The sequence below is a fragment of the Paenibacillus sp. FSL M7-0802 genome (assembly GCF_038004945.1).
Classification (GTDB): Bacteria; Bacillota; Bacilli; order Paenibacillales; family Paenibacillaceae; genus Paenibacillus; species Paenibacillus polymyxa_B.
The window spans coordinates 1,730,143-1,845,485 of sequence record NZ_JBBOSD010000001.1 but is presented as its reverse complement, the minus strand read 5'-3'; the positions used below and the strand labels follow the sequence as shown (position 1 = coordinate 1,845,485).

At 45.1% G+C, this 115,343-nt stretch carries 95 protein-coding genes, 2 pseudogenes and 2 riboswitches (1 of these 99 running past the window's edge); of the genes and pseudogenes, 74 read left to right on the top strand and 23 right to left on the bottom strand.

The features are described from left to right. A protein-coding gene (gene corA, locus MHB54_RS08730; protein ID WP_025721203.1) for a magnesium/cobalt transporter CorA crosses the window boundary here: on the top strand, positions 1–170 show its end. Its footprint begins 790 nt before the window's first position; only the last 170 of its 960 coding nucleotides appear in the window; its start codon lies beyond the left edge, outside the window; its stop codon occupies positions 168–170. A 6-nt stretch (positions 171–176) separates the two neighbouring features. Here the strand turns inward: corA and MHB54_RS08725 are convergent, their stop codons facing one another. Continuing rightward, positions 177–692, bottom strand: coding sequence for a tyrosine protein kinase (locus tag MHB54_RS08725; protein WP_075153753.1), 516 nt, complete (start codon positions 690–692; stop codon positions 177–179). 226 nt (positions 693–918) lie between these two features. On the opposite strand from MHB54_RS08725, the gene MHB54_RS08720 reads away from it, so the two are divergent. From MHB54_RS08720 to MHB54_RS08685, 8 genes and pseudogenes are all read left to right on the top strand, one after another. Further along, a complete protein-coding gene (locus MHB54_RS08720; protein WP_007428885.1) occupies positions 919–1,209 on the top strand; it encodes a YerC/YecD family TrpR-related protein in 291 nt (96 codons plus the stop codon). Continuing rightward, positions 1,209–1,997, top strand: coding sequence for a sirohydrochlorin chelatase (locus MHB54_RS08715; RefSeq protein WP_076159981.1), 789 nt, complete (start codon positions 1,209–1,211; stop codon positions 1,995–1,997). The genes MHB54_RS08720 and MHB54_RS08715 overlap by 1 nt, the downstream gene beginning before the upstream one ends. Before the next feature lie 173 nt (positions 1,998–2,170). Then, a complete protein-coding gene (locus MHB54_RS08710) occupies positions 2,171–3,052 on the top strand; it encodes a diacylglycerol kinase (RefSeq protein WP_013308843.1) in 882 nt (293 codons plus the stop codon). 205 nt (positions 3,053–3,257) lie between these two features. Next, positions 3,258–5,045, top strand: a complete 1,788-nt coding sequence (gene rlmD / locus MHB54_RS08705) for a 23S rRNA (uracil(1939)-C(5))-methyltransferase RlmD (protein ID WP_340981553.1) — start codon at positions 3,258–3,260, stop codon at positions 5,043–5,045. Between the two features lie 19 nt (positions 5,046–5,064). Continuing rightward, positions 5,065–5,355, top strand: a pseudogene (locus tag MHB54_RS08700) (N-6 DNA methylase); the annotation flags it as partial. Between the two features lie 360 nt (positions 5,356–5,715). Beyond that, positions 5,716–6,705, top strand: coding sequence for a tRNA dihydrouridine synthase (locus MHB54_RS08695; protein ID WP_340981551.1), 990 nt, complete (start codon positions 5,716–5,718; stop codon positions 6,703–6,705). A gap of 54 nt (positions 6,706–6,759) precedes the next feature. After that, positions 6,760–7,329, top strand: a complete 570-nt coding sequence (locus MHB54_RS08690; protein ID WP_340981550.1) for an SF0329 family protein — start codon at positions 6,760–6,762, stop codon at positions 7,327–7,329. Positions 7,330–7,780: 451 nt separating this feature from the next. Then, on the top strand, positions 7,781–8,359 hold the full coding sequence (locus MHB54_RS08685; protein WP_340981549.1) for a hypothetical protein: 579 nt from the start codon (positions 7,781–7,783) through the stop codon (positions 8,357–8,359). A gap of 3 nt (positions 8,360–8,362) precedes the next feature. Here MHB54_RS08685 and MHB54_RS08680 read toward each other — a convergent pair. Next, positions 8,363–8,565 (bottom strand): annotated as a pseudogene (locus MHB54_RS08680) (IS3 family transposase); the annotation flags it as partial. A 199-nt stretch (positions 8,566–8,764) separates the two neighbouring features. On the opposite strand from MHB54_RS08680, the gene MHB54_RS08675 reads away from it, so the two are divergent. From MHB54_RS08675 to MHB54_RS08665, 3 genes are all read left to right on the top strand, one after another. After that, positions 8,765–10,993, top strand: coding sequence for an MrcB family domain-containing protein (locus tag MHB54_RS08675; RefSeq protein WP_340981547.1), 2,229 nt, complete (start codon positions 8,765–8,767; stop codon positions 10,991–10,993). Next, a complete protein-coding gene (locus MHB54_RS08670) occupies positions 10,965–13,376 on the top strand; it encodes a restriction endonuclease-like protein (protein WP_340981545.1) in 2,412 nt (803 codons plus the stop codon). The genes MHB54_RS08675 and MHB54_RS08670 overlap by 29 nt, the downstream gene beginning before the upstream one ends. Before the next feature lie 112 nt (positions 13,377–13,488). Continuing rightward, positions 13,489–14,571: an endonuclease NucS domain-containing protein gene (locus tag MHB54_RS08665; protein ID WP_081376881.1), complete on the top strand. Its 1,083-nt coding sequence runs from the start codon at positions 13,489–13,491 to the stop codon at positions 14,569–14,571. 143 nt (positions 14,572–14,714) lie between these two features. Here the strand turns inward: MHB54_RS08665 and MHB54_RS08660 are convergent, their stop codons facing one another. After that, a complete protein-coding gene (locus tag MHB54_RS08660) occupies positions 14,715–15,656 on the bottom strand; it encodes an AraC family transcriptional regulator (protein ID WP_023987100.1) in 942 nt (313 codons plus the stop codon). Positions 15,657–15,972: 316 nt separating this feature from the next. On the opposite strand from MHB54_RS08660, the gene MHB54_RS08655 reads away from it, so the two are divergent. The 3 genes from MHB54_RS08655 (at position 15,973) to MHB54_RS08645 (ending at position 19,710) form a co-directional block, all read left to right on the top strand. Further along, the gene (locus MHB54_RS08655) at positions 15,973–16,992 is read left to right on the top strand and encodes a glycoside hydrolase family 88/105 protein (RefSeq protein ID WP_076265197.1); all 1,020 of its coding nucleotides are present in this window, start codon (positions 15,973–15,975) and stop codon (positions 16,990–16,992) included. Between the two features lie 12 nt (positions 16,993–17,004). After that, positions 17,005–19,179: a 1,3-beta-galactosyl-N-acetylhexosamine phosphorylase gene (gene gnpA / locus MHB54_RS08650; protein WP_076265198.1), complete on the top strand. Its 2,175-nt coding sequence runs from the start codon at positions 17,005–17,007 to the stop codon at positions 19,177–19,179. 159 nt (positions 19,180–19,338) lie between these two features. Then, the gene (locus tag MHB54_RS08645; RefSeq protein ID WP_226887842.1) at positions 19,339–19,710 is read left to right on the top strand and encodes a hypothetical protein; all 372 of its coding nucleotides are present in this window, start codon (positions 19,339–19,341) and stop codon (positions 19,708–19,710) included. Between the two features lie 132 nt (positions 19,711–19,842). Here MHB54_RS08645 and MHB54_RS08640 read toward each other — a convergent pair whose 3' ends face one another. Beyond that, entirely contained in the window at positions 19,843–20,781 is a 939-nt protein-coding gene (locus MHB54_RS08640; protein ID WP_076265199.1) for a helix-turn-helix transcriptional regulator, read from the bottom strand. A 112-nt stretch (positions 20,782–20,893) separates the two neighbouring features. Here MHB54_RS08640 and MHB54_RS08635 point away from each other — a divergent pair, with 112 nt between their 5' ends. Both MHB54_RS08635 and MHB54_RS08630 read left to right on the top strand, forming a co-directional pair. Beyond that, the gene (locus tag MHB54_RS08635) at positions 20,894–21,340 is read left to right on the top strand and encodes a VOC family protein (protein ID WP_071559269.1); all 447 of its coding nucleotides are present in this window, start codon (positions 20,894–20,896) and stop codon (positions 21,338–21,340) included. Positions 21,341–21,459: 119 nt separating this feature from the next. Next, entirely contained in the window at positions 21,460–22,938 is a 1,479-nt protein-coding gene (locus MHB54_RS08630; RefSeq protein ID WP_340981542.1) for a protein adenylyltransferase SelO, read from the top strand. 104 nt (positions 22,939–23,042) lie between these two features. Here MHB54_RS08630 and MHB54_RS08625 read toward each other — a convergent pair whose 3' ends face one another. The 6 genes from MHB54_RS08625 to MHB54_RS08600 form a co-directional block, all read right to left on the bottom strand. After that, positions 23,043–23,459 carry a DUF4280 domain-containing protein gene (locus tag MHB54_RS08625; RefSeq protein WP_013308879.1) on the bottom strand — a complete coding sequence of 139 codons (417 nt, stop codon included), beginning with the start codon at positions 23,457–23,459 and terminating at the stop codon, positions 23,043–23,045. A gap of 5 nt (positions 23,460–23,464) precedes the next feature. Continuing rightward, on the bottom strand, positions 23,465–23,995 hold the full coding sequence (locus MHB54_RS08620) for a hypothetical protein (RefSeq protein ID WP_028542019.1): 531 nt from the start codon (positions 23,993–23,995) through the stop codon (positions 23,465–23,467). After that, entirely contained in the window at positions 23,992–25,254 is a 1,263-nt protein-coding gene (locus MHB54_RS08615) for a pentapeptide repeat-containing protein (RefSeq protein ID WP_028542020.1), read from the bottom strand. The genes MHB54_RS08620 and MHB54_RS08615 overlap by 4 nt, the downstream gene beginning before the upstream one ends. 12 nt (positions 25,255–25,266) lie before the next feature. Further along, positions 25,267–26,682 (bottom strand): phage baseplate assembly protein V, encoded by a 1,416-nt coding sequence (locus tag MHB54_RS08610; protein WP_028542021.1) that lies wholly within the window; start codon positions 26,680–26,682, stop codon positions 25,267–25,269. Next, positions 26,679–27,359, bottom strand: a complete 681-nt coding sequence (locus MHB54_RS08605; protein WP_340981539.1) for a hypothetical protein — start codon at positions 27,357–27,359, stop codon at positions 26,679–26,681. Before MHB54_RS08605 ends, MHB54_RS08610 begins: the two co-directional genes overlap by 4 nt. Before the next feature lie 165 nt (positions 27,360–27,524). Then, positions 27,525–28,400: an SDR family NAD(P)-dependent oxidoreductase gene (locus MHB54_RS08600; protein WP_023987111.1), complete on the bottom strand. Its 876-nt coding sequence runs from the start codon at positions 28,398–28,400 to the stop codon at positions 27,525–27,527. Between the two features lie 197 nt (positions 28,401–28,597). On the opposite strand from MHB54_RS08600, the gene MHB54_RS08595 reads away from it, so the two are divergent. The 3 genes from MHB54_RS08595 (at position 28,598) to MHB54_RS08585 (ending at position 31,457) form a co-directional block, all read left to right on the top strand. Next, a complete protein-coding gene (locus MHB54_RS08595) occupies positions 28,598–29,065 on the top strand; it encodes a MarR family winged helix-turn-helix transcriptional regulator (protein WP_023987112.1) in 468 nt (155 codons plus the stop codon). Positions 29,066–29,114: 49 nt separating this feature from the next. Further along, positions 29,115–29,561, top strand: a complete 447-nt coding sequence (locus MHB54_RS08590; protein ID WP_023987113.1) for a GNAT family N-acetyltransferase — start codon at positions 29,115–29,117, stop codon at positions 29,559–29,561. A 516-nt stretch (positions 29,562–30,077) separates the two neighbouring features. Continuing rightward, positions 30,078–31,457, top strand: a complete 1,380-nt coding sequence (locus MHB54_RS08585) for an amino acid permease (protein WP_053324682.1) — start codon at positions 30,078–30,080, stop codon at positions 31,455–31,457. Positions 31,458–31,582: 125 nt separating this feature from the next. Here MHB54_RS08585 and MHB54_RS08580 read toward each other — a convergent pair whose 3' ends face one another. Then, complete coding sequence (locus MHB54_RS08580; protein ID WP_264454857.1) at positions 31,583–31,789, bottom strand: DUF3953 domain-containing protein; 207 nt, start codon at positions 31,787–31,789, stop codon at positions 31,583–31,585. A gap of 244 nt (positions 31,790–32,033) precedes the next feature. Then, complete coding sequence (locus MHB54_RS08575; protein ID WP_023987116.1) at positions 32,034–33,074, bottom strand: NAD(P)-dependent alcohol dehydrogenase; 1,041 nt, start codon at positions 33,072–33,074, stop codon at positions 32,034–32,036. 356 nt (positions 33,075–33,430) lie between these two features. On the opposite strand from MHB54_RS08575, the gene MHB54_RS08570 reads away from it, so the two are divergent. The 4 genes from MHB54_RS08570 to MHB54_RS08555 all read left to right on the top strand — a co-directional run bounded on the left by MHB54_RS08570 (position 33,431) and on the right by MHB54_RS08555 (position 39,482). Next, on the top strand, positions 33,431–33,847 hold the full coding sequence (locus MHB54_RS08570; RefSeq protein WP_023987117.1) for a MerR family transcriptional regulator: 417 nt from the start codon (positions 33,431–33,433) through the stop codon (positions 33,845–33,847). 389 nt (positions 33,848–34,236) lie between these two features. Then, on the top strand, positions 34,237–35,178 hold the full coding sequence (locus MHB54_RS08565) for a hypothetical protein (RefSeq protein WP_264454154.1): 942 nt from the start codon (positions 34,237–34,239) through the stop codon (positions 35,176–35,178). Between the two features lie 287 nt (positions 35,179–35,465). Then, positions 35,466–36,188: a hypothetical protein gene (locus MHB54_RS08560; protein ID WP_028542030.1), complete on the top strand. Its 723-nt coding sequence runs from the start codon at positions 35,466–35,468 to the stop codon at positions 36,186–36,188. 381 nt (positions 36,189–36,569) lie between these two features. Further along, positions 36,570–39,482, top strand: coding sequence for an S-layer homology domain-containing protein (locus tag MHB54_RS08555; RefSeq protein ID WP_264454153.1), 2,913 nt, complete (start codon positions 36,570–36,572; stop codon positions 39,480–39,482). Positions 39,483–39,589: 107 nt separating this feature from the next. Here the strand turns inward: MHB54_RS08555 and MHB54_RS08550 are convergent, their stop codons facing one another. Further along, a complete protein-coding gene (locus tag MHB54_RS08550; protein WP_264454152.1) occupies positions 39,590–40,264 on the bottom strand; it encodes an NAD(P)H-dependent oxidoreductase in 675 nt (224 codons plus the stop codon). A 143-nt stretch (positions 40,265–40,407) separates the two neighbouring features. On the opposite strand from MHB54_RS08550, the gene MHB54_RS08545 reads away from it, so the two are divergent. Both MHB54_RS08545 and MHB54_RS08540 read left to right on the top strand, forming a co-directional pair. Further along, positions 40,408–40,800, top strand: a complete 393-nt coding sequence (locus MHB54_RS08545) for a winged helix-turn-helix transcriptional regulator (protein WP_023987122.1) — start codon at positions 40,408–40,410, stop codon at positions 40,798–40,800. Between the two features lie 192 nt (positions 40,801–40,992). Continuing rightward, on the top strand, positions 40,993–41,985 hold the full coding sequence (locus MHB54_RS08540; RefSeq protein ID WP_264454151.1) for an ABC transporter substrate-binding protein: 993 nt from the start codon (positions 40,993–40,995) through the stop codon (positions 41,983–41,985). A 119-nt stretch (positions 41,986–42,104) separates the two neighbouring features. Here MHB54_RS08540 and MHB54_RS08535 read toward each other — a convergent pair whose 3' ends face one another. The 3 genes from MHB54_RS08535 to MHB54_RS08525 form a co-directional block, all read right to left on the bottom strand. Then, entirely contained in the window at positions 42,105–43,607 is a 1,503-nt protein-coding gene (locus MHB54_RS08535) for a stalk domain-containing protein (protein ID WP_264454150.1), read from the bottom strand. Positions 43,608–43,834: 227 nt separating this feature from the next. Further along, positions 43,835–44,470, bottom strand: a complete 636-nt coding sequence (locus MHB54_RS08530) for a cyclodeaminase/cyclohydrolase family protein (protein ID WP_069081304.1) — start codon at positions 44,468–44,470, stop codon at positions 43,835–43,837. After that, entirely contained in the window at positions 44,467–45,333 is an 867-nt protein-coding gene (locus MHB54_RS08525) for a bifunctional 5,10-methylenetetrahydrofolate dehydrogenase/5,10-methenyltetrahydrofolate cyclohydrolase (RefSeq protein WP_023987125.1), read from the bottom strand. The genes MHB54_RS08530 and MHB54_RS08525 overlap by 4 nt, the downstream gene beginning before the upstream one ends. A 111-nt stretch (positions 45,334–45,444) precedes the next feature. Beyond that, positions 45,445–45,529: riboswitch (ZMP/ZTP riboswitch) on the bottom strand. 213 nt (positions 45,530–45,742) lie between these two features. Here MHB54_RS08525 and MHB54_RS08520 point away from each other — a divergent pair. The 15 genes from MHB54_RS08520 (at position 45,743) to MHB54_RS08450 (ending at position 60,025) form a co-directional block, all read left to right on the top strand. Continuing rightward, complete coding sequence (locus MHB54_RS08520; RefSeq protein ID WP_023987126.1) at positions 45,743–46,804, top strand: fatty acid desaturase; 1,062 nt, start codon at positions 45,743–45,745, stop codon at positions 46,802–46,804. Positions 46,805–47,088: 284 nt separating this feature from the next. Next, complete coding sequence (locus tag MHB54_RS08515; RefSeq protein ID WP_264454149.1) at positions 47,089–47,634, top strand: PadR family transcriptional regulator; 546 nt, start codon at positions 47,089–47,091, stop codon at positions 47,632–47,634. Next, complete coding sequence (locus MHB54_RS08510) at positions 47,612–48,109, top strand: hypothetical protein (protein WP_160790187.1); 498 nt, start codon at positions 47,612–47,614, stop codon at positions 48,107–48,109. The genes MHB54_RS08515 and MHB54_RS08510 overlap by 23 nt, the downstream gene beginning before the upstream one ends. A gap of 3 nt (positions 48,110–48,112) precedes the next feature. Continuing rightward, positions 48,113–48,235 carry a hypothetical protein gene (locus MHB54_RS08505; protein ID WP_264454148.1) on the top strand — a complete coding sequence of 41 codons (123 nt, stop codon included), beginning with the start codon at positions 48,113–48,115 and terminating at the stop codon, positions 48,233–48,235. A 120-nt stretch (positions 48,236–48,355) separates the two neighbouring features. Continuing rightward, positions 48,356–49,489, top strand: coding sequence for a sensor histidine kinase (locus MHB54_RS08500; protein WP_264454147.1), 1,134 nt, complete (start codon positions 48,356–48,358; stop codon positions 49,487–49,489). After that, positions 49,486–50,085, top strand: a complete 600-nt coding sequence (locus MHB54_RS08495) for a response regulator transcription factor (RefSeq protein WP_013308918.1) — start codon at positions 49,486–49,488, stop codon at positions 50,083–50,085. Before MHB54_RS08500 ends, MHB54_RS08495 begins: the two co-directional genes overlap by 4 nt. Positions 50,086–50,231: 146 nt before the next feature. Next, complete coding sequence (locus tag MHB54_RS08490; protein ID WP_023987130.1) at positions 50,232–50,852, top strand: deoxynucleoside kinase; 621 nt, start codon at positions 50,232–50,234, stop codon at positions 50,850–50,852. Continuing rightward, positions 50,852–51,493 carry a deoxynucleoside kinase gene (locus MHB54_RS08485; protein ID WP_013308920.1) on the top strand — a complete coding sequence of 214 codons (642 nt, stop codon included), beginning with the start codon at positions 50,852–50,854 and terminating at the stop codon, positions 51,491–51,493. Before MHB54_RS08490 ends, MHB54_RS08485 begins: the two co-directional genes overlap by 1 nt. A gap of 197 nt (positions 51,494–51,690) precedes the next feature. Next, positions 51,691–52,692 carry a Gfo/Idh/MocA family protein gene (locus MHB54_RS08480; RefSeq protein WP_075153781.1) on the top strand — a complete coding sequence of 334 codons (1,002 nt, stop codon included), beginning with the start codon at positions 51,691–51,693 and terminating at the stop codon, positions 52,690–52,692. A gap of 324 nt (positions 52,693–53,016) precedes the next feature. Next, positions 53,017–54,042, top strand: coding sequence for a methionine ABC transporter ATP-binding protein (locus tag MHB54_RS08475; protein ID WP_053324692.1), 1,026 nt, complete (start codon positions 53,017–53,019; stop codon positions 54,040–54,042). Beyond that, positions 54,032–54,694 carry a methionine ABC transporter permease gene (locus MHB54_RS08470; RefSeq protein WP_264454146.1) on the top strand — a complete coding sequence of 221 codons (663 nt, stop codon included), beginning with the start codon at positions 54,032–54,034 and terminating at the stop codon, positions 54,692–54,694. Before MHB54_RS08475 ends, MHB54_RS08470 begins: the two co-directional genes overlap by 11 nt. 43 nt (positions 54,695–54,737) lie before the next feature. Then, positions 54,738–55,625, top strand: coding sequence for a MetQ/NlpA family ABC transporter substrate-binding protein (locus tag MHB54_RS08465; protein WP_264454145.1), 888 nt, complete (start codon positions 54,738–54,740; stop codon positions 55,623–55,625). Positions 55,626–55,689: 64 nt separating this feature from the next. Beyond that, on the top strand, positions 55,690–56,898 hold the full coding sequence (locus MHB54_RS08460; RefSeq protein WP_068938578.1) for a M20 family metallopeptidase: 1,209 nt from the start codon (positions 55,690–55,692) through the stop codon (positions 56,896–56,898). A 255-nt stretch (positions 56,899–57,153) separates the two neighbouring features. Continuing rightward, positions 57,154–58,587 carry a purple acid phosphatase family protein gene (locus MHB54_RS08455; RefSeq protein ID WP_264454144.1) on the top strand — a complete coding sequence of 478 codons (1,434 nt, stop codon included), beginning with the start codon at positions 57,154–57,156 and terminating at the stop codon, positions 58,585–58,587. A gap of 211 nt (positions 58,588–58,798) precedes the next feature. After that, positions 58,799–60,025 carry an RtcB family protein gene (locus tag MHB54_RS08450; RefSeq protein ID WP_264454143.1) on the top strand — a complete coding sequence of 409 codons (1,227 nt, stop codon included), beginning with the start codon at positions 58,799–58,801 and terminating at the stop codon, positions 60,023–60,025. 116 nt (positions 60,026–60,141) lie between these two features. Here MHB54_RS08450 and MHB54_RS08445 read toward each other — a convergent pair whose 3' ends face one another. Together MHB54_RS08445 and MHB54_RS08440 are read right to left on the bottom strand one after the other, a co-directional pair. Beyond that, positions 60,142–61,032 carry a shikimate dehydrogenase gene (locus tag MHB54_RS08445; protein WP_264454142.1) on the bottom strand — a complete coding sequence of 297 codons (891 nt, stop codon included), beginning with the start codon at positions 61,030–61,032 and terminating at the stop codon, positions 60,142–60,144. 29 nt (positions 61,033–61,061) lie between these two features. After that, entirely contained in the window at positions 61,062–62,252 is a 1,191-nt protein-coding gene (locus MHB54_RS08440; RefSeq protein ID WP_076160067.1) for an MFS transporter, read from the bottom strand. A gap of 216 nt (positions 62,253–62,468) precedes the next feature. Between MHB54_RS08440 and MHB54_RS08435 the strand changes: the two genes are divergently transcribed. From MHB54_RS08435 to aroD, 3 genes are all read left to right on the top strand, one after another. Next, positions 62,469–63,380 (top strand): LysR family transcriptional regulator, encoded by a 912-nt coding sequence (locus tag MHB54_RS08435; RefSeq protein ID WP_023987140.1) that lies wholly within the window; start codon positions 62,469–62,471, stop codon positions 63,378–63,380. Between the two features lie 130 nt (positions 63,381–63,510). Further along, on the top strand, positions 63,511–64,773 hold the full coding sequence (locus tag MHB54_RS08430) for an MFS transporter (protein WP_081047449.1): 1,263 nt from the start codon (positions 63,511–63,513) through the stop codon (positions 64,771–64,773). Between the two features lie 103 nt (positions 64,774–64,876). Next, positions 64,877–65,641, top strand: coding sequence for a type I 3-dehydroquinate dehydratase (aroD, locus tag MHB54_RS08425; protein WP_023987142.1), 765 nt, complete (start codon positions 64,877–64,879; stop codon positions 65,639–65,641). A gap of 103 nt (positions 65,642–65,744) precedes the next feature. Here aroD and MHB54_RS08420 read toward each other — a convergent pair whose 3' ends face one another. Then, positions 65,745–66,317, bottom strand: coding sequence for a shikimate kinase (locus tag MHB54_RS08420; protein ID WP_023987143.1), 573 nt, complete (start codon positions 66,315–66,317; stop codon positions 65,745–65,747). Between the two features lie 554 nt (positions 66,318–66,871). On the opposite strand from MHB54_RS08420, the gene MHB54_RS08415 reads away from it, so the two are divergent. From MHB54_RS08415 to MHB54_RS08405, 3 genes are all read left to right on the top strand, one after another. Beyond that, positions 66,872–67,564 (top strand): pectate lyase, encoded by a 693-nt coding sequence (locus MHB54_RS08415; protein WP_023987144.1) that lies wholly within the window; start codon positions 66,872–66,874, stop codon positions 67,562–67,564. Positions 67,565–67,699: 135 nt separating this feature from the next. Beyond that, positions 67,700–68,737 carry an aminoglycoside phosphotransferase family protein gene (locus MHB54_RS08410; protein WP_264454141.1) on the top strand — a complete coding sequence of 346 codons (1,038 nt, stop codon included), beginning with the start codon at positions 67,700–67,702 and terminating at the stop codon, positions 68,735–68,737. A 55-nt stretch (positions 68,738–68,792) separates the two neighbouring features. Next, positions 68,793–69,791 (top strand): glycosyltransferase, encoded by a 999-nt coding sequence (locus MHB54_RS08405; RefSeq protein WP_264454140.1) that lies wholly within the window; start codon positions 68,793–68,795, stop codon positions 69,789–69,791. A gap of 126 nt (positions 69,792–69,917) precedes the next feature. Here MHB54_RS08405 and MHB54_RS08400 read toward each other — a convergent pair whose 3' ends face one another. Together MHB54_RS08400 and MHB54_RS08395 are read right to left on the bottom strand one after the other, a co-directional pair. Then, positions 69,918–70,403 carry a DUF1036 domain-containing protein gene (locus MHB54_RS08400; RefSeq protein ID WP_158451748.1) on the bottom strand — a complete coding sequence of 162 codons (486 nt, stop codon included), beginning with the start codon at positions 70,401–70,403 and terminating at the stop codon, positions 69,918–69,920. A gap of 129 nt (positions 70,404–70,532) precedes the next feature. Then, positions 70,533–71,741, bottom strand: coding sequence for an MFS transporter (locus tag MHB54_RS08395; protein ID WP_264454139.1), 1,209 nt, complete (start codon positions 71,739–71,741; stop codon positions 70,533–70,535). A gap of 217 nt (positions 71,742–71,958) precedes the next feature. Here MHB54_RS08395 and cysK point away from each other — a divergent pair, with 217 nt between their 5' ends. Both cysK and MHB54_RS08385 read left to right on the top strand, forming a co-directional pair. Then, positions 71,959–72,882, top strand: a complete 924-nt coding sequence (cysK, locus tag MHB54_RS08390; protein ID WP_264454138.1) for a cysteine synthase A — start codon at positions 71,959–71,961, stop codon at positions 72,880–72,882. 132 nt (positions 72,883–73,014) lie between these two features. Next, complete coding sequence (locus tag MHB54_RS08385; RefSeq protein ID WP_340981535.1) at positions 73,015–73,992, top strand: aldo/keto reductase; 978 nt, start codon at positions 73,015–73,017, stop codon at positions 73,990–73,992. A gap of 156 nt (positions 73,993–74,148) precedes the next feature. Here the strand turns inward: MHB54_RS08385 and MHB54_RS08380 are convergent, their stop codons facing one another. Together MHB54_RS08380 and MHB54_RS08375 are read right to left on the bottom strand one after the other, a co-directional pair. After that, positions 74,149–74,949: a WYL domain-containing protein gene (locus MHB54_RS08380; RefSeq protein ID WP_340981534.1), complete on the bottom strand. Its 801-nt coding sequence runs from the start codon at positions 74,947–74,949 to the stop codon at positions 74,149–74,151. Further along, complete coding sequence (locus MHB54_RS08375; RefSeq protein WP_053324701.1) at positions 74,924–76,249, bottom strand: helix-turn-helix transcriptional regulator; 1,326 nt, start codon at positions 76,247–76,249, stop codon at positions 74,924–74,926. The genes MHB54_RS08380 and MHB54_RS08375 overlap by 26 nt, the downstream gene beginning before the upstream one ends. A gap of 200 nt (positions 76,250–76,449) precedes the next feature. Here MHB54_RS08375 and MHB54_RS08370 point away from each other — a divergent pair, with 200 nt between their 5' ends. The 25 genes from MHB54_RS08370 (at position 76,450) to MHB54_RS08250 (ending at position 115,194) form a co-directional block, all read left to right on the top strand. Continuing rightward, the gene (locus tag MHB54_RS08370; RefSeq protein ID WP_340981532.1) at positions 76,450–78,015 is read left to right on the top strand and encodes a limonene hydroxylase; all 1,566 of its coding nucleotides are present in this window, start codon (positions 76,450–76,452) and stop codon (positions 78,013–78,015) included. Positions 78,016–78,034: 19 nt separating this feature from the next. Further along, on the top strand, positions 78,035–78,853 hold the full coding sequence (locus tag MHB54_RS08365) for a nucleotidyltransferase domain-containing protein (protein WP_340981531.1): 819 nt from the start codon (positions 78,035–78,037) through the stop codon (positions 78,851–78,853). Positions 78,854–78,874: 21 nt separating this feature from the next. Beyond that, positions 78,875–80,338, top strand: a complete 1,464-nt coding sequence (locus tag MHB54_RS08360) for a 3' terminal RNA ribose 2'-O-methyltransferase Hen1 (RefSeq protein ID WP_340981530.1) — start codon at positions 78,875–78,877, stop codon at positions 80,336–80,338. Further along, complete coding sequence (locus MHB54_RS08355; RefSeq protein WP_340981529.1) at positions 80,335–82,944, top strand: polynucleotide kinase-phosphatase; 2,610 nt, start codon at positions 80,335–80,337, stop codon at positions 82,942–82,944. The genes MHB54_RS08360 and MHB54_RS08355 overlap by 4 nt, the downstream gene beginning before the upstream one ends. 20 nt (positions 82,945–82,964) lie before the next feature. Further along, a complete protein-coding gene (locus MHB54_RS08350) occupies positions 82,965–83,762 on the top strand; it encodes a TatD family hydrolase (RefSeq protein ID WP_053324706.1) in 798 nt (265 codons plus the stop codon). A gap of 44 nt (positions 83,763–83,806) precedes the next feature. Continuing rightward, positions 83,807–83,916: riboswitch (TPP riboswitch) on the top strand. 250 nt (positions 83,917–84,166) lie between these two features. Continuing rightward, complete coding sequence (locus tag MHB54_RS08345) at positions 84,167–84,763, top strand: ECF transporter S component (protein ID WP_023987157.1); 597 nt, start codon at positions 84,167–84,169, stop codon at positions 84,761–84,763. Then, positions 84,763–86,226 carry an ABC transporter ATP-binding protein gene (locus MHB54_RS08340; RefSeq protein ID WP_023987158.1) on the top strand — a complete coding sequence of 488 codons (1,464 nt, stop codon included), beginning with the start codon at positions 84,763–84,765 and terminating at the stop codon, positions 86,224–86,226. The genes MHB54_RS08345 and MHB54_RS08340 overlap by 1 nt, the downstream gene beginning before the upstream one ends. Beyond that, the gene (locus tag MHB54_RS08335; protein WP_028542050.1) at positions 86,201–86,992 is read left to right on the top strand and encodes an energy-coupling factor transporter transmembrane component T family protein; all 792 of its coding nucleotides are present in this window, start codon (positions 86,201–86,203) and stop codon (positions 86,990–86,992) included. Before MHB54_RS08340 ends, MHB54_RS08335 begins: the two co-directional genes overlap by 26 nt. A gap of 139 nt (positions 86,993–87,131) precedes the next feature. Further along, entirely contained in the window at positions 87,132–87,857 is a 726-nt protein-coding gene (locus MHB54_RS08330; protein WP_340981528.1) for a methionine ABC transporter ATP-binding protein, read from the top strand. Beyond that, positions 87,850–88,521 carry a methionine ABC transporter permease gene (locus MHB54_RS08325; RefSeq protein ID WP_340981527.1) on the top strand — a complete coding sequence of 224 codons (672 nt, stop codon included), beginning with the start codon at positions 87,850–87,852 and terminating at the stop codon, positions 88,519–88,521. Before MHB54_RS08330 ends, MHB54_RS08325 begins: the two co-directional genes overlap by 8 nt. Before the next feature lie 277 nt (positions 88,522–88,798). After that, positions 88,799–89,656 carry a MetQ/NlpA family ABC transporter substrate-binding protein gene (locus tag MHB54_RS08320; protein ID WP_023987162.1) on the top strand — a complete coding sequence of 286 codons (858 nt, stop codon included), beginning with the start codon at positions 88,799–88,801 and terminating at the stop codon, positions 89,654–89,656. A 466-nt stretch (positions 89,657–90,122) separates the two neighbouring features. Beyond that, the gene (locus MHB54_RS08315) at positions 90,123–90,542 is read left to right on the top strand and encodes a hypothetical protein (RefSeq protein ID WP_023987163.1); all 420 of its coding nucleotides are present in this window, start codon (positions 90,123–90,125) and stop codon (positions 90,540–90,542) included. Positions 90,543–90,557: 15 nt separating this feature from the next. Continuing rightward, complete coding sequence (locus MHB54_RS08310; RefSeq protein ID WP_340981526.1) at positions 90,558–95,525, top strand: DUF4132 domain-containing protein; 4,968 nt, start codon at positions 90,558–90,560, stop codon at positions 95,523–95,525. A gap of 230 nt (positions 95,526–95,755) precedes the next feature. Next, positions 95,756–96,250: a GNAT family N-acetyltransferase gene (locus MHB54_RS08305; protein WP_068938593.1), complete on the top strand. Its 495-nt coding sequence runs from the start codon at positions 95,756–95,758 to the stop codon at positions 96,248–96,250. Positions 96,251–96,391: 141 nt separating this feature from the next. Then, on the top strand, positions 96,392–97,375 hold the full coding sequence (locus MHB54_RS08300; RefSeq protein WP_053324709.1) for a Gfo/Idh/MocA family protein: 984 nt from the start codon (positions 96,392–96,394) through the stop codon (positions 97,373–97,375). Between the two features lie 512 nt (positions 97,376–97,887). Beyond that, entirely contained in the window at positions 97,888–100,617 is a 2,730-nt protein-coding gene (locus MHB54_RS08295; RefSeq protein ID WP_028542057.1) for a beta-glucosidase, read from the top strand. Positions 100,618–100,792: 175 nt separating this feature from the next. Then, positions 100,793–102,310 carry a glycoside hydrolase family 30 protein gene (locus MHB54_RS08290; RefSeq protein ID WP_264454130.1) on the top strand — a complete coding sequence of 506 codons (1,518 nt, stop codon included), beginning with the start codon at positions 100,793–100,795 and terminating at the stop codon, positions 102,308–102,310. A 195-nt stretch (positions 102,311–102,505) separates the two neighbouring features. Continuing rightward, positions 102,506–105,427 carry an S-layer homology domain-containing protein gene (locus MHB54_RS08285; protein ID WP_340981522.1) on the top strand — a complete coding sequence of 974 codons (2,922 nt, stop codon included), beginning with the start codon at positions 102,506–102,508 and terminating at the stop codon, positions 105,425–105,427. Positions 105,428–105,490: 63 nt separating this feature from the next. Further along, positions 105,491–109,543 (top strand): S-layer homology domain-containing protein, encoded by a 4,053-nt coding sequence (locus tag MHB54_RS08280; protein ID WP_264454128.1) that lies wholly within the window; start codon positions 105,491–105,493, stop codon positions 109,541–109,543. 147 nt (positions 109,544–109,690) lie between these two features. Continuing rightward, complete coding sequence (locus tag MHB54_RS08275; protein WP_053324714.1) at positions 109,691–110,179, top strand: hypothetical protein; 489 nt, start codon at positions 109,691–109,693, stop codon at positions 110,177–110,179. Positions 110,180–110,460: 281 nt separating this feature from the next. Continuing rightward, entirely contained in the window at positions 110,461–111,462 is a 1,002-nt protein-coding gene (locus MHB54_RS08270; RefSeq protein ID WP_028542061.1) for an ABC transporter substrate-binding protein, read from the top strand. Positions 111,463–111,554: 92 nt separating this feature from the next. After that, on the top strand, positions 111,555–112,568 hold the full coding sequence (locus MHB54_RS08265) for a FecCD family ABC transporter permease (RefSeq protein ID WP_023987173.1): 1,014 nt from the start codon (positions 111,555–111,557) through the stop codon (positions 112,566–112,568). Next, entirely contained in the window at positions 112,565–113,608 is a 1,044-nt protein-coding gene (locus tag MHB54_RS08260; protein WP_023987174.1) for a FecCD family ABC transporter permease, read from the top strand. The genes MHB54_RS08265 and MHB54_RS08260 overlap by 4 nt, the downstream gene beginning before the upstream one ends. Positions 113,609–113,621: 13 nt before the next feature. After that, entirely contained in the window at positions 113,622–114,443 is an 822-nt protein-coding gene (locus MHB54_RS08255; RefSeq protein WP_023987175.1) for an ABC transporter ATP-binding protein, read from the top strand. After that, a complete protein-coding gene (locus MHB54_RS08250; RefSeq protein ID WP_053324715.1) occupies positions 114,412–115,194 on the top strand; it encodes an IucA/IucC family C-terminal-domain containing protein in 783 nt (260 codons plus the stop codon). The genes MHB54_RS08255 and MHB54_RS08250 overlap by 32 nt, the downstream gene beginning before the upstream one ends. The last annotated feature ends 149 nt before the right edge of the window (positions 115,195–115,343 follow it).

The window sequence follows — 115,343 nt, the reverse complement described above, 5'->3', positions numbered from 1 at the left end:
TTACGACCGTTTTTATGCCCTTGACGCTGATTGCAGGAATCTATGGTATGAATTTTTCGAATATGCCCGAGTTGGGCTGGAAATATGGATATTTTGGCGTACTGTTCTTCATGTTTTTGTTGAGTGTTGCAATGGTGGTCTGGTTTATGCGCCGAGGCTGGTTCAAATAGTATAGTCTACTTTCTTTTGCGCTTGCGCGGACGTCTGCGCGTGGTGGTGGTGCTTTTGCGCTGTGTCTTTTTCCGACGTGGGCGTGGTGGTGTGTATTCATCCAATTCCTCGGCGATATCTGTTGCAGAATTTTTGCTCGCGGATTTGCCGAATGCTGGGAGAGAGCCCATAATCAGCTTCGCCATTGGAGCAAATTGCTGCACACTGGACATGACCTTTTGCACCTTGCCGACCGTAGCAACAATTCCATCAATACCACCCATACGGTCAATGAAGCCTTTGATTTCGTTGAGATTACTGAGGTTGCCAAGACCTCCAAGCAGTCCTCCTTTGGCTGGAACCGGGTCTGGTGTGACCACGGCAGAATCCGTAATACTCGCTGGCGCCTCGTAAGGAACCAGCCCGGAAGAACCGGCTTGCGGAACCTCGTTGTATGGATCGAGTCCGGGATAAGGAGATGAACTATACGGATCGGAAAGGGAGCGCTGTAGCGGCCTCCGATGATAGTAGTGTCCAGGCATGAGATCACATTCCTTTGCAGGTTGATACTCTACTGTATGTTACAAACGCACAGTGGGTTTAGGCGCGTGTCCCGAAATCAGGTATAAAAGCGGATTTGGGCATTCGTACGGTACGTTTCTATGGTCATAATGTTGTTCTGTAATGCGTGAAACCGTTAATGCTTGAAAAACCGACTATTCCTCGGGTACAATGAGGAGAGATCGTAACCTTGGGAGATGATAATCCATGCAGCTTAAGAAGCTTAATGATAAAAGTATTGATCAATTGTTCGAAGCTATTTTAACTCTTAAAAATTTGGAAGAGTGCTATGTATTTTTTGATGATCTGTGCACGATTAATGAAATTCAATCCCTCTCCCAACGTCTGGAGGTTGCCCGCATGCTAGGCAAAGGCAGCACATATAATCAGATTGAAGCAGAGACAGGGGCCAGTACAGCCACCATTTCACGTGTTAAACGTTGCCTGAACTATGGTAATGATGGGTATAAAATGACTTTGGAACGTCTGGGACGCTAATGCGGAGCCCTGGGATACTGGTAATCAGCCACGGCTCTAGGGAGCCTTATTGGGTGGAACAGGTGGATCAGGCAGTTGCAAAGCTCTATTTGCCGGAAGAAATACCGGTGGAGGTTTCATTTTTGGAAACGGTTAAAGAAAGATTGATTCAAAATGGTATTGACCATCTGGAAGCCTTGGGTGTAACAGATATATTGGTTATACCTTTGTTTGTGTCATCAGGCAGTACGCATGTAGATGAGATTAGCTATGCGCTGGGTGTCAAAGATGCGCCGGACAAAGAAACAGATTTGAAGCCGTTTCGAATGAAGGCGCGAGTACATTTTGGCAGCCCGCTGGATGACGGAGAAGATGTTGCCCGCATGGTGTGGGACAAGGTTCGCCCGCTGTCGGCCGACCCTGCGAGAGAGGTTATTTTACTCGTAGGTCACGGCAGTGTGCACAACGGCTTTTTTCAGCGCTGGGAGCAGGGGATTTCTTCGTTGGCCCGTACGGTGCAAAGCGTGAGTGGTATCATCACGGACCACGCTTTGTTAAATCCCGAGAGTGTGTACGACAAGGCAGCGTATTGGAATCAGGAGCGGGGTCATGATGTTATTGTGGCACCGCTATTTTTGAGTTCGGGATATTTTACAAGTCACATAATTCCTAAACGCTTGCAAGGGCTCGAATACCGTTATTCAGGAGATCCTTTATTGCCGCATCCTTTGCTCACAAGCTGGATGGATAGACAAGTTCGTGAATTATTGCAAAGTGTGCAGAAGCAAGCAAGGTCAAGTCATAGGTAGTCTAGTTCGGCTATAGCGTCATCTTAGCCTTAAATTTCCTTATTTGGGCAAAGTCTGGCTTCTTTTATTGTAAAAGAGGTCTTTTTCCAGTATGATGATATTTTGTACAGACTGAATGTGATGAACTGCTATGTGAATATAAATATCATTAAATATACGGGTGGCGTAACGGAATGAAAAGAGCTAGATTAATCTATAATCCGACCTCTGGGCGTGAGGAAATGAAGCGTCGTCTTGCGGATGTTTTGCAGCGCCTGGATGAAGGTGGTATTGAAGCCTCTTGCCATGCAACTACGGGAGAAGGGGACGCAACGCGTGCCGCAATAGAGGCCATTGAGCGTGGGTATGACATGATTATCGCCGCTGGTGGCGACGGTACATTGTATGAGGTCATTAACGGGATGGCTGAAAGAGAAAACCGCCCGCCCCTGGGTGTGTTTCCTTTGGGGACGACGAATGATTTCGCCAGGGCACTGGGCATCCCCAAGCACTGGGAGGATTATTGCGACCTAGTTATTCGTCAAAATCCGAAGCCACTGGATATAGGAAAAGCGAACGACCGCTACTTTATCAACATTGCAGGCGGGGGAACTTTAACCGAGCTTACGTATGAAGTTCCGAGCAAGCTAAAAACGATGATTGGCCAGTTGGCGTATTATTTTAAAGGCATGGAGAAGATGGTCAGCCTTGCTCCACAGGAGCTGATCATCAAGGCATCGGGTCAGGAAGTGATCCACGACGAGTTTATGCTCTTCCTGATTGCGAATACGAATTCGGTGGGCGGGTTTGAAAAGCTTGCTCCTGGGGCGACAATAGATGATGGACTGCTTGACGTCATCGCTGTGCGGAAATGCAATCTGGCGGAAATGATCCGATTGGTAACACTTGCGCTGCGTGGTGAGCATTTGCAGGATAAGAAGATAGTTTATTTTAAAACAGATTACATGGAAGTGACCTCACCCGGTTACGTCCAGCTTAATCTGGATGGCGAACTGGGCGGCACCTTGCCAGCGACCTTCCGGAATTTACCTCATCATTTGAATGTTTTCCGGTGAGAAATAATGAGGAAATACTTCTGTTTCCGAGCGGCAACGCAATATAGTATACGGAATTCAGAGTAGGTAGTTGTTTTTGTGAACATATTGGTTCTTGCCGTTCTCCGTGGGGAGTAACGGCATTTTCGAGTTGATGTTTGTATGTTTAGATGACGTTAGTATTGTATATACCGTATGAAAAGAAGATCAGAAAGAAGTGACAATCATGACGAATAACCGTAGCGGACGTGGAAAAAGCCGCCGGAATGCAGCGACAGCAACTCCTGTTCAAGGAAATCAGCACAAAAAGACTATGAAGGCGACAAGAGAGAGAGAACCGGAACAGTCTCGGGTTAGAGCTGGAAATGGGCTGCTTCAAGCCGAAATCAAACATAAAAATGGAAATATGAATGAAGTGGCTCAGAAGAAAAGGGAAAATGGACGAGATACTCGTCGTTCTTCCAACGGTGGACGAAGTCAGGATGCTTCCAAACGTATCCGATCCAGTGTAGAGCGTACCGATCTGCCTGTGCAAAAGAATGATGAGGCCGTGATAGACATCATCGGCATGAACCACGATGGCGAGGGTGTAGGGCGTGTCGAGGGTTTTACGTTGTTCGTTCCAGGTGCGTTACCGGGTGAAAAGGTACGGGTAAAGGTGCTGAAAACGAAAAAACAGTATGGCTATGCCAAGCTGCTGGATATTGTACAGGCTAGCCCTGACCGAATTGCAGCTCCGTGTGCCATCTACGATCAATGTGGTGGCTGTCAGCTCCAGCATATGAGCTACGAAGCGCAACTGGGCTGGAAGCGGCAGCATGTGGTGGATGTGCTGGAGCGTATTGGGAAGCTGAGTGTGGCTACTGAGCATACTGCACAGGTTTTGGCTACTTCTGCAGATACAGATGGTGAGGCCGATACAGTCACGACTTCTGATTCGGCCATGAATGCGGATGGAAATGCTGATAGCATGTCGCGTGTACATGGCGTAGTCGTGCATCCTACACTCGGTATGAGTGAGCCTTGGCGATACCGCAACAAAGCCCAGGTGCCGATTGGTGTCACCGAAGGCGGGCTTGTCGGCGGCTTCTACGCACGCGGCAGCCATCGAATTGTGGATATGAACACCTGTCTCATTCAGGACGAGCGTAATGACGAAGTTGTCGCACGTGTGAAAGAGATTGGCCGAATGCTGGGCATCAGTGCATATAATGAAGAAACCGGACGCGGGCTGCTGCGTCATGTCGTTGTAAAGACCGCTTTTCGCACGGGTGAAATGATGCTGGTGCTCGTGACGAATGGGCGAGATATTCCGCACGCAGATGCGTGGATCGGCAGTATTCGTGAGCATATCCCACACGTGGCAAGCATATGCCAGAACGTGAACACGAAGCGAACGAACGTTATTTTTGGCGACGAGACTCGTGTACTGTGGGGGCGTGACGTGATCTACGACTACATTGGAAACGTCCAGTTTGCGATTTCCGCGAGATCCTTTTATCAGGTGAATCCCGTACAAACAGAAGTGCTGTATAGCAAAACCGTCGAATATGCCGAGCTCACGGGCAAAGAAACGGTAATTGATGCGTATTGCGGCATTGGCACGATTTCTTTGTTCCTCGCTCAGCATGCGGATCAGGTGTATGGGGTGGAGATCGTCAAAGAAGCCATCGACGATGCACGGAGCAATGCGCTGTTGAACGAAATGCGCAATGTGAAATTTGAGGTAGGCGCGTCCGAGGACGTCATTCCTGCATGGAAAGAGCAAGGCATCACCGCCGACGTTATCGTCGTTGATCCGCCCCGTAAGGGCTGTGATCCACGCCTACTCGACACCATTCTGGAAATGAAGCCAGAGCGCGTGGTGTATGTATCCTGTAACCCAAGCACACTGGCGCGGGATTTAAGGATATTGGAGGATGGCGGGTATAGTACTGTGGAAGTACAGCCTGTGGATATGTTTCCGCATACGGTGCATGTGGAGTGCTGTTCACTATTGGTCAGGAAAGACTAATAGTTGAGGTGTATTGGCGTTTGAAAAAGGTAAGAATCAAAACAAACTTACTGATAAAAACATCAATAAGATTATCGAAACGTACAGAAATCGTGTAGATGTTGATAAATATGCTCACGTGGCATCACTTGAAGAAATCAAAGAAAACGAGTTTAACTAAAATATTCCTCGCTACGTGGATACGTTTGAAGAAGAGCAAGTCATTGACCTTACCGAAGTGAGTAAGCTTTTAGAGCAGGATAAACAAGAAATCGCTGAACTTGAAGCCAAAATCAATGAACAGTTGAAAATTTTGGGTATTCATGTGTAGAAATTGACGAAAAGGGTCAAGGATATTATTCCTCGGCTCTTTTTTTAAGCCATTCGCATGGGAACGACGTAGGCTGGGGGAAGTTATGCCGTGCAGTATTTCTATGAACTGCGGCGCAGTACGTTATAGAAGATGGCAAGGAGGGGCGGCGCTCTTCCTTTTTTTGCGAGTCTTTTGGGGAGTATGCTCCTCTATTGGGTATGATATACTCATTTAGATGTCTATGCTTAACATATACTGCCGTTTGAACTACGTTGCTTAAACGTGTTATATGTGAAGAAGAAGCAAGGACATGAACAGGTTAGCTTTACCAATTTGGGACCAAAGATTTGTCCTGGTGTTTATAGAGGAGTTTTTGATATGACGAATAATTTTTGGCGTGATTTGCCACGACCTTTTTTTATACTGGCACCGATGGAAGATGTGACGGATGTTGTGTTTCGCCATGTCGTAAGTGAAGCAGCCAGACCGGATGTGTTTTTTACGGAGTTTGCGAATACAGAGAGTTATTGTCACCCGGAGGGGAACAAAAGTGTACGCGGGCGTTTGACTTTTACAGTGGATGAACAGCCCATGGTGGCCCATATCTGGGGAGATAAGCCGGAATATTTCCGTGAAATGAGCATCGGTATGGCGAAAGAAGGCTTCAAAGGCATCGATATTAATATGGGTTGTCCTGTAGCGAATGTAGCCGAGAATGGGAAGGGAAGCGGCCTAATCTGCCGTCCCGAAATCGCAGCGGATATCATTCAGGCCACCAAAGCCGGGGGACTGCCCGTCAGTGTAAAAACAAGGCTCGGTTTCACTACCGTAGACGAATGGCGCGACTGGTTGACCCATATTTTGAAACAAGACATTGTGAATTTGTCCATTCATCTACGGACAAGAGAGGAAATGAGCAAAGTAGACGCTCACTGGGAACTGATTCCGGAGATTAAGAAACTTCGTGATGAGGTGGCACCAGATACACTGCTGACTATTAACGGAGATATTCCGGACCGTCAGACCGGCTTGAAGCTCGCTGAGCAATATGGAGTGGATGGCATTATGATTGGGCGTGGTATTTTCCAGAATCCATTTGCGTTTGAGAAGGAGCCGAAGGAACACAGCAGTGAGGAATTGCTTGAATTGCTGCGGCTTCATCTAGATCTCCATGATCATTATTCAGCGCAGGAGCCACGTTCGTTCAGCCCTCTCGCCCGCTTCTTCAAAATATATGTCCGTGGATTCCGAGGGGCAAGTGAACTCAGAAACAGCTTAATGAACGCCAAATCAACAAGTGAAGTGCGTACATTGCTTGATGAGTTTGGAAGCAAGGATCATGATGAGGTAGAGGAACGTGGAAATTAAATTGCCAAGTTGAGGGGCGGGCTGTTAGTAGGCATTGAAAACATAGGAGGATATATGTCCTGGAGTAAATTGAAGCAACAACTGGAGAGCTTCCGCTGTCCTGCGTTAGACGGAAGGGTCGAATACCGAGCTACCAGTTACCGTTATTTGCCTGATAAGTCTGGAATTTGTTATATAACTGTAGATAAGAAGAACATACTCAATATGAATGATATCACTAGTCCAATCAAATGGTATCAGACGGAGTTGGAAATCAAGAATGATCCAAATATCCAAGTTCCTATCAGCAATGAAGACATTGAAGCGATCAGAAAAGATACCAAAGGGACCGTTCCAGAGGACCGTCTACAAGTAATTGCAAGAGGTAGAAAAATATCAGAACATGCAAAGGAGCTTTTGTCAGTACAGGCCTCATTAAGCAAGTCTAATTTTAATGTTGTAGCTAATAAGTTTTTAACTACTTCTATAGAGGAAAGCTTAGAGAGTAATGATATCTTATTGAATATTCTAGCTTTAGTGGACAGACGAGTTGGAAAAAAGCGAATATTAAACATGACCGAGAAGATGAAGTTAAAGCATCCCATTGTGCAGTGTTTTTATGAACTACGGCGTAGTACGTTATGAAAAAATTAACTTTCATTGAAAAGTATTCTTTAGCCAAACCGGATTCTCCCTGAAAATAAAGGTAGTATGATAAGAGGTTACCGTAACATTGGACAATAATGGTTATTTCTAAACTAATAATTGAATTGAAAACGATTAAAAACTCTTCATTATCCTTTAGGCAGTATGTTAAGTTGTTTTTAGAAAATTATATACAAATTAAAAAGGAAGGGAAATATAAAGAACACAACGGAAACGATAACCAGATGAATGAATTATTAAGTTTATTCTTACCTTATTATTAAATACCAAGATAATCATTAATAATAATTGAGAAGATACCAAGGATTCCTTAGAAGGAGTCCTTTTTAAATTTCATCAAAGTTAATGATTTTCAATCGCTTAAAATGATATTATTTACGCATAGGCTAATAATCCTATCAATTTTAATGTAGTGTGAGGGAGAAAACAAATGAATGCAAATTTCGGAGAAGAATTGGTGTATTGGTATCTTAGATTAAATGGCTTCTTTCTTATTAATAATTTTGTTTTACATCAAAATAGTGAGGGAAGGACATCCGACGCAGATTTGTTAGCTGTTCGATTACCATATGTATATGAAGAAACAGGCGGTAGGTTAGAGGATTGGGATCCGTTGTTACTTTCTAACTTCGAGCCTGGGAAAACAATAGGGATTATTTGCGAAGTAAAAACAGGTCTCAACTTTAACACCAATAAAATTTTTCAAGATTATAATGTGAATAAGTCTGTCCAAAGAATTGGATTTACGAGTAACGAGTTAGATTACCAAGAAATTTTTTATAACTCTATGGTTAGTTTTGGAGATTATCAGATAGCCAAGCTGCTAGTAACAAGAAAACTTGATAATCCCAAAAGTGATTGCTTACATATCAAAATGGTTCACATTAGAAGTTTCCTACGGGAAAGGATGCATAAATATATGGACCGGAAGTTGGGAGACCGTATGTTTTTTTCTTCTTCATTACTTCAATATTTAATATGGGATGAAAGTTTAAAAATGAATCGGTGAGATTCAAAAAGTGGTTCCTCTGATATAGAGTGTACAAAAGACAACGTTTATTTGCGTCAAATAGCCCAAAGTTCCATGAATGCGATGCTTATTGAACCAGTTGACGTAATCGTATAATTCCAAATCTAAATGACGAAGGCTCTGAAAGCTCATCTGGTTCAAAACTCCGTTTTAATGATCTTATAGGTGGCATCAGCCACGGCGTTTGGGGTTGCAGTAACTTCCCAAGATGCTGAATACGAAAGATGTTTCAAAGGATATGCATAAAAGGAACGGTCTTGCTTTTTAGTTGCTTCTTTAATCTGGAATTTAAAGTTTTCCCTATCATGCCGATAAAGAAAGGATAAAGTTACTTTTTCACGAATTATGTCTAATATAGCCAATGCACATTCTTGGAGGAATACCATGTTACCTAACGAACTTTCAAACATTTTCCGAAGTAAACAAAAGTCCTATAAGATGGTTCTTGTTTTATCCCTCATCGACGAGTATGAAGTGAACCACCACAATCTAATATTTCCGCTCAACAAAGTTGCTGAGCGGTTTTTGGCTTATTACCGACATCGTAGCAGTATAGGAAATCCAGTGGATGCCCCACCGCAGAGAGAAACTTCAAGCTGGAATGATTATACGTTAGCCCAGACGAGGACACTGCTTAAAACACCTATAGATGCGCTATCTTCAATATTTGAATTTAACAACGATCAACAAACTATTACCTTTAAGTCATCCATTATGGATCAGCTGAATGACAAAGTAATTCAGGAATTAAAAGAATATGCGCTAAATGAGTTAGACAGCTACAATAATCAACTGACATCTAACGAGATAGGAGCCGCCTTTTCACTGCAAAATACTCTAACTGAAATTTTAAATAGTTACCTACACGCCAAAACACAAACTTTTGCTAATCATCCCTTAGGTGTGCTGTTTCGACAAACTATACCGGAACAACTAAGGAAGCTGCCCTTTATTGATGATAACTATAAAATCCAAGGCTCTATTGGTCAGGGCAACTGGGCTAACATACCCTGGATTGCTATCATGGATAAGCGAATTACAGGAACAACACAGCAAGGCCAGTATATCGTTTATTTATTTTCAGAGGAAATGAGGAATGTTTATCTAACTTTAGCCCAAGGGGTGACCCTTCCTATCAAGGAATGGGGCAGGAAAGAGGCCTACCAATATTTCGAGCAAAAGGTCACCGAAATGCGAGATCAGCTTCCGCTTGAAAGCATGCAAAAGGATGATAACATCCACCTGACAACAAGCGGTTTAGGACGGGATTATCAAGTATCCACGGTGGCTTATATGCGTTATGATCAGGGCTCTATTCCGAATGATGAGCAATTATTGGCTGATTTAGAAAATGTAATGAATAACTATAAGCTTTACGTGGACAGCCTGACACAAGAGCCAGTAGAAGAGAATGAGCCTACTTTCGAATATGAGGAGCTAGGGCCATTGGATCCATTAACGGTATCGCCGCGACTTGAGCAAATCAAAGCCTTTATCGAGCAAAGAGGATTTCATTACCCGACGGGGCTAATTGAGAACCTGTATTTATCTCTGAAGACTAAACCATTCGTCATTCTAGCTGGAGTATCGGGTACAGGCAAAACGAAGCTTGTTAAGCTATTCGCTGAGGCACTTGGTGCGATTGGAAGTAACCATCAATTCACGTTGATTCCAGTAAGGCCGGATTGGAGTGATCCATCCGATCTTTTGGGCTACAAAGATTTATCAGGAGCTTTTCGTCCGGGCCGTTTAGCGGAAGTGTTGGTGGATGCTTCACAGCCAGAAAACCAACATAAGCCTTATTTTATATGTCTGGATGAGATGAATTTGGCTAGGGTGGAGTATTATTTTAATGATTTGCTGAGTATCATCGAAACCCAAGAATGGAATAACAATCGAATTGTGACTTCACCGTTAATTAACCAAGATTCCTTAAGGTCAGAGGATCAGTCGATCTATGGGGATCTATATTTGCCAGATAACGTGTATTTGATTGGAACAGTCAATATGGATGAGACTACGCATCCTTTTAGCAAAAAGGTGTTAGATCGTGCCAATACGATTGAATTTAACTACATCAATTTACAGCAGTATCCAAACGATCATCGGGCAGAGCAACAAGAAGTGATAGTGGCCGAAAATCAATTTTTACGCAGCGAGTATTTACAGTTAGTGGACGTGTACAGGGATTATAGTGATTTGGTACATAAAACGACAGAGAAGCTCGTGAAGATCAACCATATCCTAGAAGAGATTCATGCCCAGGTCGGATTTCGGATTAGGGACTCCATTTGTTTTTATATGGTATATAATCAACGGTTTCAATTACTTACTGAGGATGAGGCGTTTGATTTGCAGCTTCTTCAGAAAATACTTCCGCGTGTCCAGGGTAGTAGCTTATCTGTGAAACGGGTGTTACTGCAATTGATGCAAGGAGCGCTAGGGAAGTCTTTAGTAGTAAATGATCTTATTGAAGATGCTTCAGGCCTCTACCAGAAATGGAGCTCCAGTCAAGGAGAAGAAGATGCGAGGCATCCTCAAACTGGTAGAAAAATTGCCTTCATGTTACGGAGGTTGGAGGAAGATGGATTTACCTCATATTGGCTCTCTTAGTCAGAGCGTTGAGCTTATTCGTGTCGAGACGAATCTGTTTAATTTATATATTCAAGGCAAGCCGTTTCATCCGACCGTGGAGTTTTTGCAGCTTCACCACACCGAGGAAGGGAAGTGGGTGGATACCTCACTGCAGGTGTCTACTCTGTCCACGGTTCTATCTATTGAAAAGGTATCTGTATTTACTCCTCAATTAGGCGAATTGTCACCATGGCAAACAGGTGACCCAAGCTACCCGATCTTTTTCGAGACGCAGTCTTATGAGCTAATTATTGAGAAAAAGCAGGATATAGCGTTAACCTTTCACCATGAGAATGTAAACTTACGTCAAGCGATTAAGCCCCTCGGTAAAACGATTTTATCCGGTATTCTGAACTTTCAAAATGAAGTCGGACTATCCGTTTTGGAGCTAAGATGGAATGGGCAGCCGATTTGTCAGCTTCAGCTCGAGATATTTCCAGCAAAGATGGATTACAAAAATGATTACCAAATGATCCTGAAAGATGTGAACCAGCAGATTTATAATCTATCCTTTGACTTTTTACGAAAAACCTACAATCTGACGGGTCTAAAAGAGACACGTAATCAAAGTCTAACTGAGTTTTTTACCATCCTTCAGCATGTGTTCGACCAGCTTGTTCAAGCTGTGGAGCGGATTAAGGCTTCTCCGCATACTAAGCTAGTGAAAGAGGAGCGAATTGTAGAAGCTGCCCGAGCGAAGAAGGTGGGCAAAGAGAACGTTCCTTTTATAACTAAACGTCCCCATCTGTTAGTGTCGGATGAGCGGCTTGGCTTTGTACCGTTAAACAACCAAGGCTATTACCCAAGTCATGTATTGGAGACGAAACGGCAAATTAGCTACAACACGATGGAGAATCGCTTTGTACGTTGGATGCTGCTCCGTATTTCGAGCAAGTTGAAGGATATAAAAGCACGATTGATGAAAAAGGGTCGCTTACAAGATCCCTTGCTAGCGAAGCGGTTGGAATTTATGCAAACACAAATAAAGCGTCTATTGAACCTGGATTTTCTAAAGGTTGGCGAAATGAAGCAATTGTCGATCTCTTTGGTGTTACAAATGGCACCGGGGTATCGGGAAGTGTACCGGAATTATTTGATGCTTATGAAGGGCTTGTCCATTCAAAATGACCTCTTCCGTATTTCCATGAAGGACTTAGCACAGCTATATGAATATTGGTGTTTTCTTAAAATCCATGATCTTCTTAGCCGGAAGTATGAGCTTCTCACCCAAGATATGATTAAGGTTGATCGCAGGGGCTTGTTTGTAACCCTGGATAGAACACAGAAGGCCAAGATGGTATATCGAAACCCGGCCAATGGGGAGGTATTCACCCTTTACTACAACACATTACCTAAAGGCGATCATAGCGAAACACTGGGGCAACAGCCGGACAATGTTCTTACACTGAAGAAAAATGAAGCTGCGGTGGAATATAAGTATATTTTTGATGCCAAATATCGCTTGAATCCAGGGTATGAGGGAACGTCGTATTTCAGAAATTACAGGATGCCTGGTCCCGAGGAAGATGACATCAACACGATGCATCGCTATCGGGATGCTATAGTGTACACCGATGTACATAGCCGGGATTTGGAACGAAGCATGTTCGGTGCTTATGTGTTGTTCCCATATCATGATGAGGAGCGGTTTCAAGAACATAAATTTTACAAAAGTATTGAGTTAATTAATGTTGGGGCATTTCCATTTTTACCGAACTCAACAAAGCTGATGGAAGCTTTCTTGGATGAGATTATCATGGATAGTCCTGAGAAAGCCTATGAGCGTTCTACCCGGCCGCGGGGGACGAAGAGTTATTATCAGAACAAAATGAGCGGCAAAAATATTATGGTTGGTTCGTTGCGGGAAAAGGCGCAGTTAGATTTAGCATTAAAGTACGAGTTTTACCATATACCATTGGAGAATATCTCTGATCACAAATTATTAACACAGATAAAATATGTTGCTCTTTATCAGTCACGAAGTCAGTTTTTATCCACAGGCGAAACCGGGATTCATTGGTATGGGAAAGTGGTTGACTGGAAGGTAATGCAGCGTAAAGAAATCACCGAACGTCCTTACAGGCGAGGTACGAAAGATAAGCTATATGTGAAATTTACGGTGGAGAAATGGATGAAGAGGGACAAGCCGATTGTATCTGGAGGGAGAGGGATTTATACGGTGTTGTACACGTCTAAATATATGTTTGACCGTGCAGTGGAGATTGCTGAACTCAAATTGGAAACAGAAGAGGACCTGGTGCAGTGGCGCGAGCAGAGACGTTTAGGTACAGTTAAAGTGGATTTGAATCATGAGCAGGTAGACTTGGCTAGTAAGGTGTTGGGGGTCCGGCTTAAGGAGTGAGGAAGCATTAATTCTTTCTATCCATATGCTGAGAAAAAGAAAAACATGGATTACTAGGATGTAGGATGTTTTAAGAATTATCTTTAGACTAGCAAACAAGGAGAGAACTGGAATGCCGATCGAACTAGGAATTTGGAAGATTAATGGAGATGTCGAGAAAATTCACTTTTCTAGTATGGAGACCGAACGTAAGCTCGAAGATGTTATCACACATGATATTAGCATCATTGATCCTTCGTTATTGTTAATTGGGAGACAGATCAATACAGCCTTTGGTAAATTCATTGATATCCTTGCAATGAACTCGGAAGGGAATCTAGTCATTATCGAATTAAAACGTAATAAAACGCCACGAGAAGTAGTTGCACAGACACTGGATTATGCCTCGTGGGTTCAACAGTTGAATTATACGGATATCATTGAGATCTATAGTGAGAGAAATCCGGGAAAGCAATTGGAACAAGATTTTGTAGACTATTTTCAAACCGACTTACCTGAAACTTTGAACGAACTCCATCAATTGATTATCGTGTCAGCAGAACTGGATCCAGCAACAGAACGAATCATTAACTACTTAACGAACTTCGGTGTCCCGATTAATGCACTCTTTTTTCATTATTTTAAAGACGGAGATAATGAATATCTGGCCAGAAACTGGCTCATTGATCCCAACAAAGTTGAGGTTAAAACATCTAATGTGACGACGAATAAAACAGGAAAGGCTCCATGGAACGGGAAAGATTTTTATATCTCTTTGGGAGACGGTGATTATCGGAACTGGGAGGATTGCAGACGATACGGTTTTATTTCGGCTGGCCAAGGAAAATGGTACAGCAGATCGCTGAATCTTCTGAAGCCAGGTGCTAGGATTTTTGCATGTATTCCTAAGGTGGGGTATGTTGGTGTCGGAATCGTGCAAGAGGAAGTAGTACCCATCAAGGAGTTTCAAGTGATGGTAAATGGAGTAAATATACCACTGCTTGATGCTGATATACATGTAAGAATGGATACAGATGTCGATGACCCCGATTTATGCGAATACGTTGTACGAGTGGAATGGGTCAAGACTGTTTCTAAACAGGAGGCGATCTGGGAGAAAGGGATGTTTGCGAATCAGAATTCTGCCTGTAAATTGAGAAACCAGTTTACGATTGAACGCCTTACGGAGCATTTTCGACTGGAGGAAGAGAACTGATAATAAATATGTCTCTTTCATTAAAAATGAAATTGATTGGTTATCATTATTCAAGGGTCTTTCCTGGTTGCCGCAATGTCCTACGTCACCCACTATGATATTTGGCGGGAAGTGGACGATCTGCTGGATTCAGTTTGGCAAAATTAAACCCATCCCGTAAACTCCAGTATAGACGCTTTCGCGGATTGCGCTTCGGATTGCGCCCCTTTACGCCATTCTTTGGGCGGCTTTCCCATAAGCCTGGAGAAGCAACGGTTGAAGCTGGAAATGGAGTGAAAACCGACTTGTTCAGAGATCGAAAGAATAGAATCCTCCGTGCTTTTTAACTGCTTGCAGGCCTCTTCGATTCGAGTGCTGTTTAGGAAATCGAGAGGCGACGTCCCCATAATTTCATGGAATTTTCTTCGAAAATGAGTTGTACTTAAATGGCACAGGTCGGCCAAAAAATCCATGGTAATGGGGTTCATATAGTTTTTCGTGATGTACTCCAGAACCGGAGAAATGACAAAATCGCTTTTCAGACTATGCTCTGTTTCTTGATCTGCCAACAGTTCATTCCTGGAATGAATTCTAAGGAGTTCTATGTAAAGGGATAGCAATAAGCCGTAGGCACTTTCCTGATAGTAAGGATTCTGCTGTTTTAATTCCTCTACGATTGAAGTCGCAAGTGTATAAACCTTGGGATGTTGCTCCTTATTCAATATACAGTTCATTCCCTTCACCACCCACAAATTCGGCTCGAAGTTGCTGTAAGCACTTTTAAATGAATGTTGAAAGAGGTCCTCTGGCGAAAAAAAGATATAAGACCAAAGACTGGCTGTATTTGGCGAACTATACGTGGTATGAGGAAGATACCTGGGGATGAAGGTCACATCGCCAGCTTTGAAGGGTACAGATTCTCCTTTGATCTCCATGATGCCGCTATCCGAATAGCATATACCAATCTCCAAATGGTTATGGAAATGGAGATGTTCACTTTTAATATCGGAAATCTTCCAACGCTCACCGCTTAATAGCAAGACAGGGAAATTTATGGGCAAGCTGTAGTGTCGGTATTCTATAACGGGCTTCTTTTTTCTGGGCATATTCTATACCCCCATGACTTTGATTTTAACCAGCAAATATACATCAGGATTTTGCAAAATTCGATTCCAATCGCTCCAAGGTGCAATATATAGACGAACTAGACCATTTCGATCTATATACTGTTTATTGGAAGTCGCTTATTGGATTTTTGCAAAATCATCACATAAATGATTGGAATTGCACAGTTTTGTTGCGAATATGCTTAGATGGAGACTATTTTACTGCGTACAATGGAATAAGTAAAGCGCTTTCAAAACGGTGACGAACAGCTCTCAAGCGCCTTTGGGGGCGTGTGCGAAAGAGAGGAGAACATAGATGCTTCAATTAACTTATGACAAGGAAGAGATGTTAATAGTTATCGACAAAGTCGTCAGAAAAACAATGGCGATGGATTTGACGTGGGACTGGCCTTGCGGTGTGGCTTATTATGGGGTATCCAGAGCCTATACAAAAACTGGAAATAAAGAGTATTTGAATATGCTTGTGCAATGGGCAGATGAATATATCGAGCTGGGGCTGCCGCATTGGACGGTAAACACATGTGCTATGGGTCATATGCTGATCACATTGTATGAAGAAACAGGGGACCAGAAATATTGGGATATTGTGATGAGCAAGGTGGATTATATTCGGAACCATGCTCTCAGGTTCAGAGACAATGTTCTGCAGCATACGGTATCCGTTGCTAATGATTTTCCAGAACAGGCATGGGCGGACACATTGTTTATGGCGGCATTTTTTCTGCTCCGTGTAGGAACCAAATTAAAGGATGAGGAAATGATCCAGGACGCCTTAAACCAATATTACTGGCATATCAAATACCTGCAAGACCCTAGTAGCGGTTTCTGGTACCATGGCTACAATAATGTCAAGCAGGATCACATGTCCGGATTTTTCTGGGGGAGAGCGAATGCTTGGGGAGCCTATACCATGTCGCAAGTTAAAATTCATTTGAAGGACTGGTATTTATATCCGCAGTGCATGGACGTGGAGTGTTCGCTTCGGGATCAACTGGCGGCACTAAAGGGTGTTCAAACGGAGAACGGCCTATGGCGGACGGTACTGGATGACGAGGAGTCCTACGAGGAGGTGTCTGCATCTTGCGGAATCGCGGCAGCCATGATCAATAACGGCAATCCGCTGCATACCAAATACGTGCAAAAGGCATTGGACGGCATCTTGAACCATATTAGCGAGGACGGACGGGTACTAGGTGTGTCGGGCGGCACAGCGGTTATGAAAGATCGGGATGGGTATCGCAATATTCCAAAAGACTGGATTCAGGGCTGGGGACAAGGCTTGGCGTTGGCTTTTCTATCCGATATGTTGAATTAGGAGGGATCGAAGTTGTCTAAACAAACAACGGGGGCCTTTACACTACCGGGAGAATCTGGTTATGAGGCGCTGACCCTAAAATTAGCTGAACGGTGGGGTGCCGATGTCATTCGTGATAGTGACGGCACGCAATTGTCCGACGAGATTATTAACGCTGGGTACGGCATATATTCGACAATCTGTATCATCAGAGATCATAACGAGTGGGCGTCCCACAATCTTGACAAGCTGCAGCAGTGTTTTTTAATTACAAATCCGAAGGTAGCTGTACAAGATTATATATCCATCTATCTGATGGAGGATTTTTTTGCTGAACAATTCAGAGTTAATGATTCCAAAGAGGCGTTTAACTATTGGCAGGTTTTTGACAGAACGACTGGGGAGGAAGTTCCAAGAGAACAGTGGAATTATGAAAGGGAATCTGGAAATGTGGTGATTACCGGAATTGTTCCTTGGCATAAATACACCGTAAGCTTCATGGCCTACCGGATCTGGGAAGAGATTTCCATGTACAATCACACAACGAATCATTGGGACAAAGAGCATTTGATGCAGATAGATCCTATCTATGTAGAAACGCAAAAGTATCTGCTGGATTGGATGGAGGATTGGTGTCTCCAGCATAAGGAAACCACGGTTGTTCGGTTTACCTCCTTATTTTATAATTTCGCCTGGATTTGGGGCAGCAATGAGCGCAATCGCCATCTGTTCTCTGACTGGGGATCATACGATTTTACGGTAAGCTCAAGAGCGCTTGATCTGTTTGCCAAGACATACGGGTATTCGATGACTGCCGAGGATTTTGTGAATGGCGGAAAATACCGCGTCAGTCATATCCCGGCTGAGAAGCGCAAGCTGGATTGGATGGCATTTATCAATGATTTTGTGATTGAATTTGGCAAGAAATTAATTGACATTGTGCATAGGCACGACAAGCTGGCCTATGTTTTCTATGATGACAGTTGGGTTGGCATGGAGCCTTACAATGACCGTTTTCAAGAGTTTGGATTTGACGGGTTGATTAAATGTGTGTTCTCAGGTTACGAGGCGAGACTTTGCTCAGGTGTAAAAGTGAATACGCATGAGATTCGGCTGCATCCATACTTATTTCCGGTTGGTTTAGGCGGACTTCCTACCTTTATGGAAGGGGGGAACCCCACGCTGGATGCCAAAAAGTATTGGATTAATATTCGGCGCGCCTTGCTGCGGGAGCCTATTGACCGGATTGGACTGGGCGGATATTTGCACCTTGTAGAGCCTTACCCGGATTTTTGCGATTACATCGAAAAGATTGCCAATGAATTCAGAGAAATTAAGGAACTGCACCATGAAGGCAAGCCCTATCACATGAAGACGAAGGTAGCTATTCTGCATAGCTGGGGAAAATTGAGATCGTGGACATTGTCCGGACATTTCCATGAAACGTATATGCATGATTTGGTTCATGTCAATGAGGCTTTATCCGGATTGCCGATTGAAGTGAAATTCATTGATTTTGAAGATATCCGTCAGGGAATTCTACAGGATTGTGATGTAGTGATCAATGCCGGCTCTGCTGGTTCAGCATGGAGTGGTGGGGAGTACTGGAATGACAACAAGTGTGTGGACTTACTGACCCAATGGGTTTATGAGGGTGGTACCTTTATTGGCATCAACCAGCCTTCTGCGATTGAAGGCCACGACAGCTTTTTCAGAATGGCACATGTTCTCGGTCTGGATGAGGATACAGGCTCCAGAGTAGGTCATGGAAGATGGGTATACAAGGTTAGGGATGAGCATGGTTTGGTGCCTGAAGGAGCCAGTATAACGCCAAAGAATAGCATTTATCTTACCGATGGGTCAGCGGCGGTAGTTGAGGAAACGAGTGGTATGATAACACTGTCTACACATGCCTTCGGTAAAGGAAAGGGGATCTACCTTCCTTCTTTCGAATTCAGCTGGGAAAACACAAGGTTGCTGCTGAATTTGATTCGCTTTGCAGGCAATGAGTTACATGAAACGAAGTACATTACAGATAACCTATATACAGAGTGTGCTTATTATCCAGAAAGTAAAATGTTGGTTGTTATTAACAATAGCGATCAACTTCAAAGAACGACGATTGATACGGAATATGGCAAACAAACCATGGAATTAGATCCGTATGACACCATGATCACCCATATCGGCTTAACAAAATCGGTATAGGAACGGAAAATATGAGAAGTAGCGGTATCAAGCCCTCCTTTATTTTAAGGAAGGGCTTTTTGTTTCAGCACCTCCAGAAAATCAAGCCAATTTACCGGGGATTTTGTCCATTCAAAAGTATCTACTCCATCATTAACTATAAGTAAAACAATTAAGGAGATGATTTCTTTGAGAAAGGCAACCTTAATGAAAATTAAAAAAACAGAAGCAAAGTTGGGAAAAAAACTGAAAAAAAATAGTCACGTGATTATGAATCTTAAAAAAGCCATTCGTGTAACTCAACTTGGAGATGGGTTCGCACGATTCACTTTCGCACCGATCACTATTTCTCCTAATAGCTTTAGAAGCACTACGATTAACGGTAACGCCTACAATCTGATTAGCGGTGCATGGACTTTCTCTGGAAATGAACAAGGGTTTCTTCTCAATAATTATTCCGCGGCCGAAGACAGATGGGTATTTACTGCATGGAATCCAACTGGATTCACAAGAACGGTATCCTATGCTGTTATCGCCAAACGGAAGCCATGATTCAAATGTCATAGCTAGTAAAGAAAAGGAGCTTGCAGGTTCCTTTTCTTTACTAGAATGTAAATGAAATAGACCAAAGATCTCCTAAAGGGTGTGAAGTTTTCTGGATTCTGCCTTAAAAGCCTTTTTACCTTATAATTTTTGATAGTGATGTAAGAGATTCTTTACTTTATCTTGGATCATTTGTCTTAAAGATTCAGGCTTCACTGATCGTACATAATGACCATATCTCATCAAATAATGAGCTATAAACTCCTCTTCTCCAGGATTATAAAATCCCTTAATGACTGTCTTATCACCATTTTCTATTTTCATAGAAGGATAATGTTCTTTATAAAAAATATCCTTGGCTTGTTCTACAATCTCTACTTCAAAGTCAATGCTCTTCTCAGCTTGATACATTTCTAATGAACGACTAAGAAGTTCATCTATAGAAAAGCGAGAATTGCTCTCCTCTTCTTCTATAAAGGTTATTCGATCACATCTGAAAACTCTATATTTATTCGTATGTAACTCTATTCCAGTAGCATACCATTGACCAAACTTAGCGGAAATTTTGAAAAATTGAATATAGTAACTTTTTTTCTGATTATTTTTTACATATTTAACTTTACAGGTACTCTCATTAAGAATACTTGTTAGAATTTTATCTAAATAACGACTAACATGATTATGCTGATATATTTCAAATTGTAGAACCATTTTCATTTTATGAATCTGGTTTATTTGTATTTTAGAAAGACAGTGTTCAAACTTTTCATTGAGTTGATTAACACTTAAGTGAAAGGGGGTGGATTGATAAGCTTCTAACGTCAACATTGCAAAGTACAGAGCATATACCTCATCCATTGTAAAAATAATGGGGGATAACAATCTATTTTTTAAGATACCATATCGTCCATGTCTGCCATGTTCCGAAAAAATAGGCATACCTAATTGTTCTAATGAATTAATATCACGTAGAGCTGTACTTTTTGAAATATGGTATTTATCCATTAGGTCATTTAAATTAAAAAACTCTCGACTGTTTAAGTATCTGATCATGTCATTTAATCTTTCCGATTTCTTCATCTAAATCTCCTTATAAAGGTGTCATGTTTTGATACCTTTTTATATGATAATAAGTTCAAGGAAATATATCAAATTCATAAGATATCTACACATATAAAAGGAGATTGATACCATGAGTACAACACTGGAAGTAGCTATTTTCTTATCCATGAACGGAAAGGCAAAAGAAGCTATACATTTTTACAAAAAACACTTCAACGCAAAGGAATTGTTTCTTGTTACCTATCAAGACATGGCCCAACGTGACAGCTCCATACAGCTTACTGATGAAAATAAAAATTATATTTCTCATTCTGTCTTAGCAATCGGAAAAACAAAAGTAATGATAGCAGAAGATACAATGAATCCCAGTGAAGAATATACAGTAGGGAATAATACTTCATTATGTATTCAAAGTGCTGACCTAGAAGAAATTAAACGTTTTTATGATAGCTTAATTACAGATGATCGAGTGAAAATTATTGTGCCTTTATCTAATAATGTGTTTAGCCAAGCCTACGGTATTATTGAAGACCCGTTCGGTATTCAAATACAATTAATGTTTGATAATCGATTATAATAAAAAAGCATGTTAAAAGCTGAAAGGCACAATAGCATGGTGAAAAGTGGATAATAAATGGGCAGAAGTAAAAACTAAAATGGGAAAACCTAAGATACCGCAGCAGAAAAGGAGCCATTATGACGGAGAAAAAAGAAATAGCAGATCAAATAGGGTGGAACTTCGACAACCGTTACTCGCGTTTGCCGGAATCATTGTTTACAAAGCTCAACCTAACTCCTGTCCGCTCACCAAAGCTGATCATTCTTAATCATCCGTTGGCAGGATCACTGGGGTTGAACGGCACGGCGCTGCAAGGGAATGATGGTGTAGCGGAGCTGGCCGGCAACCAGGTTCCTGAAGGGGCTACGCCTCTTGCTCAAGCTTACGCAGGGCATCAATTCGGGCATTTTAACATGTTAGGAGACGGACGTGCTCTGCTGCTTGGCGAACAGATCACTCCCTTGGGTGAACGGGTTGATATTCAGCTCAAGGGCTCAGGCAGAACGCCATACTCCCGTGGTGGTGACGGTCGTGCGGCACTTGGGCCGATGCTTCGCGAATACATCATCAGTGAGGCGATGCATGCGCTAGGTATTGCTACCACCCGCAGCTTGGCGGTGGTATCCACGGGTGAGTCGATCATCCGGGAAACCGAGCAGCCCGGAGCCATTCTGACCCGTGTGGCTGGCAGTCATCTTCGCGTCGGCACCTTTCAATACGTCTCAGCATGGGGCACGTCCCAAGATCTCCGTGCTCTGGCTGATTATACATTGGAAAGACACTACCCGGAAGTTGCCAATGACGAAAACCGTTACCTTTCACTTCTTCAGGAAGTGATTAAGCGTCAGGCCGAGCTGATTGCCAAATGGCAGCTGGTTGGTTTTATTCATGGGGTGATGAACACCGACAATATGACCCTTAGCGGAGAAACCATTGATTATGGACCTTGCGCCTTCATGGATACCTATGATCCTGAGACGGTGTTCAGTTCCATCGACAGGCAGGGACGCTATGCTTATGCCAATCAGCCGCATATTGCTGCGTGGAATCTCGCGAGATTTGCTGAGACGCTCTTGCCACTGCTGCATGACAACAGGGAGCAGGCTGTCACACTGGCTGAGGATGCAATTTCAGATTTTGTAAAAATGTTTCACCATCATTGGCTTGCAGGAATGCGGGCGAAGCTAGGGATCTTTAACGAAGAGCAGGAGGATGAATCTCTTATTGAGGAGCTTCTGAGTATCATGCAGAAGCATCGTGCCGACTACACCAATACCTTCCGTGCCCTAACTTTGAACAAGCTGGAGGATACGGTTCTGTTCAGCACTGCGGAATTCACCCAGTGGCACGAGCAGTGGCAGGCGAGGCTGGGCAGACAGCAGGAATCACAAGCCTCCTCGTATCAGCTGATGCGCAGCAGCAATCCTGCAATCATTCCACGCAACCACCGGGTAGAAGAAGCACTGGAAGCTGCGGTGGAACGAGAAGACTACCGTGTGATGGAGAAGCTTCTTGAAGTTCTTTCGAACCCTTATGCCTACTCTACCGAACAGGAAATTTACTCTACATTGCCTGAGGAATCCACCTGTCCTTACCGAACCTTTTGCGGTACCTGATGTGGAGCGAACTATTTGAAGATAACCTATATTATGCGTTGGTGGAGAAGATAGCCAATCTCTCACCAACGCATTTTGTTTTTATAGTGGTAGGTTGCGACTGATTAATCCAGTTCCTGACCGTCATTTTCGATCTGTATGTGTCCGCAATAAAGACATTGATGCGTACAGTTCTGCGTAAGAGCAGGCTGGCCTTCGATGCGCATGTCGCTTTTTCCGTTCAGCCAAGGCATCGTAAGGACAGGAATACACGGTGCCTTTTTCACCCCATAAATATCGACCATCTCACTGGCTTGCACAGCCGGATTCAGCGGACTGGAGCAATTCCCAAAAGATTTTATGTTCACTCCGGGCACATAATCTCCAATATTCATCTGAGCTTTATTTTTGACATACACCCCATGGCTAAAAGGGCGCTTCAAACGCGTGGGCTGTGTACCGTAACTACAGCTTAAAATCGCACCTGCCACGACATAGCTTTTTTTCGCACCTGTTCCAGGCTGCACACTTGCTTCTTCCATACGGATTATTCCTCCTTTGTGGCCATCTCTACTTTTTGCACACGAACACCTGTAAATGGACGACGCAGCAGACTTTCCGCTACCGCGAGATTGATATAGATACGTGCTTCCAACAAGCCGGCAATCCGAAATATAGAGGATTCGATTTTCCCGTGTTTAAGTACCAATTGCTTCAAGGTGTGGTCGGGATACCACTCGGTTTGTGAGGAAAGACAATCCACCACAGGTGGACGCAGTACCCAGTACACATCCTGCCTGGCTTTCTGAAAATCGGTAAGTATAGCGGCCTTCCATTCCAGCTCCGGCATATATTTTTCCAACAGGGCTTTCATGGAGTCTGAAACCAGTGGCAAAGGGAACTCCAGAAAATCCGGATATACGGTTCGTGGATCTGTATGTACTGCTAGAAACAGGGGAGTATCCTCCGCCTGAAGGGTATGACCCGAAAGGATATCCTCCACCTGCAAGGGAGACAGGGGCGCAGTCTCCACCCGATGCTTTACGCGCTCGTCCACCATGAGTCGGTAATACCTCATGACATCCACTCCCCTTTACTCACTGCATCTGTTATCTGTGTAGCCAGGGGCGCTTCTATAGCAGCAAGGCCAATGGCTTCGCTTAGTTGGTCATCTGTAAAGCTTACCCGGTGTAGTTTTGCTCCTGTAAAATTAGCGTTTACTAAACATGCACCTATAAACGAAGCGTCAGTAACATCGGCTCCTACAAAGCAGGCACCTGTTAGATCCGCGCTGTTAAATAAAGCTCTTTGCAGCGCGGCATCTTGGAAAGTAGCTCCTTGAAGCTGTGCATGTTGAAAACTAGCTCCCTGTAAATTAGCTCTTGTAAAATTCACTCCATCCAATCCTAACGGTTCCCAATCCAGCCAAGCATCCGATCCATATTCGCTATTGCTTATCACTTCGTCCAGTACAGCCTCTTGCAGGGAACAGCCACTGAAATCGGCTCCATGAAGCAGGCTGTGCGAAAGGTCGGTTCCATCTAGCTGAGCTTCTTGCCATACCGTGCCTACGAGGATACAGTGATGCAATTGACTTTGTTGCATCCCGATCTGGCGAAAGACTGTATAGCGAAAATCCAAGGAACTGTAATTTCCATCCGACAGTTGAACTTGAGACAGTGCTTGGTAGCTGTAGGCCGATTCTTCTTTTTCCTCCAGCCAAGACTTTATTATGTTTGCATCCACGGGTCTTCGATCTTCCCGATACACGGAGACACTATGATCCATATACTCTCCGACGCGAATCTCAAAAGCTTCTTCACGATCCAACGCCTCAAACTCTGGTAGGTGGACTGCTTGCTTCATAGCCTGACGAACTAGACTAACGATCATCGTATGAAGATATCCCGCTGCTTCCAACATGATCTGTTCCAATTCAAGTTCGGAAAGGGAGACTTGTTGCTTCAAAGTTTCAGCCCCAAGTTGTTCACGTAATTGAGTCCAATAGAGAAAAATCCAACTTGCATCGTACTCCAACTGAACGGGCTCAGCATCAAGCATCCATAAGGCATCCGTAGCTTCAACAAGATAAACGGGCTTCTGTTCAAGCCATGTGGTGCGCAGCATAGAGTAGGTGATGTAACCGATATGACCTTTACGACCTGTGAGTTGTTTTTGCCGAACCAGCTCACAAAAGGCGCGAAAATGTTCTACTATATGCTGTAATCTTTGTGTTTGTGTTGATTTACATGTCAACGCCCATTCTTTGCGAATGAAAGACCAAGCCTGATGAAGAGCCGTTTGTTGTTGATCTAACACATCTGTTTGCTTTTCCATGTCTAATCATCCTTAATTCGACTTCACTTCGCTGCCTTTCATATCCGCCGATCCGCTTAATTCAATATGACTACCATTACAATCCATACGGAGCTGACTACCTGCGGACAGACTCATCGTCTTTCCCGCAGACAGGCTGAGATTGCCTCCCGCCGTAATATTCACCTGTTTGCTGCTCGCAATATGAATGCCTTCTTTATCGTCCAGTTTGATATAAATAGCGCCGTCCTTACCTGTAACGACCAGTTCATCCGGTCCCAGTCGAATTTCCTTGCCATGCGGGGTACGCCATATTTTCATTTGCGGATTGGAAAAATGGTTATGCGTACTCTTGCGATCTGCCCTTCTCACGGCACTACCTGCAACGCCGTCTTCTTCCCGACTACCGGGGAAATAGAGGGAAACTGAATCGCCTTTTTCTGGCATGACGTACCAGCCGGTATGGCCACCGCCACTGTACACAGTAGAATAGTTGAACCAGTGTGCTTGGTTTGTGTCCTGTTGTTCATCACAATCCAGATGAATGCGCACCTGATCCTGACGTACGTCCAGCACAATACCGCTTAATGAGGCTCCTGCCAGCTTATCCTGGTAGTAGCCTTTTTGCCGAAATCCTTGGTAAGAACCCAACACATACTGATGCCGCAGCAGTCCTTGACTCATGGCGGTGTAGGCTTCCATCACATACAGGTTATGCCCCTGAAAATTCAACTGAGCGCCCAAGTCGAGTACCTCATCCGTTTCTACCTCATAAAAAATAAAATCGTGTTCACTCAGTTGGGTTTGCTCATTCTCCTGAAAATAACGAAAAGGAAGCAATTGCTTACGTACGGTATAACGGGTATGATCCAGTATCGCCTGTGCAGGGCTGTCCTCAATACCAAAATAAAATTTGGGACTGTCAAAACGGGCTACAGGCATCAGACTCGTATGATAACGGGAGGCTATGCGTCTTAAAAACGCCCAGTCTGTCTCCTGATACTGAATGGCAAGCCGTCCGATGGCTTCTCCGCCGGTAGCCCCGTCGATCACATCCAGTCCTTCATAGTCCTTACCTATGTGCTCCAGCATTTGAGGAATCGTCATTTTCGTATACTGAAAAGAACGAGTACGCTGCTTCATGTCCATCCGGTAAGTATGGGAAATAGCTTCCACCTCCAGATAGTACACACCTCGCACGACTTTTACCTCGACCGAGAGGGCAATCCCACTAAATAGCGGCTTGCTTGCGCCAGATTCATCTTGTTGACTGACTTCAATGATGGTATTTTTTTCTGTCGTTTCCACATAGCTGTCTTGCAAGTCTTCGGGGATAATACCTGTAAAATAAAGCCGAGTATGCTCGTTAATTTTTTTCGTTAAGGTAAGCTCCTCCAGATCAATTTGTTCATAAGGGTGAATTTGAATTTGATCGTATCCCAGACTCATGGTGTAGTCATTCCTTTCTCATTTGTAGAATAGATGGAGGGTGGAAGGACAGAAAGGGATTGAACCCAGTATTCTGCTACAGGTAACCAGACTTCGAGATCTGCCTCCAGACAGCTAAAGGAACCTATGACAACTCGTCCATTATGGATGAAGAGCAGCATTTTGTTGTATAGATTACCGTCGATCCCCGCCGCCACAAAACGAATCTGCCCAACTGAAAGTCCGGAACAGTTGGTGACCATTTCGGTACCTAACCAGTTGCGAATCGGTTGTACAGACCGTAAAATATCCGCCATTTGCTCTACAAAATCAGGCAGTTCTTCCGCTTCCAGAGCGGTATCTGTAGGATTAAAAGTGATATTGATGGTCTCCTCAGATGAGGTATAAATGACCTTTGGTCGATGCTCTGAAGGATATTTGATTATAGCTTGCTCCATTGGCATAGGAGTAAAGGACTTGGGGATGTAGAAACCAATCTCTCCGTGTAGTATTGTAATGGGCTCCAACGTGAGATAATCATTTTCAATATGAAGTAGCTTTGTTTCTTCAAACATGGAACCGTCCAGTTCCGATTTCTGGGTTTGAGCTGAGATGGATTTCACATTACCGTTATTAGCTGTCTTCTGATCCACCATTTTAGCTTTGAGGCTAAGTATATGCTCGTCTAGATAGTTCATAGAAAGCCCCCTTTTAGAAAAATACACGTTTGTACTTGAATATGTAAAGATGGGAGGAGATATTTAAGTACAGAACCAACATATGTATTTATCGGTTAAAAGAGAGATTTAGTTTACAAAATGAACCATTTGTTGGAGGAGCATTGTTCGATATTAGATCCTATTTCATTCCATAACCCCTTTTTGTCGCAACAATTCGGTAGTAGTACTCCAAAGTAGGCGTTGCATCTTGCTATCCCCACCAGGATATGCCGGCACAATCAGCTTACCAGTACCAACATTAAAATACCCGCCTGTCACTTCTTGATATTGGGATTCTGTTGCTAAACGAATAATAATTTCTGCTCCTCTCCGTGGGTCTCCGATATGCAAAGCGTTCAATATTTTTGCAAGTACCGAAGAAAATCCTAACTCACGGCCAAGGCCGGTAACGTTAAAGCCTGGATTAAGTGCGTTAACTACGATTCCGGTTCCATCCAATTGACGTCCAAGTTCTTCTGTAAACATGATATTAAGAAGTTTAGTCTTTCCGTATATCTTAGATGAACCTCTTGCGGTAAATGCAGATGTATCTATTAAATCCTCCGGTAATTTTAATTCACCATGGTTGCGTGACGCTTCAGAAGCTACATTGACGATCCTAGCATTTGTGGATTCCATTAGTGAATTGAGTAGTGTATGCGTTAACAGCCACGGGGCAAGATAGTTTACTGCTATCATTTCTGCCAAACCCTCTGAGGTTATTCGCTGTTCAAATCCATGTAATCCAGCATTGTTCACTAATACATCAATCTTTGGATAATTAGCTTTAATTTCATCCCCAATACGTTTGACATCTTTCATAAGAGACAGGTCCCCGAAAAAAAAGTCTACCTTTGTACTTGGCGCCAAGTCTCTCAGAATATTTCTAGTCGTTTCAGCACGCTTTTCATTTCTGGCTGTTAAGACTAGATGTGCTCCGCGTTGGGCTAATTCAATTGCTACCCATTGTCCAAGACCGTTAGTAGCACCAGTGATTACAATAATCGGGTATGTCGACATATACATCATCCTCCAAATTCTCGATCTAATTACATTCTTATTCATGTCTACGCTTTACGGTTGTGGATGCTTTATACTGTAGATCTTCTGCTTGACACTTACCAAAGTTGAAAATATGATTGACATATATCAAGTATATGTATTTTGATTGATATATGTCAAATATATTCATACTAATTTAAATAAGGTGGAGACATATGGATAATAAAACTCAACATCCAAATTCTACAAGAGAGAAATTAGAACTGAATCTTGGTGAACAACTTAATGCACTTATAAGCGCGTCACATGCACTCAATGTAAAAACTGCGGCACTTTTCGATCCATCATTACAACCTGCGGCTTTTCTGATCGTACGCTGTCTTCTTTCGTACGGTCCGGCAAGCGCTACATTTTTGGCAGAATCCACCGCTATGGATCGAAGCTCTGTCAGCCGTCTTGTTACTCAGCTTAAGCAATTGGAATATGTAAAAAGTGAAACTCATCCTGAGGATCGCCGGGGGGTGTTGATATCCCTGACAGCTAATGGTCGTGGAAAAGCCTTGGAAGCTTTAAAAGAAAAAGAAAATGAGTTTTATCAACGTATTTCAACATGGGAGGATTCCAAACTTGAAGCATTTATTGGGATGCTGAATTGTTTTAACGGTCAAGATTGCGAGGATTAATGAGTTTAGACATAAAGCATCGTATGATGAAAATAGGGGGTATTCAAAAGTGAAAGAAAAAAATGTTAGGGAAATTAGGGTATCTGATTATCATGACATTTATTTGTTGAACCAAGATTTTAACCCCAATCTATATCTATTTCCTGAAGAAAAAGTAAAAGAGAAGATTGAATTGATTACAAAGGAATCAAAAGATATGATCTTTGTTTATGAAGAAAATAACGAGGTGTTAGGATATATTCATGGAAGCCCATATGAATTACTTTTTTCTGAATCTTTGGTAAATGTACTAGGATTTGTTGTTAAAGAAAAGTATAGAAATCAAGGTGTAGGTAGCATGTTGATTGAGCGTCTTGAACAGTGGGGAAAGTCCCATGGATTTTCTGGGATCAAACTATTATCTCACCCAAGTCGGATACAGGCTCACAGGTTCTATGAACGACGTGGCTATATGTTTACCAAGGATCAGAAAAATTTTGTGAAAAATCTCAAATAAATACATATTCATTCATCATTGAATAAGTGGGTTCAAAAGCCTGATCTTTAGCTAGGCTTTGAACCCTTCAATTTTATAGATGAGATCCGCCACTTGCATCAATCCATTGACCAGTTATATCTTCATCTCGGATTTCAAATAGACTTAATATCGTGATATTTATCATTGAAGAAATATGTTTGTTTAGCACTCTAATGCATTACATTAAATTGACCATTGTTCAGAAAATATGAATAGCCTTCCTTTCCATTTCATGCATAAAAATGTCTGCTAATTAGCAGTTGTATTTAGGCGTTTTTTGTCATACAATGCATCTAATGCTACGGACTCGGTCTTAGAAACAGTAAGGTTTGGACGGTAAATAGGACGTGGTTTTCTGGTATATTTACGAATCGTGGAACTACTTTGTTGTCGTTCACTCACGACCACGTCAGTCTGAAAAGTTAATAATGTTTGGGGACAGTTTTCCGGATCATTAGCGTTTGATGATGAACATATACGAAGGGGAGCGTTCTTTTGGAATCGAAACAATTAACGAGAGGGCTAAAGCCACGGCACGTTGAGTTGATTGCGCTTGGAGGTACGATTGGCGTCGGTTTGTTTATGGGATCGGCAAGTACGATAAAATGGGCAGGTCCCTCAGTGCTGCTGGCTTATCTCTTAGCTGGGATTATTATGTTTTTTGTCATGCGGATCATGGGGGAAATGCTGATTCTTGAACCGGTGACAGGCTCATTCGCTACATTTGCTCATAAATATATCAGCCCTTTAGCCGGTTTCTTGACCGCCTGGAGCTATTGGTTTTTATGGGTTACCGTAGGGATGGCGGAAGTTACTGCGATTGGGGTATATGTGGGCTACTGGTTCCCAGATATCCCGCAATGGTTGCCGGCTTTGGCAGGTGTAATTATTATTGCATTGGCCAATTTGGCGGCTGTGAAATTTTATGGGGAATTTGAGTTTTGGTTTGCGATGATTAAAATTGTCGCCATTATCTTCATGTTAGTAGTTGGTACGGGGATGATCTTCTTTGGACTCGGTAACGGTGGACAACCGATAGGTCTATCCAATCTGTACAGCCATGGCGGCTTCTTTGCAGGTGGTTTGAAAGGGTTTCTGTTTGCACTCTGTATTGTAACAGCGGCTTACCAAGGGATAGAAATGGTGGGTATTACGGCAGGTGAAGCTGAAAATCCAAAAACGACACTGCGAAAAGCCATTAAAAACATCATCTGGCGTATTCTGATTTTCTACGTGGGTGCAATCTTTGTCATTGTTACGATTTATCCTTGGAACCAAATAGGCGAGATCGGTAGTCCATTTGTTCTGACTTTTGCCAAGGTAGGAATTGTGGCTGCTGCGGGTATCATTAACTTTGTTGTACTTACAGCTGCGATGTCTGGTTGTAACAGTGGTATTTACAGTGCGGGAAGAATGTTATACACGTTGGCTAAGAACGGACAAGCTCCCAAGTTTTTCGGGAAAGTTTCTCCAAGCGGCGTCCCTAGAAATAGTATAATAACGACCATTTCCTTGCTGCTGGTAGGGGTGTTATTTAACTATTTAATGCCTGATTCCAAACTGTTTCTGTATATTTACAGCGCCAGTGTTCTTCCAGGCATGGTACCGTGGTTTGCATTAGCCATCAGTCAATTTAAATTCAGGAAAAAGTGGAAAGACGAAATGAAGGATCACACCTTTAAATCTCGTTTTTTTCCGATCAGTAATTACATTACCATTATCTTTTTGTTGCTTGTGATCGTTGGAATGTGGTTTAATCCAGACACACGCTTGTCGTTGATTGTCGGGGCATCATTCATGGCGATCGTCATTGTTGGATATTTTGTCTTTGGCATAGGAAAGCGGCAGAGAATTGAAGAATTAGAGGAAAACTAAAAGATTGCTAAATACGTAACATTTGCCGAGCGCAATTCAGATGATCCTGAGTTCGCTCGGCTTTTCTTTTACATGACGAGGGAGGAGCTACGGAAGGGTTGTTACTGAGGTATAGAACCGTGTGGTTAGCCTGTTCGCACTACAAGTGTAAATATAGAGACAAAAAAAGTGAGAAGGGAAACTGAGAAGTTGATAATTGCAATACTCTTACGGTTAGCCTTAAACTCTGTAATTCCAGAAAATAAAAACATAAACCCTAGAAAAAATTGTGAGACTTTGTATAAGTCCTTGTAGGTATCTGGATATACGAGGGATAGTAAGGACGAGATCATAACAACTACAGCAAATATTAAAGTGGGGATTCGGTAAATATCCATTTTCTTAAACATAGATAAGTTCCCCCTTCCTATATATACCTATTGTATTCTAAGGGGGGAATCTTTGGATTACAAATAAATACAAAAAGAGGAAATGGACAATAAGATGGTAGACAGAATAAAGTGAAGGTGTCCCAAGTAATACTTTGGGGACACCTTCAAAATTAAAATTACTTGTACAACTTATGATTTACATAGCTTACATTGTGCTAATGTCAATCACGAATCTATACTTCACGTCAGAAGCCAACACTCGTTTGTAGGCTTCGTCAATCTGGTCGGCCGATATCACTTCAATTTTAGGAACAATATTGTGTTTTGCACAGAAATCCAACATTTCCTGTGTCTCACGGATGCCTCCTATCATTGAACCAGCAAATGAACGGCGATGTCCGATAAGGGACATCACATTTAGTGACAACGGCTCCCCAGGGGCACCGACATTCACCAAGGTTCCATCTAGATTGAGTAGTGCAAAATAAGCATCCATATCGATGGCAGCACTTACCGTGTTAATAATCAAATCAAAGTGCCCAGCAAGCTTTTCAAATGTTTCTGGTTCGCTTGTAGCATAATAGTGATCCGCACCAAATTGCAAGCCATCATCCTTTTTCTTTAATGTTTGTGATAGAACGGTTACCTCAGCACCCATAGCATGTGCAATCTTGATAGCCATATGGCCAAGGCCTCCCATTCCCACAACGGCCACTTTCTTATCTGGACCAGCACCCCAGCGGTTCAACGGCGAATAAGTCGTAATACCTGCACAAAGTAATGGAGCAGCTACGTCAAGCTCAATGTTATCTGGAATTTTTACTACAAAATCCTCAGTTACGACAATGTGGGTAGAATATCCACCTTGTGTAGGCTCGCCGTATTTGTCAACACCAGCATAGGTAGGGACATTTCCTTTAAGGCAGTATTGTTCCTCTCCTTTACGACAGTTCTCACATTCGCCACAGGAATCAACCATACAGCCAACCCCTACCCGGTCACCAACTCTGTACTTTGTAACCTTAGATCCTACCTCCGTGACAATCCCTGCAATTTCATGTCCAGGTACGAGAGGGTAGTTCACTGGTCCCCATTCACCGTGAGCAGTGTGGATGTCAGAATGGCATATTCCGGCATATTTAATTTCAATCAGAACATCGTATGAATCAAGATCCCGTCGTTTAATTTCAGCCGATCGAAACGGTTTGTCTGGGCCATCGACAGCTCGTGCTTTAGCAGTTATCATAAATAGCCTCCTATTATTTGTATTTTTCTAGAGAATGCAGTTATATCGGTATAAATTGAAAACTAGCTGAAGTCGGTTGAAGTTACCCTTCATTCATTTCCATTTATACTTTTTCTCTTGCAAATCAATGTTAATCCTTATAGTTAACTCTAAGTCAAGCGCAAGTTTATATTCCTTTTGGGAATTTCTGCTCGTACCGGTTCAGGTTCATTACAGCTAATTATATTTCGTTAGATAGCATCTGATTCTACTTTTCCTATAAGGGGACTTTGACATTCTACAAATAACTTGATAGAATCCCCCTTATATCATAGAGTTAACTCGAAGTCTATGTCATTAAGAATAGGAGATACATGATGAAGACATATTCTATCAGCGAAGTTGCAAAAGAATTGAATCTTACAGCATACGCTTTGCGTTACTACGACAAGGAGGGACTTATGCCTTTTGTAGAACGGACATCTAGCGGAACAAGATTATTTAAAGAATCCGATATCGACGCTTTAAAAATAATTGAATGTCTAAAATCCACCGGGATGCCGATCAAAGAAATTAAAAATTTCATTGATTGGTGTTCTGGTGGGGATTCCACACTACAACAAAGATATGACATGTTTATGGAACGAAAAGCTACTGTAGAAGCACAAATGGAAGAACTTAAAAAAACAATGGAAGTTATTGAACATAAATGCTCATATTACAAAACTGCATTGGAAGCCGGAACGGAAAATATTCATAAAAATAATAAAATAGGGAGTCTCATTACTAACTAATAGAAAAGCACCTGTAATTCATCTATTTCTATATGAATTACAGGTGCTTTCGTTTGTAATATTCGATTTACACAACCTACTGATTTAAAACAGCACGATCGGCTTTTGAAAACTAGGAACCAACTATAATGTAACTTGAACAGGCAGGAGTAGTACCGAGGATCAAGTATTCCGAAAGTCAACGGGCAATTTGCCCATTATATAGGTTGAGAGCCACGACTTTAGTTCAGAAAACAACGAATTACTATAGAATCATCGAAGATAATCAGGAGTATGGTCCAGTATTCCCTCATTTTTATTTTTGATAAGATTAATTCCATATTATTGAAGGCTACAATCAGACCGCAAAGGTATAAAGAATGATACATAAGGAAATGAGGAAGGTACTAATGAAGGCAAAAGCGTATATTATTTTGTTGACTGCTGTAATAAGTTTAGCTGCTTTGCTGACTGCATGCGGTGACTCCAAGAAGCAAATTGAAGGTGAATCTACGACTGGAGCAGCAACGGCAACGACTACGACTACACAGAATGCCAAGGTGGACAATGCGGAACAGGCTGGTGTGGATGGTGTTGTGAGCAATACTACAGACCAAGCTACAAAAGGTAATGGGAAGACGTATTCCGACGTGGCTAAAGAAGCAACGAAGCCCGATCGGCCAGCAGGACAAATAGGGTTAAATACGACGCAGGAGCAGCTTCTTACCTTTGCAGATCGTTATGGGCTGGTACGAGTACAGGATCATCCGATTCGGCGGGTTTCCGATCCAACCGGGAAACAGGTAAACATTGCAAATTACAGTGATTCTGTCGTGAATTTATATACAGAAGAACCCATCCACCTGAATACAGATGAATTTATTCATGAAGCTTATAATTTTTTTACAGAGGGAGTTGCTCCAGGTGAGTCCTACAAGAAGTGGGAGGAAACCTCTAATACAGAAAGAGGACTCGTCAAAATGCTCTATTTGTCACGCGAGGGACTTCATATTTTAGAAGAAGCGATGAGGACGCATGATTACTCTAGTCCATCTGTCCAAAACGCGCTGGGCTTCTTTAAGGTTGCCTCGAAATTTGAGTCTATGATGCCTGTTGCCCAGACACCTACAGACATCAGCTTGTACGATATGTACGATCAACGCGTTAAGCCCGAGTGGAAGAAACTAAGTGACATTAAAAACCCTGCCGCGAATGAAAAAGTCTTCACTGCTGCCTATCGAAAAGCAAGAGATGAGACAAATAATCTCATGGGTCTGTTAAACATTATGGTGTCTACGGAAAAGGAAAAACGTCTCAAAGCAGCAACCGATCAGCAAAATACAGGGAAATAGCTTATTCAATGCATGTTTTAACTTGATACCAATACGTATAAATTTCCGAAAATCCTAGCTTGGAATAAAGCCGTTATAGACCCCAGTTAATGCCTTTATTATGTTCTGCTACCCATCCATCATAAAGTAAAGTGGACAGGGGCTGCCAGTTGTTCAAGGAAATTTTGTAGCTCATAGGTGACAAAAATTATCCACACTTTTTTCTAATATTTAACTGTTAATAGAATTATTGAAAAGCTATAATGCTATTAATGATTTGAGTGTACTTTGAGAAAGAGGTTGAGGGTATGGTGTTGAAAAAATGGCCATTATTATTGATGATAGGTATTCTCATGGTGGCATCTGTGAGCTGGAACAGTGGAGTATCTTATGCAGCTACAGAATATACTTGGGATAAGTACAAGGGCACTGAGGTCAAGACATATAGATTGACTGCGGTACCTGGAAGAGTCGAATATATGGATCAGGAAAGGTTTTTTGCAGCTTTAAGTCAAACCCCAAATGTGTATGGAGATTTCAGTGGCTATAAAACAGGGAAAACAACTGGAGTTGTAACCGAGAGTATAACGGATGATGTGTACAAATTTACAGTTACTGATTTTCTTCGCGATCAAGAGCCTGAGGTTGTAGAGTATATCAATCCCAGAGGCGGAATTCCTCATAGATGGAATGGAACTAGTGATATTCAAATTTTTATGAGAGGGTCAGAAGCGGCTTCTTTGTCTGAGCTGTTTTATGAGGGGACACCCAGTGAAGGACGCTTTCAATTTAATGCTAACGATATATATTTAGTTACATTCTGGTCCAGTACCGTAAGACTTATCAGTGGGATGTCTGCTGAGGCGCTAATAGAGGAAGGTCCTCACACGTTTAAGAATCGGGAGCTTGTAGGTCAAGTAACCAGCGAAGATCCTGCAGCTTATCCGCAAGACGGGATTTCAGAAGGTTATTATTATGTTTTTAAGGGTGCTGGCAACAAAGAATCAACAGCTGATGGAGATAGCCAATAAAAACAAAAGAAGAGATAACATTGTGTATGGTGCTTTATACATGATGTTATCTTTTTTATTGTGATGCTCGCATTAGAAAATTTAGTAATGAAAAAATGCTAGAAATTTAATTCCCAATGAAAACCATTTTAAAAGATCGGGATATATGCCTTTAAAATAATGACAATTTTACGGATGGAACCGTAATCTATAACTACTTTTTTTGCTGTCTTTATTCAATCCTAGGGATATTATTCCGATAATTCAAGTATATACAGTTTGGTGTTAATTGAAATGAAATCCGTTTGAAAACAAAAGAGATAATTTTCAGAGTTGAAACAGAAGTGCAGGTGGAAGTGACCTGATGCTATATCGTAAAGGAGGTGCAAGGATCCAAATAATATGAAATGTGAAAAAAAGTTAAAACAAATTAGGCAGTACATCGCTGCTTTACTGGCTGTTTGGTTGTTCTGTATACATACTGTGCCTGTTTTTGCAGACAGGGTCTTTAACGATATCGAACATTCCTACGCAGCTGATGCAATTGAAGCCATGGCTGCTCAAGGGTATGTTACGGGTTATCAGGATGGTAGTTTTCGACCTGTGCATTTTATTTCGAGGCAGGAATGGGCGAGCATTTTCGTTAAAACCTTAAAACGAACTTCGGTTAACAAAAGCGTTGCTTCTTTTAGTGATGTGTCACCGTGGGCTCTACCCTATGTGCAGACCTTGCAAGCAGAGAACATTACCAAAGGAATTAGTGATCAGTTATTCGGTGCAAAGCATAATATGACCCGTCAGGATATGGCGGTGTGGTATGCCAGGTATTTCGGCGTTTCTGAAGATACCCGCGCTTCCGATAGATCTAGTTTTGTGGATCAGGCTGATATATCAGACTATGCACAAACGAGCGTATGGCTGATGGAACGGTTGGAGCTGATCGAGGGGGATACGAATCATTATTTCCATCCCAAAGAGTCTGTGAGACGGCAGGATGCTACACTGGTAGCATATCGGATATGGCTAGGCGGTGACGGTCTGAGAGAACGTGCTAAGCGTTTGCTGGAATCATTAGGAAATGGAACTGCAATGACGAATCAGCCAGCCAGTCCAACGGAATCGAGGAAGATCGTGGTCGACCTGGCGCCGGAAATCAGTCACCAGCGTGCGAATCCGGAGATCGAAGAGCCTAAAAGCCATAGTCCAAGACCCGATCCACCGGTATCTCCGGTAACACCAACAGAGCCGAAGCCGGAACCGCCAATTATACGACCAGAACCTAGTCCCAAACCACCGGTGATACCACCAGTGACACCGCCAGTGATACCACCAATCATACCGCCAGTGACTCCGTCAGAACCACCGGATCATTCGTCGGATTTCGTGGTGGATGAGGTAGTAATCAAGGCGCCCGAGTTGGTCAATCAACCGGAAACGTATCCTTCGTATCAGCTGTCCTTTGATCTCTACAATAAAGGGCACTTGGTAAGCATTCCCGCTGTTAGCGTCACAAGTGTCACCTACACATTTAGTGATACATTAGGTGTATTTGATGAACATGGGAAAATTGCGCATTCCGAAAATATACCTGCTGCTGATGGTTATATTCCTGTAGAGATGGAAGTCACCATTGCTAAACCTTATCGGGTACTTAAAGCACAGACCAAGCTGATCGTGAGAGGGAAGACTCCTCCGGTAGAGGACCCGACTGTAATCAGGTCCGTATACTTGGCGACGTACACCATTTCACAGGCCACTACTCTAGACCCTACAGCCTGGAGCATGCCCTATGTATTTCAAAATGCAAAGGGAGAGGTCATACCGTCCGGTCTATTGCCGTCAGACTTGAAGCTTCGTATAGAGGATTCCAGAGGGATATTTGACGAGGATGGACATATTGCCAACCTGCATCTGATTCCTGCATTGAACTCTGTCATTCCATTCAAGATTGAGGTTGAATCACCCTCTCAGGGAATTCACTTCATATCCGATGCCGAGTTAACTGTAGTACCAGGAGCACGCAAAAAGCAATATTTTGCTATCTCCATGATGCTACAGGGAAAAGATGCGGGCAGTACGACCACGGTAGAGCAAATTGAGCAGTCGCGTCAATTGCTGATGGATCACTTTGGTACCAACTTAAAAGTGACGTGGGCCATGGAAAATAGATTTATTTTTGTGGAATCAAATCGTCCGCAGCTTAAAAAGGTTTTGGAATACGTGGATCAGTATGGCGATGAAGTCGGGATTTTGGATGGGTATCCGAATAATCTGTTTGATCTTCCTGAATGGGAAGCACAGATGAACGAGTGGTTGTATATGTATCGTTATAATGCCCTCAATGAGCTGCACCAATCTGGTTCGTTGGGATCACCTTCGGTGTTTGAAAGTATGGATACAGACCAATATCGGAAGTATCTGCCTAAATCATTGACCGGCTTTACGGTGAATCCTGAGCAGGCCCAATGGCTTAAGGATCATTTTAAGATTACCTCAGCGATGGGGTGGTCGGCTACACAGTATAATGTGAACAACATGTATGGTGAGGGTTCACCTTTGATGCCTTACTGGTCCCATAAGGATAATCCGATTGTTCCGGCACAGGGGCTTACAAATAATAGCGGTATCGTATTTATGAATTCGATTTCGATTGATCCCATCGGGTCGCGCTATACCAAAGATTCTTCACGCTGGACTCTCCATCCAGGTGATCCATATGTGACGGAAACGGATGCGGCACCACAACTGTATATAGCACAGCAATATTTAGATAACCCGTATCAACGTTTGAATACAGTAAACTACATGTCCATTATTTTGGATGTCAACTGGCTTGCCAAAAACCATAACATGTCTCAAATATGGGAAAACTTTGTGAAGCACTTCCCTGTTGACCGTGAGGTTGAGATTGTGGGCGTGGACGGGCTGAAACAGATTTATGAATCGGTAGCTGGATTGAGTAATGATCATACGGAGTTTACGCTCATGTTTAGAGGCTCAGGTATTAAGACGGCTATGGATTCCAATAATTCACCAGCGAATCTGCGCTATTTGTGGACCGAAAATGCCTCACAGCGGATTATTTTATCCAAAGAGGATGGAGATGCGGCATGGTCCATTATTGACTTTACCGACTATACCCGCACACCGGTTCCAAAGACACCATACAACCTGGATAAGAACACAGATGTAAGCTATGTTACTGGAAGGAACTTTAAGCTGCATCCTACAGCTCCGTTAACAGCAGATGAAATTCAGCGCGTAAAGGATCGTTTGAAGGAAATCTATTTCGCGGAAGAAGTAAATTATCAGTAAGGGTTTGGAATGACAGAATTTTTAAGACTTGAGGTTTTATGAAAAGGGGGTGTCCCAACAGCCATGGAAATGGTTGTGACACGCCCCTTTGTTTTAGAAAAAAGGTTTTACACCCATTCAATAACCTGATCTACAGATCGCCGAGTTTTGCCACGCGGTTCGTTGAGACGGTATCCAAATGCCACCATACAAGAAATACCGAAATGCTCGGCATCCATAATGCCTTCCTCGGAGAGGATGCGTTCGATTTCCTGTTTATTAAAACCTTCGATAGGGCAGGAATCAATGCCGATTTGAGCTGCGGCAGTCATCATGTTGCCCAGTGCGATGTAGGTTTGTCGGCAGCCCCACTCGAACAAGGCTCTTTTATTTTCCTCCAGCCCAAAATCTGATTTTAGAAAGGCATCATACACTTTCTCTCTGCCTTGAATCACTTCAGCGGATAATTGCTGCACGTTCTCCATCATACTCTTGATATAATTTGATGAGGCTACCATATCTTCAGGAAGTCTAGAGAGGATGAGTACAAAATGGCTGGCTGTTGGCAGTTGTTTTTGGGCCCCCCAAGAGTAAGGCAGCAGCTTCTCACGCATAGCGTTACTCTGAACGACAACAAATTTCCAGGGTTCAAAGCCAAACGAACTCGGGGATAAACGGCCTGTTTCAAGAATAAAGTCGAAGTCAGAATCGCTAATTTTCTTATGGCTATCAAATTCCTTCGTTGCATGTCTGAACTCGTATGCAGATAAGATTTGATCTTTAGTAGTAGTTAAGGTTTCCATCGTTATTCCACTCCTTATGGATGTGATTAAAATTGACGCTTACCAAGTAACATGCTTAATATTAGAATATACATGATCGTTTTTGAAGTACGCACATTAATGTGCTGTAGTATATAAAATGATACCAAGGAGGAGAAAAGCCTATGCGCAATCGGAAAGGCGGCTTTGGGGAATGTACCGCTGGAAATGATCAGGCGTGTCCTGTTGAGTACACGCTGGACGTGATTGGGGGCAAATGGAAAGGGATTATTTTATATCATCTCATGTATGGGACTAAGCGATTTAGTGATTTTCGGCGGATCTGTCCGGGAATTACTCAGCGTATGCTGACACTCCAATTGCGCGAGCTGGAAGAGGACGGAGTCGTTCACCGTGAAGTCTACCAACAGGTTCCTCCTAAGGTCGAATACTCTCTAACTGAATTTGGAAAAACGCTGATCCCGATTATTAACCTGATGAAGGATTGGGGAGAAGAATATAAAACAAAACAGCGATCACCAGAAAGCAGCCTCCAGCAACCTAGCCCAAATGTGTAGGTTTTGAGACGGCTCCACAAAGAAGACCTGGCCATCATTTTGGCAGGTCTTTTCATTTTTAAAGTGAAATGATGCAAAGTTCGTTTTTCAGTTGACAGTAAGGACGACGCTTGATATATTTCTTACGATATTGATAATCATTATCATGTGTATCGGGAAGATCATCTTTACAATATATAGGGGGCTAATCAGTTGAAAAGAAAATCGTATTTTATGATGACAGCTATGTTACTTGTATTGTCTGTATTCATCAGCGCTTGCGGCGGAAATAATAATGGAAGTAATCTGGCTTCATCTTCAGGAGATAAGCAAGAGTCGGCAACTACTGGAGAGACTAGAAGCTTTAAAACGGTTAAAGGGGATATTCAAATTCCTGCGAAGCCACAGCGCATTGTAACGGATTTTTACGGTGGAGAATTGCTGTCCGTGGGTGCTAACGTGGTGGGTGTGGAGCCGACTGCGTTTCAAAATCCTTTTCTGACCGATTTGCTGAAGGAAAAAGGAACCAAAGAGGTGGGTGATCCGACCAATTTGGAAAAGACGCTGGAACTCAAACCCGATCTGATCGTGGTTATGAAGGATACGAATTATGAGGCTTTGTCTAAAATCGCACCTACCCTATACATTCCGTACGGTACGACGACTAATATCTATGATACGGTCAAGCTGTTCGGCGATATCACCGGGGAAAAGGAGAAGGCTGAGCAATTTATTGCTGCATTTGATAAAAAGGCCGCTGAAGGTCGTGCACGTCTTAAAGGTGTGATTGACGAAAAGGCAACTTTCGGTCTGTATGAGCTGACGGACAAGCACGCACTTTGGATCTTTGGCGACAATGCGGGGCGCGGCGGACAAGCTGTGTACAATGCGCTCAAACTGAATATGCCAAAGAAAACAGCTAACTCCAAGGAACAAACGGTGCAGCTTTCGATGGAGGTATTGCCACAGTATGACGCAGATTATATGTTCCTGACTACGTATGACCCGGAGAAAAAGGGTGACGCGCTCAAGCAACTGAAATCGTCCGCTGTGTGGGGGAATCTTCCTGCGGTGAAGAACAATAGAGTGTTCTTTAACGATTTTGATACGTATTATCGCTATGATCCAATCGCTATTACTGGACAAATTGATATGATCGTAGATATGCTGGTCGAAAGAGAAAAAGAGAATAAAGTTAAACAATAGGTGTGAGATTCTGCGTTGTGACGAATTGTCCAAAACAGATGGGAAGTCGCATAATACACGCAGTATATAGCATAAAAAACCAGTCCAACACGAATCATGTTTGGACTGGTTTTTATTTACTATTTCGTTGTAATTTCAATAGTATCTTCTTTTTGTATCCAATCTACCTTGGCCCCCAGCGTTTCGCTGAGTAGCCTTAGTGGAAGATAACCAATTCCATTCACCATGAAGGGCGGATTGGTGAGTTTTACGGCTTTACCGTTCACTTTTGTTTGGCTGGTTTTGAAATTTACTTCTAGAGAGACAGGATGGTCTTCTGTCTTAGACTGATTCATATTCGCTATTTTGCTGTTGAAATCATAAGCGATCTCGGCCCCCAGTTTGTCAAAAACAGAACGAAGGGGAATAAAAGCCTGCCCGTTGCGGGTAATGGCACCATTACTCAGAGGGACAGGCGAACCATTGAGACGGACAAGAATCGGTTTTTGTACAGGAACTGGTGAACTATAAAGAAACTCATAGTCCCCTATACCGAGCTGCGCGTGTTTGTTGACACCCCAGCCCCATAGGGCGCCATCTGCTTTTTGCATGATTACGTGCCGTGGACCTGCTTTGATGTTTTGAATATTTTTAGCAAGTAATGTAAAGGGGGCATTGGATGGTAACTTTTCACCATCTAGAGACCCAACATATACATTCCCAGCAGTGGTTAGGGCAAGTATGGAGCGTTCGGCGAAAAAGGCGTCTTTAACATCCTTTACTCCTGTTAATAGTACAGGGGTATTTTCGTTGTGATAGGTTGTATTATCTGAGTAACCTGTAACTGTAGCACCCCAGAACCATAGCCGACCTTGCTGATCAATCGCGAGATTGGAATACCTATTGGCCTTGATTGTCTTGATGCCCGATAAGGCTTGAATTTGCGATACGGATAGAGTTTCGGACGGAGTTACATTTTTATCAAATTCTTTGGGCCACGTCCACACGGTGCCATCTTTTTTTAAGGCTATGTTTTTAGCGATTGTCGTAATATCTTTTAATGATGAAATAGGTTCGAAGCCCTGCAAGGCTTTTGTATTTTTCCACACACTGCCGTCTTTCTTTAGAAATATCCAGCGTTCCTCATAATCCGGTCTTTCCTCATAGTAACTATCTATATTGGCAACCTCGTCGAGGCCAGATAGGGTTTGAAAAGGACTAGAGATGTTTCCATTGTCGAGTCGATCAGCGGAAGATATGCTGCCTTCGCTGCTCAGAGCGAGCATATGATCATTCAAACTACTTACAGCTGCGAGGTTCTGTAATCCTTCCAGAGGAACGAATTTCACGGATTCAGCAATATTATTTCTAGACACATACCAAGCAGAGTGGTCTTGTAAGGAAAATACCAGATCGCCCTCGTTGATGATATTAGAAAATGTTTTTACAACGTCCGACTTACTCTCTACACGAGTCGGTACGGATTGATTATAGCCCCACAGCCACAAGCTTCCATCGGATTGAATCAGACTCCCAGAATCATAGGAACGAATATGGGATGTAGACTCCTTTTCGTTCGCCCACGCGTTAGAACTGAATAACAATAACGTGATTATACTGAGTAATAGAGTCCGTCTTTTCATACGATTTTCCTCATTTCTTGATCAATGTGTATAAGATAAAAAATGATACCTTCGAGAATATCCCCTTATCCATAGACGTATATAATATAGAAAAGTTTTCCAAAAAGTATGAATTTCAATAAAATAACCTCCAAACCCACGATTAGAGATGAATTTGGAGGCTATTTCTTTTAACGAGTAAGCAGAAATATGTTGGTTAGAACAGGTTAAACACGGTTATGAGCAGACTAATTCGCTATTCGACTGCGCACCATCAACAAGGTTTGGTCTTTGATTTGTCCGATTTCACGGATGAGTGCGGCTGTCTTGGTCTCATAGGAGTATTTGACATCCAAGTCTTTCAGCGAAGCAAGGTTAATGTCGACGGTAAGCAGGGCAGATTGAGCTGCTGCTTCGAACAGGATCGCGCCGATGCCAAGATCTGAAATCACATTTTTATTGGACATTTCCACAATGTTATAGGCTTGCGACAATCCGTCCCGGCATACTTCCAGCAGGCGCATGGGTACCTCAATGGCAGCGATCACCGCTGTCTGTAGGGAATGGGTACGATAGCGCTTTTCTTCGTCTGTTTCCTTGGGCAAACGCAACGCGGTCATGTACTGTTCAAAGGATTGGATGTCTGCGACCATCAGTTCCTCACAATGCGTAGACAATCTTCCCATGCTGCTAATGACGTCCGTGATTTTTTCATGGATGTGCGCATATTTTTCTCCTTGTGAAAGGTTGGCGGTCATGGAGGTCATAGCCGCGCCTAGTGCCGCAGCCAGTGCGGATACACTTCCTCCGCCGGGGGTAGGCGCTGCACTTGCAGCCTCTTTCAGAAAATGTCCGATGGAATTGTTCCACGACAGTTCACTCATGAATAGACCACCTCTCTGGAGTAGTGTTGCAGATGTATCGCTTTGAGCAGATTTTTGTACAAAATCGCAGTCGTTAAGGTGCCAACACCGCCGGGAACCGGAGAAATGGCATGTACCTTTTCACCCACGTTTGAAGCAGCGTCACCCACGATTTTTCCTTCCAGCGTCTCGTTAATTCCTGCATCCACGAGAATCAGACCAGGATGGACCATATCCTGCGTAATCACATCAGGGCATCCGACTGCGACGAAGGCAATGTCTGCATGGCTCAGATGCTCTGCAATATCACGCGTACCTGCATGACAGGCGGTAACGGTGGCATTTTCTCTTTGCAACATGTGGAAAAGGGGAAGTCCCACTGTCTGCCCGATGCCCACGAGCGTGACATTTTTGCCTGCCAAGGTGTGACCGTAATGCTTGAGCAGCTCGATACAGGCTTGAGGTGTTGCGGGATATAGTCCGGCGTCACCTGTTACGGTAGCCAGCTTGTTATCAGGTGTTATTCCATCAATATCCTTGTAGGGGGCGATGGATTGTTTAATAACGGAGGCAGAAAGATGTTGGGGAAGCGGCAGTTCCAGCATAATGCCATGTACATGGGATGCATCGTTCAGACTGCCGATCAGGTGCAGTAGCTCGGCTTCGCTAACATGACGGTCAAAAGTATGGAGATGAAATGAGATGCCCAGCTTCTCCGCTATTTTTTGCTTGGTCCGGGCATAGTATGCAGATGCCGGATCGCCTTCTACCAATAGGGTCGCCAGATGGGGACGGTGTCCTTGCTGCTTCATTTTTTCTACCTGTGAACGGATCGTTGCATATACTTGCTCTGCTGCTTCTTTGGATTTCATGATTATAGCCATAGTCCGAGCCTCCTCTGAATTTATCGCATGATTTATCAACAGGGTGTCATGGTCTTAAAACGAAAAAAAAGTATTTGCACAAGGTCGTCAAGACAGACGAATCCTCTGCAAATACTTCTCCCAGGCGAACGGTACGCTTTTTTTGTATGCTCCCTCGTGGTTCATTCCACTGACTTCGCCAGTCACATACAGCGTTATTATACCTTATATTTTAACAAATAATCATCAGAAAAGAAACCCGCGAACATTTGGAAAACGGGTTGTGTTACTTGTCTATATGACAAATGTCATATACCCGAGCTGACGTTTATGACTACAGCGCCTAGAGGCTTTACCTTATACTGAGATTAGATCAACATGTACGCCTAACAGGATCAAGGTATAGGCGTCATTTTAAAGGAGGATCATAATGAGTATGACACAACTCCCATTAGCCCAATTGAAAAAAAATATGGCTCCCTACGAGAAAATAAACACAAAATCCAGCGTTCTGCAACTCATCAATACCTTGGGTCCACTGATCCTATTGTGGTATGCTGCTTATCTTAGTCTGTCGGTTTCGTACTGGCTGACACTTCCAATTGCCATTGTTGCATCGGGGTTTGTGGTACGGACATTTATTATTTTTCATGATTGTGGTCATCAATCCTTCTTCAAAAGCCGCAAGCTGAACGACATTGTGGGAACGATTACAGGTATTATTACGCTCTGCCCTTATCACCAATGGAAAAATAGTCACGCAATCCACCATGCAACCAGCAGTAATCTGGATAAAAGAGGCACAGGTGACATGTGGGTGCTTACGGTAGAAGAGTACACAGAGGCTTCCACATGGACACGGCTGGCCTATCGCATATATCGAAATCCTTGGGTTATGTTTGGACTAGGTCCGATCTATACTTTTTTGATTTCCTATCGGTTTAATATCAAGACAGCCAAACGCAAGGAAAAAATGAACACCTATGTGACGAATATATCCATCGTTGCCTTGTATGCACTGTTGTCATGGGCTATTGGATGGCAGGCCTTCCTTCTCGTACAGGCACCTATCTTTTTTGTATCTGGTATGTTGGGAATCTGGCTGTTCTATGTACAACACCAATTTGAGGATTCGTATTTTGAGCACGATGAAGAGTGGAGCTATATTAATGCGGCCGTAGAAGGCAGTTCTTACTACAAGCTTCCTAAAGTATTGCAATGGATTACGGGCAATATCGGATTTCATCACGTTCATCACTTGAGCCCAAAAGTGCCAAATTATAATTTGGAAAAAGCACATGAAGCGACACCGTTACTTCAAAAGGCGACCACGATCACAGTAAGTAGCAGTCTGCAATCTTTGAAGTTCCGACTTTGGGATGAAAATACGAAAACCTTTTTGACCTTTAAACAAGTGAGGCCGCTCCTCAGCAAACGTGTTGCAGTTACGAAACCCATCCCTACACCTGTTGTAAGCACAGAAAGAAAATAACTTTGTACAAAACTCTTCTGAAGAGATGTTGAAAAATTGCAGTTTACTTTGAGAAATCTAAAGGGATAACATCCTTTTAGATTTTTTTGTTTATATTGAAAATGCAGTACTTTCATTCTTTGTTTTAGCAAGCGCTATTGACAAATCGATTGTCAACCTTTACATTCTATATATCGAAACGATATATATCGATTATATATAAATTAGCTACGTGTAAACAGAGATAAGTTCCCTTTGATTTCAGAAGGATAATTCACTATGCCAGGAAAGAAGGAATAGATTTTATGTTGATTTATGTAATACTTGGGTTCCTCTGCGAAAAGGATATGACAGGATATGAAATCAAGCAGAAGATGACGATAAGCACTTCCAACTTTATTGATGCCAGCTTCGGAAGCATATATCCTATGCTGAAAAAAATGGAAAAGGGGGAGCTTATCAAGTATGAAGAAGTGGTAGAGGAAGGCAGATTCAAAAAATCATATGGTATTACGGAAAAAGGGAAGAGTGAATTTATAGAATGGTTAAAAACACCATGTACTTTTTCCCCTTTTAATTATGAGTATTTGAGTAAGCTTTTCTTCTATAAATATCTTGACGACATTGAGATTGTTCGTTTGATTGCCAGCTTTCAAACTACTGTCGCCTGTGAATATAACAAGCTTGCCTTGATAGAAGAGAAGCACGTTCATGAGATGGGTGTATATGAGCACGCGACGTTGATGTTTGGCAAAGAATATTTTCAAATGATTATGAATTGGCACGATGAACTCACAAGAAAAATTACAGGAAAGAAGGATAATGAAGATGAGAATGACAAAGAAATTTAAATTGCAGATTGCAGCTAAAAATGTGGATTTGTACAAATGGGTAACTGAGATGACTCCAGCTGAATATGAATCATTTTCAAAAGCTCACAAGGCAATGGGCAGTTATTTTGAAGATGGTGAATTCTATATGGTTAATGTGGAAAATATGGGGAATGAGATGATTGTTCAGCACTATCAATTAAAAGAGCACACAAAGGATCATTTGCGTTTCTACTCTGACAAGACAGAAGCATATATATGGCGATGGATACCCGCCATCGTTGGAGTTCCATGGGAAATGAAGGTCACGCCTGTTGATAACAACTCTTGCGAATTTAGTTGTACGATTGGAGCGGACTTTCCATCTCGGCTACTGGCTTTTGCAGCATGGGTAAATGGTTTTGGTGGATTCTTTATGAGAAAGCATTTAGCCGATGAGGGTGGAAAATTTGCTAAAGATATAGAAAAGAAATTTAATAACGTCAGGTATATATAATTCATGAACGAGCTGATCAGAAATATAGACCAGTCCCATTTCAAAGCACGACCTGGTGCAGTGGGTGGAGTGTACAGCGAATGGCTTAAGCTTGAGATCAGTTCCCGCAAAATGGACGGCTTCTAATCAAAGTGTTCATTTGCGGTTCACAGGAAAGGCTTCACCTTTGGTGCTTTCGAGCAGACGAGACCAGTGGTATGATAAGATAAGGGATATAAGTCATGTGAAGTAGAAGAGGGTGGCAGAATGCAAAAGTGGTATCAGATTTTCCAAAGAAATACAGGGCTTAGTCCTTATGTGTGGGTCGTCTTTTATATCCTGCCCTTTTACTACTTTAGCTCTTCATCTACAAGTCATATTATTCTGGGTACTGCTATTATTTTGGTATTCTTTGCATGTTATGTACTGGCTTTTGTCTCGAAAGGCTGGCTCATATACTTTTGGACTAGTGTACAGATTGCCATATCGATTACCATGACACTGCTGTTTAGCTATATGTATTTTTCCATATTTATCGCCTATCTGATCGGTAATATTAAAAGTAAGGCTGCATTTACGACGCTGTATATTATTTTAATGGTTATTACGATTGGATTGATCAATTACGGTTTTGTATCTCAGAATCCCGTTTTTATTAAACAGATTCCTTTTATCCTGCTCAATCTGATCGGTGTGATTCTCCTTCCGATTACGAATTTTAATCGCAACAAAAGCGATCGGCTCCAAGTCCAATTGGAGGATGCCAATAAGAAAATATCGGAATTGATTAAGCTGGAGGAACGGCAAAGAATTGCGCGTGACCTGCACGATACCTTAGGTCAGAAGCTGTCACTCATTGGACTGAAGAGCGATTTGGCGGGAAAACTGATGGATCAGTACCCGGAGCGGGCTCATGCTGAAATTAACGATGTTCGTCTCACGGCGAGAAGTGCGTTAAAAGAGGTGCGGGAAATGGTTACTCAAATGCGCGGTATGCGGCTAGAGGATGAACTGCTACGTATTCGGCAGATTTTAAAGGCTGCTCACATTGAATTGACTCTAGAGGGCGACCCGAAGCTGGAGCATACATCATTAATGAATGAAAATGTACTTAGTATGTGTATGAAGGAAGCAGTGACAAATGTGGTTAAGCACAGTGGAGCCACCGCTTGCTCCATCACCATTGAGCCGTCTCGTAAGGAATTAACCCTTCGGATTCAGGATAATGGAGTCGGTGCTACGGGGGAAAATGGGGCCTTTCGGGGAAATGGCCTGAAAGGAATGAAGGAAAGGCTCGAATTCGTGAACGGATGTATGGAGCTGCGTTCAGATCAGGGAACGACCTTGGTCATTAAAGTGCCCAATATCACTAAAAAGCCGAATGAGGAGGTGGGGCCATGATTCGAATTGTTATCGCGGAGGACCAGCGTATGCTGCTGGGTGCTCTAGCCTCCCTGCTAGACTTGGAAGAGGACATGAAAGTAGTCGGAAAAGCAAGCAACGGGGAAGAAGCTATAGAACTGGTGAAGCTGCACCAGCCGGATATATGCATTATGGACATCGAAATGCCGATTAAGAGCGGATTGGATGCGGCTGAGGAACTCAAAGCCTTGAACTGCAAGGTACTGATTTTAACTACGTTTGCTCGCCCCGGGTATTTTGAACGAGCGATCAAGGCGGGGACACACGGTTATCTGCTCAAGGACAGTCCCAGTGAAGAGCTGGCTTCCTCCATTCGAAGTATTATGGCAGGTCGACGTATTTACGCTCCAGAACTGGTCGATGATGCTTATGCCGAAGTCAACCCGCTAACAGAGCGTGAAAAGACCGTTTTGGCGCTTATTGCTGACGGAAAGAATACAAAAGAGATTGCTGGTGAACTGTATTTAACGACAGGGACGGTGCGCAATTATATTTCAGTCATTCTCGATAAGCTGGGTGTCAGTAACCGGATCGAGGCGATTACACGTTTTAATGAAAAAGGTTGGTTTAAGTGAGAAACAGGGACGCTATGAAGCAAAATGTAGCGCTCTGTTTTTTTTGTTTTATCCATAGATTTGGTATGCCTTTAGCGTACTACCTTGTGATACAATAGGATAGTTGTCCACAGGATGGACTGGAGTACAAGGAGGAGCAGAACTGCATGAAACAAGCCCCATTTATAGCCGTTGAAGGGCCAATCGGAGCAGGTAAAACGACGTTGGCTTCGATGCTTTCAACCGAGCTACATTTGCCGATAATCAAAGAGATTGTCGAGGAGAACCCATTTCTCGATAAATTTTATCAAAATATAGATGAGTGGAGTTTTCAGCTGGAAATGTTCTTTCTCTGCAATCGGTATAAGCAGCTGGAGGATACTGGTCTGCAATATATCGAGAAAGCTCAGCCCGTTATTTCTGATTATCATATCTACAAGAATTTGATTTTTGCTGAACGTACGCTTAAGGGTGTGAAGCTCGAAAAATATCGTCAAATCTATCATCTGCTCACGGATGATATGCCTAAGCCAGACATTATCATTTATATTAAAGCAGATTTGGATACCTTGCTGGGGAGAATTCGCAAGCGTGCACGCTCTTTTGAACAGGAGATGGACCCCGCCTATCTGGAGCAATTAATAATAGATTATGATAAAGGCATTCAGTTTCTCGCTGAACAGTCCCCTTCCCCTCGTATATTGACCGTGAACGGGAATGAAATTGATTTTGTAGAAAACCAGGCACAATTTAAACAAATTGTTTCCGATGTAAAGGAGCTTATATAGTGAATAATTACAACATTCCTGCGAATGCCCTGATTACGGTAGCGGGTACAGTGGGTGTAGGTAAATCCACGCTGACTGGTGCTTTGGCCGGACGCCTTGGTTTTAAAACCTCTTTGGAGCAGGTCGATCATAATCCCTATCTGGAGAAATTTTATCACGATTTCGAAAGATGGAGCTTTCATTTGCAAATTTATTTTCTCGCGGAACGCTTCAAGGAACAAAAGAATATTTTCTTGTCTGGTGGAGGTTTTGTGCAGGATCGTTCTATTTATGAGGACACAGGCATTTTTGCGAAAATGCATGCCGATCAGGGAACGATGAACCCTACCGATTATGAAACGTATACTAGCCTGTTTGAGGCGATGGTGATGACACCGTTTTTCCCGCACCCTGATGTGTTGATCTATTTGGAAGGCAGTTTGCCCTCCATACTGAGTCGGATTGAGGAGCGCGGTCGCGAGATGGAGATCCAGACCGAGCGTTCTTATTGGGAGCAAATGCATCGCAGATATTCCAATTGGATCAACGAATTTGATGCCTGCCCTGTACTGCGTCTGAACATTGATGAATATGATGTACACGACCCAGCTTCCATGGATGCCATTTTGGAAGAAGTAGGAAAAGTAATATCAAAAAAATAGAGATATAACCCCAAATAAATAACAGGGACTGTGGTACAATCAGTATAAATTATGCTGATAGACTACAGTCTTTTTTTGTCGAATGAACATGTTAAAGCATGAGATATGACTAACGGTATAGTGGACAAGTTTAGGCTGGAATGCGAGAATAGGTACATATGAATTGTAATGACTCACGGGAAGGATGGGATACTGTGATGCGTTTTGGTATTGTTGGAACCAACTGGATAACAGAGAGGTTTATTCAAGCTGCGATGGAGACGGACGAATTTTCCCTGACGGCGGTGTACTCACGCACAGAGGATAAGGGCAAAGCTTTTGCTGACAAATATAACAGCCAGCCGGAGGTTTTTACAGACCTGGCGCAAATGGCCGCAAGTGATCAGGTCGATGCCGTATATATTGCCAGCCCCAATTCCTTACATGCGGAGCAGGCGATCTTATGTATGAATCACGGAAAGCACGTGTTGTGTGAGAAACCTTTTGCGTCTAATACAGCAGAGGTGAAGAGCATGATCGAAGCCGCGCGCAACAACGATGTTCTGCTGATGGAGGCCGTTAAATCCACACTTATGCCTAACTTTAAAATAATAAAGGATCATATGTATAAAATAGGCCGGGTTCGGCGTTATTTTGCAAGCTACTGTCAATACTCCTCACGCTTTGATGCTTTTAAGCAAGGTAAGGTATTGAATGCGTTTAATCCAGCCTTTTCCAATGGTTCCTTGATGGACCTTGGAGTGTATTGTTTGTATCCTATGGTGACTTTGTTCGGCAAACCTGAGGAGGTTCGGGCGGTTGGTGTACTTTTATCCTCTGGTGTCGATGGCGAGGGCAGTATCGTGATGAAGTATCCTGATATGGATGCTACGGTCATGTATTCCAAAATTACAGATTCCTATCTGCCTGCTGAAATTCAGGGTGAGAATGGAACGATGGTGATCGACAAAATCAGTCAGCCCTATGAGGTGAAAATTCATTATCGGGACGGCACGATTGAAGATCTGACCAAAGCTCAGACGCGTGAGCCCATGTATTATGAAATTCAGGAATTTATTGATTTGATCAAGAGTGGTGAACGCAACAGTTCCATTAACTCCTTGGAGTGTTCACTTACAGTCGCTGAAGTGATGGAGGAGGCAAGACAACAATTCGGCCTTCGTTATGAAGCAGATTTGAAAAATACTTCTGCACATTAATCAGTGGAATGATCAAGATTACAATGCACAAAGGGCTGCCGATTTTGCAAACTTTGCAAATATACGGTTAGCCTTATTTGGCTTTGTAGCCCTAAAAGTGTAAGCAATTGTAATGACAGGAGTCAGAAGGCTATATTCATTTTTTATTGACAGATTCTCCTTCTTGTCTTAAGGTGTTAACAATGCAATATACAGTTAAATAATCCCACCTTCGTTCAAACGAAGATTAGGGAATTTTTTTAGGGTATAAATCCGATTAAATCCACCGGATTACTAAAATAGGATGGAGGAATACATACATTGTAGACGTAAGGAGGAAGCAGTTTGATAAAGTTTGAACAAGTTAGCAAAATATTTACCTTACCCAATCGTAAGGTAAATGCACTCGAAAAGGTTTCGTTATCGGTTAAAAAAGGAGAAATTTTCGGCGTGATTGGCTTTAGCGGTGCAGGTAAAAGTACGCTGCTGCGGCTTGTCAATTTACTTGAACGCCCCTCAGAGGGACGAATTGTCGTTAATGATCAGGATGTTACTCAGATACGTCCTAAGGAACTAAGGAATTTAAGAAGACGGATCGGGATGGTATTCCAAACCTTTAATTTGTTTAACTCTCGTACTGTATATGGGAATCTGGCTTATCCTCTAAAACTGGCTAAACTGCCCAAGGCACAGATAGATGCTCGTGTTAAGGAACTGCTGCAATTTGTTGGATTGGAGGATAAAGCGGATTCCTATCCGGAGCAGTTATCTGGCGGGCAAAAGCAACGGGTCGGCATTGCCAGAGCACTAGCGAATTCGCCCGATATTCTCATCTGTGATGAAGCGACCTCGGCCCTCGATCCGGAAACGACAGAAGATATATTGAGGCTGCTGAAAAAAGTAAATGAAGAGTACCAGATTACGATCTTGCTCATTACCCATGAAATGAATGTGATTCGCAGTATTTGTGATCGTGTGGCGGTGATGGAGAATGGTAGGGTGATTGAGCAGGGCAGTGTGTTCGATGTATTTGCCAATCCACAGACGAAGACGACGAAAAATTTTATTCGCTCTGTACTGAATGATCAGCTTTCACCCAAACTGCTGAGCAAGATTCGGGAGCATCACGCTGGCCGATTGTACAGACTTGTTTTTCGGGGTGGGGCGACCAGTGAACCGGTGCTTTCTAGAGCGACACGGAAGCATAATCTGGATTACAACATTGTATATGGAAGTATTAATGAGCTACAGGGAGCGCTGTTCGGAAGCTTAATTGTCGAGTTAATCGGTGCAGACAATGAAGTTAACAAGGTCGTGGAGGAACTACGAACGACGGTGGAGGTCAGGGAGGTCGTCGATCATGAGAGTTAATTGGGATACATTTTGGCTCAAGGTAGTGGAGGCTACAGGGGAAACGCTTTTGATGGTTGTTGTCACGCTGATTTTTGCCAGTATTCTGGGGCTTATGATTGGTTTAGTACTGTATGTGACACGTAAAGGGAGCTTGTTTGAAAACAAATTTGTGTTTATGTTTCTGAATTTGCTGATTAATATCATTCGCCCGATTCCGTTTATCATTTTTTTAGTGGCGATTAGCCCGTTTACGCGTTTAATCATGGGAACCACGATTGGAACCTCGGCGGCTATTTTCCCAATGACTATTGTAGCGGCCTTTGCTGTAGCGAGAATTGTGGAAAATAATCTGGTCTCCATTGATCCGGGCATGATAGAAGCAGCCAAGGCACTGGGTGCGACTGCATTTCAGATCATCACGGGTGTGTTGATTCGGGAAGCGCTGGGACCTTTGATTCTAGGGTTGACGTTTATTACCGTGGCCTTGATTGATTTCTCTGCCATGGCTGGTACGGTGGGCGGAGGAGGCCTTGGGAACCTGGCAATGACCTATGGTTATCAACGATTCGATACTTCGGTCATGATTGTCACGATTGTTTTGCTGATCCTTTTTGTACAGGTCGCCCAATATGCAGGGAACTACTTGTCTCGTAAATTTCTACGGCGCTAATGGGAACAGAGTATTATACATAACGATTAAAGGGGAAATGAAAATGAAAAAAATATTTCGCTTGGGTTTACTGGCTATTCTTAGTGTAGCGGTTCTATCTGCTTGCTCAGCTAACGGTTCGGGCTCAAATGCAAATGAAAAAGTACATGTTAAAATCGGGGTTTCAGGATCTGAGGACACGTATTGGGATGTGCTCAAGAAGAAAGCAGAGGCCAAAAATATTGAAATTGAGCTGATCAGTTTCTCGGATTATACATTACCCAATAAGGCGCTCGCCAATAAAGAGGTAGATTTGAACTCCTTTCAACATTTGGCCTTTCTCAGTCAGTTTAATGTAGAAAATGATGTGAATATCGTCCCTATTGGTGCAACGATTATCGCTCCGATGGCACTGTACTCTGAAAAATTCAAAAACGTATCGGATATTCCTGACGGCTCCAAAATTGCTATACCGGATGATCCGTCCAATCAGGGACGGGCTTTAAAACTTCTCCAGTCTGCAGGGCTGATTAAGTTGAAGCAGGATGCGGGCCTGTATCCGACCACGGATGAAATCGAAGGGAATCCTAAAAAGCTGGAGATTGTCCCAGTTGTCGCCCAGCAGACGCCGCGCGTCTTGTCTGATGTAGCCGCTTCAGCTGTGAACAGCGGTGTTGCTACAGATGCCGGGCTCAAGCTGGATGGAGCCATCTACAAAGATGATGCAAGCAGCGAAGAAGCGATGCCATATGTGAACGTGTTTGCTGCCCGTGCGGAGGATAAGGATAATGCGACTTACAAAACGATCGTGGATTTGTACCATAATGCTGATGTAGCCGAGGCGGTAAAACAGGATTCCAAAGGAGCTAACGTCGTGGTAGACCAGTCTGCCGAAGAGCTACAGGCCACATTGGATAAGCTGGTAGCAGATGTTAAAGCGCAAAAGAAATAAGAATGTTGAACAGAAGTAGGGTTGGAAGCATACTAATCTATTTTCGAAACGAGGAGAGATTGCGATGAGTACAACGAACACGGTCGATACACATAGACAGCGGATTATTGAGGAAATTGAGGATTCTCGTCAGCTTTACACGGAAACGAGCCGGTTTATTCATGCTAATCCCGAAATCGGCAATCAAGAATTTCAGGCTTCCCAGGCACTGACGGGCATTTTGGAGCAAGCGGGGTTTGAGGTAACTCGGAATGTAGCGGGACACGAAACCGGATTTGTTGCCCGTAAGGCTTCTGCTAGACCAGGTCCGAAAATCGGATACTTGGCTGAATATGATGCATTGCCCGGTCTGGGCCATGCTTGTGGCCACAATATTATCGGAACCGCAAGCACGGCAGCAGCCATCGCCTTGGCGCAGGTGATCGACGAAACGGGAGGTGAGGTGTATGTGTTCGGTACACCAGCGGAAGAAGGCGGTCCTAATGGCAGTGCAAAAGGCAGCTTCGTGAAGCACGGGCTGTTCGAAGGGATTGATGCTGCACTGATGGTTCATCCATCTGGTGTGACCCGGCTGACCTCACCAAGTCTGGCAGTTGATCCGCTAGATTTTCATTTTTACGGCAAAGCGGCTCACGCCGCAGGATCACCAGAGCAGGGAATCAATGCGCTCGATGCGGTGCTGCAGTTGTTCAGCGGTATCAATGCTTTGCGTCAGCAACTGCCGACCGATGTGCGTATTCATGGCATCATTACGCATGGAGGAGACGCGCCCAATATCATTCCGGACTATGCGTCGGCACGCTTCTTCATTCGGGCAAGTACTTGGCAGCGCACAGAGGAGGTTTCCACGAAAGTTCGCCATATCGCAGATGCTGCTGCTTTGGCAACAGGAGCCACTGTGAAAATCGAACGTTTTCAAAATGAAGTGCGTGATTTCATTCTGAACGATACCCTGGATGAGGTAGTAGGTCGTGAACTGGAAGCGCTGGGAGAACAGCTGGATCGTGGCCCTCGTGCCGGACTGGGTTCGACGGATGCGGGAAATGTAAGCCATGTTATCCCGACTGCACATGCTTACATTAAGATCGGTCCGGATGATCTCATCGCTCATACGGTGGAATTCAGGGAAGCGGCTGGCTCTGAGAAGGGTGAGGAAGCCTTAGTGATTGGAGCCAAGGCGTTAGCCTTGTCAGGCTTGGAGCTACTGGTGAATGAAACACTACTGGTTGCGGTGAAGGAAGATTTTAAGCGTACGCATTCAGCGGCACAGTAAGCCAAGTCCACACATGGCATAGCAGAGCCGTCTAATATGAGTGTTATAGTTGAAGAGGATATCCTACAGTCTGTTTGGCTGCATGGATATCCTTTTTCATTTTCTTATAAGCTGCTATCATTGCTCCTCAATCGCTAGGTCACTCATAACCTCATTTTTACAAAGTACTATATTTCCAAAAACAACGTATTAACATTTGATTGTTATGATTATAGTTATAACTTTTACATATTAACTGCAAAGAGGAGTGTACACATGTTTAAGAAGTTTCAAAAGTGGTCAGCAACATCTATGTCTGTTGCTCTTGCACTAGGTTTGATTACTGGCATGTCAGCCTTACCTGTCCATGCTGAGTCACCAGGGAACACAGATCAAGGGATTAGTAAAGTTACAGCTACATTTTATGGAGACACAAAAGTCTCCAAAGGATTTACTTGGTATACTTCAAAACTTTTCACGAACAGCACTGTTCAAGTAATCAAGAAAACGGCTTCTGAAGCTGATTTTACGAGTGCTCTTACATTTGAAGGCACTTCCTCTCCATCGACCAATTCTGCAGAAGAGCTTGTCCATAAAGCTGTAGCTACAGGTCTTCAAGCGGACACAGCTTATTATTATCGTGTGGGTGATGCAGCGCGCGGGATATGGAGCGAAACAGGTACGTTTCAAACGGCTCCTAAGAGCGGTGAATTTACCTTCATCGATCTAGCTGATACACAAGCAAAAAGCGAAGATGAAGCCATATTGTCTTCACAGACGCTCGAAAAAGCACTTCAAACCGTAGAAAATGCTCAGTTTGTAGTCCACAACGGAGATATCGTAGATACGGGTACCAAAGAAGAGCAGTGGAACTGGCTGCTGGGGCATTCACAAAAAAGCCTTTTGAATACAACCATTGTTCCTTCAGCGGGTAATCACGAGGATGAGAACTACGCTTTTTATGATCACTTTAATATTAACGAACCTTCTGGTTCCGCTACTAAAACAGGAGCGTACTACTCTTATGATTACAGCAATGCTCACTTTATCGTACTGAACTCCAATGAGGACTCAGAGAAATATGCCAATTTTTCTGAAGCTCAAGTCGAATGGTTAAAGAAAGATGCGGCAGCAGCAAAAAGGGCAGGTGCAAAGTGGATCATTGTTAACATTCATAAAGGTCCTTACACTACCTCTAATCATGCAACAGATTCTGACATCATGGATAAGAATGGAGTTCGTAACCAAATCGCTCCACTAATGGCCGAACTTGATATCGACTTTGTTGTGCAAGGGCACGATCATATTTACGCTCGTACGAAACCAATCAACCAAGAGGGTAAAGCAACAACGCCAACAAAATTAAAAGATACATTAAATGATAAGACGATTGAATATAGTGTGAATCCAGATGGAAGTATCTATGTCATCCCAGCAACCGCTGGCCCCAAAGTCTACTACAAAAACCCAAGTGAAAAACTTGGAGATAAGTACTATAATCTCTTTGAACTAGCTGAAGAGAATCATGCGGCAGTATATGGCCCAGATCCGAGTGACAATCGTAGACCAACACGTGGACAGGTACAGAATTTTGTTGGCATTACTGTAGACGGAAATAAACTTACAGCCGTAACGTATGAAATTGATCAAAACAAAAATGATGCCAAACCTTTTATTGTGGATCAATTCGGAATCATCAAAAAAGATTAGTATAATTGATTTAATAGTTTCTAAATGATCATAAAAGGATATCCTACAGTCTGGTTGGCTGCATGGATATCCTTTTTCATTTTCTTAGGGGATATCTACTATTGTACTTGTAATACTTACGCCCTGTTCGGAAGCTGGTAAAACGTACATAATGCAATTAACGACTTTACAAGTTTAAACATGGAGTGACTTACAGGAGGATGAAACGACGATGGCTTATCAAGAAATCAATGGAGTACGCGTATGGGGAGTACCTGATCCAGGGGCATTATCTCAAGCTCGTACATGTGCCGAAAACGGTAATGTAATTCAAGCGCTGCTGATGGCAGATCATCATAAAGGCTACAGTCAGCCGATTGGCGGTGTGATGGTGTATGACGGACAAATTTCGCCTTCAGGTGTCGGGTATGATATCGGTTGCGGAAATAAGGCGGTAAGAACCAAGCTGTTTGCAGCAGATATTATGCCGCGTATTTCAGCCGTCATGGATGAGGTTGCATGTCATATTTCGTTTGGCGTAGGTCGTGTGAATGCAATTCAGATAGACCATGAGCTGTTCGATGACCCGGATTGGGCAGTATATGCGGCGATTGGGAAACAAGAACATGACAAACTGAAGTCCTTGGCGAGAGAACAGCTGGGTACAGTAGGGAGTGGTAATCATTTTGTTGATGTATTCGTCGAGGAAGCGACAGAACAGGTCTGGATTGCCAATCATTTCGGCAGTCGGGGCTTTGGACACAAAACAGCAAGTGGGTTTCTAAACTTGGCCGCTGGGCGAGAGTTTCTCGGAAAGGCGCCGGGAGAACATATGGATCAGCCGCCTGTGCTGCTGGATATGAACAGTGAGTTGGGGGATATGTACTACCGTGCGATGCGCCTTGCCGGACGCTATGCGTATGCGGGACGTGACTATGTGATAGAACAAGTGCTTGGTATTATGGGGACCGAAGCGGACTTTACTGTGCATAACCACCATAATTACGCATGGAAAGAACAGCATGATGGGCGTGACACCATTGTGGTCCGTAAAGGCGCTACTCCCTCGGCACCTGGCCAGATGGGCTTTATTGGAGGAAGCATGGGCGATATTTCGGTGATTGTACGCGGAAAAGATTCGGTAGAAAATCGGGATTCCTACTATAGTACAGTTCATGGGGCAGGTCGTATTATGAGTCGTACCAAGGCAGCTGGTAAAATGAATTGGAAAACCCGCACACGGAGTGGTGGACAAATCACGGACGTACAGATGAAGGAGGCCGTTCGGAACTATAGTGTCGAGCTGCGCGGAGCCGGTACAGATGAAAGCCCGTTCGTCTACCGTAAACTGCGCGAGGTACTGGATGCTCATTCCGAGACCGTGGAAGTTATGCATGAACTGAAGCCCATTGGGGTATGCATGGCTGGGGCTAATGAATTTGACCCTTATAAGGATTAATAAAAAGACTATGCCAGGCAGAAGTGTTCATTCGCCGAGCATAGTCTTTTGAGTACATAAATGAGTATATAATAGAAGGAATTCATTGCTTGATGCGTTTGTTAGTAGCTCTATGTTTACAGCTTGTCAGCAAAAAGCTGTTCTTTAATATAAGCGACTGGCATTTCTTGGCCTGTCCACAGTTCGAACGCCAATGCACCCTGCCACAGCATCATGCCCAGACCGTTAATGGCAGTTGCACCTACGGATTCGGCTTGCTCCATCAGCTTGGATTTAGCTGGGCTGTACACTACATCGGTTACGATCAGATCGGAACGAAGCATGGACACATCTTCAATCACACTTTTGCTTTCTAACGGTTTCATACCAACCCCTGTACCGTTAGCGAGAATATGACTTGTGCGGATCTCTTCACGTAGCTGTTCTTGATTTTCCAATGGATAGATATTTGCCTTAACTTGGGTGTGTTTCATATCTTCATTAATAATACGGACATTCTCTTCTGCACGAGCAAAGAACTGATCGTTACGGGCAAAGATTGAAATTTCAGCCAGACCTGCTTGAGCCGCTTCAATAGCAATCGGTGTAGCTGCGCCGCCAGAGCCGACAAGTGTCATTTTCTTGCCTTTCAGGTCAATGCCGTGTTCACGCAAGTTACGAACATAACCAGATCCATCTGTACTGTAGCCTTTCAGTTTACCATCTGTGTTCACGACGGTGTTGACGGCACCTGTAAATTTAGCGCTGTCGTCCAGCTCGTCAAGATACTGTAGAATAGCTGTTTTATTAGGCATGGACACGTTATAACCGCGTATGTTCAGAGCACGCATCCCCCGTACCACTTCTTCAAGTTGTTCATTTCCTACTTCAAAGGCCATATACACGTTATTTAGACCCAGCTTTTCAAACGCAAGATTATGCATAGCCGGGGACAAAGAGTGTCCGATTGGTGTAGCAAGCAGTCCGATTAGTTGTGTTCTTCCGTCAATACGTCCAGCATTTTTCATGATATAAGCCTCCAAGTAATCTGTGTAGTTTAATGAAATACTTTTTTATATCGATAAGCAACAAACACGGCCAGCAAAATACTGACTACAGCAATCGCAATATCCAGAATGAATACCGAGGTAATTCCCAAACTTTTGGACATGCCCCCGGTAGCCAAAGGCATCAGGATGAACGAAAGACTGGCTGCTATGTTCACGAGAGAAGTCGTAGTGCCTTTGTTCTTGCGGAAAAATTCCGTCATAACCGTGAGGGCAATTTGGAATATGCCTGCGGTAGACAAGCCGATCAAGAATGAACTGATCAAAGTAGCGACAGGATTGTGCCATGTAATTAAAGCCAACAAAGAAAGTAGGGCAATAAGCGGATATACAATCATGACAGTAATCGGTTTAATGAATTTACCAAGTACCACTGCTAACAAAATAACGGAAACCAATGAACCTATACTATAGTAGCTCAGCAGTTTAATGGCACTGGCTTTGTCCATGCCCAGGGCCTCTTGTCCAAAGGTAGGAAGCCATAGCTGCACGATCATGAACAATACAGTAGAAGTAAAACCGATAATAATCAGAGATAAACCTTCTTGCCAAAACTTAGGCTCGCTGCGGAAAGTATCTGTGGATTGAGCAGCCTCGGTTGGAGCCTTTTGTTCCTCAGCTTTGTGGTTGGGGAAAGCTGTCATCGATAAGAAGATACCGTTCAGCAGATAAATCCCTGCTGGAATAAAGAAGGAATATCCATAGAACATATCGTGATTAATAAAGAATGCAATCATGAACGGAATCACAATAGCACCGATAGAGATGGATGCTTTGACCAGTACAGTTGCAGATCCAGCTTTTTTTCCAAAGCCTTCAATTAATGCAGGATACGTTCCTGAATCCATCATAGAGTTGCAAAGCCCTGCGATAATGGCAAACACGAATGCCAGCGAATAGTTAGGTGCAAGCGGAATGCCAATCAGAAAGATTAAATAAGCAAATGATGCAATAACAATGAGTGGTTTTCTTCCGTATTTGTCTGACATTTTTCCGGCTACCCCGAGAGCGAGCAGCTTACCGATCCCAATCGCGGACACCAGATAGCCGATGGCTGCTTTATCCGTGTTCAATTGGACGGTCAGGAAGCTCATATTCGACGAGAGAATAACATTGATCATACCCAGAAGAAAATAGTTGATGTAAAGCCCTGCTGCCATTCTGATATAAGGATTTTTCATAAGTGTAACTCCCAACTTAAATTTTAGATCAATGGCCTAGGTAGGCATCGTCCAGCGGTATTGCATTACGCCTACAGATAAGTGAAATTATTCACATTCTTTCTATGTCATTATTATATAAGGAGTGTTATTATAAATCCAATGCATATTTCTATCGTTTTTCATAGTTTGGGTCTATAATTTAAAATATGAATTAAAGAAGGAGATTACATAATTATGAACCTGAAGCACTTACAATATTTTCGTGTACTTGCTGAGATGGAGCATTTTACCCAGGCAGCTATGCGACTATGTATTACTCAGCCCAGTTTAAGTCATGCGATTTCAGAATTAGAAAAAGATTTGGGAGTTCATCTGTTCGAGAAGCAGGGGAGAAATATTCGGTTAAACAAATACGGACGATTTTTCCTGAAGTATGTGGAGCACGCGATGGATGAATTAGAAAAGGGAGAACACAATTTACGGGAGCTAGTGAGTCCAAGCCATGGAAATATAGATTTGGCGTTCATTTACACGTTAGGCTCACACTTCATTCCAGCGATCATTCAGGCCTTTTCAGCTCTAGATGCCCGTAAAGATATCTCCTTTTCGTTTCACCAAGGGAATACGAACGATATTATCAAGGGGCTGAAGCAGGAACATTATGATGTGGCGTTCTGCTCTCACATGGAAAATGAACCGGATGTGGAGTTTATTCCGTTGGCTCAGCAGGAACTGGTTGTCATTGTTTCGCCTGATCATCCACTGGCGACTCTAGACCAAATTGATCTCAAGGATACAGCGGATTATCCGGTGATCTTCTTCAACAAAAAGAGTGGGGTTCGGCCCATTATTGAGAATTTGTTTGTCAAAGCGGGCGTCACGCCACAGATTATTTGCGAGATTGAAGAGGATACAGCAATGGCAGGGCTGGTGTCTGTCAATTACGGAATTGGGGTTATGCCTCGAATTTCATCGTTAGATTATTTTAACGTCAAAACATTGCCTATTGTAAATCCAGAATACGAGCGTTTTATCTACCTGGCCAGCATCAAAAATAGATATTTATCCCCGGCAGTAGTGGACTTTCGGAACTTTGCACTAAGCTACGGCAAGGAGTTTTATCTGAAAACGCATCAGCGCGTCTAGGTTGGGGTCCCGCAATATTTAAACTTGATAAATCTTAAAATGTGTTCTATACTTCATCATCGACACAGGTAATGTGAAATGATTCACATTTTTAATACTACAAGACTTACTTACAAAAGCAGGTGAATTCATGATGAAACGTTCTTCTTTTCCAGTGGCGACAGGCCTTTATGTAAACTATCTTTTGTTCGGCATGTTTAATATTATGCTGGCGTCCCACATGTCCTTTTTAACAGAGCATTTGCATACAGATCAGGCGGGCATCAGTCTCTTGGTTTCTGCGATGGGATTTGGCAGGCTGTTTACCCTGTACATATCCGGGGTGCTCTCCGACCGTTATGGTCGTAAGCCGTTTATTGTGGTAGCAGGGCTACTAATGGCTGTATTCTTGGTCGGTATACCGCTGAGTCCCAGCTTTGAGATGGCGATCGTACTGGCAGTGCTGGCAGGTGTAGCGAATTCTTTTCTTGATTCAGGTACTTATCCAGCGCTGATCGAAGCTTTCCCCCAATCCTCTGGTTCGGCTACAGTGTTGGTGAGAGGCTTTATATCCATCGGGGCGGCATTTTTACCGTTAATGATTATCTTTTTTATGAATCACGACATTTTCTACGGGTTCTCTTTCTTTTTACCAGCCCTCATATTTACTTTGAATGCAATCTACTTGTTCAAAATGAAGTTTCCAGACATGCGGGTTCAGTCACCCAAGGAGCCAGTTGGTGATACTTCTGTATCAAGCGTTGAGCAAACGGGAAAATTGGAGGCAAATGATCGGAGTAAGCCGCGGTTTTGGCAGGAAGGGGTATGCCTTATCTTGCTCGGATTTACCGGACCTACCTTGCTTTATATTGTGCAATTATGGTTGCCTACTTTTGGACAACAGTTTATCGGTATGACCCAATCAGAGTCTCTCAGATTATTAGTTTATTACAATGTCGGTTCGCTGATTTCCGTGTTTGTATTAGTAATTGTGTTAAGAAAATGGGTTAAACCTGTTCACATTATTCTTATTTATCCATGTATTTCTCTCTTGGCTTTTGGAGCGCTTCTCCTTTTCAAGTCAGGGGCTGCGGCCATTATTTGTGCGAGTGTCATCGGGTTTTCAATATCAGGTGTACTTCAACTGACATTAACCGTAATGAGTGAATTTTTTAGTCAACGAAAAGGACAGATTACCGGGTTTGTTTATACAGCAACCTCGCTGTCATACACGGTCATTCCCGTGTTTACAGGCTTTCTTTTGAAACATTCTCAGATATCGAGTGTTTTTATGCTAGCTATTATTGTGAATGTACTAGGGATCGTACTGGCGGTGTTTGTTAATTTTCGGTACAGTTTAGTTTTTCCAGCAAGTCGCAAATTGTCCCCTAAAATCGTACTTGATACCAAATAAATGACGACTGAACCTAATCATCTGCATGCTTATTCAGAATGCGTTATACTATGAATTATTGTACATGTTCGACTTGAAACTGTAATTTGGGAGTGAGATAGAGATGGCTAAAATCGTAAAGGTGAAAGATGTTCTGATCGGTGAAGGAGCGCCAAAAATTTGTGTGCCCATGGTGGGAGAAACGTTGGAGCAGTTGAAGGAAGAGGCCACTTATTTACGTACGCTCGACCTGGATATCGTGGAGTGGAGAGTCGATTTTTTCGAGCATGTGGAGGATCTGGAAAAGGTTAAAGCTGCCTTACATGAAATTCGGTCTATTTTAGCAAATGTTCCGCTCGTATTTACGTTCCGTAGCGCTCGGGAAGGCGGAGAAAAGGAAATCAGTGCAGCGAGTTATGTGGAATTGAACCGTACAGTAGCCGAAACGGGGCAAGTCGAACTTATTGATGTAGAGCTTTTTAATGAGGAAGCTGATGTGAAGACGCTGGTAGAAGCAGCACATAAGCATAACGTATATGTGATTATATCTAATCATGATTTTCATAAGACGCCGTCGAAGGAGGAGATTGTGTCCCGGTTACGTAAGGCGCAGGAATTGGGAGGCGATCTGCCTAAGATAGCAGTGATGCCAACCAATACAGCCGATGTGCTCACTTTGCTGGATGCCACGCGTACCATGGCAGAAGAGCATGCAGATCGGCCGATTATTACGATGTCGATGGCGGGGAAAGGTGTCGTGAGCCGCCTGACCGGAGAACTGTTTGGTTCGGCTCTGACCTTTGGTGCTGCTAAGAAAGCTTCCGCACCGGGGCAGATTCCTGTCACTGAACTGAGAGAGATATTGACGGTGCTGCATAACCATTCTTAAAAGATGGATAGACATTACTCGCTAGTCAGTAATATATCCGCAGTGAACCAAAAAGGAAGGCCCCCATGCGGTAAGCATGGGGGCCCTCCTTTTTGTGTAACTCTTAATTCAATCCCCGAGTAGGTTCATACAACTCCCAACCTAGATTCAGCGTTTGAATAATATAGTCTGCGACTTCTTCCGCATCCAACTGATCCGTATCGATCTTGGAGTGATTCACCGCGTAAATGTCCTGTCTGGAACGGAAGAGATCCTCAATTTCCCCTAAAGTCTTGTTTTGTAGATTGGGACGGGTGTCAATCAGCATCTTGAGCCGATCTTTCCAGGAATCCCAATTTAAATCCAAGAAGAAAACAATCGATGAAGCCAAACAAGCTTGCTTCACCTCTTCCTGTAAAAATGCACCACCGCCAACGGAAATGATTTTGAGGCGTGTGTTGCTGCATAGCTTCAAAATATGCTCTTTTTCAATCTCACGGAAACGCTTCTCTCCATAAGTTTTGAAAATCTCTGTTGTTGGCATGTTGTATTCTCGTTCAATCTCCTGGTCAATATCCACGAAATCGCGATACAGCTTGCGCGCTAGATGGGAACCGATCGTTGTTTTGCCTACACCCATAAAGCCGATGAGCACAATATTTTGTTCTTTTAATGGAATCTCACTATTGTTTTGCACGATAACCACTCTTTTCTCACCAGTAATGTTGAGATGTGACGCTTCAAAGCACTAAATACATTATACGTTCATCAAACGTGTCATTCAATAGTATAGACTACATCAAAAATGAGGTATAGAACGAAATAAGGTTCTGATTACCATTGTAGTGACATAGAGCACGCATTAGAGACTAGATACTCAGTAATTTGATGCGTAAATTGTCAAAAAATAAACTTGTACAAGTATAAAAGAGGCAATATTGTGTACTTAATTGAAAAAAAGGACATATTTTGGCGGAAAATATATTGAAATTACTGGAAGTATGATTATAATAGAGTTATGCAAATTGTAAATGTAATCGCTCTATTTACAATTTGTGCTTTATATTAATTAGGAGACAAAATTGCTTTGAACCAAAAACCAAGTATACATATGCAAATAGTTAAATAACGACTTTTAGACGTGTATCGGTCAATGGGTTCATTGTACGAAGGTGGTGATACGGTCTACGCGCTCTAGTCAACGAAGAATTGACAAGAATAAAAAAATATCTACGAGAGGGATGAATTGAAATGAAAACAAACACAGCTAAAGTATTGAAAAAGGGAATCAGTATCGCTTTATCAGGAATGTTGGTCGCTTTATTTGTCGGCAATTATTCTGCACATGCAGCTCCAGAAGTCGTTCATAAGACCATACTTGTTAAAGCTGGAGAAGTATACGATGGTAAAGGCAAGACTGTAGTGGCTGATCCCGATACCTTGGGAGACGGAAGCCAGAAAGAGGCTCAAAAGCCTATTTTCAAGCTTGAAAATAATGCAACTTTGAAAAATGTGATCATCGCTGCCCCTGCTGCGGATGGTGTACATGTGTATGGCAACGGAACTATTTCCAACGTAACGTGGGAGGATGTAGGTGAAGATGCCTTGACGCTTAAAGAGCCAGGCACGGTAAACATTACGGGCGGTGGAGCGTTCCATGCGTACGATAAAGTATTCCAAATTAATGCCGAAGGCACGATTAACATAAAAAACTTTAGAGCCGATGATATCGGAAAGTTGGTTCGCCAACTTGGGGGCTCTACATTCAGAGTGAATATGACTTTGGATAACTCGGATATTTCCAACGTTAAGGATTCAATTCTGAGATCGGACGGTCCTAACAGCAAAGCTAAAATTACGAACACTCGTTATCACAATGTGAAACAATTGTTCAAAGGCTTTAAATCCAGTAATACGAGCGAGTCCGGCAATACTCAATATTAATCGGAGTAAGATAGGAGTAGAGATATGATAAGGGGCTGTCCAACAGGTCTTGTGATCTGATTGGACAAGCCCCTTTTTTGGTACGGCGAGTTTCCCCAAGATGATCTGGACTTCGTTCGGAACGAGGACTGTGATATGATCGTGCTATTACATTTTATACAAAAAAGTTGGGTAGCTATGAATCCTTTTCATCAATATGTGAATGCTGACGGCACCTTGAATGATACGCTGGTGCGGAATCGTGAAATTTTATATATAGGTACGAATGGTCGGCATGTGGAACGTTTTTACGTGTCTACCTCTGAAAGTTATATATTCAAACCGCTAACCAACGATGATCAGGAGGGGCGGGAGAGATGGGTGTATGCGCATGTGCTTCCTGCGTTATCACCGATCTATCCCCGATTGCTAGCCTGGTCTGATACAGGTGCGGATGGCGGAGGAGAATGGATGGTTTTTGAGGACCTTGGTCCGTTACATCATCTACACGCAGACGAAACTCTATTGCGAGCTGTTGGACTTGTTGCATGGTGGCATGCTTTGCCGACGGATCGTTTTGCTGGAATGCCGCTGCGGGGACCGAAGCCACCCATTCAGGAGATGGTTTCCGAGCTATACACGCGCAAGCCGGATGTGTTAAAGCTTTGCAGCTCACTGGGATTATCTAAGCAACAGATGCAGCGTATGTATGTACAGCTGGAGCATTTATCTTTTTCACAGCAGCTAGTACTGTCTCATGGTGATCTTCATCCGGGGAACTATGCGCTGAGCGGGGAACGGCTTATGGTACTGGATTGGGAGCATGCTCATCTGAACACACCGCTGTGGGATGTATATCACCTGATCGACATGTCCCATCCGTTGTTTCCCCGACGGATGACGTCCGAATTGCGTATTCGTATGCTGGACACATACGTGGAGCAGCTGGAGCTGTTGGGGATAAGTGTGGATCGAACGGCATTTATGCTGGAATATGGCATGTTTGCGGTGGTATTTTCGCTCTGGATGCTGTTGTTAATCACAAGTGATTTGCAAAGGATTCGAACGAACCTGCATAGAAACGGCGACAAATGGTCAAAAGAGCAATTAGAGTCCCAGTTGGATGAAACGTTAGCCTGTTTGAACCAATGTGCAGCAATGATGGATTGGGGACAAGCCCAACAATGTAGATAGTAGCTTAAGACATAGACTGTATTTAGTTAGTAAAAGAAGGTGGGGAAATAAATTCATGAAAAAAGTCGGTTTGGTCATGAGAAAAATACAATTTGCAGAAGCGCAGGGTCCTCGTATTTTTGCAGAACGTCTGAAGCAGATCGGGTTGGAATTGGGGGTGGACATTGTATTTGTATCACCAGAGCGCCATGTGAGCAGCCATGACTGGCTTCCGGGCTATGAGCACGAAAAGGGCGACTTGGTCAACTATGACGTCGTACTGGACCAACTCCATGAGCAGCAGATTGAGCACGTTATTTATACGGTATCTGGCTTTACCTATTTGAACATGTTCTTTAAAAACAGCGTGCTTTTTCCGCATAGTTTTCCTGATCCGGCACTTACAGGCTATGAGATGATGAAGCCTTTTTATCAGATCGTGGACAAGGCTATTGTACAGACTGCCTTTCTCAAGCAGGAGATGGCTTCGAAGTTTGGCGTAACCGACGTGACAGTCATCCCGATCGGATTTAATGGGCGGCTGGTTGAAAAGCATTTTGATCCCTCGCAAGTGGTAGAGAACCGGGTGATGTGGATTGGTAGAGATGAGGAGAACCGACGTCCGGATTTGGTGCTGGAGTATGCGAGGCATAATCCTGACAAGGATGTCTATATGGTATTTGGCGGTGAACGCTACAAGGAAAGTATGAAGAAGTACGATATCCCGGACAATGTTAAACTTCAATTTGCGTTGACGCAAGATGAGGTGTTTGCACTGATGAACACGGCAAAGGTGTATTGGAGCTGCTCCAAATTTGATACGTTCGCGATGCCACTGACCGAAGCGCTGGCTATGGGTAAAATCGTCGTGAAGCCAGAGCATCCTTGCTATGGACATATCAGCTCTACTCATTCTTTTTCAGGGAATGAGAAAAACTGGTTCGAGCTGGTCAATATGGCTGCCGCCTCACCGCGCCGGGTTTCTACAGAAAATCAGGCATACGCTATGGAACAGTTTTCAAGTCAGGTGATGAAGCAGGGCTATCGGGACTTTTTTGATCATTGGTTAAGCTGAACGGCGAGGCAAAATACTGTGGCTGCAACAAGCGTCTGAATGTCCAGAGTGAAATAAAAATAACCCGCAAGGTGGTCACTTATTTTCAAAATATCCATCATGCGGGTTACGGTTCGGTTCTTTGACTTATCGTTTGGACTTTACTGGAACCGGGGTTCCTTTTTTAAAGCGAGCCGGTCTTCTCGGAATTCTGCGAATGCCGGAGTCCTCCGATTTAGAAGGTAATGCTTTATGAGTTGTCTTTGTTGACAGTTGGCTGGTTCTGCCGAACTCGACAGTGTAACTGTCTACAGATGAGTCAATGGAAAGTCTACGCATCCCCACTCGTCTGGATGATCCGCTGCTATAGTTCCAACACCAATGAAAATCACTGCTAGTGCTTCTCGGAAGCCGTGTGCGGTACGTACCACGCCACGAATTGGAGTGATCTTCAGCATAATAATAGAATGTGGTTCCCCCGACAGAACCGCTCCATACTTCTCTCGTATCACCAGGTTCTATCCGATACCAGCCCATTTTAGAATAATTGGTGGGATGACAGTCGGAACTAGGATAAGCATAGGCGGCATAGATGGTATTACTCGTGTTGTTTGTAAAAAAAAGGCTCATCATACACACTTCTTTCCTCATAAATTTGTATTACAATGTCATACTATGAGGAATTTAGAAGAAGAGAGTGGACAATATCTCTCAATCTATGAAAAATGAACCAATCGTTTACGTCCAACTTGCTAAATGATTCTATGTCTGTATCTCCGCTATCGCTTCAGGATGAGCCGTCTTGCGATCCACAATGTAGCTAACTATCATGAGTAGCAGACCGCCGACAGTGATTAGCGATGCAACCCATGGAATAGCGGCTAGCCCCATTTGATTAATAACGACTCCCCCGATAAAAGCGCCGCCTGCGTTGCCCAGATTTAATGCGGAATGGCTGGAGGTAGAGGCAAGCAAAGGAGCCTCATAGGCCAGATTCATGATGCGAACCTGAATACCCGGCATGATGCCGAACGCAGCAATGCCCCAGATAAAGACTGTGATGACGGCCAATACCTTGCTTTGAAGCGTAAATGTCAGAATGGCCAAAATAATAGCCAGTACAGCATAGTTTGCGATCAGGGATGGAAGCAGTTTCCAATCTGCGAGCTTGCCGCCAACGATGTTGCCGATCGTTACCCCTAGGCCAAACAGGACAAGAATCCAGGTAATGCTATGCTCGGCAAAGCCACTAATGTCTGTAAGCAAAGGCGTAATGTACGTAAAGACAGTGAACAGGCTACCACAACCGACTGCACCTGTGAGCAGCATCAGCAGCACTTTTGGATTAAACAGGCTTTTGACTTCTTGTTTGAGACTGGAAGGCTTGTCCTGATGAATCACCGGAATGTAGCGAATGATACCAAAGAGAGAAATCAAGCCGATGACCACAATGGCTCCAAAGGAAGCACGCCAGCCGAGCTGTTGTCCGATAAAGGTACCAAAGGGCACGCCAATAATGTTCGCCACGGTCAAACCGGTCAGCACCATAGAAATAGCACCCGCGCGCTTGTCAGGACGAACCAGTCTGGCAGCGATCAGGGAACCGGCTCCCAAAAAGGTTCCGTGCGATAATGCAGTAGCCATACGGGCCGCAATCAGAAGTTCGTAATTGGGAGCAATGACAGAAAAAAGATTGCCTAAAATGAATATGGTCATTAGGAGGCATAGCAGCTTTTTCTGCGGAACCTTATGGGTTAATACAGTAAGTACAGGTGCGCCAATGGCCACACCAAGCGCGTAACTGGTGATTAACTGCCCGGCTTGCGGAATCGTAACATGAAGATCATGGGCTACATTGGGCAGAAGTCCCATAATGACGAATTCGGTCATGCCGATGGCGAAGGCACCAAGGGTCAACCATAGCAAGGAGGGGGGGAAGCGATTTGCTGTCATATTTTCTTGATTACTCATAAGTGTCTTGTATCCTCCTGAAAAAATAGTAATGCGAGTATATCATTACAGGCGATATCTGGCGACCCATTTTGCAAGAATTTTACATACTAAGTTGATAAGTTTTATGTAATTTACAAAAGCGACAGGTAGGAAGGAGCCAAGTATGTTATTTTGGTAGTATGATATTAAGATCGTAAAATGACGCTGTAAGGAACGATCCAAGGAGGATATAACAATGGCACCTAAAGTGGTACATAGTATTACAGATTTAATAGGAGATACACCTTGTGTAAGACTCCAACGGCTCACACGGCCGCAGGATGCGGAAGTGTATGTGAAGCTGGAGTATTTTAATCCAAGCGGCAGTGTTAAAGATCGGGCGGCGGGCAACCTGATTGCCGAGGCGGAAAAGGCAGGACGTCTAAAGCCGGGAGGCACCATTATTGAGCCGACGAGTGGCAACACAGGAATTGGTCTTGCGATGAATGCGGCAGCCCGAGGTTACCGTGCAATTTTGGTGATGCCTTCGAATATGACGAAGGAACGGATCAATATTTTGAAAGCCTACGGGGCTGAGGTCGTACTGACACCAGCGGAAGAACGGATGCCAGGAGCGATTCGCAAGGCACTCGAACTGGGGGCTGAAATTGAAGGGAGTTTTATCCCGCATCAATTTGAAAATGAGGCAAATCCGGATATCCACCGTACGACGACGGCACTTGAGATTTTGGAACAGACAGAAGGGAAGCTGGATGTGTTCGTCGCTTCTTCGGGAACGGGCGGTACCATTACGGGAACAGGTGAAGTGCTGCGTCAGCATTTGCCGGATCTGCGGATTGTTGTAGTTGAGCCTAAGGGCTCGCCAGTGCTATCTGGAGGAAAACCCGGTCCACATAAGCTGGTTGGCACCAGTCCAGGCTTTGTTCCCACCGTGCTGAATACGGAAGTGTATGACGAAATCGTGCAGGTTTCCGATGAGGATGCGATTGCAATGACACGGGCGATTGCTGCCCAGGAAGGGATTCTGGTTGGCCCCTCTAGCGGAGCTACGATATGGACGGCGATTCAGGAAGCTCGGCGTTTGGGAGCAGGCAAACGGGTACTTTGCATTGCCCCGGATACCGGAGAGCGTTATCTGAGCATGGGGATATTCGGATAAAAAGATGTGGATTGGGGCCAAAGTGATACACGACCGTAAGTAAGTGGTAAAATAGGTGTGTGATAGCGGTTTCACGAACTATTCATATGTGGATAAAGCAGGGAATATTTTGAGGGTTGAAGGAGGAGCAGCATGAAGATTATGCCTTTACAGAAACGTGGAATCTCCGATAGTCGGCTGGCGCTCGGTTGTATGCCTTTTGGTGGAGAATGGAGCCATGCACCGTTTACGCAGGAGCATGTCGTTGAAGCGGAAAGAGCTGTAGAAGCTGCACAATCCATTGGGATTACGATGTTCGATCATGCGGATATCTATCGTATGGGGAAAGCGGAAGAAATTTTCGGTCGGGTTTTAAAGGGACAGCCGGGCTTGCGTGAACAAATCGTAATTCAGTCCAAATGCGGCATTTTTCTGCCAGATGGTACGCTCCCGGGCCGCTTTGATTTCTCATATGCTCATATTATGGAGTCCGTGGATGGTATCCTGAAGCGTCTGGGTAGCGAATATTTGGACATCCTGCTACTGCATCGCCCTGATCCGCTGGTAGAGCCGGAAGAAGTAGCGAAGGCGTTCAGCGAGCTTAAGACATCTGGCAAAGTAAGGCATTTCGGCGTTTCCAATATGAATGTAAGCCAAATTCGGTTTCTGGAACGGAGCCTAACGGAGCCGCTGATCGCTAATCAGCTGGAAATGAGCCTGGCCCATCTGCATTTTGTAGATCAGACAGTACATGTGAACCAGCAGGCAGGGACAAATGTACATTTTGGCGAAGGTTTGATGGAATATTGCCAAACCGAGAATATTCAGCTCCAAGCCTGGGGACCGCTGGCGCAGGGACGTTTTAGCGGAGGTCCTTTGGAAGGGCAGCCTGAGCATGTCGTTAAGACGGCAGAACTGGTGCAGAAGCTAGCTTCTGAAAAGGAAACGACACGTGAAGCGATCGTCCTTGGCTGGCTTATGAAACATCCGGCACGGATTCAGCCCGTCCTTGGCAGCGCCAATCCTGAACGAATCAAGGCATGTCAGGATGCGGAACGCCAGAGCGAGCTGATGACCCGTGAGGAATGGTATGAATTGTATGTCAGTGCGCGCGGACAAGCCTTGCCGTAACTGGTACTGCGGACCCGTTTGTTACAGCAGGCGTATGTGGGTGTACGTGTATGACCTCGTTTATACGAACTGTAGTTTAATAGGCCCTCCCTTCGTCTCATTAACAGACGGAGGAAGGGCCTATTTACATGGATGCATCTCATATTGCCTCAGTAGCTATTCCTCTTCGTAGCGTGCAAGGGCCTTGGCCGTTGTTTCCTTCATTCGTGAGATCAGCCGGGAGCCTTGGACGACCTTGACACGTTTGCCAAGGAAACGGATTTTGGATAGCACATATTCACATTCGTCTGCCTGGAAGGTGAGCGTAATACGATAGGTATCTGCTTCCTGAACATATTCGACCTCTTTTTCAAAGCAGGAAAAAGCATATAAAATACGGGACATTTCTCCGTTGTATACAGGAATAATTTCGATGATGCCCTGTTCTTTGCGCGACTCCAGTATACCGAGAATACGTTGGGTGAATTTTTCGGCCTCTTCGGGTAGAAGCTCATCTTCCGTGACGTTCACGATATTAGACAGCTTGGTAGACATGAGCGCGCGGTGTCTGCGGTTATACCACAGCAGGCTCCAATCTTTTTTGACCATGGAGAACTCCAGCTTATATGGAAAACCGGACATTCGCTCATGCATGTGTCCGTTGCGCAGTTTGTAGGTCATACAGATGCCAGAACGCGATCGCAGAATGGGACGCAATTCACGCAAGAGTGGATGATATACCGAGGCAGCAGGGAGACCTGCTTTTTCCCGCAAACTTCCATCGGCCTCCAGAGGCTCGTCGTCTGCGAGCATCTGCCGAAGCTTATCAAGCGTAGACGGGGTGAAAGCCTCTATTGCTGCCGAGTCTGTCAGCATAGATTGGAGCCAGACTCTTTCCTGCGATGTGGTGGCAAAAGCGCCCGATTCATCCAGCCGAGAGACGATCTGATAGTTAAATATTTTCTCGAACAGGCTCATAATAGGCTTGCAGCTCCTTCCATTCCTGTCTGAATTCCTTACGTAGCCGCTGAGGCTCCAATACCTCACAGCTTGATCCAAAGCTGCGAATCCACGGTTTAATCTCGGTGATTCCATTCACTGTGATTTCATAGATAAAGGATTCACTTTCTTCCTCCGCGATCGTACCCCATTGTCCCTGTGACAGTACACGTTCCCGAATAAAGTTGCGCTTCGCGCCCTCAGGATTAAAAAAACGTACACGTACCTTCACAGGACGACCGGTATCAACAAGCCAGCTGTACCGCATTTTTTCTTCCAACACCGCTAGCAGATCGGCATGAAACTGCTCTGGTACAGGCTTGCCCACCACCAATTGAGTCATGCCCTCCATACGAAACTTCATGATTCCTTTACCGCCTACATGACCCAGAACATACCAACGTCCATATTGATGATCATAGATGACTTGCAGGGGCAGAATGGTATGTTCACGGCCCTCCGTCTCTTTTTCAAACAGCGGGTTTGTGTTCTGTGACCCGTACATGCTTCGTTTGGACGTCGAAAAATATAAAAAAGTTACACAGCGACGTTGCCGAATGGCGTGTAGAAGCGGATGAATATGGGCTTCGTCCAGAATGCGTGAATAATAGTGGTATTTATATAAAAAAGGTTCAGCCAAATCCCGATCTCCGGCTTGACGGCGCATGGCTTTTTTTAGATGATCTCGCAACAGATATCCCTGAACAGAGGGAAGCTGGGTGTTGGCCATAATGTCTACAAAATCATATAAGTCCAGTAATTCCTCGTCCGTCAGTCCTGTCACCAGATCGTTGCGGACAGCATAGCGATAAGGTCTGCCGCCGGGTTCCTTGCGAACCACGCCGACTTCGACCAGATATTTCAGATCGGAACGAATCGTTTTCTCATCCGGCAGCGAACTGTCGGAAGGTAGCCCGTTGCAGCAAGCATCCAGCAATTCCATAGTGGTCAGAGGCTGTGACTGTAGCGCTGTCAGCAGAAGAGATAAGCGGACGCTTTCTGATTCCTTGAGCGATTTGGCCCGAAACAAGAATAGTAGTAATGGATCAGCGGATTCATAATAATTAAAGCGCAGCATCTCATTAAAATCATGTCCCTGGTCCTCAGGCAACTGCTGTTGTACGGATTGGACGATTTCCTTGAGACGCCGGATTGTTTTATCAAAGGTATGCACTGAAATGCCCAGTCTGTCTGCAAATTGCTGCCGATTATAAGCGCCGCTGGTCAGTGTGAGCATGCGCAGGAATTGAATTTCTTTATCAAAACTCTCTCTCGCCATGATGCATTCCCCGTTTCTGTTGCCGTTCTCCGAAAGCAAGTATCCCTTTATTCTAACAGGGAAGGGAAACAGGAAAAAGGGAAATTATTCTTCTTTGTAATACTTTCACCATGTTCACGACTTCCAATATAAAGCATCATAGAAATATAAGATAGCACGATGAAACTAAGAAGCAATACATAACAGAAGGGTGATGCAACATGTTTGGACGACGCAAAAATGAAGTGTTATATCCATGGGTAGGCAAGCTTTCGATTTATGAAACGATTATGCAGGGAATGGATACTCAGGGCAGGCTTACTGATGATCATTTACCGGATGATGAAGAATATTGGGCAGGTCACACGATACGTTGGGTGGCAGGAGGATTGGATGGAGCATTAGGCTATCATGGTGCTGGCGAACATGTGGCCGACAAAATCAAGGATCTGGTGCAGCTGTTGTCCAGACAATGTCGTAAGCCAGGAATGAAGACGAGACGTGAGACGTATGTACGCTTGATGGAGGAAAATGCGCTCAGTCTGATTGATCCGTTGCTGGATGCGGTGCGCCAGCATCCAGCAATTCAGCCAGACCGATTGTATGAGGAAGCGCGTTGGCTGGTTGAACATGGAGCACACCGTAATGTGGTGAAGATCGGCATTGCGTTGCTTGGATTACTGGAGACAGAGCAGCATCACGAGCTTATTTTAACGCTGGCAAAGCATGATGAATTCACGCTATATGCGGCTGTAGCTATCTGTAATATTTCGGAGCAAGCCAACGAACAGTTGTATACGTTAGCCCGCCAGGTACATGGCTGGGGACGTATTCACGTAGTGGAACGGCTGGAACCTACGCGTCAGGAAATACGTGATTGGCTACTGCGGGAAGGATTCCGCAATAATGTCATGTATGAATATCTTGCTTATGAGTGCGCTCATAAAGGCGAGCTGCATACAGCCATCGCCGTTCCGCAGATTGATCAGGAGTTGTTTGACGGAGCAGGCGAGATTCTGTCGGCTTTGCTGGCAGCAGGCGGACCTGCGGAAAGTATAGACGATTATGAGCATGCCGCTATGGTTATAGGTAACTACCTTCGTCATGCCAAGGCCATGTGCACGACGGTGCAGCATTTTACGATCATCATGGATATTGCAGACTTTCTGGATGAAGAGGACGATTCATGGGAGACACGTTATGAGCATGAATGGACACCGGAATTGCGTAGACGTTACGCGTCGCTGTGCCAGCAGATGATGGACGATCCGCAGTGGGTGCAGCTGGTGGAGCAGGAGCTGCAGCATGCAGATTCACCGCATCTCCACTGTGCCATTCGCGCAGCTCAAATGCTAACACTAGATGTATGGCCCGTGCTATTTGATCAATTAAGCAGATACCCAGTCAAGCCTAATCTGTACTTTGAACTCATCAAGACAGTGGATGAACAGCGGGTGCGCAAGTTGGTGGCTTTTGCAGAACAGCACTTGCCCTTGGGAGAGATTGCTTCCGGCCCTGCTAATTTACCTGGGTATGGACTGGAGTATGAAGCGCATCAATGTCTGGGTATGCTGTTGCAGCTATTGTCTTCTCACGAAGGAATGGGACAAGAGCTAGTTGCTGCCGGGCTTTGGAGTCCGGTGACCTCCAATCGCTGTGCAGCGCTTCATGTACTCAAGGTATGGTCTTCTGAGATGTGGGGAGAGAAAACGACAGAGCGCCTTCGCCACTTATCGGTAGCTGAAACGGAGGAGTCGATTAGAGAACAGATTCGGGAAATACTTTAATGATAAGGGAGGGAACAACATGACAGATGTGAAGCATGGGCAGGGTTTCATTCAACCGGAAATGTGCGAGACGATTTTGCGTGAGCTGCGCGCATTGGAGCAGGCGGAGCAGGTGCGCATTGTGTACGCCTGTGAATCAGGCAGTCGGGCATGGGGGTTTCCTTCACAGGACAGTGACTATGATGTACGATTTATCTATGTAAGACCCGTAGATTGGTATTTATCTATCTTTGATAAGCGGGATGTGATTGAGCGACCCATCAGCAATTTGCTGGATATGAACGGCTGGGATTTGAAAAAGGCACTCCATTTGTTTCGCAAGTCCAATCCGCCTTTGCTGGAATGGCTGCAATCTCCGATTCCCTATCTGGAGCAGTATTCAGTGGCTGACCAGATTCGTGCAATATCGCCGTTAACTTTCTCTCCGAAGTCCTGTGTGTACCATTACCTGAATATGGCGCGGGGGAACTATCGGGATTATTTGCAAGGAGAACAGGTGAAGATTAAAAAGTATTTTTATGTACTGCGCCCACTGCTGGCCTGTGGCTGGATTGAACGTTACAACATCATGCCTCCGATGGAATTCGTAGACTTGCTAGAGGAATTAATTCCGGCCGATACAGAACTTTATCAGGTGATCGGGCATTTGCTACAACGTAAAAAAGCGGGCGAGGAACTGGATATGGAGCCACGGCTTTCGGTGGTGAATGATTTTATCCAGCAGCAAATTGCTTATTTTGAACAAAAGGCGCCCTTGCTTCAGCATATGGAGAGTGGCCGGGATCAGCAGTTGGATGATTTGTTCCGCGCTGCGGTGAATGAAGTATGGAAAGCATAAGCTGGGAAGGAGAAGTGGAGTATGCACATTACGCTAAAAGCAACCGGAACGAATGCAGGGATGATTTCGCATTTGCTTGCTAAGAATCCTTACAATACGTATGATCGCACAGAAAAAGGCGCACGTGTACGCATGGTGTACACTGTTTTTACCGAGGAAGAGGCTGAGATCGTCATTCAGGCTTCGCCAGATTCGATTGATTTGGTCAAAAACAGTCCAGACAGCTATGATATTACACAATATATAAATGATCGGGAGTTTGTAACCAGCAGCTTATTTTGCACCTATATTCGTGGCTCGCTTGGCACAGCCCTGAACGGTAAACCCAAAGAAGATTATGCAGGATGGGTGACGCACCCTTTTGCGCTGGAGTTATCGTTTGGGCCTGTTGCTTCGGATTTGCCGGATTCTGTGGTGGAGGGACTATTTGCTCCGCTGGGCTATCAAGTGGCCATAGAACGAGGGGAAGCAGATTATTCTTTTCAGCTGAAAAATCGAAGCACCGTCAGATATGTCACGTTAAGTGGCCACCAGACGGTGCAGTATGCGCTGCGTCAGTTATTGCTGTTGATTCCGGTGCTGGATAATTATAAGCATTACTATATTAGTGAAGAAGAGTTTGACAAGCTGAGACGTTACGGTGAAGGCTGGCTGCCAGAGCATCCGCTACGCGAGCTCATCATTCGACGCACGCTTCGTTTTACCAATCTGATTGAGCAATTTGAGCAATCAGATTCTGCTGAAACAGGTACTCAAAAACATATTGAAAAACATACTCAAAAACATACTGTCCAAGCTCAAAATGATAAGCACAAACAGATTCAACAGCCAGAACAGCCACAGGAGGAAGGGAAGCAACAGCCTACTGTACGGCTGAATGAACTGCGATATCAAGCTATTATGGACGTGATTCGCAAGCTGCCTCGAAGACAGAAAATCGTAGATTTTGGTTCAGGAGAAGGGAAGCTTTCGGCTCGGATGGCCCGAATGACGGGCATTGAAGAAATTTGGGCGGTGGAGCCGTCTGCGTATGCACAGGTGAGAGCCATGGAGCGTTTTGCCAAGCTGGAAAGGCATACCGACGCGATCATTCCTACACCCATGATGGGCTCACTCTTTTATTATGATGAACAATTGCGGGGCAAAGATGTGATGATCCTATGTGAGGTCATTGAGCATGTGGACGAGCATCGTCTGAACCGGGTGATGAAGACGATTGTGACGGAGTATCAGCCGGGCGTGCTGATCGTGACGACTCCCAATCGTGAATATAATGAAGTGTATCGTATAAATCAGCAAGAGCTACGGCATGGCGATCACCGTTTTGAATGGAGTAGAAGCGAGTTTCAGGAACGATGTGAGCAGTGGATTGAGGAAGCTCCTTATTTGATAGCGCTGAAGGGGATCGGAGAAGAGGTCGAAGGCTTTGGACAACCGACCCAAATGGCTATATTTACGCGCAGAAAGGAGCAGAAGGAAGCATGAGCAATTCATCCAAACGTACGATTCATTTACCGCATGCTGGACTGGTTGTGTTGGTGGGGGCCTCCAACAGTGGCAAAACCACATTATTGGACAGGCTGGTGAGCGAAGGGATTCTACTGGAGACAGAAGTGGTATCCTCGGATCATTTTCGCAAGCTGGTCGGAGATACGGAATTTATAGACTGGAGTGGACTTCCAAGGCTGGAATCGGACGTACTGTTCTATGAGTATCAGCAAATGTCAGCCAAGGCGTTTGAGGCGATGGATACGATTCTGGCTATGCGTTGTCGCTTGAATAAGCTAACGGTTGTGGATGCCACCCATTTGTATGCTGAGGATCGTCAAAAATATGTACAGCTGGCAGCCAAAGCGCATGTTCCTGTTATGGCCTGGGTACTGGATGTACCCGAAGCTGTGCTGCTGGAACGGGATTTAGGCAGGGAGCATCCGCGTGGCCGCCAACGGGTCAAGCAGCAGGCACAGCTGTTAAAGCGGAACCTGCGTGGTATCCGTGAGGAAGGTTTTAACGCTTGCTATGTTCTTAAGGATGTAGAAGAAATGAACTTTGTTCGCCGTGTGCAGCCACTGTTTCATGAGATTGGCTCAGGTATTGACATCATTGGTGATATCCATGGGTGCTACCGTGAGATGCTGGAAGTGATAGAGCGGCTAGGATATACGGAAGATACGGAAGGACTATACCATCATCCAGATGGTAGAAGACTAGTATCTGTCGGGGATGTGATGAGCCGTGGCCCAGAATCGTTACAAGCGGTGCAGTTCTGGAAAAAGCACGTGGATGCCGGACTAGCGTATATGATTGACAGCAATCATGGCTGGAAAATCGGCCGTTACCTCGATGGGAGAAAGGTGACTCTCAGTCATGGCGATGAACGATTTGCAGAGGAACTGGTCCAATATGAACAAAAAGCGGGCAAGGCAGCGGCAGAACAGCTTAGAAGCGAGTTGAGGGATTTTCTGCTACATGTACCCTCTCATCTTATTTTTGGCAGAAATGGATTGCGACATGTGGTTGTGACTCATGCCGGGATTAAGGATCATTTTATTGGCAAACAGTCGGCACGTATTTCTGATTATTGCCGCTATGGAGATACGGAGGGGCAGGATGCGAACGGAACACCGATCCGCAAGGATTGGTTCGTAGACCATGAATCGGGAGAAATAGTAGTATGGGGACATGATCCGAGACCGCAGCCTACCCTTGTGAACCAGACGGTGAATATTGATCAGGGTGTGGTATTTGGCGGTATGCTGACCGCTTATCGTTATCCAGAAAAGGAATTTGTCAGCGTTTCGGCACATGAGAATTATGCGAATGATCCCGATAGCCCACTTGTCCGGTGGCAGAGAAAACGGTTTTCCCCGCCGAATTTACGCAAGCTAATCGCTGGTTACAGTGTGCTGACGGAATCGTATGGCGAAGTGCGCGTACAAGGAGAATGGATCAAATCCGCTATAGATACTGTGTCACATGTGACTGTACCCATGGAGGAGCTGGTGTATATTCCACCGACGATGAGCCCTGCTCCAGCGGTGTCTGCAGAGGAAGGATATCTGGAGCATCCACGTGAGGCGCTGGCTTATTATCGCGGGCAAGGAGTACAAACGATGGTGGCCGAGAAAAAACATATGGGTAGCCGGGCTATTCTACTATTATTCAAAAACGAACAGGCCGCTGTTGAATATGTAGGCTACCCGACATTGGGCACGATCTATAGTCGGAGTGGGAGAGCTTTCTTTGAACAAAGCCTTGGGAAGCAAGTGATGGAGAAGCTGAATGTGGATCTACGGACTGCTGGATATTTTGAACGGAACCAGACGGATTTTGTATTGCTGGATGCGGAAATTGTACCGTGGAATCTCAAGGCTCGGGAACTGATTGCTGCACAGTATGCGCATGTGGGGGAGGCAGCCCTGCTGGATCGCAGTAAGCTGGTAGACAAGCTGAAGCAGGCGAAGGTTGCAGGTCGAGAGGTTGGAGACTGGTTGGAGGAAATGGAACAGAAGTACGCGAATGCCGTAACGTTTCAAGAGGCTTTTCAAAAATATTGCTGGGATGTGGACGGTCTGGATGAAATTCGTATCGCACCGTTCCATACGCTGGCACACAGCGGAAAGACTTTTTTCGACCATTCTCATATTTGGCATATGGAGCAAAACCGGGAGCTGGCTGGGCTGTCTTCCCTGTTTATGGAGACAGAGTATCGCGTGATCACGGACGAAGCAAGCGAGGAAGAGGTCATTCGCTGGTGGAACGAGATGACAGAGGATGGTCATGAAGGGATTGTGATCAAGCCGGAACGCTTTTTGATGAAAAATCGGGACAAGATGATTCAGCCTGCAATCAAGGTGAGAGGCCGGAAGTATTTGCACATCATTTACGGTATGGATTATCTTGCCCCTGAGAATTTAAAGCGTCTGAAGCAGCGTCGAACGAACAAAAAGGAGCGTCATGCCCTGATGGAAGGAGCGCTTGGTATGGAAGGCGTGGAACGTTTTGTCCGCAAGGATACGGTAGATCGTATTCATGAATGCGTCCTTGCCGCGCTATCTCTGGAATCGGAGCCGATTGATCCGAGATTGTAGTTTGCGAAGGAGGGATTGAGATGGAAAGGGGTACACCGTTAATTGATATTGGCGTGAACTTGATGCACCGTTCGTTTCATGCGGATCGGGAACAGGTGGTAGAGAGAGCAGCAGCTGTAGGGATTTCACCCCTGATTATTACCGGGACCAGTGTCCGCAGCAGTCGGGAGGCTTCTCAGTATGCAGCACGTTATCCGGGCAAGCTGTATGCGACAGCTGGCGTGCATCCCCATGATGCCAAAGACTGCAGCGCAGAGACGGTTCAGCAGCTCCGCCAGCTGGCGAGTCAGCCGCAGGTCGTATCCATAGGGGAATGCGGATTGGACTATAACCGTGATTTTTCGCCGCGTGATGTGCAGCGCCGATGGTTTGAGGAGCAAATCCAACTGGCGGGTGAGCTTAATATGCCGTTATTTCTTCATGAACGAGATGCACATGAGGATTTTGTTGCTATGCTGCGGGAGTATCAAGGGCTTGTCGATAAAGCAGTGGTGCATTGTTTTACAGGCACGGAACAAGAATTGCATACGTATGTAGAGATGGGACTGTATATCGGGATCACCGGCTGGATTTGCGACGAACGGCGTGGCAAACATCTGCGTGAACTGGTCAGAGATATTCCCTTGGACCGTCTGATGATTGAAACGGATGCACCATTTTTGACCCCGCGTAATTTGCCCGTGAAGCCCAAAGAAGGGCGTAATGAGCCCATGTATCTCGCTCACATTGCTGCTACGGTTGCCGAATGTACAGGCCGAAGCATGATGGAGATCGAAATCGCCACGACGGAGACAGCCAAACGTTTCTTCGGATTATAGGATTGTCAAAGCCATAGATGTGGTATATATTATAGTGAATTAAAAAAGCATTGTCGGGAGCTTGAGAAAGTCAGGCTGAGAGGGTGGCCCTTGCCACTGACCGTGAAATCTGATCTGGGTAATGCCAGCGTAGAGAAACCAAGAACACTATACAGGAATGCCGCTTGTTTAGCGGTTGTCGATAGATTCAATGTATGTCCTAGCATTTTACCTTGACCCTGACTTTGGCTTGGTATCAGTGTAGTAGCTTAGACTACTGGTTATATAAGGCATATCGACGAATGATGTTTTGTATGGTGCTTCACCTTTTACTGCGCATAAAGCTTGCCTGGAGATTCGGCTCCAGACAAGCTTTTTTTTATGGCCAAGAGGCCAATTATAAGGAAAAAGGGGAGCACGCAATAATGAATACTGCTGTAAGAGCGTCCAAAGGGTTGAAGCTGACTGATATTTTGGTCACGATTGTGATCGCTGTTGTGTTCGGGTTAGTCTACAAAATATGGGGACCTGCCTATGATTTGATGAAACCATTCGGTCTACACGCCGAGCAACTGATGTATGGCATGTGGTTTATGGCAGGCACGTTTGCTTATCTCATCATTCGCAAGCCGGGTGTTGCAATTTTGGCAGAGGTGGCAGCGGCAACGGTCAGTGCTTTTTTGGGAAGCGAATGGGGGATGTCCACTTTGTACTATGGCCTGCTGCAAGGCTTGGGAGCGGAGCTATTTTTTGCGGCTTTTCTGTATCGGAACGCAAACCTGTGGGTTGCTTCGCTAGCTGCGGCCGGGGCGGCTGTCGCTTCTCTGATTTTAGACTTCAGCTACGGGTATATTGATCAGCTTTCGACCTGGAACTATGTTTTGTATATCGGTTTTCGCATGATTGGCAGCATTGTGATTGCCGGGGTATTCGCGTTCTATCTGGCTAGGGCATTGGAGGTAACCGGAGTCACGCGAAGTTTGAGACCCGCAACGGAACAAGATTATAAGGGGCTGGATTGATGAGCCAGGCAACCGAAGATGTGGTGGCTTCGATCACCCGTCTTCGGTTGAAATTCCCCGGTGAGCAGGAGCTGCTTTTTCACAATATGTCTTTGTCTGTCCGCAAGGGGGAAAAGCTGCTGTTGCTGGGACCGAGTGGATGCGGTAAATCAACGCTGCTCCAAGTGTTAAGCGGTCTGATTCCACGCACGATAGAAGTGCCTATGAAATGCGATGCTGCTGTAATCCCAAGTGTCTCAGGTATTGTATTTCAAGATCCTGATACGCAGTTTTGTATGTCATATGCAGACGAGGAACTGGCTTTTGTGTTGGAAAATAATCAGGTTCCTCGTGAGCAGATGCGATCCCGTATTCGCGAGCTGCTGATACAGGTTGGTCTATCAACGGATGATATACACATGCCCATTGGCAGCATGTCACAGGGAATGAAACAGCGGCTGGCGATTGCGTCTGTGCTGGCTATGGAGCCAGAAGTGCTTTTTCTGGATGAGCCCACGGCTTTGTTGGACGAGGAAGGCACTACACAGGTGTGGGATACCATTCGAAACATTTCGGTAGACCAGACACTGGTGATCGTGGAGCATAAAATTAATGAAATTGTCCATGATGTGGACCGGATTGTGGTGCTTTCTGCTCAAGGGGAGATCATTGCGGATGGAAGGGCGGAAGAAGTATTTCATGGGCAGCGGCAGGCATTGTCCGAGTATGGCGTGTGGTACCCGGGAGTATGGAGTGAATCGTCTTCGCCGCGTTGGAGTGAATCAGTGACACAGCAGAATGGTACGGGGAATGGTACAGGGATTGATTTGCTGGAGCTGGAACATTTTAGTGGCCTCCGCGGTTTAAGTTCAGTGATTTATGTGGAGCATGCGCAGGTGAAGCCTGGCGACTGGATTGGCGTGGTCGGTGAAAACGGGGCTGGCAAAAGCTCACTGCTGCTCTCCATGATGCGCTTACTTCGCACACAGGGACGTTATAGCGTGCGCGGAATTGAGGCAGGCAGTACGGAACAACTGGCAGAGCGTATCGGGTTCGCGTTTCAAAATCCCGAGCTGCAATTCGTAGCACACACCGTACGAAAGGAACTAGAGTATTCGTTACCCAAGAGCTTGTTCACCATTGAACAGTGCCGGGAACGGGTCGATCGGATGCTCGTACAGTTCGGACTGGAGCGGCTGGACGAGCGTCATCCGTATCAGCTTTCATTGGGCCAAAAAAGGCGGTTGAGTATTGCTACGGCTATGATCCGTGAGCCGGAAGTGCTGCTGCTGGATGAACCGACTTTTGGGCAGGATGCGCGTAATACCTTTGTCATGCTGGATATGTTGGAGCAGCTGAGAGCGGCAGGCACGGCCATTGTGATGGTCACGCATGACCCAGAAATTGTCCATCGATATTGTACCGATATATGGCGGATTCAGAAAGGGGAACTACAGTATGAACCTGTCCTTTCCCCATCATAAAACATGGCTGCATCGTGTGAATCCGGGCCTAAAGCTCGTTATGTTTTCCATACTGTTTGTGGTCGTTATAGTCATTCATGATCCGAATGTCATGTTTAATGTTGCGTGTGCTATGCTGCTGCTGCTTGTCTGGTCAGGCCATCCATGGAAGCGGCTGCTGCTGTATGGATCTCCCTTTATATTGGTGTTTATTTCAACCTCAACGGGCATGATGATGTTCGGCAAAGGGGTGACGACCTGGTGGACATGGGGCCTGATCCATATTACGCAGGAAAGCTTTTATCGGGGTATACATCTGGGCTTTCGTGCGCTGAGTATGGCGGCGGTAGGGTTGCTGTTTGGTTTAACGACTCGTCCAGTGGACCTTTTTTATTCACTGATGCAGCAATGGAGGCTCTCTCCGAAGTATGCGTATAGCTTTTTGGCAGCCATGCGGTTGATGCCCATGATGGTGGAGGAATTCCAGGCATTGAGACAAGCCCATCGTATTCGAGGTTTACATCAGCATGTGTCCAAATGGAATATGTATGCCACGCTTCGCAGGTATGCAATTCCGCTGCTCGCTCAAAGTATCCGGCGTGCACAGCGAATTGCTATTGCCATGGAAGCCAAGGGTTTTACCAATGAAACCAAACGCACGTATTATTATGCGATTGGCTATTCGGCTGTAGATATTGTGTTCATATTCTATTTTGTCATCATGCTTACGCTGGCTTGGGGACTCGGTATCTGCTTTCCTTACGTGGGGGTGTGGGATGTACGTTAATTGTTGTCAAAAGGCTTTGCCCGTTTTCTGCTCTGTGGTATATTAATGCAATGGGAATTGACGGCTCGTACAGACCCGCCTGGGCTGGCGGGCTTATTACATTTTCCCTGAGAAATGGATCATCAGGAGGCCAGGTTTCATGATTACGCTGCATCAGGTAAGCAAGCATTATACCACCTCAAGCGGCCAATTTCATGCGGTTCAATCCGTGTTCCTTCAAGTGGAGGAGGGGGAAATTCACGGTATCATAGGTGCCAGCGGTGCCGGTAAGTCTACGTTGCTCCGGTTGATGAATGTATTGGAAAGGCCGGATGAGGGAAACGTGGTTGTGAACGGGGAAGATTTGACTCGCATGCCGGAAAAACGTCTCCGTGAAGCGCGGCGATCGATAGGGATGATTTTTCAGCATTATCATCTTGTTCACAATCGGACGGTCAGTGGAAATGTGGCAATGTCGTTGGAGCTGGCAGGTGTCGCGAAAAAAGAGAGAGTGGAACGTGTGCGCGAATGCCTGCAATTCGTCGGTTTAGCTGATAAAGCAGAACAGTATCCGGCACAACTGAGCGGAGGCCAAAAGCAACGTGTGGCGATAGCCAGAGCGCTGGCGAATCGACCTGCGGTGCTGCTGTGTGATGAGCCGACCTCGGCGCTTGATCCGCAGACGACCGCGGATATTCTGGGCGTGTTACGGGAGATCAACCGTGAACTGGGAGTTACCATTGTAATCGTAACGCACGATATGGACGTGGTACGCAATATTTGTACCCGTGTATCAGAAATGCGGGATGGGCAGCTGCTTTCAACGCAACATGTAGCTGACGCTGCGGTAGGTTCAACAGCGGGAGCAGGTGAAGCTGATGAATGAAATGCTGAGCATCATTGCGCAATATCAGTCTGAGATATGGAAAGCCATCGGAGAGACGTTTATCATGGTGGGGACTTCTATCGCAGCAGCTGTACTGTTAGGGCTTCCGGCAGGAACGATTTTGTATTTGTGCGGCAAAGGGCAAAAATATGAAAATCGACTGCTGTTCACCTTATTGAACAGTGTGGTCAATGTCATCCGCTCGTTCCCGTTTTTGTTGCTCGTCGTGTTTATGATTCCATTTACACGTCTGGTCGTAGGGACGGCGCTGGGCACGATGGCTGCAACGGTTCCCTTGTCAGTGGTGGCCATCGCCTATTATTCGAGGCTGGTGGAGCAATCATTGCTTGAGGTGCCCAAGGGTGTAATTGAAGCCGCTACTTCTATGGGGGCATCCACCCTCCAGCTTATTTTTAAATTTCTGTACGTGGAAGCTCGTTCCGGGCTTGTACTGGGTTTGACCACGTCCACCATTAGCTTCATCTCCTACTCCACGGTGATGGGCATTGTGGGCGGCGGCGGGGTAGGCGATTTTGCCATCCGCTACGGTTACCAGCGTTTTGAAACAGGCTTGATGGCGTTCACCATCGTCGTCATGATTATTTTCGTACAAACGATCCAGTTCACCGGAAGCACCATATCCCGCCGGATCGACAAGCGGTAAGAGGTTAATGAATCTCTTCATTAACAATTGCACCACCTACTATGGGAAGTGAAAATGACTTTACAGTACCTCAAAAGCGGAACGGACAGAATTGTTCTGGAGAAGCGTCAGCGTTCGCCTTTGAAATGGGATTCTAACCTATAAATTGTGTTATAAATCAGAGAGAATCCCATTTCAACAGCGATCGGAAGAACAATCTGCACGCGAAGCGGCTGCGGCTGTACTGTAACTCATTTTTATCTTCCCAATCACAATTTACTTGGAGGTTCCTCATCAAATGAGTCGGAAAAACAACATGAAAACGAACTTGAAACTACTCACACTATTTGCTGTCGTTATGCTACTGGTTGCCGGATGCGGTGGTCAAAAGCAGGCTGCTCCAGAAACACAGTCTAAAGAAGCAACTTCCCAAAAAGAAGTGACCTTGAAAGTAGCAACGCTAATCCCACCGATGACAGATGTGCTGGATATCGTGAAGCCGCTGCTTAAACAGGACGGAGTCAATCTGGAAATCGTCGTGCTTTCAGACAATATCCAACCGAATAACGCATTGGCAAGCCATGAAGTGGATGCTAACTTCTTTCAGCATGCTCCTTTTATGCAACAATATAATGAAAGCAACAAGTCCGATTTGGTAGCGGTAAAACCAATTTACAATGCCATTTATGGCGCGTACTCCAAAAAATACAAGAACATTAAAGACCTGCCCGAAGGTGCGACCATTGCTATTGCCAATGACCCGGCCAATACCGGACGCTCTTTAGTAATGATGGAGCAAAACGGTTTGATCAAGCTTAAAGAAGGCGTAGGCTATAATGCTACACAGGCTGATATTATTGAGAATAAGAAAAAATTCGTGTTTAAAGAAGTGGATTTGTTGATGCTGGCGCGGTCACTGGATGATGTGGACATGGCTGCCATGTATCCCGCATATGCCAAGCCGCTCGGTCTGACACCGAAGAAGGACGCGCTGATTACCGAAAAAGACGATACGCATTTTGCCATTAATCTGGTAGCGCGTAAGGATAATGTAGATTCCGATGCTATTCAAAAGCTGGCAAAGCGAATGACTGGACCGGAAGTACGTAAATTTTTTGAGGATAATTACAAGGACAGCGTTGTTCCAGCATTTTAAATAAATGAGGATTTTGCAAAAATCCAATAAGCGACTTCCAATGAATAAGATATAGATCGAAATGGTTTAGTTCGTCTATATCTTGCACGTTGGAGCGACTGGAATCGAATTTTGCAAAATCCTGAAATAAGTATGTTGAAACATCGTTTTATGATGAAATACGACCTGTATAATGGAAGGAAGTCTGTGAAGAGCAGATGGTCTCCCTTGTGCAGGTCTTTTTTCATCCTTAATATGGAAAGGAATGATCGAAAACAGGGTATAAAGTCTTATTTTTTAAGATTTTAGGGTGTTACACCGCTGCGAATTTTGGTCATAAAGGGCGATGGAGTAATGATAAGGAACATATTAAAATAAATATACGAACAAACATTCGTTTTCGATTTCGTTAACGGTGTTTTTAAACGGGTCAAAAAATTCAGCTGACAACGGGCCAAAAGCGTGAATAAAAAGGAAGGGGAACGACATGAAGCTGTTTGTAACTGTAAAAAGTCTGGGAAAGCGCAAGCCCGCACTCGCACGACAGGAATTAGAACTGAGTCCTGCTCCAGAAACATTGCGAGATTTGATTACTGCAACCGTTGCTCTGAATGTTCAAAAGCTACGGGAAAAGCAGGAGAGTGTCGCGCTGATTCCGTTCCTCACGGGAGAGGAAGTTCAGGCACAAGGCGAGATAGGCAAAGTAGGATTCGGTTCCATATATAATGAGGGTGTCCCGGATATTAAGGATGCTGTGAACACGGCGATGCAGGCTTTTGAAGATGGTTTATACAGAGTTTTTGTATGTGACGAGGAAATTATTGAACTGGATGCTCCTTTGTCACTTAAGGATGGGAATGAGATTGTATTTATACGCTTCACAATGCTGGCTGGAGGCCTATGGTAGAGGGGGAAACGAAATATGCATCAAGAGAACAATGAGCAAGAATATTTCACCACACTGAAGGAGCGCGCGGCGCAACTGGATGGACAACAACAGGAGTTAGCCCAGTATGTTGTGGAACTGGGGAAGCTTCATTACATACAGGAGAACGAGGAGCCATTTAACGAATGTCAGCGAATATTAAAAGAACGGGCGACAGAAAGCGGAGAACCGCTGTTTAAGCCACTGACAGAGGTATTACGTGCTCTAATTGGACAAACAGCGGGCGATGTATTCGCCCATCTAACAGAGCATGTGACTGAATATCCATACAGCACAGGGTATGCGCGAAAACCGTTTCGCACTTCGGATATTACGGCCCATACTTCCCGGATTTATAAAAGAATGGTGCAGTTGATTCGAATGGACTGTATCGGGTTCTCTGTAATGGATTATTTAACAAAAAAGGATTATGAACCAGGCAGGGATTACCGGATTCAGGAAACGATTGGTGACTGGATTGCTTATGAGCTGGATAACGATAATTTACAGGTGCTTGAGGCGTTAAAAGCTATTATTTATGGAGATAATCAGGCTGCGTTACTTACGCGCAATATGATTAAAGGCATGCTCCTGAGTCATCAGGAGGAGAATTATCGCATGATCGGCGAGCTCTTGGCAGCCGCCAAGCTCCAGGAGGGATTGCGCCAAAGTATCGTGGAACAAATGGATGAAGGAACCCCGGAGGCTCTAATATATCTGTTAAAGGTGATCATCGACCAAGGCTTCATTCGTTACAGCTCGGTAGTGCGGGCGCTTGCAGTATGGACGGGCATGGGGCTGGAGTCCGCCAACCAGCGGGTCGTTCGTCAACTGATCGAGCAGGCATATGAAGCATTGACTCGTAGTGAACTGCGCCAAGAATGGCTGACCAGCTCAAATGCTAATGAAGTATATATGAGTTTGTGGGCTACTGCAGTACATGAGGAACGTGATCTGTATGGACAGGTTCAGAAACTTATGGAGCAGGGAGCACCCTACCAGAAGATCGTAGCGCTTTATGTACTGTCTAACAGTGACAACAAGGATGTGCGCCTCGGAATCGCGAGAGAATATCTGGATGAAACGGACCCGGAGCTTCAATATTGGATATTGACGAACTATACAAGCAATTATTTTTATGAATGGATAGAAGGCGGGACGGTCGCGGATCGGATTGTTAAAGTGGTGCGCACTCCTTTGCTGGAGAGCAAAGAGGAGCGGCGTAAGGATTTTGAACGACTTCATAACCTGTTTGTACATATGAAAAAGGGTGAGTCCACCGAGCCCTCCAAGGTGCTGGATTTTGTAAATCTGTATCACCGCTCAGATGCACCTATTCAAAAAATGCTGTATCTCGCTGGTTATGATATGGACGCTTCCTGGATTGGGGAAATCATAGCCTTAAAGGAACAGATTAGCCCTAATCTGCGTGGCGAACTGTTGAACCATTTTGTGCAAAACCCTGAGGATACGGTACAGCGTGATTTTATTTTTTCCAGTTTGTCTGACAAAAGTATGAGTATCCGTGAGTTCGCTGTGGCCAAGGCGCGTAAGCTGACGCTGTCGGAACCAGAAATGCAACAAATGGAAACCTTATTAAAGCTCAAGACGGGATCGTTGCGACAAAGTGTCATTGGTGTGTTGCTCTCACAATCGGAAGGGCCGCTGGCTGGCTCATTGGAACGCTTGCTTCGTGCTAAGGCGGAGCTGCAACGATTGGGTGGACTGGAAGTATTGACGAAGATATATGCAGACCCGGATCGTGCCGAACAGTATGAAAGCCTGCGGGCTTTGGCGGATATCATTCAGCAACCCACAGCCAAAGAGGAGCAACTGCTGTCCAAGCTGGGACAGGAGGATGCTTATACAGGGGCTAACGGTTTTGGCCTGTACGATCCGAATGTCAAGGAAGCTTGGTTGGAAGAGAAAGTTGATCTGGGTGATTTTCGATTGTCCGATGTTTTTGTTAGTCCATTGGAGAAGCTCAAGCAGTTCTTGAGCGGACTGGATGAGCTTGTTCATCATCATCGTGATGTGGAATATACTGCGGAGTATTATTCGGGCTACAAAGATACATTGCTTATTGGGACGAACCTTCGTCCTCTACGGCTGGTTCAGGTCGATGAAGAAGTAGATTCTAGACTGTCTTTATATCCTCTCTATGAGGAGTGGGACCGTTATTTGCAGGAAAGCGGCATGGAAGCGCGTGAACTGCTGGAGCTTGTTTTTTATGACCGATTGGAGCCTATGGACCGAACGCTGGATCGCTACTATCGATACTTTTCTTTTAACATGAACTATTCAGAACAAAGCAAGCACAAGCTGCTGGAAGGATGGCGTAAAGACTTCGCTGAGCAAATGTATCCTTTGGATCGGATTAACGAGGTTCAGAAGTGGATGGCAGAGCTGACCTATTCCGATCAGGTAAGCACATTAGTTAATGCTTATTTTATGGACACATCCGGTGACCAAACATTTGACGTAATTGACCTTGCTTTAAATTCACTAATGCAGGGCGTGCCTAAGGACAGACCTGTAGAGGATATGGGAATGCTCCATCTATTGTCCGGCCCGTGGGTGGCGCTGGAGAAGGGGCAGGTTCATGATGGTGAGTCCTTTAAGCGCTTTTTCCATACCTTTGTGAACTACGCAGAACTGCCAGGAGCGGAAAATCGTTTTTATTCTCCGCTGGATCTGGAGGATTATTTCAAAGCATATGAAAAAGGGTTGATCGGTGTAGGGGAAGTCTATCGGGAACTGCTGGCCGGTAGTGAAAGCAGAAGACATATGAGTTCCTTAACCAATGCCCGCAATACATGGATTTCTAGCAAACATGAATTTTTGGAAATACGTCGCACGGTTATTGATCGACTGTTAGAGGTTGAATTGGTTCGAGGAGATTTGCCTACCGAGGCTACGCCAAAGGTTATGGGATTGAGCCAATTTGAAGGTATGGATTATTTCATCCGTATTCTGGAGGGTCTCGACAAGGAAACGTTTGTGCGTGGTTATGTGTACGGCTACGGTGATCGTATTACCAAAAAAGAATCGTTCAGCCACTTGCTCAAAGCATGTTATCCGAGTGATGGCGAGGATGCCACATTGCTCAAGGAAAAGCTGAAAAACACTAAAATTACGGATAAACGTCTGCTGGAGGCTGCTATGTATGCTCCACAGTGGATTGAGATTGTAGCAGACTATCTCGGTTGGGAAGGGCTTCGCAGTGCGGCATGGTATTTCCATGCACATATCAATGAAGGTTTTTCGGCCGAGAAGGAAACGATTGTAGCCCATTATTCGCCGATTGCTCCGCAAGATTTTAATGATGGTGCCTTCGATATTCACTGGTTTCATGAGGCCTATGAGACGTTGGGCGAGGAACGATTTGATCTGCTGTACGATTGTGCCAAGTATATTTCAGCTGGAGCCAATCATCGTCGATCCCAGTTGTTTGCGGATGCGACGCTGGGTAAACTCAAACGGAGTGAAATGGAAAAATCAGTGGAGGACAAGCGAAACAAAGACCATTTGCTGACCTACAGTCTGATTCCACTTGCTCAGCCGCCTGAACCAGATGTACGCGAACGTTATGATTTTATCCAGAGGTTTCTGGAACAAAGCAAAAAATTTGGGGCACAGCGTAAGGCCAGTGAGGCACTGGTTTCACGGATTGCACTCGGGAATTTGGCACGTAACGCAGGTTATGATGATGTAACCCGTCTCGTATGGGACATGGAAGCTCGTAAGCTGGATGATCTCCGGTCTTATTTTGAGCCACATGCTTTGGACGAGGCTACAACGGTGCAGCTCGTCATTGATGCTGAAGGAGCGGCAGATATTGAAATTGTCAGCAAAGGCAAGACGCTGAAATCCATTCCGGCTCGTTTCAAGAAGGATGAGTATGTTACGTCGCTGAAGGAGCTTAAAGGAGATCTAGTGGATCAGTACCGCAGAGCTCGCAAAGAATTGGAACGCTCTATGGAGTCTGGTACGACCTTTATGGTGAAGGAATTGAGAGGACTGCTGGGTAATCCTGTGCTTGCTCCGTTGGTGCGAACACTGGTTTTCAAGGCCGATGATCACCTCGGATATTTTAATGAGGAAACGTTGGTATTGACGGCTCCTTTTGCTGAACAGCATACTATAGGAGAAGAAGACAAGCTGATTATCGCTCATCCCCTTCATTTGTTCGAAAGTGGTCGTTGGAGCGACTTCCAGAAGGACTTATTCGACCGCCAGATACGCCAGCCATTTAAGCAGGTGTTCCGTGAGCTGTACCTACTGAATGCTGATGAACGTGCAAACGCGACAGTTTCCCGTCGATATGCGGGACACCAGGTACAGCCGAATAAAACGGTATCCCTATTGAAAGGTCGCCAATGGACAGTCAGCTATGAGGACGGACTCCAGAAGGTGTACTATGCCGAGAATCTGATTGCGAACCTGTATGCCATGGCAGACTGGTTCTCACCAGCGGATACCGAGGCTCCTACGCTGGAGACAGTACAGTTCTTTGATCGGACAACGTATAAGAGCGTACCGTTGGACGAAGTTCCTCCTGTTCTGTTCTCCGAAGTTATGCGGGACGTGGATCTGGTCGTCAGTGTTGCCCATATAGGCGGCGTTGATCCAGAGGCCAGTCTGACGACCATTGAAATGCGTAGGGTGATTGTGCAGGAATCACTTCGCCTGCTGAAAATTAGCAATGTACGCTTGGATGGGAATTATGCACGTGTAGATGGGACTCTTGGCGAATATGCTGTGCATCTGGGAAGCGGGGGGGTCTATAAGCAAGCGAAGGGAGCACTGCATATTATTCCGGTGCATTCGCAGCATCGTGGACGCATCTTCCTGCCGTTTCTGGACGAAGACCCAAGAACAGCGGAGATTCTATCCAAAATTGTGTTGTTGGCCGAGGACCAAAAGATCAAGGACCCGCAAATTCTTACACAGCTTCAAGCGTAGAATAGAATTCTGATATATAGAGATTCATAATTAACTCAACGTTCGCACCTAGACAATGGTTTCAAATCCTCGACTGTGTAGGTGGAAACTTAGTTTAGTTGCGGAGGTTGAGTTATTTAATATTGAGCGTCTATCAAGCGCCAATAAGGAGATATGGGTAATATTTTAGATTCTGTGGTTTGATGAGAATCTAACAGTATAACAATTGACGATAATAGGAGAACACAACGATGATTAATAGTATCTTTCTAAAAGAGTACTCAACCGAGTATCAAACACAAGTTGTCGATTTAATTTTACATATTCAAAAAGATGAATATAATATCGCCATAACCAAAGAAGATCAGCCAGATTTGCTTGATATTGAAAACTTTTATCAGCGTGGTAATGGCAACTTCTGGGTAGCTCTTAGTGAAGGAACCGTAGTAGGGACTATAGCTTTGTTAGATATTGGGAACCGTAAGACAGCACTCAGAAAAATGTTTGTAAAACAAAACTATAGAGGTAAAACATTCAATGTTTCGAATCAATTATTGCATCATGCCATAGGATGGGCCAGGGTAAGGTCTATTGAAGAAATCTATCTTGGAACAACACCACAATTCGTAGCAGCTCATCGTTTCTATGAGAAGAACGGCTTTGTTAGTATAGCTCCAGGAGAATTGCCGATTGGTTTTCCAGTCATGAAAGTGGATAAAAAGTTTTACAGATACGTCATTCAATAATGGGTATAAATGAAGATGCTGCTGGGTCACAAAAGAAACCGTCGTCTAGCAAATGTTTCTTTTGTTTAGGACAGGCGTTTGCTAGAATAAAAGGGTATGTTGCAAGTCAACGTTAACCAAATTGCTGGGAGGGACACAAGTATGAGCAAAAAGATCAAATGGGGAATTGTCGGCACAGGCTGGATCTCAGATCAATTTGTGGCGGATTTGGCGCATGTTACGAATGGAGAAGGGTATGCTGTTGGATCACGCACTATTGAAAGCGCTACCGAATTTGCAGCTAAGCATCAAATATCAAGGGCTTACGGGAGCTATGAGGAATTAGCACAAGATCCCGAGGTAGATGCTATTTACGTAGGGACTCCCCATCCTTTTCATAAAGAAAATGTTCTGACGGCTCTTCGGGCGGGCAAAGCAGTCTTGTGTGAGAAACCCTTCACCGTCAACAGCAAAGAATTGAAGGAACTGATCGGCTTTGCACGTGAGCGTAAGCTATTCCTGATGGAAGCAATGTGGACACGTTTTTTGCCTCCGATTCGCCAAGTGCGGGAGTGGATACATGCGGGACACATTGGCGAGGTAAAGCTGGTTAAGGCGGAATTTGGTTTTCGAATAGATTGGAACCCGGAGGGGCGGCTTTTGAACCCTGAGCTGGGCGGAGGTGCTCTATTAGATGCAGGAATTTATCCGGTTTCTTTTGCTTCAATGGTCTTCGGTCCTGAACCTGAGCATGTATGGAGCACAGCTCATATCGGGGAGACAGGCGTTGACGAGACATTTTCGATCTTGCTGGATTATGGAAAAGGACGCACGGCTATGCTTAACGGGGCAGTCCGCCTCGGATTGACGAATGAGGCATACATCCATGGAACAAAGGGCTATATCCACATTCCGTCATTCCTGAACAGCACATCGGCTACTTTAGTTGTGGACGGTAAAGAGGCACAAAACTTTCAGGATGACCGATCCTCTACAGGCTATGCCTTTGAAGCAGAAGAAGTCGGGCGTTGCTTGAACGAAGGTTTGCTCGAAAGTTCTACTATTTCTTTAGATGAATCGTTAGGAATTATGAAACTGATGGATCAGATTCGTTCACAATGGGGGCTTCGGTATCCGTTTGAATAATCACATTAATTCCAGGGACCTTTCAGGTTCTCTGGAATTTTTTTGTTTATGAGCGTTGTTTTTTATACCAGGATTTTGCAAAATCCTTATACATAAGTATTTCCAATTCCCAAATAGCGACTTTGGTCGCACGCTAGGTAACGCCATATGAGTAAGTCAAGAGTGGGACATATGAATCATTTTTATGGATTGAAATTAGTTAAAAAACCGTCATTAAATAGTTACAAAAGTGTAATTTTATTATCGGTTAACTGAATTGTTAACGCTCTCTTTTCATGAAAAAGAATGAAGGTCCTAGTGTTGTACTTCCAAAAACTTTCAATGAAATTTTCGAAAATGTACGGTAGGGTGGTAAACGTGTCACTTGAGCCATTGCGGCTTTTGCTGACTTGCTTGCTTATCCCGTGGCTCTGGATTCTTGTCGGAGCTCGCAGGATCGAGAGCCTTTGCAAGCCTGTGAGAGTTGAATAGGCATTCACCTCATGACCTAACATCAAGGAGGAATTACAAACGTGAAAGTGAAATCAACATGGTTGTTCCGTATGGTGATGATGACAGTTATCGCGGCTGTTGTGATCGGACCTATGAATATTGCAGGAGCGGCAGGAAGCCAGACAGATCGGCCTTGGATGAACACGGCCCTGTCGGCTGAGAAACGGACAGCGTTGCTGCTGCAGGAAATGACGCTGGAAGAAAAAATAGATTTGGTGACTGGCAAGGTCAACAATTACTATGGATTCTATAATAATTCGATGGAGCGGTTGGGCATTCCGGCGCTGACGATGGCAGATGGACCAGCGGGTGTGCGTATCGCTAATCCAGATGTGCAGGACAAGCAATCTACTGCGTTGCCTGCTCCAATTGCGTTGGCTGCAACGTGGGATACCCAAGCTGCCAAACAGTATGGTGATTTGATTGGAGACGAGGCTTTTAATACAACTCATAATGTTGCGCTTGGACCGGGGATGGATATTGCCCGTATTCCATGGGGATCGCGAAACTTTGAATCTATGGGTGAGGACCCGCTACTGCAATCGCAAATGGCGACCGCTTATGTCAAAGGTATACAAAGCCACCCTGTTTTGGCGACTGCGAAACATTATCTTATGAATAATCAGGAAACAGAGCGCTTCACGACGAATGTCAAAGTCAGTGACCGTGCGTTGCATGAGATTTACATACGCCCGTTCCAAGAAGTCATCGCCAAGGCAGATTTGGGAGGGGCAATGTGCTCCTTTAACAAGGTCAACGGCGAGTCTGCTTGTGAGAACAAAACTCTTTTGACCGACCTCTTGAAGAAGGAACTGCAATTCAAGGGCTTCGTGATGAGTGATTACGGTGCGAACCTGAGTACAGTCGAATCGGCAAATAGCGGATTGGACCTGGAAACACCGGGGACCCCTTATGGTAAATGGGGAGATCAGCTGCTGGCGGCTGTTAAGAATGGCAAGGTAAGTGAAAAAACGATTGATGATAAGGCTGGGCGCATTTTGGTGCAAATGTTCAGCAAAGGTTTATTCGATCACCCGGCTCAAAATAATCAAATTGATGCCCGTGACCATGGCAAGACAGCCCGTCAATTGGCTGAGGAAAGTATGGTACTGCTTCAAAATAAAAATAATGCATTACCGTTGTCTAAAGATAAACTCAAGTCCATTGCTGTGATTGGCCCCGATGCAGATAACGGCACTGTGGCAGGCGGAGGCAGTTCGTTGGTGAACCCGACGTATACCGTGAGTCCGTTAGAGGGCATCCGCAATCGTGTCGGCAAAGGTGTTACCGTCCAATATGCACCGGGTACAGACCCGATCTCTGCAGGAGACATTATGCCTGGCCCATCGGCTGTTCCGTCTTCACTGTTGACTACATCTGATCAGAAAGAGGATATCAGTGTTGGATATGCGACTTATGGAGATGGCGAACAGGGGCTTCGAGGCGAATACTGGAAGAATAACAAGATGGAAGGCAATCCGATTCTTGTACGCAATGATGACCAAGTCAATATGAACCTTGGATTTTATAATTATCAGGGCTTCAATGCGAAGTCCCCTAAAGTTCCAAATACACCAACGACACTGAACGGCTTGATATCTGCACGCTGGACAGGGGCAATTGCAGCTCCCAAGGATGGTGACTATGCATTGTCATTAACCAGTTTGGGATCAAGCAAGCTGTATCTCGACGATAAGCTTTTCGTGGACAATCAAGGTGAAAAGCTGGGCACTACGAAGAAGAACATCTCCCTTAAAGCGGGTGAAAAGCACAAGATACGTATTGAATACCGCGCTGATTATCCGACCAATGGTCGTGATTCCGGTGGTATGGTTCGTCTGGGCTGGGAACCTCCGGCGGATACGTCAGATAAGTTGATTGACAACGCTGTGAAATTGGCGAAAAAATCGGATGTTGCGATTGTTGTTACGCGTACGTATGAGAGCGAAGGATATGTTGAGCGTTCCGATATGGAGCTGCCAAACAATCAGGATCGGCTGATCCGTGCGGTTGCGGCTGCAAATCCGAAAACCATTGTCGTACAAATGAGCGGCAGAGCCGTGCAAATGGATACCTGGCAGGACAAAGTCCCTTCCATCGTACAAGCATGGTTTGCTGGACAAGAGCAAGGGAATGCTATAGCACGCGTCTTATTCGGGGATGTGAATCCTTCGGGTAAGTTGCCGGTAACCTTCCCGGTTAACGAGCAGTCTACACCCGTGTCCTCACCAGAGAAGTTTCCGGGTGTGAACGGTATAGGTGACTATTCAGATGGTATTTTTGTAGGCTATCGTGGGTATGAGAAATCGGGTATTCAACCGGCGTTCTCCTTTGGACACGGTTTATCCTATACGACATTCGGATATAGCGATCTGAAAATAAAACAGCATGCGAGTGGAAAAAAATCCGATCGTACGAGTTCCGTCGAAGTTTCGCTAAAATTGAAGAACACGGGTAAAACAGCCGGAGCTGAGGTTGTACAGGTGTACAACGGTAAGCTTCCGACAAACGTAGAGACTCCATCCCGTCAACTGGCAGGCTGGTCCAAGGTAGAGTTAAAGCCGGGTCAAGAGAAGAAGGTTCGCATTGAGCTCGACCCGAAAGCTTTCTCATATTGGGATGAAAAGTCCAAAGCATGGGTTATGCCAGCGGGTGAAGTGCCCATTTATGTGGGCAGTTCCTCTCAGGATTTACGACTGACAGGAAGTGTTACGATTCCGGCAACCTCTACAGAAAAGGCAAAAAAGTAATCCCGTTACATTTGTTTTAAAATGGTTATATTCAAGAGAGCGCGGGCACAAGCACCGGCTCTCTTTTTGCTATCGGTATGTAAACGTCCAACAGGTATGCAAAGGGAAACCCAAGTGAAAGCTGAAATAGTAGGGAGGATGGGGACAGGATAATGATGGGGAGAGGAGGATATAGATGAAAAAAATCCAAAAGCAACGACGTACTGACATCTGGCTGCTTATAGCTGCAGTAGCCATTTTGATCTGTGCGGTCCTGGTCAGTATGGCTATACGGAATGTTCCGGGGCCGAAAGCAGAAAATAACGTCAACATGTGGCTAACAACACCCGATCCGGCGAATCGCCTAACCCAAAAAACCCCGATCCGTTGGGAAAAGGATAACAGTAAAGAAAATGCAGCGAATGCGGATACACTGACGATTGAGATTAAGCCAGATATTCATTATCAGACGATGGAGGGATTTGGAGCAGCGGTGTCCGGTTCGTCCGCATACCTGATGAATTATGGCATGTCTGCCAATCAGCGTGATCAGCTGCTAAATGATTTGTTTACAGCCAGTGGCATTCAACTGAGTTATATTCGCCATACCATTGGAGCCTCAGATTATTCCGTAGATGAGCAGGGACAGCCTGGCAGCTATACCTATGACGATGTGGCAACAGGCAAGGACTATGAGCTGAATCATTTCTCCATCGCCAAGGATCGGGATGTGATCGATGTGCTGAAGCAAATCTTGAGAAGAAACCAGGATTTAAAGATTATGGGAACCCCATGGACAGCTCCGCCCTGGATGAAATATGGGGAGCAGATTTATAACGGCTGGTATTTGGACTATACCGATCCGCGTGTCTACCAGGCGTATGCTGACTATTTTGTTCGTTATCTACAGGCGTATGCGAACGAGGGAATTCCGATTCAGGCGATTTCCATTCAAAATGAGCCAGAATTCACTACGCCCAAGTATCCCAGCATGAGTATGGGAGCAGCAGAACAGGCGAATTTTATTAAACAATATCTGGGCCCGACCCTAAATCGAAACCATTTATCTACTCACATTATTGCCTTTGACCATAACTGGGATACAGGGAGCGAATATGCCAAGACCGTGTTAGGAGATGAACAGGCTCGAAGCTATACGCACGGAACGGCCTTTCATTGCTACAAAGGAGAGCCCACAGCGATGACAGATGTGCATAATGCTTTTCCTGATAAGCCTGTATATATGACAGAATGTAGTGGGGGGGCGTGGAGTCCGGGCTTTGGAGATGATTTGAGCTGGGATATGTCCAAGTTGATCATTGGTGCACCCCGAAACTGGTCGCAAAATGTCCTCTTTTGGAATATCGCACTTGACCCGTCCGGGGGTCCGACCAATGGGGGTTGCGCCAACTGTAGAGGTGTAGTGACCATCGACCCGTTAAGCGGTGCAGTTACGAAAAATGTGGAGTACTATGCGATTGGGCACGCCAGCAAATTTGTCCGTCCAGGTGCAGTACGTATTGATTCTACACATTATAGTGGAAGTATCGAAACGGTCGCCTATCGCAACCCCGACGGTACGCTTGTCCTGATTGCCGCCAATACGGGAGAGAACACAAAGACATTTAAGGTTCGGCAGGGAAATAAGGTTTTCAAATCTACCCTTCCCTCCAAGTCCGCAGCTACCTTTCAATGGAATCCTACGGTTTCCTGATATGGCATGTACATCAACGTTTTATAGAAGTTTTAGAGCGCTTAGCCCATCTGGCTGAGCGCTCTTTTTTCATTTGCTACAAAGTCCAGACTGTGAAAAAGATAAAATTTTAATATTGTTCAGAATTGGTTCAGAGGCGGATGATAAGATCTTTTCACTAATAACAAGAATGAACCGTTCACGGGGGAGAGTCTGATGAATCAAGAAACGAATAAAGAATGGCAAAAAGTGCTGATGGTGACGTTGCTGGCAGGTATGGCATGGGGGCCCCAGCTTGTTCATGCGGAAACGAAAGGGGAGACGTCAGCGATTGTGACTAAAGCCAGTACAGTATCTTTTACAGATCAGTCCACTATGTCATCCCAGGCATTACAGGCGGTACAGGAGGCTGTGAAGCAAGGACTGATCACGGGTTATCCAGATGGTTCTTTCCGTCCAGATCAACCGTTAACGCGCAAGGAAATGGCAGCTTTGCTGGCTAATGCACTTAAGCTTGACGCAACGGAGAAAGCAGTAACTTTTAAGGATACGCAGGGGAGTTGGGCAGCTTCTTATATAGAAGCTGTACGTGCGGCAGGTCTAATGACCGGAGATGAATCAGGTGCTTTCCGCCCGGATGCTGCAGTGAGTCGTGAGGAATTGGCAGCCATTCTGGTGAGAGCGATTGGAGGAACCCATGCTCAAGGCGGAGATGTTCAGGACATTTCTGATGGGGATCAGGTGAGCGCATGGGCCAAAAGCAACGTAGAGGCAGCTCTCAAACTGGGATTAATGGATACGCCGGATAATCGGTTTGACTCTAAAGTACAGGTAAAACGTCAGGATATCGCAGCCTTTTTGGTGAATGTATTCCAATCGGGTGAACGGACGGGAATCCTTTCTCGTATCGACGGGGATATCGCCTATATGGATGGAAAGCCCTATTTGATCGGCCAGCAATTGAAGCAACTGTTCGGAGCAGACAATGTGCCGGCGCTTCAAGGGGCTACCCTGACCTATCAGGCATCGAACCGAAACGTAGCTGATCTGTCAGCACTTCAAATTGTGCAAAGTGGTACAGCCCAACAACCGGTGACTTTGTATAGCAAAGGGACAGAGTTTAAAGGCAAGTTAGCTATTGCAGCGGATTATGTGCGTATTCAAGGTGATACGTTACCTCAGGTAACCCTGATGCGGGGTGCCAAAAATGTAGAGATTCATGCAGACGTAAACGAAATGATCGTGGATACGCATGAGCCTATTCAGATTCAGGGAAGTGGTGTATGGCAGCAGCTTAAACTGAATTTTGCCGATACACAGGTACGTCTCGCCAATGGGATACAGACTGTACAGACCCGTCTTGCGGAGCGGGGAACAGAGACTCAAATTATACGTGATACCACGTTGGGTGCATCTTCGGATACATCCTCAACAAGCACTAAAAAAAGTTCATCTGGTGGTGGCGGTGGCAGTTCTACAACGAATCCAACGCCAACATCTAATCATGTACCTGTCTCAGCTATCGTTCCTGCCGATCAATATGCCATTTTGGGTTCTGGAGATACGCTAGTGGATTTGAAAAATGTGTTTTACGATGCCGATCAGGATGAGCTGTCGTATCATGCGGTCACTTCGGATGTATACGTAGCAGAAGCAGAAGTGGCAAATCAACAGCTTACACTAAAACCTAAATCAGTAGGAAGCACACAGGTATTTGTTACGGCAGAGGATGGAAAAGGCGGTAAAGCGAGCGTGTTTTTCAGCTATACAGTGACCAGCTCTACTTATGAGGAGGACATTAATCACAGTCCTGTCGTGAGCAACAGCCTAAATGACATTCCTTTGCTCTTAAATGAAGGTGGGAAGCAGATTAGCCTGTCTGACTTGTTTAACGATGAGGATGGCGATGCACTGACCTACACGGTGGAATCGGCTTCGCCAGAAGTGGCCACAGGAGAAGTAACAGGCGATCAGCTTATGCTTACGCCGCTTCAAGCCGGCATTAGTCTAATGACGATAACAGCCCATGACGGCAAGGGAGGTACAGCCTCACTTCAGTTTGCTGCTATGGTGAATGCGCCTTTGCCTGATCCGCAGCCTGAGAATCACATACCTGTGGCTTTACCTCATTTACCTATCGTAGTTGCTAATGTGTTGCAGGACAAGCTGATGCTGTATCCGGGCTCGTTATTTATGGATCAGGATGGCGACACCTTGACGTATACCATAACTTCCTCCAACCCCCTAGTAGGCAGTGTGGCGGAGAATGGAGAAGATTCATTTGTAACACTGCATAATGCTGGTATTACGATGATTGGAATTACGGCGAATGATGGACGTGGGGGCGTTTCTTTCACTTCATTTATGCTCCAAGTTGAAGCTCCTCAACCAGTAAATCATCGTCCGGTAGTGACCCGTGTGCCTGAACCTCAATATTTGGACCCGGGAGATGGTCAGCAAACATTGCAGCTGAATGATATGTTCTCTGATGAGGACGGAGACACGCTGACCTATACTGTGGTGTCTTCTGATCCATTGGTGGCAGGGGGGCAGGTAGAAGGGAATGCACTTTTCATACAACCTTTGCGTAATGGTCTGACGTTCCTTACGATTACAGCAAATGATAATCGTGGTGAAACGACATCTTTTACGATTCCAGTGATTGTTGAGAAAAGAGATTTGTTCATTTCCGAAGTCGTGTGGCAAGGCGAACCGGATTATCTGGACCAGGCGATTGAATTGTATAACCCTACAAACAGACCGTTGGAGAAAAATAGAATATGGATTGAGCGATCCGACCAACCAGACCCGATTATCATAAACGCCAATGACGGGGATGTGATTATGCCTGGGCAAACATTTGTTATTGCGAATGATTTGAGTTCGTTCGTATCGGAGGATTGGTATTTTACCTTCCTGCAGTTACAAAATAACAATTCGGAACCTGTCACGCTTAAGCTGTACTACAACAACACGCTCATTGATATCGCAGTTATTGGTCAAGGGCAGGCTTTGGGACGGAATAGCGGTACGGTCATTGGTAATACAGATCCATATCAAGCTGGTGAATGGAATGTTGAGGGGACGAACAACTACCCTGTTAATTTAGGAGACTTTATCGGTCGTCCTCGGCTGTAAAACATACGTATCCTAAGATTTTGAATACATGATTACATTTATCGGTGGGGAGAGAATTGCACCATGAAAAATAAGAAGTTAACCGCTCAGCTGGCAGCTGCTTTGCTGCTGCTGACCCCCTCGTTTCCTGCCGGAGCAGAGCAAGCTACCGTGATAGATACGGCTTCCGTATCCAAGGGGTCCACACGGAACAATACTGCCACCTGGACGGATGTACAGAAGCTTACAGCACAGCAATTGGAACAACTACAAAAAGCCCGTGAACTCGGGATTATCCAAGGCGATCCCGCCGGAACGCTCAGACCTGAGCAGAAGCTCACACGTCAGGAGCTAGCCGTGCTGCTGGTCAAAGCGTTGCAGCTTCCGACGGGCAACTTGGACGGCGCTGCCTCCTTCACGGACGTGCCCGCCGATAGCTGGGGGCGCCCGGCTATAGAGGCAGCCCGTAAGGCCGGGCTGATGCAGGGCGACGCCAACGGACACTTCCGTCCGAATGACCTGATCAGCGCCCAAGAGCTGGTCGCGCTGTTGGTCAGGTCTGCTGGGACGGGGACGTCTGCGGGCACGCCCGCCAGCACAACCGACTCGCCGTCGGCGCAGACGCTGCCGACGGCGTGGAAGGACGCCAGCCCGTGGGCGACCCCGATGATTTGGGCGGCGCTGAATGACGGGCTGATGAGTGAATTTGGCGGAAATCTACACGCCAAAGACTCGGTAAGCCGCGTAGATGCGGCCAGCCTGCTCGTATCTGCTTTGTTTCCACAGGAGCGTGCTTCGCAGCTCCAGGAAATGGACGGCAAGCAGATACGGATCAATGGCATCGCTTATGACGTGGCAGAGCCGCTGCGCGGCATTTTTCACGCGGATAATCAGGCCGCGCTGCGCAACGCAGGCATTCGTTTCCATGCCACAGGCCGGACGGTGGACAAGGTCACTTGGCTGGAGCTTCGCAGCAGCGGGACTTCGGCTCGTGACGGCGAAGCGGAGTTCAGTGGCAACGTTGTGCTGAACGGACACGGCTCCACGCTAAACGGAGATTTGGTGATCGCCGGGGATTTTACATCCGTACTGCATTTGAAAGTGGAACAGCAGTTAACGGTGGATGCCCGAGTACAGCAGGATTTTTATGCACAGGATGTACAGGTGCAGGGACAGACCCATATTAACGGCGGAGATAACAATACAGTCGTATTTGATAGCTCAACGATGACGCAAATGGATGTCACAAAACCGGACGTTCACGTTGTACTCAGTGGTACCGCAAGCGCGACAGTCATGAACGTGCAATCCAGCGCAAGCATTGAGGTTAGCGCGGATGCTTCCTTGCCGCAGTTGAATGTTAATGAAGGGGCGGAAAATGTCAATCTTCAGGGAACGGTTCAGACCGTTCAGGTAACTGGCAGCCAATCCGTCGAGATGACAGGTAATAGCACAATCCAGCAGCTGACCGTCACCGGGACGGGTGCTTTGGAATTGAAAACTACAGGTAGTATTGAAAATATTCAAGTCAGCAACCCGGCAGCTAGAGTAAATGTGAGTGGAAATGTACAGGTATCTGCGGTCACACTGGGTACCGGAGTAGCTTCCAACGCTGTTACGGGCCTAGCTGTGGCAAGTGTAACAGGCACGTCCTCATCTTCTGGAAGCTCATCTGGTTCATCCAGCAGTGCTAACCGTTCACCGGAAGTCGTGAATGCTTCTGTAGAGCGTGTAATTACAGAAGGCGCTGGTGAACAATTGTACGATTTACGCCAATTCTTTACCGATCCTGATGGGGATATCTTGACCTTCTCGGCAGCTTCTCTTCAATCCGGCATCGTACGGGCGTCTGTATCGGGCAATACATTAAAGCTTACGCCAGTCAGTGTCGGAAAAGCATCCATCAGTGTATCGGCTAATGATGGACGGGGAAAAAGGGTGTCGTCTACCTTCAAAATTATCGTGAATGGCAATCCTGTATCTGCAGGTATACCCGATCAGGCGCTTACTGTGGGACAGTCCGACTCGGTACTGCATTTGAACGACTATGTTCAGGACCCGGAAAATGCTAGCTTAACGTATCAGGTTACTGTTGATAATCCTGCTGTAGCGTCGGTGGTGCTTACAGGAGATGAATTGCGTTTGAGTCCGCTTCGCGCGAGCAGTACGATCGTTCATGTCACTGCCAATGACGGACAGCAAGGAGAAGATGGCAGCACAGGCCAAAAGCAGATTGAATTCAAGCTAACGGTTCAGGGCACTCCTAACCATGCTCCGCATGGACAAGACCCTCAACCGCTAACCGTCACATTGGGTCAGCCGAATACGACGCTGGATCTTTCCACGATATTTACGGATGCGGATGGCGACTCGCTGGTATTCACAGCAACCAGTTCGGATGCTTCTATCGTGCAGACTGCCATAACGAGAGATCAGCTTTCTTTGGAGTCGCTGCAAGCGGGGAGCGCAAGTATTACCCTGACGGCAGACGACAGCAAGGGTGGAACAGATACAGTTACCTTGATTGTAACAATTTTGCCTATACCGAACAGTAGCCCGGTAGTAACCCGTGCACCAGACGCGGTACATCTGATTTTAGGCAAGGCTGACGGAACCGTGGATCTGTCCACCATCTTTGCTGACCCGGATCATGATCCGATTCGTTATGAGATCAGTTCGTCTGATCCAGCCGTGGCAGCTGCTACAGTTCAAAATGATCAGCTTGTCATTCATGGACTGACTAGCGGCAATACCGTGATTACCATCACGGCTAAAGACGATAGAGGCGGGGAGATTAGCACAGACCTACAGGTTCATCTATTGGAAAATGCAGTTATTACAGCAATTCCTGAGCAGTTGCTTCAATTGGGAGATGCTGCATCAGAACTGGATCTCTCACCGTTCCTGTTGAACTGGGATCTAGCATCCCTGTCAGTGACAGCAGACACGTATGATCCAGGAATTGCTACGGCCCATATGAATGGTCAGAAACTACAGCTAAACCCAGTGAGTGTAGGGACCACAAGTGTAACACTCAGTGTGTATGATCAGTACGGACGTGCAGAGGGAGCGACGTTCCCGGTTACCGTCAGCATGCCTCAGCTTAATCAAGCTCCTCAAGTCATAGCGGCTATAAACGAGCAGGTATTGACTCCCGGAGTTACACAGCAAAGGGATTATGATCTGCAACAACTGTTCTACGACGAGGATGGGGATGAGCTGCGATTTACAGTCAGCTCCAGTGATCCGACGTTGGTGAGTGCATCGCTTAATGGCAGCATTTTATCACTGGCTTCGGGTACAGGCAGCGGCCTTGCTGAAATTACTATTACGGCTGCGGATGATCGGGGTGGCTCAGTTCAATACACGTTGAATACACGCAACGCGGAGCTGGTTTCCGGCGGTATCACTCCGATTGGGGTTAAATATGGCTTGCCGCACAGAACCGTGGATCTATCCAGTTATTTCCCAGGACAATCTAAATTCCTGGTATATAGAGGAACGCCATCATCGACATTCCTCGGTCCTGTAGAACTCATGGGCACCTCCATCCCCCTTTCCCCCGAACCTTTACTGGTATGGGTAGTAGGAGCAGATGGAAGGGCTGCTGTGTTTCAGGTCCAACAGGAACCACAGCAAGCGCCTGCTGTATATTTCTCGCAATATGTGGATGGCGGGGATGGAAGAATTGTTTTGCAATTGCATTATAACGGGAATGGAGACCCTTCCCATCGGGCAGACGGTTACTCACTTGAGTTTCATCAATGGATGAAGAAAACAAACCAAATGAAAGTTACCACTTTACCGATTAATCCGCTTTATCCTGCCATGCCATATATAATCATCGACAGTATCTTTTATGATTTCATGGATATTACGAATGCTTGGTATTTCAATGATGAGGGCGATTTCTACAACCCGAGCGAATTTAATACCGTTGAATATGTTTTAAAATACCAAGGACAAGTGGTAGATGTATTAGGAAATCCAAATTCGCATGAGCAGTTTGCACCACAAGGAGGAACGTTCGTCCGCAAGCCAGGAATATCCTACGGATCGTCTGCCTATAATCAGCCAGATGAGTGGAATGCGTTTCCGAAAGGGACCTATCAATATGTCGGCACTCATACACCATAAACGGTATGCTTTGTAGCACCAAGGAGACTCCTGTCCCCTCGAGAATGATTATTTGACTTTTTAAGAGTCCAGCTTAAGTAGGTCGTAGGAGTTGCTGGCAGAGCGGCTATATTTCAGGTTCATCAGGAACCACAGGAGGCATTTCTTTTGTTTTTTTCACAATATGTCGATGGTGGAGACGGTCGCATCGTGCTGCAATTGTTTTACAACCGAGAATGTGACTTCTCTCATAAAATCGAAGGATATGAGCTGGAGGTTCACCAATTCATGAAAAACAAGAACCGTATGAACGTATCCAGCATAGCGCTATATCCGGTTAATCCAGTAATTCCGTATCTGATCATAAACAGCATCTTTTACGATTTCATGGATGTCACGAATGTTGCCTATTTTAATCAAGAGGGTCATTTCTATAACCCAAGTGAATTTAATACGGTCGCATATGTACTGAAATATCATGAAACTGTGGTAGATGTAATTGGAGAGCTTCATTCGCAGAATCAATTGTTTCCTCAAGGTGGGACATTTGTTCGTAGACAAGGTATATCATGTGGCTCGCCCGTTTTTAATCAGCAGGATGAGTGGATTGCATACCCGAAAGGTACTTATCAATATGTAGGCAGACATACACCTTAATCGGTATGTTTGTCTGCGATCGCTGTCTGTTGAAGACAGGTCATAAATTCTTATAAAGGTGTAACCCAACAACTATGGAGGGTTACACCTTTTTGTATACTGAGCATTTTGTATTCATCCAAGCCTTTACTGTACAAGGAGATTTTCAACATGAAACTAGAGGCATGGGGAGTTCTTCCGCAGCAGTATCAATATGCTTGAACAATGTACTCAACTGAATTACAATACAATTGATAATGATTTTTAATATCAATTAGGATGAGAAGGGGGAGTTGAACTACATGTTTGGATTGACAAAAAAGCTACATATTTATATAGCACTTATTCTGATGATATCGGTGCTGGCTGGTTGTGCCTCGGGTGGAACTACAGGGACAACTGACCCTTCAAGCAAGTCTGCAAGTGGTAATAAGAGCAATACAGTAGGCAGTGGTGCGGACGAGCAGACCAGAGTTATCAAACATGCCATGGGTGAAACGACAATTAAGGGAACTCCAAAGAGGATTGTAACCTTGTTTCAGGGTGCCAATGATGTTGTTGTTGCACTTGGTGTGAAGCCAACGGGTGTTGTGGAATCCTGGGTTCAGCAACCCGTATATAAATATTTGAAAGCGGATCTGGATGGCGTGACGCAGGTAGGTCAGGAATCACAGCCGAATCTGGAAGAGATCAACAAGTTGAAGCCGGATCTAATCATTGCCACCAAAACAAGACATGAGGATATCTATGATCAACTGTCCCAGATTGCTCCAACGGTAGTTACCGAGACGTTGTTTGACTGGAAAGAGACGGTAAAGACGGCTGGTGAAGCGATGAATATGAAGGAACAGTCGGACAAGTTGCTTGCCGATTGGGATGCAAGGGTAGCGGATTTCAAAGGCAAAATGGGTGACCGTCTTCCTATTGAAGCGACTATTACGAATTTCAGAGCCGATCAGGTTCGCATTTTCTATATGGGATACGCCGGGAAAATTTTGAAAGAGCTTGGATTTACCAGACCGCCTGGACATGATGAAGACACCTGGGGTGTGGAGTTGACTTCGAAAGAGAACATCCCGGATATGAACGCAGATATGATCTTCAACTTCAATTCAGGTACGGAAACAGAAGCTATTGAGAAGAATTATAAGGATTGGACCAGCAGTCCGCTCTGGAAAAATCTCGATGCGGTAAAGAATAACCAGCTGGTACAGGTTGATGAAGTGGCCTGGAACATGGGAGGCGGATACACATCGGCCAACATGATGCTGGACGACCTATACAAGCAGTTCAATCTGAATTAATGGGAGCAAGACCTGCCATGCACCAGGACATCGTATACGAAGTGTATGGGCAGGCAGGTCTTTTTGCATTTCACGAATGAAAGAGTGAGAATATGTTTCCCCTTTTTACGAAGGCAAGTACGAAGATGTATGGACTATCCGGCTTATTCATTTTACTATTACTCGCCTGTGTAGCCAGCATGATACTGGGACGCACACACATAACATTTCAAATAGCAGTGGATGCACTACAACACTATGACGAAAGCTCAGTGGAGCATGTCGTACTTCTGACAGAACGTTTACCACGCACAATTATTGCCGCTGTTGTTGGTGCAAGTTTGGCGGTGGCGGGAGGACTCATGCAAGCGCTAACTCGTAATCCGCTCGCTTCACCAAGTGTGTTTGGGATCAATGCGGGCGCCATCTTTTTTATCGTTATTGCCATCGTGGTGCTGTCGGTGTCCTCGCTCAGTACGATGATGTGGTTTGGTTTTGCCGGGGCAACCATTGCAACAGTGATTGTGTACGCGCTTGGGTCCATCGGTCGTGATGGTCTGACTCCCATCAAGATTGTGCTGGCGGGTACCGCCATCTCTGCACTTTTTGCTTCGTTCACGCAGGCAATCCTGGTGCTGGATGGAACGGGATTACAGGACGTGTTGTTCTGGCTTGCAGGTTCAGTGAGCGGTCGGACACTCGACATGCTGTATCCTGTACTGCCATATATGACGGTTGCCATTGTGGTATCCCTGTTTATGGGCCGGGCGATCAATCTGCTCCTGACCGGTGATGATATCGCCAAAGGCATGGGACAGAACGTGCTACTGGTTAAGCTGCTTATGGGAGTCGTTACGGTATTGCTAGCCGGTGGTTCTGTTGCGGTGGCCGGTTCGATTGGTCTGGTAGGATTAGTTGTACCGCATATCATGCGGGCGTTTGTTGGCAACGACTACCGCTGGCTTGTTCCCTACTGCATTCTGGGCGGCGCCATTTTGTTATTGGCGGCGGATGTTGTTGCACGGCTGATCATCATGCCGCAGGAGGTTCCGCTTGGCGTTATGACAGCGCTCATTGGTGGTCCCTTCTTCGTCTATATTGCCCGCAAGGGGGGGACGAAGATATGAGGAAGATGATTACTTTTCGCAATAAGAAAGATACGTTATCCTTGCAAATGGAGCGCAAATCGCTGTTCATCATCGGAATCTGTATGGTTTTGGTATTGATTGCATCCATTCTAGGAACCAGTGTGGGTAATGATTTCATATCTCCGCTGAATGTGCTGCAGACGATTTTCGGTCTGGGCGCAGGCGATCATGACTTTGTCGTGTTGACGCTAAGGCTGCCGCGTGTGCTGTTATCGTTGCTTGTTGGTGCAGCACTAGGCATGTCCGGTGCCCTATTGCAGGGGATTATCCGTAATCCGCTCGCTTCACCGGATGTGATCGGGATAACGGGAGGAGCTGCCGTTGCCGCTGTAGGTTTTGTCACCCTGCTGGGTGGAACCATCAGTATCAAGCTGTTGCCGCTGTTTGCCATTATGGGCGCGATGATTACCACAATCATCATATATCTTCTTGCCTGGAAAAAAGGAGTAAGCCCGATTCGACTGGTGTTGATCGGAATCGGAGTGTCAGCCATTACGGGGGCCGGGACGACCTTCATGCTGATTCTTAGTCCATTCTATACGGCTGGTCAGGCGTATATCTGGCTGACGGGGAGTGTGTATGGAGCATCGTGGACCGATGTCAGAACGATCATCCCGGTGATTGTAATCGTGCTTCCGTTGGCGATCTGGTTTGCCCGTAGTCTGAACGCACAGGAATTCGGGGATGATCTAGCCACCGGGCTGGGGGTCACTGTACAGCGTCATCGTTCAGCACTGCTACTGTGCAGTGTACTGCTGGCCGGGGGTGCTGTAGCTGTCGCGGGGACGATTGGTTTTGTCGGTCTGATTGCGCCGCATATTGCCCGGAAGCTGGTAGGGCGTATGTTTGGCAGCATGCTCATCGTTTCGGGACTGGTCGGTGCCCTGCTTGTATTTGCTGCTGATCTGATTGCTCGTACGGTATTTCTGCCGCTCGATGTTCCGGCAGGGGTATTTACCGCCGGGGTAGGAGCACCGTTTTTCCTGTATCTGTTGTTCAAGAATCGAAATCAGTTTTGAGGAGGAGAATGCTGTGAGTATTCTGGAAGCCAAGGACCTTACGATCGCCTATGGCGCAGAGCCTATTATTGAGAATCTGAACCTGACTATTCCCAAGGGGAAAACTACTGTCCTGATTGGCAGCAACGGTTGCGGGAAGTCCACCTTGCTGCGAACGATGGCGCGGCTGCTGAAGTCCAGTTCAGGCTCGGTGCTGCTGGATGGCGAGGAGATTGCGAAGTTGCCTACCAAGGAAATTTCAAGACGTATGTCCATTCTGCCGCAAGGCCCTTCTGCTCCAGAGGGACTGACAGTGAACCAACTAGTTCGGCAAGGACGGTACCCACACCAGACCTGGCTGAAACAGTGGTCCGGTGAGGACGAACGCATGGTCAGGCTCGCGCTGGAATCCACACATCTGACTGCTCTGGCTGATCGGCCCATGGACGCATTATCCGGCGGACAACGCCAGCGTGCCTGGATTGCGATGACACTCGCACAGGGAACAGAGACCTTGCTGCTGGATGAACCAACGACTTATCTGGATATGACCCATCAGATTGATATTCTGGATCTGCTGTTCGATTTGAATGAACGGGAGGGGCGCACCATAGTGATGGTTCTTCATGATCTGAATCTTGCGTGTCGCTATGCTCACCATATCGTGGCTGTCCACAACAAGTCCATCTACGCGGAAGGAAAACCGGAAGACATTGTTACGCAGGACATGGTCCGCGCGGTCTTCCAGATGGAGTGCGACATTGCGGTTGATCCGCTGTTTGGCACACCAATGTGCATTCCGCACGGGAAGGGAAGGAAGTTAAATGAAACCACACGCTACAGCCACTTGGCTTGACGATCAAGAGATGCAGGCCTTGGCTGCCGAATACCGTTTGACCTGGGAGCCTTCGACAGATCGTACATTTTCGATGCCATTTACGGACTTGCTGGACCCGTCCAAAAGCCTGAACTATTTGCAAGGGGTGAGTAGCATCTTTGAGACGGATTCTGAAACGGCTACTGTATCTCTCTTTGCTAAACGGTATGCTTACTTGATTTTGGCTTCGGGTCTCTATGCCATGTCACGCTTCAACAAAGGCCTAAATTATGAGATTGCCAACGGCACGATCGAATCCAGTTATCAGGGGGAGGCATGGCTCCCCAAGGCTCGTCTGACTAATTGGCAGACGACCTCACCGGAGGCGGATCAGCGTGGCGTATGGAGAGATCAGGTGATTGAACAGATGTTCGCCGGTAATCTGGCCAAGGTGTGGCAATCGCTGTCCAAGGCAACGCGGGTTTCACGTTCAGTCCTGTGGGAGAACACGGCCATTTACGTATACTGGCTCTATGAGAACAAGTTTGCTGAAGGAGCCACGCCTGAAGAAAAGCAGCGTGTCGAAGAGGACTTCCATTATCTAATTCGTGATGCACCTGCACATCTCTTTGGTGAATCCCGTAATCCGCTCAAGCAGTTTAACACGCCCAAGCGGGCAACAGCTGTCTCAGATACACCCATTCGTGTGCGCAAAACCTGTTGTTTCTATTATCTCGCTGCAGATGATCCAGAAGATTACTGCCCAACCTGCCCCAAATTAAAGCATTAATGCCGATGATCATCATCCACATCCCCAGCCTATACTTCATTGCATCTCAATACAGCGAATAGCACAGGCAAGCTTATGACATAACGAAATTCAGAGCTTGCCTTATTTGTTGTGCCCATTGTTCCATGAACACTCCTTCATTTGGGGAT

Excerpts from the sequence above, each read along its gene's own strand:
- MHB54_RS08725 (WP_075153753.1), bottom strand. The coding sequence starts at position 692 with ATGCCTGGACACTACTATCATCGGAGGCCGCTACAGCGCTCCCTTTCC.
- MHB54_RS08720 (WP_007428885.1), top strand. The coding sequence starts at position 919 with ATGCAGCTTAAGAAGCTTAATGATAAAAGTATTGATCAATTGTTCGAA.
- MHB54_RS08715 (WP_076159981.1), top strand. The coding sequence starts at position 1,209 with ATGCGGAGCCCTGGGATACTGGTAATCAGCCACGGCTCTAGGGAGCCT.
- MHB54_RS08710 (WP_013308843.1), top strand. The coding sequence starts at position 2,171 with ATGAAAAGAGCTAGATTAATCTATAATCCGACCTCTGGGCGTGAGGAA.
- rlmD (WP_340981553.1), top strand. The coding sequence starts at position 3,258 with ATGACGAATAACCGTAGCGGACGTGGAAAAAGCCGCCGGAATGCAGCG.
- MHB54_RS08695 (WP_340981551.1), top strand. The coding sequence starts at position 5,716 with ATGACGAATAATTTTTGGCGTGATTTGCCACGACCTTTTTTTATACTG.
- MHB54_RS08690 (WP_340981550.1), top strand. The coding sequence starts at position 6,760 with ATGTCCTGGAGTAAATTGAAGCAACAACTGGAGAGCTTCCGCTGTCCT.
- MHB54_RS08685 (WP_340981549.1), top strand. The coding sequence starts at position 7,781 with ATGAATGCAAATTTCGGAGAAGAATTGGTGTATTGGTATCTTAGATTA.
- MHB54_RS08675 (WP_340981547.1), top strand. The coding sequence starts at position 8,765 with ATGTTACCTAACGAACTTTCAAACATTTTCCGAAGTAAACAAAAGTCC.
- MHB54_RS08670 (WP_340981545.1), top strand. The coding sequence starts at position 10,965 with ATGGATTTACCTCATATTGGCTCTCTTAGTCAGAGCGTTGAGCTTATT.
- MHB54_RS08665 (WP_081376881.1), top strand. The coding sequence starts at position 13,489 with ATGCCGATCGAACTAGGAATTTGGAAGATTAATGGAGATGTCGAGAAA.
- MHB54_RS08660 (WP_023987100.1), bottom strand. The coding sequence starts at position 15,656 with ATGCCCAGAAAAAAGAAGCCCGTTATAGAATACCGACACTACAGCTTG.
- MHB54_RS08655 (WP_076265197.1), top strand. The coding sequence starts at position 15,973 with ATGCTTCAATTAACTTATGACAAGGAAGAGATGTTAATAGTTATCGAC.
- MHB54_RS08645 (WP_226887842.1), top strand. The coding sequence starts at position 19,339 with ATGATTTCTTTGAGAAAGGCAACCTTAATGAAAATTAAAAAAACAGAA.
- MHB54_RS08640 (WP_076265199.1), bottom strand. The coding sequence starts at position 20,781 with ATGAAGAAATCGGAAAGATTAAATGACATGATCAGATACTTAAACAGT.
- MHB54_RS08635 (WP_071559269.1), top strand. The coding sequence starts at position 20,894 with ATGAGTACAACACTGGAAGTAGCTATTTTCTTATCCATGAACGGAAAG.
- MHB54_RS08630 (WP_340981542.1), top strand. The coding sequence starts at position 21,460 with ATGACGGAGAAAAAAGAAATAGCAGATCAAATAGGGTGGAACTTCGAC.
- MHB54_RS08625 (WP_013308879.1), bottom strand. The coding sequence starts at position 23,459 with ATGGAAGAAGCAAGTGTGCAGCCTGGAACAGGTGCGAAAAAAAGCTAT.
- MHB54_RS08620 (WP_028542019.1), bottom strand. The coding sequence starts at position 23,995 with ATGAGGTATTACCGACTCATGGTGGACGAGCGCGTAAAGCATCGGGTG.
- MHB54_RS08615 (WP_028542020.1), bottom strand. The coding sequence starts at position 25,254 with ATGGAAAAGCAAACAGATGTGTTAGATCAACAACAAACGGCTCTTCAT.
- MHB54_RS08610 (WP_028542021.1), bottom strand. The coding sequence starts at position 26,682 with ATGAGTCTGGGATACGATCAAATTCAAATTCACCCTTATGAACAAATT.
- MHB54_RS08605 (WP_340981539.1), bottom strand. The coding sequence starts at position 27,359 with ATGAACTATCTAGACGAGCATATACTTAGCCTCAAAGCTAAAATGGTG.
- MHB54_RS08600 (WP_023987111.1), bottom strand. The coding sequence starts at position 28,400 with ATGTCGACATACCCGATTATTGTAATCACTGGTGCTACTAACGGTCTT.
- MHB54_RS08595 (WP_023987112.1), top strand. The coding sequence starts at position 28,598 with ATGGATAATAAAACTCAACATCCAAATTCTACAAGAGAGAAATTAGAA.
- MHB54_RS08580 (WP_264454857.1), bottom strand. The coding sequence starts at position 31,789 with ATGATCTCGTCCTTACTATCCCTCGTATATCCAGATACCTACAAGGAC.
- MHB54_RS08575 (WP_023987116.1), bottom strand. The coding sequence starts at position 33,074 with ATGATAACTGCTAAAGCACGAGCTGTCGATGGCCCAGACAAACCGTTT.
- MHB54_RS08570 (WP_023987117.1), top strand. The coding sequence starts at position 33,431 with ATGAAGACATATTCTATCAGCGAAGTTGCAAAAGAATTGAATCTTACA.
- MHB54_RS08565 (WP_264454154.1), top strand. The coding sequence starts at position 34,237 with ATGAAGGCAAAAGCGTATATTATTTTGTTGACTGCTGTAATAAGTTTA.
- MHB54_RS08560 (WP_028542030.1), top strand. The coding sequence starts at position 35,466 with ATGGTGTTGAAAAAATGGCCATTATTATTGATGATAGGTATTCTCATG.
- MHB54_RS08555 (WP_264454153.1), top strand. The coding sequence starts at position 36,570 with ATGAAATGTGAAAAAAAGTTAAAACAAATTAGGCAGTACATCGCTGCT.
- MHB54_RS08550 (WP_264454152.1), bottom strand. The coding sequence starts at position 40,264 with ATGGAAACCTTAACTACTACTAAAGATCAAATCTTATCTGCATACGAG.
- MHB54_RS08545 (WP_023987122.1), top strand. The coding sequence starts at position 40,408 with ATGCGCAATCGGAAAGGCGGCTTTGGGGAATGTACCGCTGGAAATGAT.
- MHB54_RS08535 (WP_264454150.1), bottom strand. The coding sequence starts at position 43,607 with ATGAAAAGACGGACTCTATTACTCAGTATAATCACGTTATTGTTATTC.
- MHB54_RS08530 (WP_069081304.1), bottom strand. The coding sequence starts at position 44,470 with ATGAGTGAACTGTCGTGGAACAATTCCATCGGACATTTTCTGAAAGAG.
- MHB54_RS08525 (WP_023987125.1), bottom strand. The coding sequence starts at position 45,333 with ATGGCTATAATCATGAAATCCAAAGAAGCAGCAGAGCAAGTATATGCA.
- MHB54_RS08520 (WP_023987126.1), top strand. The coding sequence starts at position 45,743 with ATGAGTATGACACAACTCCCATTAGCCCAATTGAAAAAAAATATGGCT.
- MHB54_RS08515 (WP_264454149.1), top strand. The coding sequence starts at position 47,089 with ATGTTGATTTATGTAATACTTGGGTTCCTCTGCGAAAAGGATATGACA.
- MHB54_RS08510 (WP_160790187.1), top strand. The coding sequence starts at position 47,612 with ATGAGAATGACAAAGAAATTTAAATTGCAGATTGCAGCTAAAAATGTG.
- MHB54_RS08505 (WP_264454148.1), top strand. The coding sequence starts at position 48,113 with ATGAACGAGCTGATCAGAAATATAGACCAGTCCCATTTCAAAGCACGA.
- MHB54_RS08500 (WP_264454147.1), top strand. The coding sequence starts at position 48,356 with ATGCAAAAGTGGTATCAGATTTTCCAAAGAAATACAGGGCTTAGTCCT.
- MHB54_RS08495 (WP_013308918.1), top strand. The coding sequence starts at position 49,486 with ATGATTCGAATTGTTATCGCGGAGGACCAGCGTATGCTGCTGGGTGCT.
- MHB54_RS08490 (WP_023987130.1), top strand. The coding sequence starts at position 50,232 with ATGAAACAAGCCCCATTTATAGCCGTTGAAGGGCCAATCGGAGCAGGT.
- MHB54_RS08480 (WP_075153781.1), top strand. The coding sequence starts at position 51,691 with ATGCGTTTTGGTATTGTTGGAACCAACTGGATAACAGAGAGGTTTATT.
- MHB54_RS08470 (WP_264454146.1), top strand. The coding sequence starts at position 54,032 with ATGAGAGTTAATTGGGATACATTTTGGCTCAAGGTAGTGGAGGCTACA.
- MHB54_RS08465 (WP_264454145.1), top strand. The coding sequence starts at position 54,738 with ATGAAAAAAATATTTCGCTTGGGTTTACTGGCTATTCTTAGTGTAGCG.
- MHB54_RS08460 (WP_068938578.1), top strand. The coding sequence starts at position 55,690 with ATGAGTACAACGAACACGGTCGATACACATAGACAGCGGATTATTGAG.
- MHB54_RS08455 (WP_264454144.1), top strand. The coding sequence starts at position 57,154 with ATGTTTAAGAAGTTTCAAAAGTGGTCAGCAACATCTATGTCTGTTGCT.
- MHB54_RS08450 (WP_264454143.1), top strand. The coding sequence starts at position 58,799 with ATGGCTTATCAAGAAATCAATGGAGTACGCGTATGGGGAGTACCTGAT.
- MHB54_RS08445 (WP_264454142.1), bottom strand. The coding sequence starts at position 61,032 with ATGAAAAATGCTGGACGTATTGACGGAAGAACACAACTAATCGGACTG.
- MHB54_RS08440 (WP_076160067.1), bottom strand. The coding sequence starts at position 62,252 with ATGAAAAATCCTTATATCAGAATGGCAGCAGGGCTTTACATCAACTAT.
- MHB54_RS08435 (WP_023987140.1), top strand. The coding sequence starts at position 62,469 with ATGAACCTGAAGCACTTACAATATTTTCGTGTACTTGCTGAGATGGAG.
- MHB54_RS08430 (WP_081047449.1), top strand. The coding sequence starts at position 63,511 with ATGATGAAACGTTCTTCTTTTCCAGTGGCGACAGGCCTTTATGTAAAC.
- aroD (WP_023987142.1), top strand. The coding sequence starts at position 64,877 with ATGGCTAAAATCGTAAAGGTGAAAGATGTTCTGATCGGTGAAGGAGCG.
- MHB54_RS08415 (WP_023987144.1), top strand. The coding sequence starts at position 66,872 with ATGAAAACAAACACAGCTAAAGTATTGAAAAAGGGAATCAGTATCGCT.
- MHB54_RS08410 (WP_264454141.1), top strand. The coding sequence starts at position 67,700 with ATGATCGTGCTATTACATTTTATACAAAAAAGTTGGGTAGCTATGAAT.
- MHB54_RS08405 (WP_264454140.1), top strand. The coding sequence starts at position 68,793 with ATGAAAAAAGTCGGTTTGGTCATGAGAAAAATACAATTTGCAGAAGCG.
- MHB54_RS08400 (WP_158451748.1), bottom strand. The coding sequence starts at position 70,403 with ATGATGAGCCTTTTTTTTACAAACAACACGAGTAATACCATCTATGCC.
- MHB54_RS08395 (WP_264454139.1), bottom strand. The coding sequence starts at position 71,741 with ATGAGTAATCAAGAAAATATGACAGCAAATCGCTTCCCCCCCTCCTTG.
- cysK (WP_264454138.1), top strand. The coding sequence starts at position 71,959 with ATGGCACCTAAAGTGGTACATAGTATTACAGATTTAATAGGAGATACA.
- MHB54_RS08385 (WP_340981535.1), top strand. The coding sequence starts at position 73,015 with ATGAAGATTATGCCTTTACAGAAACGTGGAATCTCCGATAGTCGGCTG.
- MHB54_RS08380 (WP_340981534.1), bottom strand. The coding sequence starts at position 74,949 with ATGAGCCTGTTCGAGAAAATATTTAACTATCAGATCGTCTCTCGGCTG.
- MHB54_RS08375 (WP_053324701.1), bottom strand. The coding sequence starts at position 76,249 with ATGGCGAGAGAGAGTTTTGATAAAGAAATTCAATTCCTGCGCATGCTC.
- MHB54_RS08370 (WP_340981532.1), top strand. The coding sequence starts at position 76,450 with ATGTTTGGACGACGCAAAAATGAAGTGTTATATCCATGGGTAGGCAAG.
- MHB54_RS08365 (WP_340981531.1), top strand. The coding sequence starts at position 78,035 with ATGACAGATGTGAAGCATGGGCAGGGTTTCATTCAACCGGAAATGTGC.
- MHB54_RS08360 (WP_340981530.1), top strand. The coding sequence starts at position 78,875 with ATGCACATTACGCTAAAAGCAACCGGAACGAATGCAGGGATGATTTCG.
- MHB54_RS08355 (WP_340981529.1), top strand. The coding sequence starts at position 80,335 with ATGAGCAATTCATCCAAACGTACGATTCATTTACCGCATGCTGGACTG.
- MHB54_RS08350 (WP_053324706.1), top strand. The coding sequence starts at position 82,965 with ATGGAAAGGGGTACACCGTTAATTGATATTGGCGTGAACTTGATGCAC.
- MHB54_RS08345 (WP_023987157.1), top strand. The coding sequence starts at position 84,167 with ATGAATACTGCTGTAAGAGCGTCCAAAGGGTTGAAGCTGACTGATATT.
- MHB54_RS08340 (WP_023987158.1), top strand. The coding sequence starts at position 84,763 with ATGAGCCAGGCAACCGAAGATGTGGTGGCTTCGATCACCCGTCTTCGG.
- MHB54_RS08335 (WP_028542050.1), top strand. The coding sequence starts at position 86,201 with ATGAACCTGTCCTTTCCCCATCATAAAACATGGCTGCATCGTGTGAAT.
- MHB54_RS08330 (WP_340981528.1), top strand. The coding sequence starts at position 87,132 with ATGATTACGCTGCATCAGGTAAGCAAGCATTATACCACCTCAAGCGGC.
- MHB54_RS08325 (WP_340981527.1), top strand. The coding sequence starts at position 87,850 with ATGAATGAAATGCTGAGCATCATTGCGCAATATCAGTCTGAGATATGG.
- MHB54_RS08320 (WP_023987162.1), top strand. The coding sequence starts at position 88,799 with ATGAGTCGGAAAAACAACATGAAAACGAACTTGAAACTACTCACACTA.
- MHB54_RS08315 (WP_023987163.1), top strand. The coding sequence starts at position 90,123 with ATGAAGCTGTTTGTAACTGTAAAAAGTCTGGGAAAGCGCAAGCCCGCA.
- MHB54_RS08310 (WP_340981526.1), top strand. The coding sequence starts at position 90,558 with ATGCATCAAGAGAACAATGAGCAAGAATATTTCACCACACTGAAGGAG.
- MHB54_RS08305 (WP_068938593.1), top strand. The coding sequence starts at position 95,756 with ATGATTAATAGTATCTTTCTAAAAGAGTACTCAACCGAGTATCAAACA.
- MHB54_RS08300 (WP_053324709.1), top strand. The coding sequence starts at position 96,392 with ATGAGCAAAAAGATCAAATGGGGAATTGTCGGCACAGGCTGGATCTCA.
- MHB54_RS08290 (WP_264454130.1), top strand. The coding sequence starts at position 100,793 with ATGAAAAAAATCCAAAAGCAACGACGTACTGACATCTGGCTGCTTATA.
- MHB54_RS08285 (WP_340981522.1), top strand. The coding sequence starts at position 102,506 with ATGAATCAAGAAACGAATAAAGAATGGCAAAAAGTGCTGATGGTGACG.
- MHB54_RS08280 (WP_264454128.1), top strand. The coding sequence starts at position 105,491 with ATGAAAAATAAGAAGTTAACCGCTCAGCTGGCAGCTGCTTTGCTGCTG.
- MHB54_RS08270 (WP_028542061.1), top strand. The coding sequence starts at position 110,461 with ATGTTTGGATTGACAAAAAAGCTACATATTTATATAGCACTTATTCTG.
- MHB54_RS08265 (WP_023987173.1), top strand. The coding sequence starts at position 111,555 with ATGTTTCCCCTTTTTACGAAGGCAAGTACGAAGATGTATGGACTATCC.
- MHB54_RS08260 (WP_023987174.1), top strand. The coding sequence starts at position 112,565 with ATGAGGAAGATGATTACTTTTCGCAATAAGAAAGATACGTTATCCTTG.
- MHB54_RS08250 (WP_053324715.1), top strand. The coding sequence starts at position 114,412 with ATGAAACCACACGCTACAGCCACTTGGCTTGACGATCAAGAGATGCAG.